This window comes from uncultured Zhongshania sp. (assembly GCF_963975605.1).
GTDB lineage: Bacteria > Pseudomonadota > Gammaproteobacteria > Pseudomonadales > Spongiibacteraceae > Spongiibacter > Spongiibacter aquimaris.
Genome location: NZ_CAXBHN010000006.1, coordinates 1 through 115,343 on the forward strand (window position 1 = coordinate 1; position 115,343 = coordinate 115,343).

Annotated in this window: 97 protein-coding genes, 2 tRNA genes and 2 pseudogenes (1 of these 101 running past the window's edge); 66 read left to right on the top strand and 35 right to left on the bottom strand. The window is 49.6% G+C overall.

The annotated features are described in order from the left end of the window. The first annotated feature begins 194 nt into the window (after positions 1–194). The gene (locus AAC007_RS07360) at positions 195–383 is read left to right on the top strand and encodes a hypothetical protein (RefSeq protein WP_219042023.1); all 189 of its coding nucleotides are present in this window, start codon (positions 195–197) and stop codon (positions 381–383) included. 60 nt (positions 384–443) lie between these two features. On the opposite strand, the gene AAC007_RS07365 is transcribed toward AAC007_RS07360, so the two are convergent. Continuing rightward, positions 444–872 (bottom strand): MAPEG family protein, encoded by a 429-nt coding sequence (locus tag AAC007_RS07365; protein ID WP_295870970.1) that lies wholly within the window; start codon positions 870–872, stop codon positions 444–446. A 112-nt stretch (positions 873–984) separates the two neighbouring features. Next, positions 985–1,269, bottom strand: a complete 285-nt coding sequence (locus tag AAC007_RS07370) for a hypothetical protein (protein WP_295870974.1) — start codon at positions 1,267–1,269, stop codon at positions 985–987. A gap of 175 nt (positions 1,270–1,444) precedes the next feature. Here AAC007_RS07370 and AAC007_RS07375 point away from each other — a divergent pair, with 175 nt between their 5' ends. Together AAC007_RS07375 and AAC007_RS07380 are read left to right on the top strand one after the other, a co-directional pair. Then, a complete protein-coding gene (locus AAC007_RS07375) occupies positions 1,445–1,744 on the top strand; it encodes a hypothetical protein (RefSeq protein WP_339675651.1) in 300 nt (99 codons plus the stop codon). Positions 1,745–1,758: 14 nt separating this feature from the next. Further along, positions 1,759–2,121 carry a VOC family protein gene (locus AAC007_RS07380; protein ID WP_295870977.1) on the top strand — a complete coding sequence of 121 codons (363 nt, stop codon included), beginning with the start codon at positions 1,759–1,761 and terminating at the stop codon, positions 2,119–2,121. On the opposite strand, the gene AAC007_RS07385 is transcribed toward AAC007_RS07380, so the two are convergent. Next, positions 2,118–3,014: a sterol desaturase family protein gene (locus tag AAC007_RS07385; protein ID WP_339675652.1), complete on the bottom strand. Its 897-nt coding sequence runs from the start codon at positions 3,012–3,014 to the stop codon at positions 2,118–2,120. The two genes, AAC007_RS07380 and AAC007_RS07385, sit on opposite strands and share 4 nt — an antisense overlap. Before the next feature lie 148 nt (positions 3,015–3,162). On the opposite strand from AAC007_RS07385, the gene AAC007_RS07390 reads away from it, so the two are divergent. Together AAC007_RS07390 and AAC007_RS07395 are read left to right on the top strand one after the other, a co-directional pair. Then, positions 3,163–4,161, top strand: a complete 999-nt coding sequence (locus AAC007_RS07390; protein ID WP_219042018.1) for an AraC family transcriptional regulator — start codon at positions 3,163–3,165, stop codon at positions 4,159–4,161. Between the two features lie 122 nt (positions 4,162–4,283). Then, positions 4,284–7,010, top strand: a complete 2,727-nt coding sequence (locus AAC007_RS07395) for a tetratricopeptide repeat protein (protein ID WP_339675653.1) — start codon at positions 4,284–4,286, stop codon at positions 7,008–7,010. Positions 7,011–7,021: 11 nt separating this feature from the next. On the opposite strand, the gene AAC007_RS07400 is transcribed toward AAC007_RS07395, so the two are convergent. From AAC007_RS07400 to AAC007_RS07445, 10 genes are all read right to left on the bottom strand, one after another. Next, the gene (locus AAC007_RS07400; protein WP_339675655.1) at positions 7,022–7,468 is read right to left on the bottom strand and encodes a DUF1499 domain-containing protein; all 447 of its coding nucleotides are present in this window, start codon (positions 7,466–7,468) and stop codon (positions 7,022–7,024) included. A 101-nt stretch (positions 7,469–7,569) separates the two neighbouring features. Further along, the gene (locus AAC007_RS07405; RefSeq protein WP_339675657.1) at positions 7,570–8,106 is read right to left on the bottom strand and encodes a YaeQ family protein; all 537 of its coding nucleotides are present in this window, start codon (positions 8,104–8,106) and stop codon (positions 7,570–7,572) included. Between the two features lie 56 nt (positions 8,107–8,162). Continuing rightward, positions 8,163–8,588, bottom strand: coding sequence for a YqaA family protein (locus AAC007_RS07410; RefSeq protein WP_219042014.1), 426 nt, complete (start codon positions 8,586–8,588; stop codon positions 8,163–8,165). Continuing rightward, a complete protein-coding gene (locus tag AAC007_RS07415; protein ID WP_296434764.1) occupies positions 8,585–9,250 on the bottom strand; it encodes a gamma-glutamyl-gamma-aminobutyrate hydrolase family protein in 666 nt (221 codons plus the stop codon). The genes AAC007_RS07410 and AAC007_RS07415 overlap by 4 nt, the downstream gene beginning before the upstream one ends. After that, complete coding sequence (locus AAC007_RS07420) at positions 9,247–10,263, bottom strand: amidoligase family protein (protein ID WP_339675660.1); 1,017 nt, start codon at positions 10,261–10,263, stop codon at positions 9,247–9,249. The genes AAC007_RS07415 and AAC007_RS07420 overlap by 4 nt, the downstream gene beginning before the upstream one ends. After that, the gene (locus AAC007_RS07425; RefSeq protein WP_339675661.1) at positions 10,256–11,329 is read right to left on the bottom strand and encodes an AI-2E family transporter; all 1,074 of its coding nucleotides are present in this window, start codon (positions 11,327–11,329) and stop codon (positions 10,256–10,258) included. The genes AAC007_RS07420 and AAC007_RS07425 overlap by 8 nt, the downstream gene beginning before the upstream one ends. A gap of 178 nt (positions 11,330–11,507) precedes the next feature. Then, a complete protein-coding gene (locus AAC007_RS07430; RefSeq protein WP_295870998.1) occupies positions 11,508–11,693 on the bottom strand; it encodes a PLDc N-terminal domain-containing protein in 186 nt (61 codons plus the stop codon). 152 nt (positions 11,694–11,845) lie between these two features. Further along, the gene (dapD, locus tag AAC007_RS07435) at positions 11,846–12,883 is read right to left on the bottom strand and encodes a 2,3,4,5-tetrahydropyridine-2,6-dicarboxylate N-succinyltransferase (protein ID WP_339675664.1); all 1,038 of its coding nucleotides are present in this window, start codon (positions 12,881–12,883) and stop codon (positions 11,846–11,848) included. Positions 12,884–12,922: 39 nt separating this feature from the next. After that, positions 12,923–13,282 carry an ArsC family reductase gene (locus tag AAC007_RS07440; protein WP_296434770.1) on the bottom strand — a complete coding sequence of 120 codons (360 nt, stop codon included), beginning with the start codon at positions 13,280–13,282 and terminating at the stop codon, positions 12,923–12,925. A 90-nt stretch (positions 13,283–13,372) separates the two neighbouring features. Then, entirely contained in the window at positions 13,373–14,245 is an 873-nt protein-coding gene (locus AAC007_RS07445; protein WP_295871002.1) for an AraC family transcriptional regulator, read from the bottom strand. Between the two features lie 206 nt (positions 14,246–14,451). Between AAC007_RS07445 and AAC007_RS07450 the strand changes: the two genes are divergently transcribed. The 11 genes from AAC007_RS07450 (at position 14,452) to AAC007_RS07500 (ending at position 27,288) form a co-directional block, all read left to right on the top strand. After that, positions 14,452–15,870: an aldehyde dehydrogenase family protein gene (locus AAC007_RS07450; protein WP_339675668.1), complete on the top strand. Its 1,419-nt coding sequence runs from the start codon at positions 14,452–14,454 to the stop codon at positions 15,868–15,870. Positions 15,871–15,940: 70 nt separating this feature from the next. Beyond that, positions 15,941–17,101, top strand: coding sequence for an acyl-CoA dehydrogenase family protein (locus AAC007_RS07455; protein WP_339675670.1), 1,161 nt, complete (start codon positions 15,941–15,943; stop codon positions 17,099–17,101). After that, positions 17,098–17,889: an enoyl-CoA hydratase gene (locus AAC007_RS07460; protein WP_219042004.1), complete on the top strand. Its 792-nt coding sequence runs from the start codon at positions 17,098–17,100 to the stop codon at positions 17,887–17,889. Before AAC007_RS07455 ends, AAC007_RS07460 begins: the two co-directional genes overlap by 4 nt. Continuing rightward, entirely contained in the window at positions 17,889–19,007 is a 1,119-nt protein-coding gene (locus AAC007_RS07465) for an enoyl-CoA hydratase/isomerase family protein (protein ID WP_296434776.1), read from the top strand. Before AAC007_RS07460 ends, AAC007_RS07465 begins: the two co-directional genes overlap by 1 nt. A 128-nt stretch (positions 19,008–19,135) precedes the next feature. Next, entirely contained in the window at positions 19,136–20,020 is an 885-nt protein-coding gene (gene mmsB, locus AAC007_RS07470) for a 3-hydroxyisobutyrate dehydrogenase (protein ID WP_219042002.1), read from the top strand. 182 nt (positions 20,021–20,202) lie between these two features. Further along, entirely contained in the window at positions 20,203–20,724 is a 522-nt protein-coding gene (locus tag AAC007_RS07475) for a shikimate kinase (protein WP_219042001.1), read from the top strand. 127 nt (positions 20,725–20,851) lie between these two features. Next, positions 20,852–21,349 (top strand): 6-carboxytetrahydropterin synthase, encoded by a 498-nt coding sequence (locus AAC007_RS07480; protein WP_219042000.1) that lies wholly within the window; start codon positions 20,852–20,854, stop codon positions 21,347–21,349. A 124-nt stretch (positions 21,350–21,473) separates the two neighbouring features. Then, positions 21,474–22,178 (top strand): SDR family oxidoreductase, encoded by a 705-nt coding sequence (locus tag AAC007_RS07485; RefSeq protein ID WP_295871020.1) that lies wholly within the window; start codon positions 21,474–21,476, stop codon positions 22,176–22,178. 416 nt (positions 22,179–22,594) lie between these two features. Further along, the gene (locus AAC007_RS07490) at positions 22,595–24,517 is read left to right on the top strand and encodes a PrkA family serine protein kinase (RefSeq protein WP_296434782.1); all 1,923 of its coding nucleotides are present in this window, start codon (positions 22,595–22,597) and stop codon (positions 24,515–24,517) included. Positions 24,518–24,547: 30 nt separating this feature from the next. Then, a complete protein-coding gene (locus tag AAC007_RS07495) occupies positions 24,548–25,774 on the top strand; it encodes a YeaH/YhbH family protein (RefSeq protein ID WP_219041997.1) in 1,227 nt (408 codons plus the stop codon). Next, a complete protein-coding gene (locus AAC007_RS07500; protein WP_296434784.1) occupies positions 25,771–27,288 on the top strand; it encodes a SpoVR family protein in 1,518 nt (505 codons plus the stop codon). Before AAC007_RS07495 ends, AAC007_RS07500 begins: the two co-directional genes overlap by 4 nt. Positions 27,289–27,355: 67 nt before the next feature. Here AAC007_RS07500 and AAC007_RS07505 read toward each other — a convergent pair whose 3' ends face one another. Continuing rightward, complete coding sequence (locus AAC007_RS07505; protein ID WP_296434786.1) at positions 27,356–28,171, bottom strand: enoyl-CoA hydratase-related protein; 816 nt, start codon at positions 28,169–28,171, stop codon at positions 27,356–27,358. Positions 28,172–28,433: 262 nt separating this feature from the next. Between AAC007_RS07505 and AAC007_RS07510 the strand changes: the two genes are divergently transcribed. The 3 genes from AAC007_RS07510 (at position 28,434) to AAC007_RS07520 (ending at position 34,375) form a co-directional block, all read left to right on the top strand. Next, positions 28,434–28,724: a DUF6482 family protein gene (locus AAC007_RS07510; protein WP_296434788.1), complete on the top strand. Its 291-nt coding sequence runs from the start codon at positions 28,434–28,436 to the stop codon at positions 28,722–28,724. A 570-nt stretch (positions 28,725–29,294) separates the two neighbouring features. Then, positions 29,295–33,365: a response regulator gene (locus AAC007_RS07515; RefSeq protein WP_296434789.1), complete on the top strand. Its 4,071-nt coding sequence runs from the start codon at positions 29,295–29,297 to the stop codon at positions 33,363–33,365. A gap of 56 nt (positions 33,366–33,421) precedes the next feature. Further along, the gene (locus AAC007_RS07520) at positions 33,422–34,375 is read left to right on the top strand and encodes a PleD family two-component system response regulator (RefSeq protein ID WP_296434791.1); all 954 of its coding nucleotides are present in this window, start codon (positions 33,422–33,424) and stop codon (positions 34,373–34,375) included. A 50-nt stretch (positions 34,376–34,425) separates the two neighbouring features. Here the strand turns inward: AAC007_RS07520 and AAC007_RS07525 are convergent, their stop codons facing one another. Together AAC007_RS07525 and AAC007_RS07530 are read right to left on the bottom strand one after the other, a co-directional pair. Beyond that, positions 34,426–35,478: an NAD(P)-dependent alcohol dehydrogenase gene (locus AAC007_RS07525; RefSeq protein ID WP_339675678.1), complete on the bottom strand. Its 1,053-nt coding sequence runs from the start codon at positions 35,476–35,478 to the stop codon at positions 34,426–34,428. 176 nt (positions 35,479–35,654) lie between these two features. Further along, on the bottom strand, positions 35,655–36,743 hold the full coding sequence (locus tag AAC007_RS07530; RefSeq protein WP_296434795.1) for an EAL domain-containing protein: 1,089 nt from the start codon (positions 36,741–36,743) through the stop codon (positions 35,655–35,657). A gap of 699 nt (positions 36,744–37,442) precedes the next feature. On the opposite strand from AAC007_RS07530, the gene AAC007_RS07535 reads away from it, so the two are divergent. From AAC007_RS07535 to AAC007_RS07570, 8 genes are all read left to right on the top strand, one after another. Next, complete coding sequence (locus AAC007_RS07535) at positions 37,443–38,006, top strand: CBS domain-containing protein (protein WP_296434796.1); 564 nt, start codon at positions 37,443–37,445, stop codon at positions 38,004–38,006. Positions 38,007–38,239: 233 nt separating this feature from the next. Next, complete coding sequence (locus tag AAC007_RS07540; RefSeq protein WP_296434797.1) at positions 38,240–38,737, top strand: MarR family transcriptional regulator; 498 nt, start codon at positions 38,240–38,242, stop codon at positions 38,735–38,737. Further along, complete coding sequence (locus tag AAC007_RS07545) at positions 38,737–39,882, top strand: HlyD family secretion protein (RefSeq protein WP_339675682.1); 1,146 nt, start codon at positions 38,737–38,739, stop codon at positions 39,880–39,882. The genes AAC007_RS07540 and AAC007_RS07545 overlap by 1 nt, the downstream gene beginning before the upstream one ends. Further along, a complete protein-coding gene (locus tag AAC007_RS07550; protein ID WP_339675684.1) occupies positions 39,883–41,433 on the top strand; it encodes a DHA2 family efflux MFS transporter permease subunit in 1,551 nt (516 codons plus the stop codon). A 212-nt stretch (positions 41,434–41,645) separates the two neighbouring features. Beyond that, positions 41,646–43,745, top strand: a complete 2,100-nt coding sequence (locus AAC007_RS07555) for a TonB-dependent receptor (RefSeq protein ID WP_339675686.1) — start codon at positions 41,646–41,648, stop codon at positions 43,743–43,745. 242 nt (positions 43,746–43,987) lie between these two features. After that, entirely contained in the window at positions 43,988–45,121 is a 1,134-nt protein-coding gene (locus AAC007_RS07560) for a CaiB/BaiF CoA-transferase family protein (RefSeq protein ID WP_339675689.1), read from the top strand. Positions 45,122–45,357: 236 nt separating this feature from the next. Continuing rightward, positions 45,358–46,380 carry a cyclopropane-fatty-acyl-phospholipid synthase family protein gene (locus AAC007_RS07565; RefSeq protein ID WP_339675691.1) on the top strand — a complete coding sequence of 341 codons (1,023 nt, stop codon included), beginning with the start codon at positions 45,358–45,360 and terminating at the stop codon, positions 46,378–46,380. Between the two features lie 148 nt (positions 46,381–46,528). Continuing rightward, positions 46,529–46,605, top strand: a tRNA-Arg gene (locus AAC007_RS07570). 133 nt (positions 46,606–46,738) lie between these two features. Here AAC007_RS07570 and AAC007_RS07575 read toward each other — a convergent pair. The 4 genes and pseudogenes from AAC007_RS07575 to AAC007_RS07590 form a co-directional block, all read right to left on the bottom strand. Continuing rightward, a pseudogene (locus AAC007_RS07575) lies at positions 46,739–46,963 on the bottom strand (transposase); the annotation flags it as partial. Between the two features lie 4 nt (positions 46,964–46,967). Continuing rightward, on the bottom strand, positions 46,968–48,488 hold the full coding sequence (locus tag AAC007_RS07580) for a mannitol dehydrogenase family protein (protein WP_339675693.1): 1,521 nt from the start codon (positions 48,486–48,488) through the stop codon (positions 46,968–46,970). Next, positions 48,478–48,753, bottom strand: a complete 276-nt coding sequence (locus tag AAC007_RS07585) for an alpha/beta hydrolase fold domain-containing protein (protein ID WP_295871047.1) — start codon at positions 48,751–48,753, stop codon at positions 48,478–48,480. Before AAC007_RS07585 ends, AAC007_RS07580 begins: the two co-directional genes overlap by 11 nt. A 78-nt stretch (positions 48,754–48,831) precedes the next feature. After that, complete coding sequence (locus AAC007_RS07590) at positions 48,832–49,449, bottom strand: TetR/AcrR family transcriptional regulator (RefSeq protein WP_295871048.1); 618 nt, start codon at positions 49,447–49,449, stop codon at positions 48,832–48,834. Between the two features lie 118 nt (positions 49,450–49,567). Between AAC007_RS07590 and AAC007_RS07595 the strand changes: the two genes are divergently transcribed. From AAC007_RS07595 to AAC007_RS07610, 4 genes are all read left to right on the top strand, one after another. After that, positions 49,568–51,898, top strand: coding sequence for a TonB-dependent receptor (locus tag AAC007_RS07595; protein ID WP_295871049.1), 2,331 nt, complete (start codon positions 49,568–49,570; stop codon positions 51,896–51,898). Between the two features lie 10 nt (positions 51,899–51,908). Next, complete coding sequence (locus tag AAC007_RS07600) at positions 51,909–53,786, top strand: alpha/beta hydrolase-fold protein (RefSeq protein WP_339675698.1); 1,878 nt, start codon at positions 51,909–51,911, stop codon at positions 53,784–53,786. Positions 53,787–53,933: 147 nt separating this feature from the next. Continuing rightward, positions 53,934–55,100 (top strand): alpha-hydroxy acid oxidase, encoded by a 1,167-nt coding sequence (locus AAC007_RS07605; RefSeq protein ID WP_339675700.1) that lies wholly within the window; start codon positions 53,934–53,936, stop codon positions 55,098–55,100. A 271-nt stretch (positions 55,101–55,371) separates the two neighbouring features. After that, positions 55,372–57,513 (top strand): TonB-dependent receptor, encoded by a 2,142-nt coding sequence (locus AAC007_RS07610; protein WP_339675702.1) that lies wholly within the window; start codon positions 55,372–55,374, stop codon positions 57,511–57,513. A gap of 400 nt (positions 57,514–57,913) precedes the next feature. Here the strand turns inward: AAC007_RS07610 and AAC007_RS07615 are convergent, their stop codons facing one another. Next, a complete protein-coding gene (locus AAC007_RS07615; protein WP_219044465.1) occupies positions 57,914–58,402 on the bottom strand; it encodes an Lrp/AsnC family transcriptional regulator in 489 nt (162 codons plus the stop codon). Positions 58,403–58,596: 194 nt separating this feature from the next. Between AAC007_RS07615 and AAC007_RS07620 the strand changes: the two genes are divergently transcribed. The 6 genes from AAC007_RS07620 to AAC007_RS07645 all read left to right on the top strand — a co-directional run bounded on the left by AAC007_RS07620 (position 58,597) and on the right by AAC007_RS07645 (position 64,830). Then, complete coding sequence (locus AAC007_RS07620; RefSeq protein WP_295871061.1) at positions 58,597–59,829, top strand: thiamine pyrophosphate-dependent enzyme; 1,233 nt, start codon at positions 58,597–58,599, stop codon at positions 59,827–59,829. 1 nt (position 59,830) lies between these two features. After that, positions 59,831–60,847 carry an alpha-ketoacid dehydrogenase subunit beta gene (locus AAC007_RS07625; protein ID WP_339675708.1) on the top strand — a complete coding sequence of 339 codons (1,017 nt, stop codon included), beginning with the start codon at positions 59,831–59,833 and terminating at the stop codon, positions 60,845–60,847. Continuing rightward, positions 60,847–62,124: a dihydrolipoamide acetyltransferase family protein gene (locus tag AAC007_RS07630; protein ID WP_295871065.1), complete on the top strand. Its 1,278-nt coding sequence runs from the start codon at positions 60,847–60,849 to the stop codon at positions 62,122–62,124. Before AAC007_RS07625 ends, AAC007_RS07630 begins: the two co-directional genes overlap by 1 nt. Beyond that, positions 62,121–63,530: a dihydrolipoyl dehydrogenase gene (gene lpdA / locus AAC007_RS07635; protein ID WP_339675712.1), complete on the top strand. Its 1,410-nt coding sequence runs from the start codon at positions 62,121–62,123 to the stop codon at positions 63,528–63,530. Before AAC007_RS07630 ends, lpdA begins: the two co-directional genes overlap by 4 nt. A gap of 70 nt (positions 63,531–63,600) precedes the next feature. Continuing rightward, a complete protein-coding gene (locus AAC007_RS07640; RefSeq protein WP_339675714.1) occupies positions 63,601–64,323 on the top strand; it encodes a hypothetical protein in 723 nt (240 codons plus the stop codon). 87 nt (positions 64,324–64,410) lie between these two features. Beyond that, positions 64,411–64,830 carry a hypothetical protein gene (locus tag AAC007_RS07645; protein WP_339675716.1) on the top strand — a complete coding sequence of 140 codons (420 nt, stop codon included), beginning with the start codon at positions 64,411–64,413 and terminating at the stop codon, positions 64,828–64,830. Between the two features lie 69 nt (positions 64,831–64,899). Here AAC007_RS07645 and AAC007_RS07650 read toward each other — a convergent pair whose 3' ends face one another. The 3 genes from AAC007_RS07650 to AAC007_RS07660 form a co-directional block, all read right to left on the bottom strand. Beyond that, positions 64,900–65,472, bottom strand: coding sequence for a hypothetical protein (locus AAC007_RS07650; RefSeq protein ID WP_339675718.1), 573 nt, complete (start codon positions 65,470–65,472; stop codon positions 64,900–64,902). Further along, the gene (locus AAC007_RS07655) at positions 65,473–65,832 is read right to left on the bottom strand and encodes an SDR family NAD(P)-dependent oxidoreductase (RefSeq protein ID WP_339675720.1); all 360 of its coding nucleotides are present in this window, start codon (positions 65,830–65,832) and stop codon (positions 65,473–65,475) included. Positions 65,833–65,954: 122 nt separating this feature from the next. Next, positions 65,955–66,656, bottom strand: a complete 702-nt coding sequence (locus AAC007_RS07660; protein ID WP_339675722.1) for a FadR/GntR family transcriptional regulator — start codon at positions 66,654–66,656, stop codon at positions 65,955–65,957. A 316-nt stretch (positions 66,657–66,972) separates the two neighbouring features. Between AAC007_RS07660 and bla the strand changes: the two genes are divergently transcribed. The 10 genes and pseudogenes from bla (at position 66,973) to AAC007_RS07710 (ending at position 81,265) form a co-directional block, all read left to right on the top strand. Beyond that, the gene (gene bla / locus AAC007_RS07665; protein WP_339675725.1) at positions 66,973–67,923 is read left to right on the top strand and encodes a subclass B3 metallo-beta-lactamase; all 951 of its coding nucleotides are present in this window, start codon (positions 66,973–66,975) and stop codon (positions 67,921–67,923) included. A gap of 10 nt (positions 67,924–67,933) precedes the next feature. Then, the gene (locus AAC007_RS07670; RefSeq protein ID WP_339675727.1) at positions 67,934–69,331 is read left to right on the top strand and encodes an FAD-binding oxidoreductase; all 1,398 of its coding nucleotides are present in this window, start codon (positions 67,934–67,936) and stop codon (positions 69,329–69,331) included. A 33-nt stretch (positions 69,332–69,364) separates the two neighbouring features. After that, a complete protein-coding gene (locus AAC007_RS07675) occupies positions 69,365–70,279 on the top strand; it encodes a bile acid:sodium symporter family protein (RefSeq protein ID WP_339675730.1) in 915 nt (304 codons plus the stop codon). Between the two features lie 12 nt (positions 70,280–70,291). Next, a pseudogene (locus AAC007_RS07680) lies at positions 70,292–70,408 on the top strand (alpha-hydroxy-acid oxidizing protein); the annotation flags it as partial. 547 nt (positions 70,409–70,955) lie between these two features. Further along, the gene (locus AAC007_RS07685) at positions 70,956–72,689 is read left to right on the top strand and encodes a VRR-NUC domain-containing protein (protein WP_339675732.1); all 1,734 of its coding nucleotides are present in this window, start codon (positions 70,956–70,958) and stop codon (positions 72,687–72,689) included. Then, positions 72,686–74,971: an ATP-dependent DNA helicase gene (locus AAC007_RS07690; RefSeq protein WP_339675733.1), complete on the top strand. Its 2,286-nt coding sequence runs from the start codon at positions 72,686–72,688 to the stop codon at positions 74,969–74,971. Before AAC007_RS07685 ends, AAC007_RS07690 begins: the two co-directional genes overlap by 4 nt. 437 nt (positions 74,972–75,408) lie before the next feature. Continuing rightward, positions 75,409–76,569 carry an efflux RND transporter periplasmic adaptor subunit gene (locus AAC007_RS07695; protein ID WP_339675735.1) on the top strand — a complete coding sequence of 387 codons (1,161 nt, stop codon included), beginning with the start codon at positions 75,409–75,411 and terminating at the stop codon, positions 76,567–76,569. Between the two features lie 79 nt (positions 76,570–76,648). Next, positions 76,649–79,756 (top strand): efflux RND transporter permease subunit, encoded by a 3,108-nt coding sequence (locus AAC007_RS07700; protein WP_339675736.1) that lies wholly within the window; start codon positions 76,649–76,651, stop codon positions 79,754–79,756. Positions 79,757–79,834: 78 nt separating this feature from the next. Next, entirely contained in the window at positions 79,835–80,116 is a 282-nt protein-coding gene (locus AAC007_RS07705) for a pyrimidine/purine nucleoside phosphorylase (protein WP_219041951.1), read from the top strand. A 303-nt stretch (positions 80,117–80,419) separates the two neighbouring features. Then, the gene (locus AAC007_RS07710; protein WP_339675739.1) at positions 80,420–81,265 is read left to right on the top strand and encodes an OmpA family protein; all 846 of its coding nucleotides are present in this window, start codon (positions 80,420–80,422) and stop codon (positions 81,263–81,265) included. Between the two features lie 127 nt (positions 81,266–81,392). Here the strand turns inward: AAC007_RS07710 and AAC007_RS07715 are convergent, their stop codons facing one another. Both AAC007_RS07715 and AAC007_RS07720 read right to left on the bottom strand, forming a co-directional pair. Further along, complete coding sequence (locus AAC007_RS07715) at positions 81,393–82,706, bottom strand: flavohemoglobin expression-modulating QEGLA motif protein (RefSeq protein ID WP_339675741.1); 1,314 nt, start codon at positions 82,704–82,706, stop codon at positions 81,393–81,395. Between the two features lie 10 nt (positions 82,707–82,716). Further along, complete coding sequence (locus tag AAC007_RS07720; protein WP_339675743.1) at positions 82,717–83,826, bottom strand: GNAT family N-acetyltransferase/peptidase C39 family protein; 1,110 nt, start codon at positions 83,824–83,826, stop codon at positions 82,717–82,719. Between the two features lie 219 nt (positions 83,827–84,045). Between AAC007_RS07720 and AAC007_RS07725 the strand changes: the two genes are divergently transcribed. Further along, complete coding sequence (locus AAC007_RS07725) at positions 84,046–85,512, top strand: RimK family protein (RefSeq protein WP_339675745.1); 1,467 nt, start codon at positions 84,046–84,048, stop codon at positions 85,510–85,512. 172 nt (positions 85,513–85,684) lie between these two features. Here the strand turns inward: AAC007_RS07725 and AAC007_RS07730 are convergent, their stop codons facing one another. Together AAC007_RS07730 and AAC007_RS07735 are read right to left on the bottom strand one after the other, a co-directional pair. Beyond that, entirely contained in the window at positions 85,685–86,773 is a 1,089-nt protein-coding gene (locus tag AAC007_RS07730; RefSeq protein ID WP_339675747.1) for a DUF3080 family protein, read from the bottom strand. Between the two features lie 12 nt (positions 86,774–86,785). Next, complete coding sequence (locus AAC007_RS07735) at positions 86,786–87,349, bottom strand: glutathione peroxidase (protein ID WP_296434822.1); 564 nt, start codon at positions 87,347–87,349, stop codon at positions 86,786–86,788. Between the two features lie 229 nt (positions 87,350–87,578). On the opposite strand from AAC007_RS07735, the gene AAC007_RS07740 reads away from it, so the two are divergent. The 3 genes from AAC007_RS07740 (at position 87,579) to AAC007_RS07750 (ending at position 91,357) form a co-directional block, all read left to right on the top strand. Then, complete coding sequence (locus AAC007_RS07740; RefSeq protein WP_339675749.1) at positions 87,579–89,072, top strand: exonuclease domain-containing protein; 1,494 nt, start codon at positions 87,579–87,581, stop codon at positions 89,070–89,072. 119 nt (positions 89,073–89,191) lie between these two features. Beyond that, positions 89,192–90,370: an alanine--glyoxylate aminotransferase family protein gene (locus tag AAC007_RS07745; RefSeq protein ID WP_339675751.1), complete on the top strand. Its 1,179-nt coding sequence runs from the start codon at positions 89,192–89,194 to the stop codon at positions 90,368–90,370. A 144-nt stretch (positions 90,371–90,514) separates the two neighbouring features. Continuing rightward, positions 90,515–91,357 carry an HDOD domain-containing protein gene (locus tag AAC007_RS07750; RefSeq protein ID WP_295871111.1) on the top strand — a complete coding sequence of 281 codons (843 nt, stop codon included), beginning with the start codon at positions 90,515–90,517 and terminating at the stop codon, positions 91,355–91,357. Between the two features lie 13 nt (positions 91,358–91,370). On the opposite strand, the gene AAC007_RS07755 is transcribed toward AAC007_RS07750, so the two are convergent. The 5 genes from AAC007_RS07755 to AAC007_RS07775 form a co-directional block, all read right to left on the bottom strand. Then, complete coding sequence (locus tag AAC007_RS07755) at positions 91,371–92,144, bottom strand: SDR family oxidoreductase (protein ID WP_339675752.1); 774 nt, start codon at positions 92,142–92,144, stop codon at positions 91,371–91,373. Between the two features lie 211 nt (positions 92,145–92,355). Beyond that, positions 92,356–93,120 carry a YciK family oxidoreductase gene (locus AAC007_RS07760; RefSeq protein WP_219041940.1) on the bottom strand — a complete coding sequence of 255 codons (765 nt, stop codon included), beginning with the start codon at positions 93,118–93,120 and terminating at the stop codon, positions 92,356–92,358. Next, a complete protein-coding gene (locus tag AAC007_RS07765; protein WP_339675754.1) occupies positions 93,111–93,800 on the bottom strand; it encodes an HAD-IA family hydrolase in 690 nt (229 codons plus the stop codon). Before AAC007_RS07765 ends, AAC007_RS07760 begins: the two co-directional genes overlap by 10 nt. Further along, positions 93,800–94,531, bottom strand: a complete 732-nt coding sequence (gene ubiG / locus AAC007_RS07770; protein ID WP_339675755.1) for a bifunctional 2-polyprenyl-6-hydroxyphenol methylase/3-demethylubiquinol 3-O-methyltransferase UbiG — start codon at positions 94,529–94,531, stop codon at positions 93,800–93,802. Before ubiG ends, AAC007_RS07765 begins: the two co-directional genes overlap by 1 nt. Before the next feature lies 1 nt (position 94,532). Then, positions 94,533–95,861 carry a TRZ/ATZ family hydrolase gene (locus AAC007_RS07775; RefSeq protein WP_339675757.1) on the bottom strand — a complete coding sequence of 443 codons (1,329 nt, stop codon included), beginning with the start codon at positions 95,859–95,861 and terminating at the stop codon, positions 94,533–94,535. A 271-nt stretch (positions 95,862–96,132) separates the two neighbouring features. Here AAC007_RS07775 and gyrA point away from each other — a divergent pair, with 271 nt between their 5' ends. The 14 genes from gyrA to AAC007_RS07845 all read left to right on the top strand — a co-directional run bounded on the left by gyrA (position 96,133) and on the right by AAC007_RS07845 (position 112,710). Continuing rightward, complete coding sequence (gene gyrA, locus AAC007_RS07780; protein ID WP_295871120.1) at positions 96,133–98,793, top strand: DNA gyrase subunit A; 2,661 nt, start codon at positions 96,133–96,135, stop codon at positions 98,791–98,793. Between the two features lie 99 nt (positions 98,794–98,892). Further along, positions 98,893–99,972, top strand: a complete 1,080-nt coding sequence (gene serC, locus AAC007_RS07785; RefSeq protein ID WP_339675759.1) for a 3-phosphoserine/phosphohydroxythreonine transaminase — start codon at positions 98,893–98,895, stop codon at positions 99,970–99,972. A 4-nt stretch (positions 99,973–99,976) separates the two neighbouring features. Continuing rightward, positions 99,977–101,122 (top strand): prephenate dehydratase, encoded by a 1,146-nt coding sequence (gene pheA, locus AAC007_RS07790; RefSeq protein ID WP_339675762.1) that lies wholly within the window; start codon positions 99,977–99,979, stop codon positions 101,120–101,122. A gap of 21 nt (positions 101,123–101,143) precedes the next feature. Beyond that, positions 101,144–102,277: a histidinol-phosphate transaminase gene (gene hisC / locus AAC007_RS07795; protein WP_339675765.1), complete on the top strand. Its 1,134-nt coding sequence runs from the start codon at positions 101,144–101,146 to the stop codon at positions 102,275–102,277. After that, on the top strand, positions 102,261–103,163 hold the full coding sequence (locus tag AAC007_RS07800) for a prephenate dehydrogenase/arogenate dehydrogenase family protein (RefSeq protein ID WP_339675768.1): 903 nt from the start codon (positions 102,261–102,263) through the stop codon (positions 103,161–103,163). Before hisC ends, AAC007_RS07800 begins: the two co-directional genes overlap by 17 nt. Before the next feature lie 39 nt (positions 103,164–103,202). Next, the gene (gene aroA / locus AAC007_RS07805) at positions 103,203–104,504 is read left to right on the top strand and encodes a 3-phosphoshikimate 1-carboxyvinyltransferase (protein WP_339675769.1); all 1,302 of its coding nucleotides are present in this window, start codon (positions 103,203–103,205) and stop codon (positions 104,502–104,504) included. Continuing rightward, positions 104,501–105,205, top strand: a complete 705-nt coding sequence (cmk, locus tag AAC007_RS07810; RefSeq protein WP_339675771.1) for a (d)CMP kinase — start codon at positions 104,501–104,503, stop codon at positions 105,203–105,205. Before aroA ends, cmk begins: the two co-directional genes overlap by 4 nt. Before the next feature lie 332 nt (positions 105,206–105,537). Then, complete coding sequence (rpsA, locus tag AAC007_RS07815; protein ID WP_219041931.1) at positions 105,538–107,217, top strand: 30S ribosomal protein S1; 1,680 nt, start codon at positions 105,538–105,540, stop codon at positions 107,215–107,217. Positions 107,218–107,338: 121 nt separating this feature from the next. Then, positions 107,339–107,635: an integration host factor subunit beta gene (ihfB, locus tag AAC007_RS07820; protein ID WP_219041930.1), complete on the top strand. Its 297-nt coding sequence runs from the start codon at positions 107,339–107,341 to the stop codon at positions 107,633–107,635. Between the two features lie 77 nt (positions 107,636–107,712). Beyond that, positions 107,713–108,006 carry a lipopolysaccharide assembly protein LapA domain-containing protein gene (locus AAC007_RS07825; RefSeq protein ID WP_219041929.1) on the top strand — a complete coding sequence of 98 codons (294 nt, stop codon included), beginning with the start codon at positions 107,713–107,715 and terminating at the stop codon, positions 108,004–108,006. Positions 108,007–108,012: 6 nt separating this feature from the next. After that, complete coding sequence (locus AAC007_RS07830; protein ID WP_339675775.1) at positions 108,013–109,212, top strand: lipopolysaccharide assembly protein LapB; 1,200 nt, start codon at positions 108,013–108,015, stop codon at positions 109,210–109,212. Between the two features lie 8 nt (positions 109,213–109,220). Then, complete coding sequence (gene pyrF / locus AAC007_RS07835; RefSeq protein WP_339675777.1) at positions 109,221–109,922, top strand: orotidine-5'-phosphate decarboxylase; 702 nt, start codon at positions 109,221–109,223, stop codon at positions 109,920–109,922. A gap of 42 nt (positions 109,923–109,964) precedes the next feature. After that, positions 109,965–110,936 carry a DHH family phosphoesterase gene (locus AAC007_RS07840; protein WP_295871148.1) on the top strand — a complete coding sequence of 324 codons (972 nt, stop codon included), beginning with the start codon at positions 109,965–109,967 and terminating at the stop codon, positions 110,934–110,936. A 1-nt stretch (position 110,937) separates the two neighbouring features. Beyond that, entirely contained in the window at positions 110,938–112,710 is a 1,773-nt protein-coding gene (locus AAC007_RS07845; RefSeq protein WP_339675778.1) for an SLC13 family permease, read from the top strand. Between the two features lies 1 nt (position 112,711). Here AAC007_RS07845 and AAC007_RS07850 read toward each other — a convergent pair whose 3' ends face one another. Further along, positions 112,712–113,056 carry a hypothetical protein gene (locus tag AAC007_RS07850; RefSeq protein ID WP_296434843.1) on the bottom strand — a complete coding sequence of 115 codons (345 nt, stop codon included), beginning with the start codon at positions 113,054–113,056 and terminating at the stop codon, positions 112,712–112,714. Between the two features lie 150 nt (positions 113,057–113,206). Then, positions 113,207–113,282, bottom strand: a tRNA-Asn gene (locus AAC007_RS07855). A gap of 191 nt (positions 113,283–113,473) precedes the next feature. Here AAC007_RS07855 and uvrB point away from each other — a divergent pair. Continuing rightward, a protein-coding gene (gene uvrB, locus AAC007_RS07860) for an excinuclease ABC subunit UvrB (protein WP_219041923.1) crosses the window boundary here: on the top strand, positions 113,474–115,343 show its 5' portion. 155 nt of this gene lie beyond the right edge of the window; only the first 1,870 of its 2,025 coding nucleotides appear in the window; its start codon is at positions 113,474–113,476; its stop codon lies beyond the right edge, outside the window.

Below are 115,343 nucleotides of genomic sequence, written 5' to 3' on the forward strand. Positions count from 1 at the left end.
GAGAAGATTTACTCGCTGCGTGAAAGGATTGCACTTATTACTTGAAACCGCGTATTTCTATGTTAGTGTTTTGTCATAAAACCATCCTAATTTTGTCATCTGCTGGGTATAGCATTCGTTTTGCTGAAGTGCGCTAGGGCTTTGGCAACCGATTATTAGTTTCCAACATGTAGATGAGCAAAAAGGGTTGTGATATGGATCGCTATATTAAGCAACACGGTACTTTCTCTAACTTACATCAACAGCATGCGAGTGCTGAAATTGCTCGGCAGATTGATGAGTTCTTGCATAATGGCGGTAAAATTGAGAAGTTGAATGGGCCTCAATTTCAGCCGCATCGTGTGGTTCGTATTGGCAATGGTATGATCACAGAAGCATTGTAGACGGGTGTATGCGCGGATATTCTCGTAACTCAGGGAGAATGTCCGCGCAGTGAAAATAGTTTAATTCAGTAAAATCATTGCAGCGTTAATAGCCATAATAAGTAAGGCAATAGACGTCAATAAAAATATTGTAAAGCGCAGCGCCACTTTGTTAATGGTTGCATGTACTAGGCTGTGTACGATGCGGCCACCGACGTAAAACCACGCTAGGCTAAGGTTTAGGCCGTCGCCGCCGCCAATGAAGGCGAGCAAAAATGCTGTGGCGTAAAATAATGTTGGTTGCTCTACTAGGTGGTTGTAGTTATCCGCCTTCCACTGTGTTTTGGGTGGCAACTGTAGCGCAAGTTCGCTAGTGCGTTCACCGGCTTCGGGTTTTAATTTTAGCTTTGCGATCATCGGTAAGCGCACCAGCGCCATCCAAAATAACATTACAAACGTCCATAGAATAAGAACAACGACTGGTGTGAATATGGGTGAGTGTTCCAACATAGCATTTCCTCATTGTTATTGAGTTTATATTATCGGTGTTATTTTCTGTTGCTGCCATGATTGATTTGCTGGTCACAGAAGCGGGCTTGGGCATTTCTAAGAGACGTCATTGCTAGTGGATATTTTCCGGCGTATAACAGATTTGCTGCTTTTGTATTTCGATACCGACACTAGCCAAGCTATTCTTGATTAAAGTGCTAAGCGGGGCCTCCTTGATGGCTGCCCCTAGCGAGTCGTCGGCGAATACACAGCGAACAAGCAGACTACTTGGGAATTTCTTGTAATCAACGGTATGCGTTAGCCACAGGAAGCCATCGGTATGATCAAGGGCATATTCACAAACCTCGGTGAGTTTTACGCGTATGGCATTGTCTAATTTTTTATCGTTTTTGCGCATAGCTTGAGTGATAGTGAATTTTTACATTGGGGTGGAATACTACGGGTGGAGTGGGTGTACGGCAATGAAATATGCCGATAATGTGTATAAATCAATATCGGTCGCACTTTCTGCCTTCCTAACGGTCATATTGACGTGGAAACCACAGATAAAAAATTTGAACTAGGAGCGAAGAATGAAAACAAGAATTGGGATGCTAGCGCTCGTATTATCGTTTGGAACTGTTGGTGTGTTAGCTAAGCCACCGGGCGGTGAGCTGCCACCAGGTTTGCAGAAAAAGGTTGCTGAGGGTCGCCAATTGCCACCCGGTTGGCAAAAGAAGTTACAGGTTGGCTATCGTTTAGAGCCGGATATCTATGCGCATGGCCGTGTTGTCGTGCCGGTGGATAACCGCGGACACGTTATTGTGACGATTGAAGATCGTCGATTACGTTTAGTTCAGGCGACGCTAGAAATACTTGAGATTTTAAATTAGATGGGAGCGGGCTTATGAATGCTCATGGCAAAATTAATTATATTGAGTTGCCCGCTGCAGATATTGACGCTGTTAAGGGTTTTTTTACGAAAGCCTTTGGCTGGTCGTTTACCGATTATGGTGCGGATTACACCGCCTTTTCCGATGGGGTGCTAGACGGCGGGTTTTATCGCGCAGAGCTGTCGTCTACTGCCGCTAATGGTAGTGCACTAGTGGTTTTTTATAGCGAAACGCTTGAGGAAACCCGCAACACGGTTGTACTTTCCGGTGGGACAATACTAAAAGAAATATATGATTTCCCCGGCGGTCGCCGCTTTCATTTTGCCGACCCTAACGGCAACGAGTATGCCGTTTGGTCTGAGCCGGCAAAAACCTAGATTTTTTCTATTAACGGTGATTTCGCAAGTGCAGCTTGCTGATCACCGTATTGCTCATCTACCCATTCCGGGTGTTTGTAAATAATTCGTAAATCTTTATGTCGCCACACATCTTGCGCCATCTCTACCCAGCCGTGAATTTGTAAGTAGAGTGGGTTATAGGGCTTTTCTGGCATGCGGGTAACGCCATATTTAATCTCGCCGGCGTCATCTTCGCTGCGAAACGTACCGAACATTTTATCCCAAAAAATAAAGATGCCGCCAAAGTTGCGATCTATCTGCGCTGCGTTGCTGCCGTGATGAACGCGATGGTGCGAGGGTGTATTCATCACCTTTTCGAGAACGCCGAGTTTGCGTATTTGCTCGGTGTGCAGAAAGAATTGATAAACCAGATTGCCCTCAATGGCCAGCAGCACCCAATTTTTGTCGAAACCGACGAGAGCGGCGGGAATCCACCACAATACCCAGCTGCCTGAAAAGGCAAAGGTGAAATTCTGTCGCAGCGCGGTAGAGAAATTCATGTGTTCAGATGAGTGGTGGGTGATATGCCCGCTCCAGAACCAGCGTACCTTGTGCATCATGTAGTGATTGATATAAAAACAAAAATCAATGAATACGATTAAGGCCAATATACTGACTGCCGAGGCCGGGGGGTTCCATTGCAGGCCGTATTGGTAAACCCACAGATAGAAGGCTTGGATGAATAGCGCGACGGCGATGCCGTCGACTATTTTGTAGGAAAAGCCAGCAGCCAAATTGGCGACGGTTTCGCGGGGGTGGTATACACCGCTTTTACCGCTGCGGCGAACATAGACAAATTCTGCCGCGATAACCGCGAGGAATAGCGCGCCGAAGGCAGTGACAAAAAATAGAGCATGAAGAACATCTTGCACGCGAAGACCTCGTCGAGTGTTCAATAAGAGTTATTATCTTAGGGCGCTAAGCTCAAGGTATATTGACTATTCAAGACACTTTTTTGACATTTAGCGCCATCATCACGATGATGTAGCAACAAAGACCAAGACACCTCAGAGAATATCGATGCTTGCACAGTTACAGCTTAGCGGTGATTTGGCCGGCCTGCTTAGAGATTTTTTAGAGCAGGAGGGCGATGTGCATTGTGAGCTATATACAAATTTGCAGAGCTACAGCCTTAGCAGTCGCATGAGTTTTGCGCAGTGGTGGGCTCTGCTGGATAAAATTCAAGCCCGTTTCCCCGATCGCAATATTGGTTTAGCTTTGGGGCAGTGCGTGCGTTCCAAGCATCTTGGCGTGCTTGGCTATTTAACTTTGGCCAGTGATACCTTGGCTGATGCGCTCGGCGCATTTCAGCGTTATCAGCGCCTACTTCACGACGGCGAGAAAGCCAAAGTCAGCATCCAAAATGACATCATGGTGATGAGCTGGACCAGCGATTACGGCCCCTCTACTCAGCTTTCTGATGAGGTGTTGCTGGCGGGCCTGCTGGCCTTTATCCGTCAAATGACAGCAAAGCCAGATTTGTCGCCACTGCAGGTCGATTTTATTTTTCCCGCTCCAGAAACGACTGAAGACTATGACAAGGTGTTCAATGTTGCAGCTGGTTTTTCCCAGCCCGCGACGGCCATTTACTTTCCGCTCGAATATTTGAATTTGCCGATTAGTAATAGCGACCCAGGCTTGCGCAGCTTATTGGAGCGACAGGCGCAGGCATCACTGGCGATTCTTCCCGATAGCGAAGGGTTTGCCGGCGCCCTGAGGAGTGTATTACTCAGGGCACTGCAAAGCGGTCGCAGTACCTCCGCCGATGTGGCGGCGATGTTGAATATGTCAGAGCGCACCTTGTTTCGGCGTTTAAATGAGCAGGGTTTGAATTTTAAGGCACTGCTCTCGCAGCTTCGTGTTCAGTTAGCGCGAGAGTATCTCGCTGATTCGAGATTGAGCTTGAGTGAAATTGCGCTGTTGCTTGGCTATTCGGAGCAGAGCGCCTTTAACCGCGCATTTAAGCGTGAAACAGGGCTTACTCCGCGTCAGTGCCAAGTGCGCAAATTACGTGAGTGAAGCAGGTAGTTATGGAGAGGTAGGGGTTATTCGTAATAGTCCTTGGCGCAGCTACACTCTATTATTCGCGATGACATAGCCGTCATTGTAGTGCGTTCTGAATTGCGAAACGGGAAAGTTGAGTGGCGAAAAACAAAAATAAAAGTAAGAGCGGCGGTGCGCAAGTTCGCTCACAGGCGTCCAAACGCCCTAGCAGTGATGTGTCGCAAGTTTTGCCCGCGACTGCTCAAACCCTATTTCAGCAGGCCTTATATCATCATAAGCAGGGGCAGCTGAATGCCGCCGCGCAGGGCTATCAAAAAGTGTTGGCTGAGTTTCCTGGCCATGCTGATTCCTTGCATTTACTCGGTCTGGTAGCACAGAGTTTACATAATTCCGCTCAAGCCAGCGCGCTTATCGAGCAGGCGATTAAATTAAGCCCTAAGATTGCTCAGTATCATTTTAACCACGGCGTGGTGTTGCAGGGACTTAGCAATGACCAGGCGGCGATTGATGCCTATCGCAATGCGATACGTCTAAAGCCTGATTATCAGCAAGCCTATGAAAACCTCGGTGTGGCCTTGCAGGACAGCGGTAGCGATGAGGCCGCACTAAAAGCGTATCAGCAAGCCCTAGAGCACAACCCGCACTCAGTACTCGCGTTAAAAAACTTAGGTACCTTGTATTTTAAATCGGGTCATACGGCGCTGTCGCTGCAGTGCTTTGAACACGCACTTCGGCTTTCGCCTGTGGACCCAGAGCTGCGCCTCAAGCGCTCCGGCAGCCTGCTGCGCTTAGGTCAATGGCAAAAAGGTTGGCGAGAGTATCGATGGCGTTTTAGTGAGCAGTCTTTTCTGGAAAGCAATCCACCGCGTTCAACGGGCTTGCCCCACGCTGAAAAATTTAATATTGCCGGGCGGCGAGTATTTGTCGGCAGTGAGCAGGGCTTGGGCGATGAAGTTATGTTCGCTTCCTGTTTTAGTGACCTGATTTCTTCCGCGGCATCCTGTGTTCTTGAATGCGATCCCCGGCTCGTTCCTCTGTGGGCGCGGTCTTTCCCCTCAGCGGAAGTGATTGCTAAGGGGGAACTCGATCCACACGGGCTTGATAGTTTTATCTCTGCCGGCGATTTGCCCATGCACTTTCGGCAAGACGACGCGGACTTTTCCGGTCGTGCTTATCTGAAACCAGATAGTGAGAAATACGCTCACTGGCAAGGTCGATTGCAGGAGCTGACGGGCAAGTTGAAGGTTGGTATTTGCTGGCGGGGTGGTGTGGAAGCCCGCGCGGTGAAAGAGCGCAGTATTGATCTAAAATATTGGCGCCCCTTGCTCAAGCACAAAGATGTCAGTGTAGTGAATTTACAATATCGCTGTGAGTCTGAAGAGCTTAAACAGCTCGGTGAACATATCCATACCTTTGCCGATCTTGACACCTATGCAGATATTGATGGTTTAGCCGCATTGATGAGTAATCTTGATTTGGTGATATCAGTCGACAACACGACCGTGCATTTAGCGGGCGCGCTGGGTGTGCCGGTATGGGTCCTGCTGCCCTGTGGGCCGGAGCGCCGCTGGACCGACGATAGTGATGACAGTGTGTGGTATCAGTCCGCACGTCTGTTTCGTAAACAAGGCGGAGCTAAAGATGGCTGGCGTGATGTCATGGCAAGGCTTGTTGCAGCGCTAGATGAATTTACGCCACCGCAGCGCGACGAGCGTGATTTGATTCGTGTTGAGCGCGAGGCTAAGGCTGATGTGCTCGTAAGCGACGGAGCGAAGACCTGCGTATTAGTTAACGACACCTCTAACTGGTATCACTGGGGCTGTAGTGGCACCAGCTTAAGTATTCATCGCGCCTTGCGACGAAATGGTTATCGGGTAGATGGCTTGCCAATTGCGATGACACAGAATCTGCCGGCCTTGCCGCAAAGCCCAGATGATTTTGATAGCGAGGAGGTTTATGCAAACTTTGTCGAGCGCAATTCGCGTTTACTTGCTCGTCTCGCCAAGGCTGACGTACTCGTGATTAATGGCGAGGGCAGTCTACACGGTGGTGGTATGGTGCCAGTCGGCTTGCTGTATATCGCCCACATAGGGAAGACCCGGTTACGTAAAACGGTGCAAATAATTAATCACTCCTGCTATCCGCAAGATGGTGACTTGGCCACAGATGGACCCTTGAATACCCTGTATCAGCGGGTATACCAACAGCTAGATTATGTTGCGGTACGTGAGCCAGTGAGCTTCCGACTTTTACAATCCTTAGCGATTCCCTGTGTGCAGAGCTTCGATTGCTTGCCGCTATTTATTGAGACATTCGCTGAACTGCGCTCCAAGACGGTGACCGATAAGCCGTATATTGTGTTGACCGGATCGGTCGCTTGGGCAGAGGCAATCGCCGAACCCTTAAGCCATTTTTTGCAACTGCAAATCGCAAACGGATACGGCATTAAAATATTAATTGGTGCCAGTGCTTTTTTGGCAGCCGATGACGTGGCTTTTGTGCAGTGGATGCAGCGCAGCGCGGCGGGGCAGTTCGAGCTGCATATTGCCGATACGGAGCGGCAGTGGCTGGAGTGTATCGCTAACGCTGAGCTACTAGTGTCTGGTCGCTTCCATCATAGTATTGCCGCTGCCTGTTTGGATACGCCGTTTATTGTCACCGAGAGCAATACCCCCAAGGTATTGGGTTTATTGGAGTTACTTGGCATGTCGAATGCCTTGCTGAAAACTGACCAGGATTTCGTCACTAATTTACACGCAATGGCGGAGCAGCGGCTGCGTGACCCCGCGAGTTATGTATTGGCTGCTGAGCGCAGGGCAATGCTGCTGAGCCTGGCAGACAATAATTTTGCAGAATTGCATTAGTGCGAAGAGGTTTATTTTGGACGTTGAAATTCGCTGCGCAGGGTTTCAATCCTCTCGCGATTGACTTCAAAGTCGTAGTATCCGATGCGGGAAGAACTGCGTACATCGACGGTGTTTTTTGACGGGGTATACAATAATTCCACGTCATCTTTATAGCGCATGATTGCTGTGCTGGTGACGGCATGAAGATAATGTGTATCTCGACTAATCAATTCAGTGCGCGGCATGGCCAGCAATAAATTTTGCAAACGCTGCCAGTCGTCTTGCGATTTAACAGAAATCGGAGCGATAAACTTCTCGCTATTATTTTCAGTGCTGGAAACGCAGTGTGGCGCGGCGGGGCATGCTTGAAACTTACCATTGTCAGCGCCAAGCCGGGGCGCACTGCAGGCGCTGAGTAGTGCGCAGATGAGTAAAGCCGCTGCTGCGTGTGCGATGTGGCGAATATTAGTAGGCATAGAAACCTCGATACGTTGACGTCAATGACAGGTCTACGTAGAAAATCAGCAATTGGAGTTTTATACCGCGTCAGACAAGAGCGGTCTATGTTGAAGGAGTACTAGCAGTGCTCTATTAAACGTATTTCAATGTTATTTGCATCATTGGAAAACCACACTGAATCTTCGTCAATGGTGCATTGCAGGCGCATGGTGCGCTGAGCTATATCTCTTAAAGCACCAGAGTCTTCGGCGCTGATCTCAATGATTTTGACATTGCCATGTTGCAGGACTTTGCTACGGTTTTCATCCCACCACATTTGCGCGGTGCGGCCGCCGTAAATAAAAATGATGACTTGCTTTGCAATAGCACGGGCTTTGCGTACGCGCTTTTCACTGGGCAGCCCCATTTCAATCCATAAGTCGATTTCGCCGGTGAGGGATTTTTGCCATAAATCGGGTTCGTCGTCGGTGCTTAAACCCTTGGTAAACTCCAGATGCTCGTCGGCGTATAACGCGAAAGCGAGGATTCTCAGCATCATCCGCTCGTCGGTTTCTGATGGATGGCGAGCAACGGTAAATTGATGGCGCTGGTAGTAATGACGACGAAGGTCACTGATGTCTAAGGTGGTTTTAAAAAGGGTCGCGTTTAATGCCATTGTCAAATTCGCATATGAGCTGGGAGCGCTATTGTACGCAGATTTGAGCAAAGAGTTTACAGGGCATTTACGCCGCCAATAACCAGCGCGTAGCGCAGTCCTTTGCCTATCCCCACCAGAATAAAAAATGGAACAGCGGATATTCGCATAATACCGCCGACCACCGTAAGGGCGTCGCCGCCAATCGGCATCCATGACATCAGCAGTGTCCACTTGCCGTAGCGAGTAAACCAATTCTGGGCGCGGATAAGATCTGATTTCCGCGCTGGAAACCATTTGCGATCCGAGTAATGGCTGAGCTTCATACCCATCCACCAATTAATACCGGCACCTAGGGTATTGCCCAAGGTGGCCGCCACCCATAGCCAAGCAGGGCTGAGTCCCGCGTTGAGCTGCGCCACCAATAGAATTTCGGAATAAAATGGCAGTAGCGTGGCCGCGCCAAAGGCGGTAATAAACATCAGTAGGTATTGGCTGATCATGTCCTTACGCTTGCTACCAGGTGTTTAAAAATATGCAGTTGTCGGGCTTGGAATGGCAGATATTCTGGGTGCCACTGCACGCCGATGTGACAGCGATGAGTCGGTGATTCTACTGCCTGAATAATATTGTCGGCGTCGCGTCCCGCGACCTGTAAGCCATCCCCGAGTTTGTGAATGGCTTGATGATGAAGGCTGTTGATGTGGCAGTGGTCACTGCCAAGTATTTTAAATAGCGAGCTGTTGGGGTCGACGTTCAAGGTTTTCCGTGGAATTAACATGCGCTTGTTCGACGTCACGCGACGGTGTTCGCGCAGGTCGGTATACAGCGTGCCACCCAGCACGATATTAAAAAGTTGCGCGCCGCGGCATATGCCCAGAATGGGGAGGTCTTGGGCCAAGCTATGTTCTAGCGCCATCATTTCAAAGCGGTCGCGCTCGCGATTGATTGGCGCAATGTCCGGTGCGTCTGGCATATACAATTGCTGGTCGATATCATCACCGCCACTTATGATGATGCCGTCAAGCGCCTTGGGAATGGCGCAGCGCTGCGGCGTTAAGCGGTAAGCCACCGCGCCGCAACGCCACAGCGCCCAGCGAATAAACCACCACGCCAGGGGCAGGTGGGTATCGTCTCCGGTTACACCAATCAGCGGTTTATTCACAGTAATTCCGGAATTAACCAGCGGCTGACGCTGCTTGCCCAATTGGTAAATAAATTCGCTGTCGGGTTGTCGAGGTATTTTCGGTAGCCTCGGCAGACCATATCTAGGCGGCGTTTATCCATCGCTAGGTTGTCTACTTGCAGCCAGTCGCGGTAGGGGTGGATCAGTCCCCACTGCGGATCGTCGATAAGACTATTGGGCAGTCGGTAATGCAGTGTTGGGCGAGCTTTTACCCGCTCATCCTTAACAGTGCGCCGCAGTCTTTCGTCGTCAATATGCGAGAACAGGGGCAGCATGTCTAAAGCCCGATTGCGCGTTGGGTTGTATTCAAGATAGTCGTCAATCAACTTATTGATATCGGGTTCGTAGTCGCTGCGCAGCAATAGTCTCACGTAGTCCTTGCCGAAGGGGTCGACGTATGAGGTCAGGCGGCGACTGAAATCGACATCGCAGCGCATTTTTAACCAGTCGTAGAGACACAAGAAGGCGCGGAGATAGTCTCTAATGGTCTCTGCGCTGCAGTCGGGCATCTCAGGGTTGAGCTGTAGGCCAAAGGCATTCTTTGCTGAGGCGTGGGTGCCCTGAGCGTCGGAGTCACGCAGTTTTTGAAACAGGGTTTCCAGCTGCCAAAGTTCATTCATCGCAATTGGAGGGGCGACTACTTCAAAGGGCACAAGCTGCTTGGCAATGGCGCCCACAATGGCCTCGGCGAGTTCTTCTAAGTCGTTATTATCTGCCGATTCGTGACGCTCGCGGCTGATGCGTTTGATGTATGAAAAGTCGAGTTCAACGCCAAACTTGCCCAGTGATGACTCCACGACGTTGATTTCGTAGTCTGATACGGCTTCCGCCTTGCCGCCATAGAGCGAAATAATAGTGTCGACAATGTCGTTTATTTCCATGCCGGTAAATTCAATTTCCACACCCAAGCGTCGCATTTTGCCGGCGGCAGTATTGCGGTGTTGCGGCAATGGCCACAGCGACTTGCGATAATCGTCCAATGAATCACTCATTTGTATCTCCAATGATATGGGCTACTGGTAGTAGGCGTTCGGTGTGCTGGCAAACCACTTGGAATAGGGTGAGTAAGGGCACGGCGAGCAACACACCGGGGGCGCCCCACAGCCAGCCCCAGAAAAATATCCACAAAAAAACGACGATCGGGTTTAGGCTGAATCGCAAGCCGTGGACAAAGGGATCAATAAATTGACCGTTTAATGCCGTGAATAAACCGTATGACAGCGGCGCGGCGAGGATGGCTGCGGGATTGCTGTAACTAACGGCGCTGACAATGGTGAATAGAATTATCGTAATGCTCACCCCCAAGTAGGGGATATAGCGCAATAGGCTGGCCACTGCGCCCCACAGCGCTGGGTCGGGGAAGCCTGCCAGCCAAAGCCCCAGTGCGGTGATGGCGCCAACGGCGATATTGACGGCGGTAATCGTCATTAAATAACGCGACATTTGGGTCTGCGCGAGCTCTGCTATCCGTGTTACCGCGGCTTTGTCTCTCTGGGTTGGCAGGCTGTGAATAAAGCGTTTCATCAGCGCTTCCCCAGATGTTAGTAAGAAGAACAGGAGAATAATACTGAGTGTGCCGTAAACCCCAAAGTTCTTTGCAATCTCCCCAAGCTCAGTGCGCCAGCCGGCGTCGGCAATCACAACTTGGGTTATTTGCGGATCGCTGGCGTTGCTACTGAATTCATTGGCGAGGGAGTCAATGCTGCGGCTAGCGGCGTCGACGCTGCCCTTGTCGGTATTCACGTCATTGAGCTGGTCGCGCAACACGTCAACGGCTTCCGGTACACGTTGCAGCCAGTCGCTGGCCGGTGAGGCTAAGGCGTAAACGCCGCCGCCAATCGCACTCAAGCCAATTGCCATGATGATAGTTGCACCGATGCTGCGCGGTACGCCAATCCTTTGTAGGCGGCTAACTGCTGGCGCGAGTAGTAAGGCAAAAATCAGCGCCAGGGTGATTGGCAACATCACATCTCTGGCTACTTGCAGGGTGTAAAGAACCGCAAGAATAGCGAGGATCTTGATTGCCCAATCAGATTTGTTATTCAGTTTTGTATCCATAGCTTTATTGTGGTCTTCGATATTCGAGTACTCGCTATTGCTTAAGGTAACGTGTGAGGGGTGTCATTGAATCCTTACGGTTTGGCGGCGGCATTGGTTTTTCCGCGACATCGCAAGCCAGCTTGTTTGGCAAACGGATTTCGGTTTAGTGACGAAGTTAGTCTATATCTTGAGTTTGTTAGCTGCGCTCTCGTGGTCCGGCAAACCACCATATGACGAGGCCTAAAAATGGCAGTAACAGAATAAGTACAATCCATAGCAACTTGCTGGAGGAGGTTTCTCGGCTTTGCACAATGTTTAAGATCGCCCATATATCGGCGATAAAAATAAGAAATCCTAAGACACCAGTAATGTGAAGCTCCATATCACTCTCCTGAACAATTGATCGCTATTCCGGCAAAAAACACGGTATAGGTATGTAAATGATTTCTGTTAGTAGAGTAGTTTAGCGGCGGAGAGTTCACCAGCGGAAAATACACGCCCCGCGAGCGCGGGGCGTAGAAGCAAGAAAATAACTTAATTGTGGGCGTGCAACATCTCGTTTAGGGCGATGGCAGATTTATTTGTTAACACCTCAATCGCGCCGTTTTTAGAGTTGCGGCGGAACAGTAAGTCAGACTGGCCGGACAAGTCGCGTGCTTTGCTCGTTCCCGCTACCGCGCCATCGGCATCGATCATAGTGAGCACTGAGCCGGCGGTGATATACAGGCCGGCTTCAATGGTGCAGCGATCGCCCAGTGGAATGCCGACACCGGCGTTGGCGCCAATCAGGCATTCTTTACCGACGGATATAATGACGTTATTCCCGCCAGACAGAGTGCCCATTGTGGAGCAGCCGCCGCCCAAGTCAGATCCTGAGCCAACCATAACCCCAGCAGAAATACGGCCTTCGATCATGCCTGGGCCTTCAGTGCCCGCGTTAAAGTTAACAAAACCCTCGTGCATGATGGTGGTGCCTTCGCCCAAGTAGGCACCCAGACGAACCCGCGCCGTATGCGCAATACGCACACCGGTAGGCACGACGTAATTGGTCATCTTGGGGAATTTGTCCACTGACATGACTTCTAGCATCTCACCTTTCAGCCGAGCTTGTAGCTGGCGCTGTTGCAGTTCGCTGATGTCGACTGCCCCTTGATTGGTCCAGGCTACATTCGGTAGAACACCGAATAAACCCGTTAGGTTAATGCTGTGAGGTTTAACTAGACGGTGAGACAACAAGTGCAGTTTCAAATAACCTTCGGGGACCGAGCTTGGCGCGTCATCACTGCTGAGTAAAGTGACTACTAAGGGTTGATTGCCAGTGGCGAGTTGCGCGGCGATCGCGGCTTGTTCTGCGTTGTCGGATGCCGCAATGACATCGGCAATCTGAGCCATTTGCGCACTGGTGACGGCAACGGCGGTATTGCCTTGCAGTGACGTAACGATCGACTGAACCGCGCTGACTAGATCAGCTTTTGGATTTAACAGTGGGCTTGGGTAAAACGTATCTAGCCAGTCGCCTTTGCTATTTTGAGTGCCGAGGCCAAGGCCAAATGCGAAAGTTGCTTGAGTCATTATTGCGTCTCTATTTGGTGATAAAAAAGGGATGATGATTTAAAGCGTGTGGTGAGTGAACAGCGATTGATAGTCCGCGGCTTTAAAACCGAGATGCAGTGCGCTACCGGTATCCAATAGGGGGCGCTTCATCAGCGTTGGATGCTCAAGAAGTAAGTCAACGGCAGTCTCTTTGCTTAGTGAATTGCGCTGTGTTTCTGACAGCTGCTTCCAGGTGGTACTGCGTTTATTGACCAAGGCATCTAGGCCGAGATTGTCCAGCCAACTCATGAGTTGTTTGCTATCGAGTGGTGCATCGCGGACATCGTGGAAGTGAAAATCAACATCATGGGATTCTAGCCAGCGTCTGGCCGCGCGCACGGTATCGCAGTTTTTGATGCCGTAGAGTGTTGTGCTCATGGGTTTTCTCTTAGTTGCTGACAACAGGCGGAAATTTTCGGCCGCCAAGGATAACAAATTCTGGCCCTGGGATCACGGCAATGTCGCCGATCACCGGCGATGGTGGCGATAGTCGTGGGGTGCTAAACCAATGGCCTTTTTAAATAGGCGAGAGAAGTAATAGGCGTCGTCGTAGCCAACCGCAGATGCAACTTGCTTTACGGATTGACCGGTGCTATCCAGCAAATAGCAGGCACGCTGAATTTTCATATTAATAAAGTACTGTATCGGCGACTGGCCGGTATGGGCTTTAAATTTCTTACTGAAGTGGTATTTCGACAGTTTTGCACTAGCTGCCAGCTCGTCGAGATTGAGCTGACCGTGAATGTGCTCTTGCATGGTGGCGCGCAGTCTTTCCCAGTTAAGCGTTTTACCACTTTGGGGTCGCTGTTGACGTACCAGCAGGGCAACGTAGCTGAGCAGTGCTTGCAATTGATGCCCGCCTTGAATGTATTCGGCTAGCTGGTAGCCACTCCGTCGCAGCTCAGACAGGCCGTCGAATATTCTCACTACACGCGGTTGAACGCCGATATTAAACGACGGTGTGCTCATCTGAATATGTTGATAGAAATGGTCGGCGAGACGGCCGTTAAAATGCAGCCAGTAGATTGTCCACGGGTCCTTGGTGTCTGCTTTATAGGCATGGGGGTGGTTGGGGGGGAGCAGAATAATATCGCCGCTATTAATACGATAGCGTTTGTCATCGCACATTAAGGTGCCTTTGCCGTCGATACAGTAGATAAGTAAATAGCTGTCCTGCTGCTGGCGCTGCATGCGGTGGCCAAATGCGGCTGGGTAATAGCCCATAGCAATGGGAAATAGCCCTTCGGTAAGCGGGTGGCCGGCGAGTTGAGTTTGCACAAATTGCGGTGTGAGAAAGCGAATTCCCAGCGGGGGGAGCGGCCAGTCAGAGGTTATTTTCATTTTAAGTTATTGATAATTAATGATTTAACGTATTTTTTTTGGTGAGAAGTACGATTGAGTGTATGCGCAATATAGTCCATCAAGTCGGCAATATAGTCAATCCTACCGTCTGTGGGGATGTGTTTATATAGATGCCCTATTTGTGCGCATGCGACGAGAGTTCGGCTGCGCTATTGTTAGTCACAAAAATAAACCGGAGAAATACCATGGCCGCCGAAACCGCCGCAGCTACTACTGAAGAAGCAAAGTTCGTCGCCTCTCTCGTCGAGCGCTCACGCAAAGCGCAGGCTCAGATTGCGAATTATACCCAAGAGCAGGTTGACGAATTAATCACGGCAATGGTGTGGTCTGTTGCTCGTCAGGACGTGGCAGAGAAAATCGCCCAGTTCACTGTGGAAGAAACCCAGCTGGGTAATTACGACGGTAAGTTTCTTAAAATCTTTAAGAAAACCCGCGCGGCATTATTCGATATTATCAACGACAAGTCGGTCGGTATTCTGGAAGAAGACAAAGAGCGCAATATCGTTAAAATCGCCAAGCCTGTGGGTGTTATCGGCGCCTTGACGCCATGCACCAATCCAGAGGCAACGCCGGTTATTAAGGCTATTTCTGCGGTTAAAGGCCGCAACTCGATTATTGTTGCGCCGCACCCACGCTCTAAGCTGACCAACAAAATGATCTGCGATTTGATGCGCGAAGCACTCAAGGCCTGTGGCGCCCCCGAGGACTTGGTTATCTCCATGGATAGCCCGTCAATGGAAGGCACCGCCGAGCTGATGAAGCAATGTGACCGTATTTTGGCTACCGGCGGCGCGCCAATGGTTAAGTCAGCCTATTCAAGCGGCACGCCAGCACTGGGTGTGGGTGCGGGCAACGCGGTTATTACCGTTGATGACACCGCTGATCTGGACGAAGCGGCTGAAAAAATTCGTATTTCCAAGACCTTGGATTTGGCGGCATCGTGCTCTTCTGATAACGCGGTTATCGCCTTTGAATCAAACGTAGAAGCCCTGCTTGAAAAGCTGCAAGCGCAGGGCGGCTATATTTGTAACGCCGAAGAAAAAGCCAAATTACAAAGTATTATCTGGGAAGACGGCCACATCGCCGCTCGTATCGTGGCTCAGCCTGCAACGGTATTGGCTGATATGTCGGGTATCGATCTGCCTGAAGGCAAAACCTTCTTTATCGTACCTGAAACAGGCACTGGCCCAGAGCACCCTTTCTCTGGCGAGAAAATGTCAGTGGTAATGGCCTTTTACACAGTGAAAGATATTGATGGCGCTATTGCCATGACCAATGCGATTCAGGCTTACCAGGGGCAGGGGCACTCCTGCGGTATTTACTCGTACAGCGATGACAACATCATGAAGTTTGCCAGCGCAACCAAAACCTCACGGGTTATGGTTAACCAGCCTCAAGCGCCGTCTAACAGCGGCAACCTTTGGAATGGTATGCGCCAAACCTTCTCCTTGGGCTGTGGTTCATGGGGTGGCAATAGCACCAACAACAATATTACTTGGCGCGACCTGATCAACGAAACGTGGGTGTCTAAACCACTGGCTGTCACCAAAGAGATCCCGTCTGACGACGTACTGTTTGGCAAAGTAATGGATAAGTTCAAGTAAGACGTCGCGTGTAAACGCCGCAGCGATTGCGGCGTTATGCATTGTTTCTGCGTAAATAAAAGAGAATAACATGGACTTTAACCTTTCCGACGACCAAAAAGCGTTCGCCGAAAGTGCGCGGTCATTTGCCGACGGCGTGTTTAAGCCAAATGCAGCCCAGTGGGATGCAGAACATATTTTTCCAAAAGACGCTTTAAAGCAGGCCGGCGAGCTGGGCTTTATGGGAATGTACACGCCAGAGGATGCAGGTGGCTTAGGTATGAGCCGCTTGGATACCAGCGTGATTGTTGAAGAATTGGCGCGGGGTTGTACCTCTACCGCTGCGTTTTTGACCATTCACAATATGGCCACCAGCATGGTGGGCACCTACGGTAAGCCGGCCTTAATAGAAGAGTGGTGTGGCGATTTGGTAGTGGGCGAAAAACTCGCTTCTTACTGCTTGACTGAACCCAGTGCCGGTTCTGACGCGGGCAATTTGCGCAGTTCGGCGCGCGCCGATGGCGACAACTATATTGTTAACGGCAGTAAAATGTTTATTTCCGGTGCCGGCTCGACCGACCTGCTGGTGGCAATGTTGCGCACCGGTGGCGATGGTCCCAAGGGTATCAGTGCTTTTGCTATTCCCGCCGACGCACCTGGTGTTAGCTACGGTAAAAAAGAAGAGAAAATGGGCTGGAATAGTCAGCCTACTCGCACCGTAAGTTTTGAAGACGTGGTGGTTCCCGCTGCCAATATGTTAGGTAGTGAAGGGGAAGGTTTTAAGATTGCCATGAAAGGCTTGGACGGCGGTCGCATCAATATCGCGACCTGCTCAATCGGTACGGCCCAAGCAGCAATTGAAGCAACCATTGCGTATGTGAAAGAGCGTAAACAATTTGGTCAGGCGATTGCCGATTTCCAAAACACCCAGTTTAAGCTCGCCGATATGACCACTGACTTAGTCGCGGCGCGGCAAATGGTGCGCTTGGCGGCGTTCAAATTGGACAGCCGCGATCCGGAGGCCAGTGTCTACTGCGCCATGGCAAAGCGCTTCGCGACCGATGTCTGTTTTACTATTTGTAACGACGCCCTGCAGCTGCACGGTGGCTATGGTTACATTAAAGAATACCCCTTGGAACGACATGTTCGCGACAGTCGCGTACATCAAATTCTGGAAGGGACGAATGAAATTATGCGGGTCATTATTGGCCGACGTTTATTGATGGATGGCGCCTTGGAGGTGATTAAGTGAGCAACTACAGCCCGACAGAAAAACTAAAAGTAGAGATCATTGACCACACAGCTTTGATTACTATCGACAACCCAGGTGCGAATACCTGGGACTCTGAGTCGTTATGTGGCATGCGCGAGTTAATCGCCAATTTAAACGCCGACAAAAATATTTACAGTTTGGTAATTACCGGCGCGGGCGAAAAGTTCTTTTCGGCTGGTGCAGATTTAAAAATGTTCGCCAGTGGCGATAAAGCAGTTGCGCAGGATATTGGCTTGAAATTTGGTCAGGCATTTGAAGCCTTGGCAGATTTCCGTGGTGTGTCGATTGCAGCGATCAATGGCTTTGCCATGGGTGGCGGTCTCGAGTGTGCACTGGCCTGTGATATTCGTATTGCGGAAACTCACGCGCAAATGGCGTTGCCTGAAGCGAAGGTGGGTTTGCTGCCCTGCGCTGGTGGCACCCAGCGCTTGACCGCGCTGGTTGGCCCTGGCTGGGCGAAGCGCATTATTTTATGTGGCGAACGCATTAAAGCCGATAAAGCATTGAGCTTAGGTCTGGTTGAAGAAGTGGTTGAATCAGGCAAGGCTAAGGAAGCTGCCTTGGCCTTGGCTGCGCAGGTTGCCCAGCAGAGCCCAGTGTCTGTGACCTTCTGTAAAGAGCTGATCCACAAACCTCGCGAAGCGGTCATGCCACAAGGTTTGCTGCTGGAGCGCGAGCGTTTCATTCAGCTATTCGACACCTTAGATCAAAAAGAAGGTGTAAACGCTTTCTTAGAAAAACGCAGCCCAGACTGGAAGAACGCGTAATGACTGGTGTAGAGGAAGTTTTATTTGCAGAGCGTCGCAGCGCGAGTGGTCCGGCGGTTGGGGTGATTACCCTGAACGTCGAGAAGACACTTAACTCGCTGACCTTGAATATGGTCGAGTTAATGCTGGTCAAACTCCGGGAATGGCGCGAGCGCAGTGATATCGCCTGCGTATTCATTCACGGTGCAGGTGAGAAGGCGCTGTGCGCCGGCGGTGATGTGCAGGCCTTATACAAGTCCTCCATCGATCAGCCGGGCGGCCCCTGTGAATACGCCGAGGCATTCTTTGAGCAAGAATACCGCGTTGACTATCTGCTGCATCAGTTTGACAAGCCGGTCATTGTTTGGGGGCACGGCATTGTGATGGGCGGTGGTATGGGCGTGTTTGCGGCGGGTAGTTATCGCGTCGTTACTGAGCGCACTCGCCTTGCCATGCCCGAAATTACCATTGGTTTATACCCCGATGTTGGCGGTAGTTATTTCCTAAATCGGATGCCGGGACACAGCGGTTTGTTCCTCGCATTAACGGGGGCGTCGTTCAACGCCGCCGATGCGCGTTACCTTGGTTTAGCGGAAGGCTTTATTGAGCATCAGTACGCAGGAGAAGTACTGAACGCGCTAACGGATACCGCGTGGTCTACCGGTGTTGCGGATAACCACGAGCGGGTATTCGATTTGATGGCAGACTTTGTAGCGCGCTCAAAAGCGGCGCTGCCGGCGGGTAACGTTGAAGCTGCGGCGACAGAAATCGAAGCGCTATGCACTGCCGATGATGACGTGACGGTAATCAATAACATTATTGCCGCGCAGTCTGAAAATCCCTGGATTCAAAAGGCTGCTGCAACCTTGGCGTCGGGTTCACCACTGAGTGCGCGCTTGATTGCCGAGCAGATACGGCGCTGTAAGGGGCTGAGCCTTAAGGCCGCCTTCCAGGCTGAGGCCCTGTTGTCGACAACGATTATTCGTCAGCCCGAGTTTGCTGAAGGCGTGAGGGCCTTGTTGATCGACAAAGATAAAAATCCAGTTTGGCAGCATGCCTCACCCGCTGACGTGCCACAGGCGCTGATTGAGCATCACTTTACGGCACCTTGGTCGCAAAACCCGCTGCACGACCTTTAAAGGCAAGCGCTTCGCGGTATCGGCAGAGGCGATGGTAAACAAGTTTTGAGGCGGTTTCGGTCGTCTTATTTTTTACATCGACCGGGCGCTCATGTGGGCATCCGCAGTCTAATAAACAGGTGAGTATTATGGCTAAGGTAGCGTTTATTGGTTTGGGTAATATGGGCGGTCCAATGGCTGCCAATTTGGTCAAAGCCGGTCACGACGTGACGGTATTTGATTTGGTGGCGGCGGCTATGGATGCTGTTGTTGCCCAGGGCGCAAGTAAAGCCGCCACTGCGCTTGAGGCTTTAGCAGGCGCCGATACCGTTATCACTATGCTGCCGGCCGGTAAGCACGTAGCGGGCTTATATCTTGGCGATGAAGGTCTTGTTGCCAAAGCCGCCGACGGCACTTTGTTTATGGATTGCAGCACCATTGATGCAGATACTGCTCGCCGCGTTGGTGAGGCCGCTGCTGCGCGTGGTTTGCAAATGATCGATGCGCCCGTGTCTGGCGGCGTAAAAGCAGCGCAAGCCGGCACTCTGGCCTTTATGTGTGGCGGCAGCGCCGAGGGTTTTGCCCGCGGTAAGCTGGTGCTAGAGGGTATGGGTAAAAATATCTTCCACGCAGGCGATCACGGTGCCGGTCAAATCGCCAAGATTTGTAACAATATGCTATTGGCAGTGCATATGGTTGGCACGGCAGAAGCCTTGCAGCTGGGTGCCAATAACGGCCTAGATCCCAAGGTGCTGTCAGAGATCATGTTGAATAGCTCTGGCAAAAACTGGTCGCTAGAGAACTACAACCCGTATCCAGATGTGATGCCAACGGCGCCCGCGTCAAACGATTATCAGCCCGGGTTTATGGTTCAGCTGATGTTAAAAGACCTTGGTTTGGCAATGGAAAACAGCTTGGTTACCCAGAGTTCAGTGCCGATGGGCGCTTTGGCGCGCAGCCTGTATGCGTCGTTTTCGTCTAAGGGCAACGCCCAGCGCGACTTCTCTTCAATATTGGAAATGTTTCAGCCTTAGAAATCGACCACTTAGGCTGGCGACTCTCTGATCGACTTATCTTTTCCCTTCAAGTAACTCCTTTGGCGGTAGCTGTTTCGATGGCTACCGTCTTTTTTTGGTATACCATTCCGTATTTTTCTTGCCGAGCTTTTGTGGCACCGTAAAATGCGGGTAGTCGATTATGAAGAATGAGTCCTTGTATGTCTGACAATGTGTCATCGAGTCTTGTACTCATCGGTATGCCCGGTGCGGGTAAATCCACTATTGGCGAGGCCTTAGCTCTGCAAAGCGGTTTGACGTTTGTCGATACTGATCGTCTCATCGAACAGCGCGAGGGCCGGAGTTTGCAGGCAATCTTGGATGAAGAGGGTTATCAGCGGCTGCGTCGTATAGAAGCTGAGGTGCTGCAGAGTAGTGATTTCTCAAACAAGGTGGTAGCTACAGGTGGCAGTGCGGTGTATAGCTCAGCTGCAATGACCCACTTGCGGCAATTTGGCCCCTGCGTTTTTATTGATATTCCCCTGCGTGAGATAGTGCGGCGAGTGCAGAACTTTGCAGAGCGCGGTATTGCCGGTCCTGTGGGTCAAGATTTGCAGGGTGTTTACGCCGAGCGTCTGCCTCTTTATCGCCGCTATGCGGATATTACCGTCGATGGCAGCGGTTTAGACGAGACGGCGCTGTTGGCGAAGGTGCTGGCGTCAATCGCGGATTCCAATAACTAAGGGGTGCAAGGCTTCGCTCGTGACGTTATGCTGAGGTCTCTAAATATCTTAGGCCGCCGCCAACGTAATTCGGCAAGTCGGTCACTTGATAGCGACAATAATGACCGTATAAGGAATAGTGAGTGTAATGCCTGTAAAAGCCTACACCAGCATTGAAATTTGCAAAGAAGATCTAAAGTTCTCCGGTGCCCATTTTACCATTTTTTCGGCGACGGACCGCGAGCGGCTGCACGGCCATAATTTTAAAGTCAGTTTGTTACTTACCGCGGATGTTGGTGACAACGGCATGTGTTTTAGCTATGTCGAAATCAAGTCACGCTTGCGAAAACTGTGCGCGAGCCTGGATGAATACACCTTGTTGCCTGCCGAATCGCCCTATATGCGAGTTGTTGAGAGTGGCGACTTTTATATTGCAGCGTTTAACGGTGAAGAAATACCCTTCTTAAAGTCAGATACCCTCCTGTTGCCAGTGCGCAATACCACGGTAGAAGAATTTGCCCGCTATATACTGGAGCTGTTACTCACTGACGCGCCCTTTATTGAAGGCAACGAGATTCGCGAATTGGTGATGAAGGTGTCATCAGGTCCGGGGCAGTGGGGATCCGCGAGCTGGAGCCGAGATTAGGCGCCGTGACGCGAGTATTTCTCTACCTGCGCTAAATTCTATAGTGCATCGATCACACACGGGGCTGGACGATCGGTATCTCGTTCGGCATCTATTGCGTAAATTTCAGTAGCGAGTTCATTTTATGACTAAGGTTTTAATTTTGAGTGGCGGCAGCCAGGGTATCGGCTTTGCTTGCGCTAAGCGATTTATGGCAGAAGGCTATCAAATTGTTAATTTATCTCGTCGGCCAATTGACTTGGATGGGGTGACGCAGCTTTGTGTCGATATGCAAAAGCGCGATTGGCTGGATAATTGCATTGACGCTATAACGGCCGTCGCGGCTGGCGCTGACCAACTTGTACTGCTGCACAATGCGGCGCGTCACGACGGTGACACGGTGAAAAATTTATCGGCGGAAAATTTTGCCGACGTGCTGCAAGTAAATTTGGTGGCGCCGCAGCAGTTGAATAATTTGTTGATTCCGTTAATGAAGCCGGGTTCGGCCATTTTGTATATGGGGTCTACACTTAGTGAAAAGGCCGTTAGCGGGTGTGCGTCTTATATTGCCAGCAAACATGGCGTTGTTGGTCTGATGCGAGCGACTACCCAAGACCTGGTGGGGCTTGGTATACACACCGCGTGTATCTGTCCCGGCTTTACCGATACCGCCATGTTGCGTGGCAATATTGGTGATGATCCGGCGGTGATGGCGGCGATAACGGGAATGGTGAGTTACGGTCGTTTGATTGATCCGAGCGAAATAGTCGAGACGCTTTATTTCTGCTCTCAAAATCCGGTGATAAATGGCAGTGTATTGCACGCCAACCTCGGGCAGATTGAGAGTTAGTCGTAGTGATTGTTAAATGAAGCTTGGGGTGTGGGCGCCTTAACTTGGCGTGGTAATTGGGAAAATAGCGCTGTGCTTTGCACGTTATCGCCCTGTATTAGGTCAAGGTATTTCTGCGTGAATGGCAGAGCTTGCTAGGTGAGTATACGCACATCGTGCGCGCGAATAGGTAGTATCCAAGATGGTTAAGTTTTCTTATCCGCAGGATTATTTTTACCATGATGCGAAGCAGTTGTTTGTTTAGATAGCGTAAATTATTTTTTAATATTTTTATCTAAATTATTGATAAACCAGCTGGATGGTAGTTACGTATCAGAGTAGAGTAAAGATGCTTGCACACTTTTAAGGCGTTCTGATTTAAGTCCCAAAACGGTATAGATCGGCGTCAAAGTACAGCACAGAAGGAGATTGCAAAGATGGGCATACTTGATAATGTTCGTGAGCAATACCTGAAGGGGCGTGACGAAGAAATGTCCCTGGAGGCTTATCTTGACCTTTGCCGTCAAGACCCCCTTGCTTACGCAACCCCCGCTGAGCGTATGCTCGCCGCCATTGGTGAGCCCGAGCTAATTGACACCCGCAAAGACTCGCGCTTATCGCGCATATTTTCTAATCGCCTCATTCCACGATACCCCGCTTTTGAAGAGTTTTATGGGCTTGAAGATGTCATCGCCCAGATCGTCGCCTTCTTCAAACACGCAGCACAGGGTTTAGAGGAGCGTAAGCAGGTTCTGTATTTACTCGGCCCAGTGGGCGGTGGTAAATCGTCTATCGCTGAGCGCTTAAAAAAGCTGATGGAAGCGGCGCCTATATACGCTATTAAGGGCTCACCCATTAATGAGTCGCCGCTGGGCTTATTTGATCCTCTTCGCGACGGTAAACAATTGGAGGAAGAATACGGTATTCCTCAGCGTTACCTCACTGGCTTATCTTCGCCTTGGGCGATTAAGCGCCTAGAAGAATACGAAGGTGATTTAACAAAATTCCGCGTAGTGAGAATTCAGCCGTCGGTGTTAAAACAAGTTGCGGTCACTAAGACTGAGCCCGGTGATGAAAATAACCAGGACATCTCTACCCTTGTCGGCAAAGTGGATATCCGTAAGCTGGAAGCCTACGCTCAAGACGACCCGGATGCCTATTCCTATTCCGGCGGTCTGTGTCTGGCAAACCAGGGTTTGCTCGAATTTGTAGAGATGTTTAAAGCACCTATTAAAATGCTCCATCCCTTGTTAACGGCAACCCAAGAAGGTAACTATAAAGGCACCGAAGGATTTTCGGCTATCCCTTTTCAAGGTATCATTTTGGCTCACTCCAACGAATCAGAGTGGCAGAGCTTCCGCAACGACAAACACAACGAAGCATTTCTCGACCGCGTTTATATCGTCAAAGTGCCATACTGTTTGCAGGTTTCTGAAGAGGTAAAAATTTATCAGAAACTACTAAGGCACAGTTCCTTGGCGAGTGCGCCGTGTGCGCCGGGTACCTTGGAAATGCTAGCGCAATTCTCAGTGTTGTCACGGCTTCGCGAGCCGGAGAATTCAAGCATTTATTCAAAGATGCGGGTCTATGATGGCGAGTCGTTAAAAGATACTGATCCCGCAGCTAAGTCCTTCCAGGAGTACCGTGATTACGCCGGTATTGATGAGGGCATGAACGGCATGTCCACACGCTTTGCCTTTAAGGTTTTGTCGGCGGTGTTCAACTACGATAACTCGGAAATTGCAGCCAACCCTGTACATCTGATGTATGTGCTGGAACAGCGCATTTTGCGAGAACAATTACCCGAGGATACTCAGCGCGTTTACCTTGAGTTTATTAAAGGTTGGCTGGCAGTGCGCTACGCCGAATACGTGGGCAAAGAAATACAAACCTCGTACCTGGAATCCTACTCAGAGTACGGTCAAAATATTTTTGACCGCTACGTCACCTTTGCAGATTACTGGATACAGGATGAGGATTATCGCGATCCTGAAACCGGTGCGATTTTTGACCGCAGTACCTTGAACGGCGAGTTGGAAAAAATTGAGAAACCAGCAGGGATTGCGAACCCCAAAGACTTCCGTAATGAAATTGTTAATTTTGTATTGCGGGCACGGGCACAGAATGAAGGTCGTAACCCAAGCTGGACCAGCTACGAAAAACTGCGCGAAGTGATAGAGAAGAAAATGTTCTCTAGCACCGAAGAGCTGTTGCCGGTCATCTCGTTTAATGCCAAAGCCTCGGCTGAAGACAAGCAAAAGCACGAAAACTTTGTTACGCGAATGGTGGAGAAAGGCTATACGCCTAAGCAAGTGCGTTTGTTGTCTGAGTGGTATCTGCGGGTTAGGAAGGCAGGTTAATTAGTCGACCGTTTGTAGAAGGGGCGTAATATGTCAATGATTATTGACCGCCGCCTGAATGATCGCAATAAAAACGCGACGAATCGCCAGCGATTCATCAAGCGGTACAAAGAGCAATTGCGACGATCGGTTGCCGATATTGTGGCTGATCGTTCGATCACTGATATGTCTCGCGGTGGCGAGGTTGGTATTCCGGTAAAGGACATTTCTGAGCCAAGGTTTCGTATTGGCCGCGGTGGTGACCGAGAAATGGTTCACCCCGGCAATAAGGAATTTAATACCGGCGACATGATTGCCAAACCCAAATCTGGCGGCGGTGGTGGCAGCGGCTCAGGCGGTGGTGAAGGCCAGGGCGAAGAAGGCCAAGATAACTTCATGTTTACTCTATCCAAAGAAGAGTTCATGAACCTGTTTTTTGACGATCTTGAGTTACCTCGTTTGGCGCGGAACGTGTTTGGCGACTCTCAGCAGTTTACCTACCGCCGTGCAGGCTATACACCAAGTGGCGTGCCGGCAAACCTGTCGGTGCCGCGTTCGGTTAAAAATGCCATGGCGCGCCGCATAGCGCTGGCAGCACCTTTAAAGCGTGAGCTTGAGGAGTTAAAACAATCTGGGGCTGCAATAGAAGATATTGAAGCGCTGGAGCAGCGCATTGCCCGCATCCCGTATTTAGATGAATACGATCTTCGATTTCGCCACCGTGTAAAAGAGCCAAAACCAATCAGCAGAGCGGTGATGTTTTGTTTGATGGACGTATCGGCGTCGATGTCGGAACAAAAAAAGGATTTGGCAAAACGCTTTTACACACTGCTATATCTCTTCCTGAGTCGCAAATACGAGAAGGTTGAGCTGGTATTTATTCGTCATACCTCAAACGCGGAAGAAGTCGACGAGCACGCGTTTTTCCACGACCCGCAAACCGGCGGCACGGTGGTGATGTCGGCCTTAAATCTGATGATCGAAATTCAGCAAGAGCGCTACCAGCCAAATCAATGGAATATCTACGGTGCGCAAGTTTCCGATGGCGATGCCTTTGGTAGCGATCCGCAGCGCAGCGCGATGCGACTTAACAAGGATATTCTGCCGTGGTGCAAATACTTTGCCTATGTTGAAGTGCCTGATAGTCCGTCTACCATCACGCCGTTGGCTGCTGCTTACAGTCAGATTCGCGATGAAACCTTTGCAATGAGTACTGTTATGGATCGGAGTGATGTTTACCCGGTGCTGCGTGAGTTGTTTCAGAAGGAGTCGGTATGACGGTAGCAAAACGAAGTGACACCATTTTATCTCACGGTGGCGATTGGGATTTTGAATTGCTACAGCGTTACGATAAAGAAATTGCAGTCATTGCCAAGGAATACGGCTTAGACACCTATCCAAACCAAATTGAAGTGATTGCCTCTGAACAAATGCTTGATGCCTATGCTTCTGTTGGTTTGCCCATCAGTTATAGCCATTGGAGTTACGGTAAAGAATTTATTCAAAACGAGGAAGCATACCGTCGGGGCATGAGGGGCTTGGCTTACGAGCTAGTGATAAATTCTGATCCCTGTATAGCCTATTTAATGGAAGATAACAGCATGCCGATGCAGGCGCTGGTTATTGCCCATGCCTGTTACGGCCACAATTCCTTCTTTAAAGGCAATTATTTATTTAAACAGTGGACTAGCGCCGACGCGATTGTCGATTACATGGTATTCGCGCGTAAATATATCTTTGACTGTGAACAGCGCTACGGTGAGCAGCGAGTAGAAGAAACGATAGATGCTTGTCATGCCTTAATGGATCACGGGGTGGATCGTTTTCATCGTCCCTCACCCTTGTCGGCGGAGGATGAATTGCATCGCCAGCACGAGCGCGAAGAGCACGCTTGGAAGCAGTACGACGATATCTGGCGCACCTTGCCGCAAAAGGCGGTGGATAAATCGGGCGCTAAAAAGAAGAAGCGCAGTTTTCCGCCGGAACCGCAGGAAAATCTTCTCTACTTCATTGAAAAATACTCACCCACTTTGGAGCCTTGGCAGCGCGAAATTGTCAGGATTGTTCGCAAACTTGCACAGTATTTTTATCCCCAAGGTTTAACCAAGGTGATGAACGAAGGGTGGGCAACCTTCTGGCACTACACCTTGCTCAATACAATGTACGATCGCGGCTTGGTTGACGACGGTTTTATGTTTGAGATTTTGCAGTCTCACACCAATGTGGTGATGCAGCCCGGCTTTGATCATCCCGGGTATTCAGGAATTAACCCCTATGCACTGGGCTTTGCGATGATGAAGGATATTCGTCGTATTTGTGAGGAGCCCGATGACGAAGATCGCGCTTGGTTCCCCGATATTGCCGGCAAGGATTGGCGAGAGGTATTGGACTTCGCCATGCGCAACTACAAAGACGAATCTTTTATCGCCCAGTATTTGTCGCCAAAATTAATTCGCGAATTCCACCTGTTTGCCATCGCAGATCAGCACAAAGAAGATCATTTGCGCGTAGAGGCAATTCATAATGAGGCAGGCTATCGCGAGGTGCGGCGCTTGCTATCTAAGCAATACAATCGCGATGTACTGATACCCGACATTCAAATTGTGCGCTATGAGCATATGGGTGACCGCTCCCTAATACTGCGCTACAACCAACTTCGCGAACGACCTCTCACCGAGGATGCAAGTGAAGTGCTTAAGCACCTCAGTCGCTTGTGGGGCTTTACGGTTACCATGGAAATATTTGAAGAGGGTCGCGGTGTGGTCGATAAAATAGAAGTTAATCCCGCCTAAGCGCTTGCCACCATTGATAAAGTAAGTTGCTGGCAAGCGACTACACGACATTTCGGTGCATTCTAAATTAATTGCCCTCAAATCGCGCATCGGTCTTCGTTAAGAAGGCATTCAGTGCGCGTTGATGGTCTTCTGTGTGGTGGCATTGGCTTTGAACATCGGCGCAAACATCGAGAAAATCGCCGAGTTCCTGACGCTGAGCTAGCTTCATTAAGCGCTTGGTGGCCCGCAGGGCTTGCGGTGGTTTGCTTGCGTATTCGCTGGCATAGCGCTCAGCAGTCGCGATGAGTGTTTCTTTTGGTACACATTCGAGTAACAGTCCTAGTGTTAGCGCTTCTTCACTGTCAATGATGCGTCCGCTGAATGTAAGCTCCGCTGCACGTTGATAGCCGACCAAGCGTTGCAGAAACCATGCGCCGCCATCGCCGGGAATGATGCCCAGGTTGACGAACGTCTCGCCGAAGCGCGTATTCTCGCAGCCAATGCGTAAGTCCGCCATGCAGCAAAGATCAAATCCGGCGCCGACAGCGGCACCATTTACCGCTGCTATGGTGACGATTTCCGCGCTGTGCATGGCTCTGGAAATGCGTTGTATCCCGTTCTTGTAGCTTTCGCTGATTTCACTTGGGCTGCCGCCAAACATGCCAACCTTGTCACGCATGTCTTTTACATTACCCCCGGAGCTGAAGGCTGAGCCTGCTCCTGTAAGTATTAAACATGATATGTCTTTATTCGCGTTCGCCCAGGCTATTGTGGCGCACAGATCGTCGATCAGTGCTGTGCCGGTTAGTGCATTGCGCACATCGTCGCGTTCGAAGCGCAGGGTGGCGTAACGATTGGTGACAGTTAATGTGGCGTCGCTTAGTGTGGGTTGCTTAGACATTGTTTCTTGTTTCCATGTTTGGAATAAATTGAAAATTATATCAAAGTTATTGAAACCTGGCCCTCATGCGTGATGTCGAAAATAAGTGTTAGACGCCGAATATAAGCTGGCCCTGTTCTTGCTATTCATAGATAACAGTATGGCGCTAGTTGCCGCGGCAGAATACAAATGGATCCGTTACTGCCGAGTTAGCGTAAAGATATTGTGTTTGTGTTCTGGAATATGTGTGGCATCCCTCACGCAAATAATAATGGGTGAAAAAATGACTAAAGTTTTTACAGATCAATTAGCCGCCTTGCCAATAAGCGAAGTGGAAGTAAGATCTATCGAAGGTGGGCTATATGCTGCCTATGTAGCATTGGAGGGAAAGCTTCTAAGGGTATACGAGGTGGATAATAGTCCGCTAAGCCGACGCAGTGTTGGCGATATCAAATCTGTACTACTCGAAAATGGCTGCGGCGTAAAAGCGTTTTTAGTTCATCATTCAGCTTACGATGAAATGATAGGCATTGAGTCAGCAGTAGAGCCAGATATGAAGATTGCCTTGGCATAATGTCACCAAGCTTATCTTATATGCCCTGCGGCAGAGATAATATATAGAGTCCAGCATCCGTAAAGGCAGTCATTAGCACCAGAATTAGGCTCTATATGGCCTAGCAGGTAAATCTGCCGATAATCCAGCGCAAGCGTCCAGCAGTTGGTGGTACCGAAGGTCATTCCTGACCCGTACTGCGCAGACAAAGTTTCTCTACAAGTATGGAAGCGGGCCGTGACCGCTGATCTCCACTACTTGTATTCACTCCCTTAGCAAGCAATCTCATTAGCCATCTCGAAATCATCCTAGTTATTCAGGAATGGATTGAACCTCCAGCAAATCGCTCCACTTCTTAATATTGTGTGAGTCGACATCCCTGATCTCCTAAGTGAGACTTTAGCCTCGGAGAGCGCTAATATACTGAGTTATATTGTCACTGGTGCGGATTTTTATGTATTTAGCTACGCTGCGCCATAAATGTAAATTTGTGCTTAATACGAGTGGGAGTGCCGGGTGTTGAAAGGCTATAAATCCAAAATAACAAGGTTTCCCTGGCGATACTTATTCATTGTTCTATTGGTTTTTGTCGTGGCTGCTACCGTGATGATTCCTATTTCCGATAGCAACGTTAGAAATAATCAAGTTCAGGCACTAGAGAATCATCTAAACGACCTAGCTGTAGCGAGGAGCAATGCGGTACAAGCCTCTCTTGAACGCTTGCGGAAAGATGTCTATTTTTTATCCGGTACACCACCGATTGCGGGGATTATTCGTGCTAGTCAAAATGCCGGGGTAGATAAACAAGAAGACAGCAGCACCGAGTTGTGGTCTAAACGCTTGCAGGAAATATTTGCTGCTTATTTAGAGACGCATCCTTCAGTCATGCAGGTGCGTTATATTGGCCTTGCAGACGGTGGCCGTGAACTTGTGCGTGTAGATCGAAATAATGGCCGTATTCAAAAAGTTAAGTCGAGCGGCTTGCAGCAAAAATCAGAGCGAGAATATTTTCAAGATGCGATAAATCGCCGACCTGGTGAAGTTTATGTTTCAGACATTAATTTAAATCGTGAGCACGGTGAGATAGAAGTTCCCCACATACCAACACTTCGATTGGCGGCTCCAATTTTCGATCAAAATTTGAGCGTTTTTGGCATTCTAGTCATTAATCTAAATATGACGGAAATATTTCGCACCCTGAGTGCCGACTTAGATGAAAATGAAAATATTTACCTTCTCAATGGCGATGGCGAGTTTCTATTACACCCAAATGAAGAGAAGACCTTTGGGTTTGAGTTAGGTAATAGTTATCGTTGGTCTGATGAATTCAGCACGGGAGATGACGATAGCGACGCTGCATTTATCCGATTAGATAATGGTCAAATTACCCACGCGATACTCAGTCAGATTGCCTATGACGGTAACCGCGCGATAGATTTGGTGGTAACCGCGCCAGATACAGTTATTGCCGCTGCAGTTGCAAAAGCCAGATTATTTAATCTTTATATTTTATTCGGGTTTATTACTTTAACCCTGATGTTTGTATACCTTGTTGCAGCGAATCTTCGCCGTCGAACACAGGCGGAACAGCAGAATGCGACGATGGCGGCTATTGTGGACGGCACAGACGATGCCGTAGTGAGTAAATCTATAGATGGTATTGTCCAAAGCTGGAATCGCGCCGCGGAGGTAATGTTTGGTTATACCGCCAAGCAAGCACTTGGCAAGAAAATGATAGATCTTATTGTTCCCGAATCGCTATTGGCTGAAGAACGCGGAATTTATAACCGCGTTGTCAGTGGTGAAACTGTTCCTAATATTGTCACTCAGCGACGTCAGCTAAACGGTGACTTAATAGATGTTGCAATTACGGCTTCGCCTTTGAAGAGAGAGGATGGAGAAGTATTTGGTATCGCCAATATCATTCGTGATATTTCTGATATGAAAGCAGCGCAAGAACAATTGCAGAATTTGAATGAGAACCTAGAGCAGCAGATTGAGTTGCGAACTAGTGAGCTTCAGGCTGCATCTGCTTTGCAAAATGGAATTTTAAGCAATGCCGGGTACGCTATTTTTACAAATCGTACAGATGGCACCATTACGCTATTCAATCCCGCGGCAGAGCGAATGCTGGGGTATAAGGCCGATGAAGTTGTTAATAAATTGCCGATGTGGGTGCTATTTGAACCCTCTGAGATACAGCCTGAGTTGGAACGCTTGAATAAAGCCGGCGGCGTAGGCAAGCAGATCTCTAGCAATGTTAACTACGAGCGCGAGTGGACTTTTGTTCGCAAGGACGGCTCTAAATTTCCGGTCATGCTAAAGAGCAATACCTTGTACGGAAATAAAGGCGAGGTAATTGGCTACCTCGGGATAGCGCGGGATTTAACCGTACATAAGCAGCAGCAGAAAGAGTTAGAAAGTGCCAAGGGCATAGCGGAAGAAGCCAGTAAAGCAAAAAGTGAATTTTTGGCGAATATGAGTCATGAAATTCGCACGCCAATGAATGCGGTACTGGGTATGCTGAATTTATTGAAATATACCGAGATGACTGATCGGCAGTCCGATTACGTTCGTAAAGCCAGCGGTGCCGCTGATGCACTGCTGGGTATTATTAATGACATACTCGATTTTTCTAAGATAGAAGCAGGTAAATTACTTCTCGATGTTCGCCCGCTTATTATCGATGATGTGCTGCGTGATATTGCTGTTATTCTCAGCATGAATCTCAACGAGAAAAATGTTGAAATTCTATTCGATATTGATCCCGCCGTTCCCAAAATGGTCTTGGGCGATGCCCTGCGTATGAAGCAGATTTTGATAAATCTTGCTGGTAATGCGGTTAAGTTTACAGAGCGGGGCGAGGTAATATTATCACTATCGGTTCAGCATGAGCGCGCGCAGAGTTTGGTGCTGGGTTTCAGTGTGCGCGACACTGGCATAGGTATGACAAATGAGCAGCAAAAACGAGTTTTTGCATCGTTCACCCAAGCCGAGGCTGGTACCAATCGACGCTTTGGCGGCACGGGTTTAGGTTTGGTAATAAGCCAGCGTCTCATTCGCTTAATGGGTGGCGAGCTTGAAGTTGAAAGTGAATTGGGCAAAGGAAGTACATTTTCCTTCTCCTTAATTGTCGACAAGGTTCAGGATCAAGAGCTGCTCGAGGCTGAGCGAAGAACACCTGCGCCCAAATATCGGAATTTGCATATTTTAATTGTTGATGATAATAGCAGCGCGCGACAAATCATTGCTGGTATTTGCGAATCTTTTGGCTGGAGCTCTCTCGAGGCTGAGTCTGGTGAAGCCGCGTTGGGGTTGATTCAGGAAAGTATCAGAAACGGAAAACATTTCGATATTGCGTTTATAGATTGGATGATGCCCGTTATGGATGGCTGGCAAACAGCACAGGCTATTCGAGCTTTACATCTGACGGTAGGTTTACCGCGCCTAGTAATGGTGACGGCGCATGCTAAGGAGGTGTTCGATCAGCGAGTCGATGCGGATCAGTCTCCGCTTGACGGATTTTTAATGAAGCCGGTCACCGCCTCTGATATTTATAATTCCGTAATCGATGCGCAGACGGATAAGCCACTTTCGGACGGCGACGGTAAGAGTGATGCGCAAACGGCAAAAAATGCGCTTGCTGGAATGAGAATATTATTGGTTGAAGATAATTTGACCAATCAGCAAGTAGCGCGAGAGCTACTCGCGATTGAGGGCGCTGAAGTAGAGGTCGCCGACAACGGTAAAATTAGTTTAGATTGCATCCGAAATGCGGTGCGGCCTTTCGATGTGGTGTTAATGGATATACAGATGCCGGTGATGGACGGCTATGAAGCGACCAAGGAAATTCGCGGGAACTTAGGTCTTAAGCACTTGCCTATCATTGCGATGACAGCTAACGCGATGCCTGCTGACAAAGAGGCATGTTTAGCGGTGGGCATGAACGATCATATCGGCAAGCCTTTTGAGCTAGCGGAATTGGTTAGTGCCCTGCTTAAAGCCTGCGGGCGTCAGGAAGATGTCTCGTCTGCCACGACGGCCAAAGTGAGCTTGGATACAAGCGAGTTGCCGTCGGCGCCAGCAGGGTTTTCGTTTAAAGAAGCTTTGCTGAGGATGGGTAATAATCGTGAGCTTTATGCAAGCCAGGCGCGCATGTTTGCAAGTCGGCACAGCGACGATATTCAAAACGTATTGAGCTTGCTACGCAAGAATAACCGACCCGCTGTCGTCCGAGAGTTGCACACCTTGCGCGGTGTGTCCGGTACATTGGGTGCGCAGGCCTTGGCGGCGTGCATATCGGAGGCAGAGTTTGCTGCCAAAAGCGTGGTTGAAGCTTCCGTTATTGAAACTATATTGATCAGGGGTGATGGTTTGTTACAGCAAGCCTGCAAGGTTTTACTGGATCTTGCAAATACACTGTACCCCATTGCTGATGCGGCTGACGCGGTTATTGAAGATGAGGTGGCGGTGGATTCTGATCAGCTACAATCACTGTTGAGTCTATTGAAGGAAAGTAATATGCGGGCAATGGAAGTGCATGTGGAATTAAAGCCAGGCTTGGCGGGTTATGGTGAACAGGCGGTGGCATTGGACGATGCGATCGCAATGTTAGACTTTGCCAAGGCGGCAGAGATTCTAACTACTATATTGGCGTCGTAGACCCTTTAATTATAGGCGCAGATTTTTATTAAATACATTTTTATTAGGCATTCATTATGAGTGATAGCAAGCCCTTTTTCCCGTCAGATGTCGTGCCGGGTATGTCATACCCTGAGCGACCGAAATTGTTGATTGTTGATGATCAGCCGGTGAATATTCAGGTTTTATATCAGGTGTTTAGTGCTAGTTGTGAAGTGTTTATGGCAACTAGTGGCAAGCAGGCACTGGAAGTGTGTCAGCAAAAAAAGCCGGATTTAATTTTACTTGATGTTGTTATGCCAGATATGGATGGTATCGAGGTCTGCCGAGCGCTAAAGGCCGAGCCGGAGAGCCAAGATATCCCTGTTATCTTCGTGACCTCACAAGATAGCCCTGAAGAGGAGACCCTGGGTTTAGAAGTTGGCGCAGTAGACTTTATTACCAAGCCAGTTAATCCCGCGGTGGTCAAAGCCCGCGTTAAGACGCATCTCATGTTAAAAGTTCAAGCGGACGCATTGCGTGAGTTAGCATCCGTTGATGGTTTGACGGGGATTGCCAATCGGCGTCGATTTGATGAAAGAATTGAAGCTGAGTGGCGGGCCTGCCGTCGTGCCGAGCAGCCGCTCTCCGTCATTATGATTGATGTCGACCACTTCAAAAAGTACAACGATCACTACGGACATTTGGAAGGCGATACTTGCTTAAAAACCGTTGCTAAAGCACTTAAAGAGAATGAGTGGCGAGGACGCGATATTGTTTCTCGCTACGGTGGTGAAGAATTCGTTTGCTTGATGCCTGAGACTAATTTAGAAGGGGCAATGCAGAAAGCTGAGGCGATCCGCGAGCGACTATTCAAGCTCGCCTTGCCCCACGCGGAATCAGATACAGCGGATCGAGTCACGATCAGTGTTGGTGTGGCGTGTACTATTCCTGATGAGCGTGATTTGAGTAGTTTGCTTTCTGCTGCTGACTCTCAACTGTATAAAGCGAAGGAAGGTGGACGGAATCGTGTTGAGGGTGCCTCAGTTTAATTTGCTGCCCCCTGCATTTTTCAAGGAAGGAGGCGAGCAAAAGCGTGCTTTTAACTGTCGGCTTTGAGAGTGGCAAGATCAATTACAAAGCGGTACTTGACGTCATTTTTTACAACTCGGTCGAAGGCTTTATTAATTTCCGCGATATCAATCAATTCAATTTCTGAAACGATATTGTGTGCTCCACAGTATTCCAGCATTTCCTGAGTTTCTTTTATACCTCCGATAAAGGATCCAGAGATCACTTTGTTGCTGAGTATCAGCCCCGGTTTAAAGGCGAGCTGCTGATCGGGCAAGCCCACTAGGCATAGCGTACCGTTGCGTTTTAATGCTGATAAATACGGATTGATGTCGTGTAGTGCGGAGACGGTGTCCAGTATAAAATCGAAGCCGCGCGCAGATTTCATCGCCTCTGCGTCAGTGGAGATGATGACATTATGTGCCCCCAATGATTTTGCGTCCGCAGCTTTGGATTCACTGGTCGTAAATAAGGTGACGTCTGCACCAAAGGCATGGGCAAATTTTAGTCCCATGTGCCCAAGTCCACCTAAACCGACTACGCCGACTTTCATGCCAGGGCCAATTTTCCAGCGCCGCAATGGCGACCAAGTTGTAATACCTGCGCAGAGCAGCGGGGCAACTGCCTTAGGATCGAGTGTACTTGGAATATGCAGGGCAAAATTGGCATCGACGACATAATTTGTTGAGTACCCGCCCTGACTGATGACGTTGCTATCCTTGCGCTCTTTGCTACCGTAGCTCATGGTGACGCCTTTTTGGCAGTAGTGTTCTTCATTATCTTCGCAGGGGGTGCATGTCCGGCAGGAGTCAATGATACAGCCTACGCCGGCAAGGTCGCCGACCTTAAAGTGACTAACCTGATCGCCAACGCGAGTTACTCTGCCGACCATTTCATGCCCTGGTACGATCGGAAAACGACTGCTCCCCCATTCGTTCCGCGCATAGTGGATATCTGAATGGCAAACACCGCAATACAGGAGTTCTAGCACAAGATCTTGACTTCCCGGTTCACGACGATCGAAGTCGACAGGTGCCAGTGGCGATGTAGCAGTACTTGCAGCATAGCCTTTAGATTGAATCATTAATTGCTCCAGTTTTAATGTTTGCACGAAATCAGTGTGCCGGTAACTACTGCGGATATAAAAAGTGGGCTTTACCATAGCGTACTTGGTGCAGCTAGCTCAATGCTTGCAATATTGCGGTGTACCTGGATGTTGCCTCCGAAAGTGTCTAAATGACATGCAGAGATTAAATCTAATTAGTCGGCGATTATTGCCGCAGGGCGGCCATAAAAATACCCTTGAAAATAATCTATGCCTATTTCTTTGCAGGCGGCTGCGTCTTCTTCTGTTTCTACGCCTTCGGCCAACGTTGCTATGCCCATTTCTTGGACGAGTCTATTTAGCGATGTGAGCAATCGATACCGTGGTGACTCGCTGTTGCCAACGCCGCGCACCAAGCTGATGTCGAATTTAATTATATCGGGTGGCGCTTCCGTCAGTTCGCGTAATCTAGCCTGCCCAGCGCCAAAATCGTCGTAGGCAAGGCCAATATTCAGCGCACTTAAACCGTTGCGAATTTCTACCATGGCGCCGATATCGGTCACTGCGGCTTCATGGACTTCGAAAAATAACGTTAGGCTGGGGTGCAGCTTGCGAAGCTCGGTTAATTCTTTGAGCAATTTGTCTGGGTTATGGCACTCTTCAGGATGGGAGTTAAAGAACAGTGGCTTGTCGATTCCTGCGAGTTCTGCCTGTATAAAACCTTGCCGGCGGAACAGCACGCTTAGCTCAATTTGTTTATTAAGCGACTCTGCGATTTTGAATAATTCATACGGGCTGGCCCCTAGGGCCGGGTGTTTGCCTCTGCCAAGCAGCTCGTAGGCGTAAACATCGCCATTTCGGGAGGTAATGATTTGCTGAAACGTTGTGACAAGTTGCTGTTCTAATAGCTCTGAAAACTCCTTACTTTTAACCGCAAAATGTTTTGGTAGGGTTTGCATGCTAATGCGGGTGTGGTCTTCATCGTCATCTGTATCTTGTTCGACCTTGGTGCAATATTCTATTCCGGCAAAATGGACGATATCGCCGACCTGGATTTGGATGTCTGTATTGCTTTCAATACGCTGATGATTCACAAAGCAGCCGTTGGTGCTTGCTAAATCCTTAAGGACCACCTTTCCGTCTTGGTAATCAATTTGGGCGTGGATACGAGATAGTGAGGCACTATTTACGACGACATCGCAGTCTGTGCTGCGGCCAATGGTCATTGGCAGCTTATCCAGCACAATTCGCTGGGGTATACCGTTACTCACAATGCAGCTTTCGAGATAGTAGATAGTATCCATAAGTCCTTTTTATTCGGATCAACGCAATGAAGATGCTGATATCGTTGTCGGTATTGCAATCAATTAAATATACCTGAGGGCGGCCATCGAGTCATCGCTTGGTATGGCTTAGCATTATGCAAGATTCTAAGCTCATGATTTTTAATGCAATTTATATTTATCACAAGTCTGCTTAGCACTTTTGCCGACAGAGTGTTAGCTAGGCAGTAAACGATAGTCTGGCGCTAGAGAGCAAGTGCTGGAGTTTAAAAGTTGTTATTTTTGCCGTTAAACGTAGGCAAGAATCCCGCATCTCGTTATGATCAAACTTGTTTGTTTGGTATCGTATCCAATCTTATCGAGCCCCTGATGCTACGAATTGTATTTTCCATGATGCTTTTTTTGCTGTGCACGTTTGCACTGGCAGATAATTCGCGTCATACAGTAAATACCATTCCGAACACTGTCGGGGATTTTGTCGACATCGATTCCGGGCTATCCGAGACCACCGACTTAGTATTTACACTGTCTGCTCAGCGTAGCCCAGTAGCTCCTTTTTATGTATTAGAGAGCCGAGCTCTCACACCGGTTGCTCGTGCGTACTCTAAACGCCTATTTGGCAATACCTCTATTCGCGCGCCCCCACTAGACCTCTGAAGTAAAACATTGTCTGCCGCTTAATTGCTGGCGTTCAGTTCTATTATTCAGAGTAAATATCTCATGAGACATTTTGATTTGTATGATGCTGATCAGGTAGATCAGTTGGTTCATCCTGAAAATTTCCAAAAAATTAGCAGCGGCTCATCCGCAAAAGTCATATTTACTGATTTTGCAGAACACGAGCCACTCGTTATTGAAGCTAGCAGCAGCGCAATAGAGGCCGAAAACATGATGCGGCGATCACATGTGCGCCTGAAGTTGGTGATCGATGAGCACGGCCTATTCCTTGGCGTAATTGCGCTTGAAGACTTAAGCGATGGCGAAATCATCAAGAAAGTCGCTAAAGGCTATAATCGTGACGAACTCCAGGTTGCGGACATGATGCGCAAGCGCCAAGACCTAAAGGTGTTTGATTATGCCGATCTCGATCTGATGACTGTCGCTGATGTGTTAACGGTACTTAAACTGTCTGGCCACCAGCATTGCCTGGTGGTTGAGAGAGAAAAACACCAGATTCGAGGCGTCATTTCAGCCAGTGATATAGCGCGTAAATTGAAAATGGATATTTCTATCCAGCAACCACCAAAGTTTGCCGAGTTATATCTGTCGTCTTTACATCGCTGAGTTTCTAACATCAATCTTCCCGCTTCGGCGGGAAATTTCACTTCCCTATGCAATGTCACTCGTTGCATGAAATTGTCAGTGTAGTCTGCGCGATAGCTATTTTCCGAGCCAGCGGCGCCGAACATGGCGATTATTTTTGCAGGCCAAAATTATAAACTAGTGGATTACTGGGTAGGCATCTATTTGATAGATGGCTATTGAATAGGTGCCTACCTATTTGTTAGTATGGCAAAATGAAAAGCACTAATCACTTACAAATTGCTGCATCGATTTTGGCGGACACCTCTCGAATTCTTAGAATGGATTTTCGACGTCGCGCCCAGCACCTAAACCTTACCCAGCCTCAATGGCAAACTTTGCTTAATTTGTCGCGCGAACCGGGCATTAATCAAGCCAATCTTGCCGAGCAACTTGATGTGAACCCGGTTACCGTCGCGCAGAGTGTTGATCGCCTTGTGAAAGCGGGCTTGGTTCTTCGTGAGCGGCGGCAACAAGATCGCCGAGCAGTTAGCTTATTTTTAACCAGCAAGGCGGAACCCTTATTAGAGGAGCTAAATGTGATTGCGGCTGAGACGCGAGCGGTCGCATTTGCGGGGTTCAGTGCTGCCGAGGCTCAACTGTTTGAAGAGCTATTACTTCGAGTAAAAATGAATTTTTGTAATACCGATAATGCTACTAAAGCTGATGTAAAAGCCTCCGCGTCAGCGCGGTCTAGCAAGGAAGATGTGTAATGGATAATCAAGATCAAACGTCACATGAGTTCATTGCGGTAGAGAAGGCAGAAAAACAGCGTCGTTTGCGCCACCGTCTTTTTCTTGTTGTTCCTGTGTTTGCCATTGTTATCGCGCTCTATGTGTTTGTTTTCGGCGGCCGCTATGTCACGACAGATAATGCTTACATAAAGGCAGATGTGGTGAATGTAGGTGCTGAAATCAGCGGCAATATATCTTCTGTGAGTGTTAAGGAAAACCAGTACGTTGAGGCCGGCGACATATTATTAAAAATTAATTCTCGTGCTTTTGAGGTGGAGCTCCATGATGCGCAAGCTGAGCTTGATCAGGCGTATATGCGCATTGAATCGTTAAAAGCAGCGTATGTTCAAAAGCAGTCTAGTTTAGCGGCGGCAAAAGACGACTTCGAGTTCGCGAATAAGCAACTGCACCGAATTAGTGATTTACACCAGCGGGGCATGGCTTCTGGTACTGCCTTAGATCAAGCGCAGCGCGATTTAAATGTGGCTCGAAATACTGTTAATAAGCTCGTAAGTGACAGTGCAGAAACCTTGGTGCAACTAGGTGGCAAATATGATTTGGACATCGAAGCGCACCCAGCGGTGATGGCGGCCCATGCAGAGCTAGAGAAAGCGGAACTTAATCTTGAGCGTTGTATATTGCGTGCGCCAATTTCAGGTATTGCGTCGAAAGTGCCGCCGCAGGGGCAGTACGCGATGCCGGGATTGCCATTAATTAGTGTTGTTGCCCACGATAATCCCTGGGTGGTTGTAAATTTTAAAGAGGATCAGTTGGCGAAGCTAACATTGGGTGCAGAGGCAGAAATTGAAATCGATGCCTACCCAGGAGAGACGTGGCGAGCGACGATAGAAAGTATTGCACAGGCCACCGGGGCGGAGTTTGCTTTACTACCCCCACAGAATGCGACAGGGAATTGGGTAAAGATTGTTCAACGCCTACCGGTTCGGCTAGCGCTTGAGCACCATCAACACGAGTCGCCGTTGAGGGCAGGCTTGAGTGTTAGTGTAAAGGTTGATACCGGCGTGCCCGAAAGAATGAAATCACTATTGGTGCTTTTGGGTCGCAAAAAGCACGGCGAAACTGGTATGTCATCCGATACGGCACTCCTTGCCGAGAAGCGGTAAGTGAGTAGCACCAATACAATACGAGCCAGTGTTCCCGCTGTTGCGGTTGGTGCAACTGGTTTAGTTACCTTTGGTACCTTGGCTGCAACTATGATGCAGGCCTTAGATACTACCATTGCCAATGTGGCACTGCCTCATATGCAGGGAAGTTTATCGGCATCGCAGGAACAGGTTGCTTGGGTGCTGACGTCGTATATTGTCGCGTCTGCTATCGCAACAACGCCTACGGGATATTTGGCTAATCGTTATGGCGTAAAACGTATATTTCTGATTGCTATCGTCGGATTTACCGTCGCCTCAATGTTGTGCGGCATAGCTAGCAGTCTTGCCGAGATCGTTTTCTTTAGATTGTTACAGGGCGTGTTTGGTGCGGCCTTAGTCCCTTTATCGCAAACGACACTGCTAGATAGCTACCCCCCAGAAAAGCAAGGGGCGGCAATGGCGGCTTGGGGTGTTGGGGTAATGATTGGCCCTATTCTTGGACCCGCGCTGGGTGGTTGGCTTACCGAATATTATAGTTGGCGCTGGGTGTTTTATATTAATTTACCTATCGGTATTGCCACGTTTTTTGCATTGAAGTCAGCCCTGCCAGATAGCGAATCGCGCCGAGCTGAGCCTATGGATTTTTCTGGGTTCTTGTTCTTGAGTGTTGCCATTGCCTCCTTACAGCTGATGCTGGATCGTGGGCAAAGCTTGGACTGGTTTCAGTCCACAGAAATTTTTATTGAATGCGGTATCGCAATTGCGGCGTTCTACTTGTTTATAACCCATACATTGACCACGGATAAGCCGTTTATACCGCCACAGTTGTTTAGGGACCGGAACTTAGTTGGAGGACTGGTGCTAATCGCCGTATTGGGTATTGTGCTATTTTCGACCTTTGCCTTATTGCCTCCCTTTCTGCAACGACTGCAAGGCTACCCAGTTGTTACCGCTGGTTTGGTAATGATGCCGCGTGGCATTGGGACCATGATTGCGATGCAAATATCCGGTCATATACTGAACCGAGTTGACGCCCGCCTCCCTATTTTTTTCGGAATGTTACTATTGGCGATTGCGCTTTATTGGATGTCGACGTTTAGTCTCGATGTTGGCGCACAAGAGATTGTTTACAGTGGGATGATTCAGGGCTTGGGTCTTGGATTTATATTTGTACCGCTTTCGGCAGTGACCTTCTCGACATTGGCCCCGAAGTACCGGGGCGAAGGGACATCCTTATTTAGCTTATTGCGTAATGTTGGCAGCAGCGTTGGGATAGCGCTTGCGTTTGCTTACCAAGATTATGGGACAAAAATGGCGCACTCGGTGTTGGCTGAAAATATCACCCCGTTCAACCCAGCTCTAATCGAATACATAAATTCTTCTGGTAGCGTGAACAGTATGAATGCCCTGCTCAGCGTTGAGGCTGAGTTGCAGCGCCAATCGGCGGTGATTGGTATGCTCGGCAATTTCCACTATATGGCGATTGGCGTTTTATGTGCCATTCCCTTAATCCTACTCTTGCGGCCGGGTAAGCTGGGCGAGAGTGGTCATGAGTCGGTGATGGATTAAACTTCTTTAAGACCCTTGCTCTTGCAGAGTATTGCCTCTACTTGTTTTCAAGCAGGGGCTTTTTTTATGGCTATTATCGTTCCATCTTAGTCAGCGTCCTGTGGCAATATCCGGGATGTATCTGCAGAGCTGCGACGATTTGCCACATTGGCACACCCAGTGTTACCCCATAAAATTCGGCTTCTTTTTTAGTGCGTGAGTCGGACCATTCTATGAAGCTGTTTCCATTGGATAAAACAGGCGCGGCGGTACTACTTTCTGCGGCGCTTCCCCTTAGTGTGTTTGCCGAACATGCACAGATGGAAGAGGTTTTAGTTCGCGATCATGAGCTGGGTACCAGCTTGCAAGTAGAGCAGTCTTTAACGCCGGGCGGCGTGTCGGTTCTAGATAGTGCGTCACTTATGGAGCGTAATACCGGAAATTTGGCGGACGCACTGCGATATATTCCCGGTGTGTGGTCCACCAGCACCAGTGGCAGCGATAGTATTTTCTTTTCTAGTCGCGGATCGAATCTTGATGCCACTAACTACGATATGAACGGTATTAAGTTATTACAAGATGGTTTGCCGGTTACCACGGCGGACGGCAATAACCACAATCGTATTATTGACCCCCTAGCTAGCCGCTACGCGAGCATTGCGCGCGGTGCAAATGCTTTAAAGTACGGCGCGAGTACTTTGGGGGGCGCCATTGATTTCGTCACACCCACGGCACGTAACTCGGACGCTAAGCAATTGTTCCTCGGCTTTGGTAGCTTTGGACAAAAGCAAGCACGACTAACCCTGGGCTCGGTGTTAAGTGAGTCCGTCGATGGGCTTGTCACCCTCGAGAAAAAGCAGCGCGATGGCTATCGAGACCACAATGAAAGTGCGCGCAAGGGTGTGTACGCCAACTTAGGCTGGCAGCTAAGCGAGAATATTGAATCACGCTTCTTTTTTACGTACATAAAAAATGATCAAGAATTAGCTGGCGCCTTAACGACGGCGGAGTTCGACGCAGATCCGAACCAAGCCGGCGCGACCGCAGAGTCGGGTAACTTTCAGGTGGACGTTCGCACGCGGCGTTTTGCGAATAAGACGACATTCACGCTCAGCGATGATAGTAAGCTCGAAGTGGGTGCGTATCGGGAAAATCAGCACCTGTTCCACCCGATTGTTGATAAGGTTTTAGTGGACTTTGATGGTCCCGGCCCTGACCAACCCGTTGAGGTTTTTAGCTTGCTGATCGACACCAAGCATCAGGATCAAGGTGTCGTGCTGCGCTACAGTCACACGCTGGGTGATCACTCGATACTGGCGGGCGTGAACTGGGGCGAAAACAAAGTTGAGGGCGGTAATTACCGCAATGACCGCGGCTTGAGAAATGGCCTTACGACGATTGTTGATAATAGCGCTGAAAGCCTGGAAGCTTTCGTGATGGATCGCTGGCAGTTTAGCGAGCGCTGGACATTGGTCTATGGTGTTCAAGCGATCTCTACAGAGCGCGACGTGCGCAATACCACGGTAAGCTCCGGTGTCTTGCGTAACCCGTCTGAGGATTACAATAGTATCAATCCTCGTGTTGGTGCCATATACCAATGGAGCGACGATATTGAGGTGTTTGGTAATCTTAGCAAGCTGTATGAAGCGCCTACTAATTTTGAGCTCGAAGACGAGATCAGTGCTTCTGGCGCGACACTAGATGCTATGCAGGGACAGGTCCTTGAGGTGGGGAGCCGAGGACGTCACGAGTTTGGTCACGATAACTTTTGGCGCTGGGATGTGTCTCTATACTATGCGTTGATTCAAGATGAAATCTTGTCGCAAGATGACCCCAGTGCACCAGGTACCAGTGTCACCAGCAATGTCGACGATACTGTTCACGCAGGTATTGAGGCGCTGATTGATGCAAGTTTTGCTATTTCCCACACCGCCAGGATCGAACCTTTAGTTAGCGTCACCGTCAATGAGTTTTCTTTTGATGGCGATGCGACCTATGGCGACAACCGCTTTCCTGCAGCACCTAAATATGTCGTTCACGGCGAGATAATGTACCGCCATGACAATGGTTTTTATGCTGGCCCGACCTTTGATGTGGTTGATGAGCGCTATGCGGATTTTTCTAACTCATTCACTATTGATAGCTATACCTTGCTGGGATTTCGTCTTGGCGTAAATCGCGAGGCATGGCAGGTTTATTTCGATATTCGCAATATCACTGATGAAGAGTACGTGTCAGTTCACAGCGTGGTTGATACCGTCGCTGCGGACTCTGCGATATTTAATGCTGGCGAGCCTCCTTCAGCCTACGCCGGATTTGTATTCCGCTTCTAAATCTTCCTGAAGCCAGCTAAGGCCGCTAGTTTGCGGCCTCTCTCTTTGGGCCCGCAATGTCGTGGCGCCTAAGCCTTTACCTATCCTTCGGCGGTTCCCTAAGCAGTGCTAAGCGTGCAGAATAGCGCGGTGCTGGGTTGGGCGGTTCGTTGTATCCCAACCGAAATGAACCGTTAGCAAAGCTAACATATAATAATCGGCCAATAGCCGAGCCTATTGATTAAGGGATGGACAGGAAAAATATGGGACCACTTGCCGGAATACGAATTATAGAAATTGAGGGGCTGGGGCCTGCCCCATTTGCGGGAATGATGTTTGCCGATATGGGCGCAGAGGTTATCTCTATTACCCGTAAATCTGCTGCGGCAGACAAGCCGGTGGCTAATACAATTAGCGAGCGCGGTAAAAAATCGATTGCCATTAATTTAAAAGACCCGCGTGGAATAGAGGCAGTACTAAAGCTGTGTGAATCTGCGGATGCCTTGATTGAAGGTTTTCGGCCAGGTGTTGCTGAGCGTTTAGGCATTGGTCCTGATGACTGCGCCGCGCGGAATCCCAAGATGGTTTACGGACGAATGACAGGCTGGGGACAAACGGGCCCGATGGCGCATGCCGCGGGTCACGATATTAACTATATCTCACTGTCCGGAGCGCTTCATGCAATGGGGCGTGATGGCGATAAGCCAGTGCCACCACTTAATTTAGTCGGTGATTTTGGCGGGGGCGGTATGTTCTTGGCCTTTGGTGTGGTCTCTGCAATATTAGAGGCCAGCCGCAGTGGTAAAGGCCAGGTGGTTGACACCTCTATGGTAGAAGGCTCTGCCGCTTTAATGCATATGATGTACAGTTTCTTTAACCAAAAAGTGTGGGCAGATAAGCGCGGTGTTAATTTGCTGGATACCGGCGCGCACTTCTATGAGACCTATGAAACTAGCGATGCTAAGCACATTTCACTTGGCCCTATCGAGCCTCAGTTCTATCAGATTTTAAAAGAGAAGCTAAACTTGGACGACAGCTTTGAGCCGCAGATGGATCCGGCTCGCTGGCCTGAATTAGAAGAAAAGCTCGCCGCTATCTTTATAACCAAAACCCGCGACCAGTGGTGTGAACTACTTGAAGGCACTGACGCCTGTTTTGCACCTATATTGTCGATGACAGAGGCGCCAAAACACCCACATAACGTCGCGAGAAAGTCCTTTATTGAGGTGAATGGCGAAATTCAGCCAGGGCCTGCCCCCAAGTTCAGTCGCACCGTGCCGACTGTGCAAGCGGGAGCACCGCGACCCGGCAGCCACACTGACGACATATTGGCATCGCTTGCTGGCTACGACAGCGATACGCTTGCGGCGCTGCGGGCAGATGGGGTTTTAACCTAGTGCTACTTCAAGGTAATAAGTTGGGATTCAAAGATCCAGTGCGGCTTGCTGCGAAAGCAGACCGGCAAGCTGAACTCTAACTGATTACCTTGAAGGAGCACTGCTTCAGGACAATGTTTAGCAAGGGCCAATTGTCGGCCCTTTTTTTTGTCAAAAATGTTGTCTGCCAAGATCCGTATTTGGTATCGAATCGTAAAAACCCTAATAAAGCGAATCGCTCAGTGACGGAGTTAACCATGATAGACCCAATCATTCTTGCCGAACGCGGCTTGGTACCTGATGTGCTGCTCCGGCGGGGGATTCGCAGAGAGCTTGCGGATCGTCTGGTGCAGGAAGCCAGCGATGATTTAAATAGCAACGAAGCCCGCCGCAGACAATTTCGCGATGAACTGCGCCATTCGGAAATTGCCATCAATACCACGGATGCAAACGCCCAGCATTACGAAGTGCCCGCGGCCTTGTTTGAGCTTATGCTTGGACCCTGCCTTAAATACAGTAGCTGCTGGTGGGATGAGCATTGCGACAGCCTCGCCGATGCAGAGCAGGCGATGTTAGAGATGTATGCGGAGCGAGCACAGTTGGCTGATGGTCAGAAAATTCTCGATCTTGGCTGTGGCTGGGGCAGCTTTACTCTTTGGGCTGCTGCGCGCTATCCCAATGCGCATATCACCGCGGTGTCGAACTCCTCGGGTCAGCGTCTATTTATAGAAGATCAGGCGCAAAAGCGCGGTTTGAACAATATAAAGGTCATTACCTGCAATGTTGGGGATCTCAGCCTTGATACGCGTTTTGATCGAGTTGTTACTGTTGAGATGTTGGAGCACGTTCGCAATTACCGCGATCTGCTTGCCAACGTCTCGCAGTGGCTAGAGCCAAATGGCCTCATGTTCGTTCACATATTTTGTCACGCCTACCTGCATTACCCCTTTGATGGAGGTTGGATGACCGACAACTTCTTTAGCGGCGGTCAAATGCCGGCCTTCGATACGCTAATGCATTTCTCTGAACATATGCGCATGGTCGATAGCTGGCGAGTCAACGGCGAGCACTATTCCAAAACACTGGAAGCATGGTTAGAAAAGCTGGATGACAACAAAGCTCAGGCGCTCGAAATATTAAAAGACGCACCCAACCCAAAAGTGCAATACCAGCGCTGGCGCATGTTTATGCTTGCCTGTTCGGAGTTGTTTGCTTATCGCGGTGGGCAGGAGTGGTTTGTAGGTCACTACCTGCTAACACCTGGGCAGTTAGCTGACTAAATACTGTTATTGGAAGAGCGGGCTTATTACGTAATCGGCTTATATATCAATATGTTGGTGAATTTTTGAACAACCCTAGGAAATTCACAATATATTGATAGAAGTCGTTGACAGGGCAAGCCCGCTTCCATATAGTACGCAGCCTGAAGCGCCCGTAGCTCAGCTGGATAGAGTACCTGGCTACGAACCAGGCGGTCGCACGTTCGAATCGTGCCGGGCGCACCAAACATAAGTCTTTGACTTATATAAAAAAACCTAGATCTTTGATCTGGGTTTTTTTATGCCTGAAATTTGGCTGTGACGCCTCAGTGACAAATCTGTGACAAAACGGCTCTACAACATAATCGGGGGATGGCACTCATCTCACCCTGTTAATCACACTGTCCCATCCGCAATGGGCCAGCACTCTCATCCTGTAATTTTCAAAGTTTCTAAAACCATACGCTCGTCGCGTCATCATTTCCATTTTGTTGTGGAAGCCCTCCGTTATTCCGTTACTTTTACTAAAGCGCCACATGGCCACAATGGGCTTTAACCAAGAGCGCAATGTGTTTGCTAGCGCCCGCAGTGGACTCTCAGCTAGCTCATCAAGGCGCATTTTTGATCGGTGAGCTGGTCTTGGCTAAATTGAATTCTCGAATCCAGGAGCGAAGCGAGCAAATGTCGTTGTTAATCCCAGTCAGCACTGCGTTCACCTGCGCGGCAAAATAGTCAAGACATTCGCCCTCTAGATTTAAAATGTCCACTAGAAAGATAGTTGGGTCATTTGAGGCTTTTGTTTCACTGGCAAGTTTTAATAATCGAGTCGTATTTGAGTCTTTGTATTCGCATAATAATTCATCTTGATCAGAAATCGAGTCGAGAAAAATAATCCAGATTGTAATGGCGGCTGCGATGTAGGGGCATGGTTCTTTTTTATGGAATCGTTTTCTTAAAGGTTCCAGGAGACACTGTTGAAACTTTGAGGAGCTGTCTTCTGCGAGACGAAATAGGGAGTCTTCTATCGCCGAGTTGGCAAATCGGCTGATAAGCGACTGGCGATATTCGGCGAAGTTTATACCAGGCAACGATATCAGCGTTTCTTCAACTTCTTGCATGTATCCATTAAGCCACTGCTGAAGATCTGGGTCTGATGCGGCTTCATCGACTCGCTGATACGAAAGTAAAATACCAATGTGAGACAATGCCGAATGGCCGCCATTCAACATGCTAACTTTCATAGCTTCGTATAAATGGACTGAGTCTGTAATTGTCACACCGGCTCGCTCAAATGCAGGTCTACCATTACAAAAATTATCTTCAAGAATCCACTGTTTCCAGCTTTCACAGACCAATAGACATTGGTCTTCTATACCTACGCTGTTAGCAAGTTGAGTACATGTTGATGATTTTGGTCGCGGTGTAATCCGGTCGACCATAGACAGAGGGAAGCTCACGTGGGCTTGAATCCAAGCAGCTAGATCCGTGTCAATTGCTCTAGCTAATCCTATTATTGCTTTGCGTGCCTGCTCGCCGTTTGCGATTAAATTATCGCACGACATGACTGTGACAGGCGGTAAATCTTGATCACGTCGTCGCATGAGCGCACGAACAATCAAGCCAATTGCTGATGTGGGTTTTTCGGGTAAAGCTATATCTTGAGTGATGTCGGGGTGCGTTAGATCTAATTCCCCACTTGCGTCCAGACAATATCCTTTTTCCGTGATTGTGAGTGACACTATCCTAGTATCTGGATGGGAAATTGCGGATATAGCAGGCTCGCGGTCATTGATGGCATTGACGAATTCAATAATCGAACCGATGATTCGTACCTCGCGCTCTTCTCCCTCAAGTTCCCAGAGTGAATATAGCTTGTCTTGCGTCTGCATAGCGGAATATAGCGATAGGTCATTTGGCATTAATGCTATACCGTAAATGCCCCAGCCTTGGCCGCCGCCTTGCTGCAGAAGTTGGTGTAGGTAATTCGCCTGATGCGCGCGATGAAATCCACCAACGCCAATATGGCAGATTCTCATATTGCAGCTATCAGGGGCGCGGGAATAACGCGGGTAATCTGAAATTTGGACGTGCTTGGCGAGTGCGCCGAGGTTTCGCTGATTAAGTTGCATTATGCGTCCAATTGTCGGTAAGCCACTGGGATATATCATTCACTGCCTGCGGGTGAGCATCACTTGGTTGTGTGGCAACAAAACCATGTATCTGGTCAGGATGCAGCTTTGTACATACCGTAACGCCAGCTGAAGTTATTCGCTCGGTGTAGGCTTGGCCTTCATCGTGCAACAGATCGTTTAACACCATCGCAGGAGGTAGCTTGCTTAAGTCGTCAACTCTCAATGCCGAAGCGGCTGCGCCCCGAGGAAGTCTTGTTAGCATATAACTGTGCTGAGTAAAGTTCCGAAAATGATGTTGACCAGGTAACTTTATGCGAGCGGCCCTAAAATTTGCGCTGAGTTAATTAAGCGCCATCGCCTTATAAAGGGTGTGGAGGTAGTCCGCGTCCTGAAAGTGCCGTCGAGTCTGGAATTCAACCGTCGAAGAACCATTAATCATCGCAATCAGGTTTAGCGCGATAATCTCGGGGTCGGAGCGCAGGGTTTGGCCGGGCTCGAGAACCGAATAAGAAATCATTGCCTTTATGCCCTGCAGGTGAATCTCTGCCAAGTCTCGCAGTTTTTCCTGAATATCGGGGCGCGAAATACCTATCGACTGGACGACATAGAAAATCGACGCACCGTGAGAGTCCTTATTTGCCTGGTCTTGCAATAGGTTCTCTGCGAGCTGGCGCAGGTTTTCGTTTAGTGTCGCTCCTTCTTTACAGCCCTTCAGCAGGATGTCCATTAGTTCAAGAGAGATCTTTTTCCATACATGGAAAAACAGGTTCTGCTTGTCTCCAAACAGCGAATAAATGGGCATTCGGGAATAGCCGGCGTATTCCGCGACTTCGTCGATGGTCAGTGATTCATAGCCCTTCTCGCAAAAAAGTGTCCACGCAGCATTGGTAAGCTCTTCAAATCTTAAGGCTTTTTGCTGTTCTCGGGATATTCGCGGGCGGCGTTCCGGCTTGTTCATTGATCTGCTATCCAAAATAGGCTTGACCACCATGGTAATACGAGATATATAATAATACAAAATGTATTTCTAAACAAAAATAATAGTATTGCCGAAGTATCCCAAAGAAGGTGAATTCATGAGTAATTTTTCTAGGCTGGCGGCCTGCTTTACCCCCCGTAGTCGGTCCCTGGTGTTGCTTGCCCTAGTGGCATTGACCGCATCGATGGCGGAAGCTGACAAAAAGAAGTCTGGCAGTAAGATGGAGGAGATTCTCGTTACGGCTTCCTTTCGAGAGCAAGATGTTCAGGATGTGGTGGGCGGTATTCAGGTGTTCGGCGGCGAACAGCTTGATAAGAATGGCGTGTCCAGCATGGAAGATTATCTTCGCGATGTACCGAGTGTGTCGCTGCAAAAGTCAGGGGTTGGCAAGGCCAATATCGCCATTCGTGGAATATCGAACATGAACACCCTGGATATTGGCTATGCCGATGGTTCTCCTATTGCCGGCGTGTATTTCAATGATGTCGCGATTCAAGGTTCTGGCGTGTTTCCCGATCTGAATATTTTTGATCTGCAGCGCGTAGAAGTTTTAAAAGGCCCGCAGGGTACGCTGTATGGCGAGGGTTCGATGGGGGGCGCGATCAAGATGATCATGATGCCGCCCAATATGCAGGAGCTGGAGTTTAAGGTGGCGACGACGGTGTCAGAAACTGCCGAAGCTAGCGACCTGAACTGGGATGTGCGTGGTGCGATTAATATTCCAATTATCCAGGATAAGCTCGCCGCAAGAATTGTCGCCAGTAGCGGTTTCGATTCGGGTTTTGTGACCTACAGCGAGTTAGGTCTGGAAGATCCTGACGACGAAAATCGGCACTCCTTGCGGGCTATTGTTTTGTTCAAGCCACTGGATTGGCTGGAATTGGAATACATGTATTTGCTCGATTACAGCAATCGTGACCAGCTTCCAGTTGTCGATGAAGGTCGTGAAGATGACCTGGTTAATTCCCGCATTGAGAATCAGTTTGCCGAGACCGAGTTCGATGTGCACTCATTGACGGCGCGAATGGATCTGGGCTTCGCGGGTCTTACTTCGGTGAGTTCCTGGTTTAATACAAATCGGGATTCACAGCGTCGCATTCCCATTTTGCAGGGTATCGTGGATGTCACGGTGTCCGATAATAGTGGCGGTGCGGTTGCGACCGGCCCAAGTGTATTTCCAAATGGTTACACTCACGTATTAACTGAGCTTGAGTCATTCTCACAAGAGTTCCGTTTAGTGTCGAAAGGCGATGAGCGTATTGATTGGGTGGTGGGCGCGTTTTATCGCGATCGCGTTCAAAAATTTGATCAAGAGAAGTATGAAGAATTTGCGCCTGATGACCCACTGGGACTTCTCGAATTACTTTTGGGCCCTGATTTCCTCGCACTGTCAGGTTTGCAGGAAGACGGTTACGGTGAGGAGCCCTTCAAACAAACCGCGGTATATGGTGAGGTTTCCTGGGAGATCATTGAGGCGAAATTGGAACTGACGGCGGGCTTGCGGTGGTTTGAAGACAGCGTCGCGTTTTTTCAGGACACCTATGTCTATGGTGTAGAGGCGATACTCTTTGCTACCGATCCAGAGAATGTTGATCCTGAAACCGGTGAAGTAAATATCTTTTTCGCTGGCGAGTTAACAACCCGAGACTGGCTGCCAAAACTTTCTCTGGCGTGGTACGTCAATGATGATGCCATGGTGTACGCGACCGTCAGCAAAGGCTTCCGCTCTGGAACCCCAAACTTGTTCGCGGTTTTAGATGCGGGTCCACCGAATGTTCGCCCTGACTTCGTACTTAATCAGGAGATTGGTGCAAAAACGGCTTGGCTTGATAATCGCTTGATTGCAAACTTCGGGATTTATCAAATCGACTGGGATGATTTCCAAGGCTTGGTCATTGGCGAAGCTCGTTTGGGTGCGGTAGGCGGTGTGCCTTTTGGCTACCTTGGTACCGGCGGCGATGCAGTGGTTAGAGGGGCTGAGTTATCAGTGATGTACAAGCCCGTTGATAGCCTCACGCTGACCTTAGGGGTGGGATACAACTCCGGTGAGGTGGTAAAACCTGAGCCGGCAAACAACGCCAAGAAGGGGTCTGAGCTGCCTAATAAGCCAGAGCTTACTTGGAACCTTGGTGTTAACTACACCCGCCCATTGTGGAGCGACCTATTGGCTGAAGTCAGTCTCGGCTATACCTTCGTAGATTCGCAGCTCACGGTGTTTCAGACCGAGGACGTGCCGACAGGCATTCCCCTTGATAGCTATGAAATCACCAAGGCAGCTATTGGTATCGAAGGCATGAACTGGCGCGCGCAATTATTTGCTCAGAATCTCTTCGATGACAGAATCGTCGTTGCACGTTCACTACCCTTTCCTCAATCCGCGATGATGCGTCCCCGCACTCTGGGAATGCGCTTTAGCTACGACTATTGAGGTTTATGTGATGCGGCAGTTTGAAAATACTTACCAGATTGCAAAGTCATTACCGGGAGTCGTCAGTCGGGATTTGCGGTGCAAGGACACGGGCCGTGACTACACAATCAGTGTAGCTGTGCCGTCCTGTTACGGAAAAAAGAAACGCAAAAAATACCCGGTGTTATTGGTGTTGGACGCCAGTGCCATTCTCGGAACCGCAATTGAAAGTACCCGCTGCATGGCGGGGACCGGCGAGATAGCGCCGTGCATTGTGGTTGGCTTGGGTATGCCTGATGGTGTTGACGAGTTGGCACTTGGCTGGCGTCGACTGTGGGAGTTTTCGCCGCCGGTTACAGACTGGGAACGCGATGATCCCTTCGGTGAGATATTTACTAACATTGCCGACCGCGCCGGAGTGGCTTTGCCAGATGTGCCGGGAAAAATGGGTATGGCAGACAGCCTGCTTCGCTTTGTCAGTGCACAGCTCCTGCCGCTGATTCACGAGGACTATCGGACAAACGAGAATGACGTCGCATTATTTGGCCACTCGGCGGGCGGAACATTCGCCTTGTACGCGCTTTTGAATAATCTGCCGGGCATACAGCATTTTATCTGCGGTAGTCCGGGGCTGGCGCTTTCGGGTGGCGCTTTAAGTAAGCAACTCGCGGGCATGAGTCGAAGCGATCTAATGCTGCTGACCGGGAAATCCCTATTCCTTTCCCTTGGTGAAGATGAGTACGACAATGCATTTAATCGTCTTTGCGGAATTACCGATACCGAGCAATTTTATTTGGGGCTTCGTGCCGTCGCGCCGGAAGAGTTCGACATCCAGTATCGTCGAATAAGCGGTGCAGGTCATGCAACGGCAATGTCTGTGGCGTTGATGAATGGCGTACGTGCAGTTTGGGATACTGGAAAAGCCTATGGCGATGAAATGCCGACCTTTGCGAGGCCGGTGGTTTCCAATTGCATATCGATGCTGCGGCCATTCTTTCAACTATTTCATCTGCGTCGCAGCGATGAACCCGACAGCTCCATCTTGGCGTCGACGATTATGGGGCGCGATTTTTCAGTTCAGGTTTCGCTACCGGCGTCATATCAACACGAACCTAGTAAAGCATATCCGGTGCTAATAGCGCTTGATGCTAGCTTGAGTTTTGCGACGGTTGCGGAAGCCGTGTCCATCTTGACGACTACCGGAGAGTTGGAGGAGGCAATTGTTGTCGGCCTGGGTGTGCCGCGGCGCGAGGGTGACTTTGCCTTCGGCCTGCGCCGACTTGAAGAGTTTTCACCACCGAATGAGGTGCTCGCAGGTGACGACGATTTGGGCAGAATATTTAAATCGCTATTCGCCCTCGGTGGGAAATCGGCACACCGTTCCCTGGGGAAAGCAGGTCAGTTTCATCGCATGATTTGTGACGAATTGCTGCCCTCATTGAAAGCAGAATTTCGTGTCGACGAGGGGCGTCTCGCGATTCATGGACATTCTGCCGGGGGTACCTATGTCGCCTATGAAGCGGGCACCGAAGACTCACCATTTCAGTCGTATATTTGTAGTAGCCCCGGCTTGGCAATCAGTGATTCCTGTTTGTTGAGTGATAAGAATATCGAGGCGGTTCGCCGGAAAAAAGGGGTGAAAATGCAGCTTGTTACTGGCGAATTTGAGCACGATAACTATTTTAATTGTGTTGCCGGCATTCAGCACACGCCGGACTACGCAAAGTCTTTACAGCGCAATGGTGAAATAGAAATCAGGTATATCGATTTTGAAAACGAGACGCATACCAGTGTGTTACCGCGAATGACTGGGAATACTGTCGCCCAGCTATGGCCAACCGGCAGGCCCTATGGCGTTGAGTATGGCTACACTGAAGGTGCGCGTGAGCTTGAGCGAACTGACGTTTGAGGTTATGTCTGCGTCTAATGGCGAATATAGGTGTAAGCGACAATATTGAGGGTGGAAAGCAATATTATTGCGCTGCTGGGATATCGTCCCACTTTCGCTAATGCGATTACTGTAAAGGAAGGCGAAATTATGAGGAAACATTTGTAAATGCTCCCTTTGAAGAATTGCAATAATATTGGCGATCTTCGCCTTCGTGCCCGCAGTAAACTGCCGTCCCCAATGTTCCATTACATAGATGGTGGTGCTGATGACGAGTGGACGCTGCGTCGCAATACTGAGGCTTTTGACGACTACCAGTTGATGCCTAACTATCTCAACGATATTAGTCATGTTGATCTGACGACGAATATTCTGGGTTGTGGGCTGACGCTTCCATTTCTGCTGTCGCCGACCGGCATGTCTCGGCTGTTTCACCATCACAAGGAGCTAGGGGTTTCAAAAGCGGCGGCGGAGGCGGGTACACTCTATGCCTTGTCAACGATGGCGACGACCAGTCTTGAGGACGTCGCTGCGGCGTCCGACGGTCCAAAAATGTTTCAGATATACATTTTGAAAGATCGTGAACTCACAAAAGAATTTGTGCAGCGTTGCAAGGCATCTGGCTACAAGGCCTTGTGTTTAACGGTTGATACTGCGCTGGCAGGGAATCGCGAAAGAGATGCCGTTTACGGCATGACCATGCCGCCTAAAATTAATCGAAATAATTTTTTCAGCTACGCCAAAAGTTGGGAGTGGCTGCTTAATATGGCGCTTAGCCCGGATTTTAAACTGGCCAACGTGTTTCATCGTGTTGATGCACTCGGTCAGGGGGCTATGGGCCTGATTGAGTATGTGAACAGTCAGTTTGATCGGAGTGTGACCTGGGATGATGTCGCGTGGCTAGCTGAACAGTGGGATGGTCCGTTTGTTATCAAGGGCATGACTACCGTGTCTGATGCAAGGCGAGCGGTGGAGGTCGGCGCTACAGCGGCGATGTTGTCTAATCATGGTGGGCGGCAGCTGGACGGTGTGCCGGCACCTATCGATACCCTGATGCCAATTCGGGACGCGGTCGGTGACAGGCTGGAGCTGATTCTGGACGGTGGCATTCGTCGAGGGACTCATATTGTTAAAGCGCTGGCGATGGGAGCGAATGCATGCTCAATAGGGCGCCCCTATCTCTACGGTCTTGCGGCCGGTGGTCAAGCCGGTGTGGCACGCGCGATTGAGATACTCAAATCAGAAGTCGAGCGGGACCTCGCATTACTGGGTTGTTCCTCGATTGCAGAGTTACGCTCTGACCATATAAGCCAATTAAATATGAAAATGCGTTGATTTCAGAGCGAGTCATCACGTTTGGGGCTATAAAGGTATTGCCGAATTTAGCTCCCCACATTCGCATTATTGACCTAAGTGCGGGCGAAAGCCGCATCCGTCAACTTCATACTTCGTAGTCCCGTGCGCCATTGCTGTATTACAGGTGCCTCTGTAATTGTACCTATTATGTTGACTTGCCGTTACTTTAGGCATAACCTATTTTACAGGTTTTAATGGGTTGATCTTAAAATTTACGCTATCAAAAAATGATAAGTAAGGAGCTAAATAAATGAATTACTACCCTTCGAACAAATTATTTCGGGCTGGAGTCGCGGCCGGATGCCTTTGCGCGAGCTTTGTTGCACCCGTCAGTCATGCGCAGAACACGACTCAAGTTGTGCTCGAAGAAGTAATTGTGACGGCTCGAAAAACTGAAGAATCACTTAAAGACGTTCCTTCCGCTGTAAGTGCGATCAATGCCGATTCGATGAAAGGAATGGGGCTGAATACGGTAGCTGACATTGGCAATGTTGTTCCCGGTCTTAGGATTAACTCAGATGGCGATAGTCGTGCGTTTGTGCAAATTCGCGGCATTGGTATTACCTTGCAGACCCCAATTCAGCCCGGCGTTGGCTTCTTTATGGATGGTATTTACGTGCCATACACCTCAGCCGTGAATAACAATTTATTAGACACGGCCCAGGTAGAAGTTATTCGTGGCCCGCAGGGCACGCTATTTGGTAAGAACACATTAGGCGGTGCGATTAACGTTATTAGCAAAGAACCCACCGAGGAACTGAGTGGGGAAGTAAGCACTCGATGGGCAGAGGCAGATGACTCTGTTGGTCTAAGCGCTCGGGTATCTGGCACCATTATTGATGACAAGTTGCTTGGTTCTGTTGCGGTGGCTCGTGATGAATCTGATGGTTTTTTCAAGCATCTAACCGTTGGTGGTGGCTGGGATGCCCGCGAATCCAGCGCGATAAAAAGCGCCTTTAAATGGTTTGTTGGTGACGACGGCGTACTCCGCTTTAATGCGAGCTATGGTGAATATGAAGGCCCGGGTGTGGCATATACCCCAGTACCCAATAACGACACCGACGCCTCTAACTTTGATGGGGATTCCAGAAACTCGTTTCAAACTGAATCCCTTGCAAAAATTACACGGATCAACGGCACATACAATGCGCCAATGACAGAGCGTACCGACTTAGCTTTAACGCTTGGCTACGACAAGCGCGATCTGACTGAATCACAAGATAGAGACTTTGTGAACCCGGATATTCTCCGCGGTAACGGTAATATCGATGAGGATTTCCTGCAAAGTGAAATTCGCTTTGAAACTCAGTTTACTGACGATTTCCGCCTTATGTATGCGGCTTTCTATAGTGAGCAGAGCAATGCTGACACTGCCAGAACTGATGTGATACCTGCAGCTATGAGCACTTTCGCAACCCGTGATGTTGACGATAAGACCTACTCTGTCTATGCAAATGCTTTCTGGAGTTTTGCTGAATCCTGGGAGCTATCGGGTGGCTTGCGCTATGACAAAATTGAGCAAGAAGGCACTCTGAGTAGCTCGGCAGGCACACTGGATCGCAGCAATGCAATCACTTACAAGCTGGATGAGAGCCCTGTGTCGCCAATGGTGTCGCTGAAAAAATATTGGTCTGACGATCTAATGACCTACGCTACTGCGGCCAAAGGGGTTCGCGCGGGCGGCTTTAATGGTGGCGCGGTGCCGTCAGGATTCGAAACCTTTGATGGCGACGAAGTGAAGAGTTTTGAATTGGGTTTCAAATCTACTCTTGCGGAAGGCCGCGCTACTCTGAATATGGCGGTCTTTTTTGTAGAGCATGAAGATATTATTCTCAACGACTTGGTCCCAGATGAAAATAACCAGCTGGTCGTAGTAAACCGTAACCAGGGCTCTTTGGAAAACTGGGGTGTCGAAGGTGAGTTCAATATCTTGCTAAGTTCATCCTGGCAGCTGGGCGCGGGCCTGAGTTATATCAGCACCGATATTACCGATGATCCTACGGGGACTTTCGCAGCGTTTAACAATGAAGCGCTTCTCTTCCAACCAGAGTGGACGGCAAATTTAACCGCAGCATATAGCAAGGATATTGGGGTTGGACGTTTGGAATCTATGCTAGGTGTATTTTACACCGGCAAACAATACGCTTCTGGAACCGAAGCGCCAAGCTTCACTCGCGCACCTGAACTCGACGCTTCGGTGGTGGGTAATTTGTCGGCGGATTATATAATCGGCAATGTAAGTGTGGGTATTTTTGCCAACAATATTACCGACGAAGATTATTGGAGTTCTTATATAGGTGAGAGCGTGCTTTCAGCAATAGGCTTTGAGCAAGCGATTGGTGTTAAGGCTGCACCGAGAAATATTGGTTTGAGAGCTAGCTACTCGTTCTAATTATATTACTAGTAGTTAATTACTAAGTGACGGCCCTGTTGTTAACAGAAAACTGATTAGTGGCAGTGGTCGTTACATTTAAATTAGAAGAAAGTAGGTTACGTTTAAGTTCGCTTATGAATTTCTATGTTCAAAACTCAAGCTGCAGTTTTGAATCATTTTTAGCAGATTTAAAAATTAAACCCCATCAATATTTATCTTCCCCATTTCCTTACTTCTGAAAAATTAATTATCACCTTGCTGGTAAAGCAGCGCTTGCTCACAATGAAGCGGGTGCCTGGCAATAGATTGTATATTTTCGGCCTTTTGGATATGCGTTTGAAGCTTGCTCTAAAGACTAATAAATTGCTGATGAACTACAGTTAAGACTGACTCAAAATTTAACTTCAGTTTTAAAAAATCATGACTCACTCTTCAAGTGGTCTAAAGGAAGTGCGGTACGGTACTGGACTGCCTTTAAGGAAAAGCTACTTTTAATATTGTCGATCCCTTTCACTCTGGTGAGCTTATCTTCAAGAAATCGCTGGTAACTGTTTAGGTCGGAAACAACCACTCTGAGTAGGTAATCAAAATCACCTGTGATGAGGTAGCACTCCATCACTTCGGGCCATTCCGAAATTTGGCCTTCAAACCCCTCTAACTCATTTTTCACCTGGTGGCTTAAGTTAACTTGGATAAACACGCTCACCGGCAAATTAATTTTCTCCGGATTTAAGAGGCTGACCCGTCCACGGAAGTAGCCGCCTTCTTCCAATATTCGTACTCGGCGTGCACAGGGTGTCGGCGAAAGGCAGACGCGCTCGGCGAGTTCAATATTGGATAGGGTGGCGTCTTCTTGGAGCGCCTCTAGGATTCTGAGATCGATGTTGTCCAGGTTCTGGCTGTTCATTGGCGGAAATTACCTCTTGGCTCCAAAAACTACAATTTATATTTGTTCTGGTTATTTGTTTGATTTTATTACGTTTATTGTAGTGAATAAAACTAAATATGGGGCTTTTTGGAGATTTATTTGGTGAGACTCGCTAGCGGGGGTGGTGCTAGATTATGTGTCTAATTCTAGTGGTCTAAATGTAAGGAATGAATGTGGAAATCAATTATAAAAACGGTTTTCAGGTACCCGAGCCGAGCAGTCGCCCGGGTGATACGCCCAACTTCAGTTACCTCAGTCTTCCGTCACCATTAGACAGTGTTCGGCCGGACACTTCGTGTAATGCATCCGAAATGCGTGACTTGGCTTACGGACTGGTTCGTGTGCTTGATGACAGCGGAATGGCGGTCGGCCCATGGAATCCAAATGTCGATGCAGATTTTCTGGTGCGCGGTCTTCGTGCGATGGAGAAAACGCGATTATTTGATGAGCGCATGATGAGGGCGCAGCGCCAGGGTAAAACCTCGATCTATGTTCAGTGCCGCGGCGAAGAGGCGGTATCTTGTGCGCATCAGATGGCCTTGGAAAAAGGGGATATGTGTTTTCCGACTTATCGTCAGCAGGGCTTGTTGATTGCTCAAGATTTTCCCATTGTCGACATGATGTGCCAAATATTCAGTAACGCCAAAGACAAGCTGGGCGGTCGGTCTTTGCCGTTTTTCTACTCGGAGCGAGACTACGGATTTTTCTCTATCTCGGGGAATTTAGGTACTCAGTTCATTCAGTCCGTGGGTTGGGCGATGGCATCCGCTATCAAGGGTGACGATCGAATTGCGTCGGGATGGATTGGCGATGGCGCATCGGCAGAAAGTGACTTTCATGCGGCGATGGTATTCGCGTCGGTCTATCAGCCGCCCGCTGTACTCAACGTGGTTAATAATCAATGGGCTATATCTTCTTTCCACGGCATATCCGGCGGCGCTGAGGCTAACTTCGCCTGCCGAGGTCACGGTTTTAATATCGCTTCGCTGCGAGTTGACGGCAATGATTTTCTTGCGGTTTACGCCGCGTCTAGTTGGGCGATCGAACGCGCCAGAAAAAATTTGGGGCCGACACTTATTGAATGGGTTACTTATCGTGCGGCTGCTCATTCTTCGTCTGACGATCCATCGAAATACAGACCCGATAACTCCTTTGATTTATGGCCGTTGGGGGATCCGATCCTGCGTCTGAAAAATCACATGATTCAGATTGGTATCTGGAGCGAAGAAAAACATCAGGCGTTAATTGACGAGTTAACGCTGGAAATAAAAGAGGCTGGAAAGCAAGCGGAATCGTTTGGGACGTTAGGCAAAGGAAGCAAGCCAAGCGTTTCTGAAATGTTTAATCATGTTTACAAAGATATGCCGGCGCATCTTAGACGCCAGCGTCAGAAACTGGGAGTTTAAGATGGCCACGATGAATATGTTGCAGGCGATTCGTGACGCCTTAGATCTGAAAATGGCCGACGACGACAACGTGGTTGTCTTCGGCGAAGACGTGGGTTATTTCGGTGGCGTATTTCGCGCAACCGATGGGCTCCAGAAAAAGTACGGTAAAAACCGTGTGTTCGATGCGCCAATCAGTGAGCTGGGGATTATCGGTGCTGCAGTGGGAATGGGAGCCTATGGTCTTAGGCCGGTTCCTGAAATTCAGTTTGCCGACTATATTCTTCCGGCGTACGACCAAATTGCCTCTGAGGCCGCTCGGCTTAGGTATCGGTCTTCAGGTGAATTTTTTGCCCCGATTACTATTCGCACGCCATGCGGCGGCGGTATCTACGGCGGGCAAACCCACAGCCAAAGTCCGGAAGCCTTGTTTACCCATGTGGCGGGCTTGAAGGTCGTAATGCCGTCAAACCCGTATGACGCAAAAGGGTTGTTAGTTTCATCAATTGAGGATGACGACCCTGTAATTTTCTTTGAGCCTAAGCGGATCTACAACGGGCCCTTTGACGGGCATCACGATAGACCTGTTGTGCCGTGGTCGAAGCATCCGGCGAGCGAGGTGCCAGAGGGCTTGTATCGCGTACCTATTGGTAAAGCTGCGGTCGCTTTAGAAGGTAGCGAGCTCACTATTTTAGCCTACGGAACAATGGTGCACGTGGCTATTGCTGCGGCGCAAGAGAGTGGGATCAATGCCGAGGTGATCGACCTTCGAACACTGTTGCCGCTAGATGAAGAGACCATTGTGGCGTCGGTGAAGAAGACTGGGCGATGCATTGTGCTACACGAGGCCACGCAAACCAGCGGCTTTGGTGCTGAGCTTGCGACAATTGTTCAAGAGCATTGTTTTTATCATCTTGAGGCGCCAATTCTGCGCGTGGCAGGTTACGACACGCCGTACCCTCACGCTCAAGAGTGGGATTATTTTCCTGGGCCAGCCAGGGTTATCGATGCCATGCGCGAAATTTTGGAGACCGCATAGTGACTACAATCAAGTTTAATTTACCCGATGTGGGCGAAGGTATTGCCGAGGTCGAGATTTCTGAGTGGATGGTTTCGCCCGGCGATACGGTTAGTGAAGATGACATTATATGCTCCGTTTTGACGGACAAGGCGGCGGTCGAAATTCCCTCGCCGTTTGATGGCACGATTGTCGCGATCGGCCCCGAAGCTGGCAGTATCATGGCAGTTGGCTCACTTCTGGTTACCTTCGATGTCGAGGGTGCTGAGGAGGAGAGCGACGCCAGTACAGCCTCTGGTGAGCAGACACCATTAGAAACGACACCCTCTCAGCCGATAGCGGACTCCCAGCCTATAGAAGAGGCCGAAGCTCTTTTCGCGCGTGTTGATGTGGTGGAATCTAGCGGCGTACAACGACGCATATTAGCTGCGCCCTCGGTTCGGCAGCGCGCCCGAGATATGAATATCGATATTCAGCTGGTGCGTGGAACTGGGCCTGAGGGAAGAGTTATTCACGCCGACTTAGACAACTTTGGTAGCTCAGGAGCGGTGCATTCACGGGGGCAAGTTAAGCAGCCTGATACAACGGTAACGACGCAAAAAATAACTGGAATACGCCGTAAAATTGGCTCAATTCTGCAGGATACGATGCAGCGTATTCCACACTACAGTTACGTTGAAGAAATTGATGTGACCGAGCTAGAGAAGCTTCGGGCAAAACTAAACCAAAGTCGTAAGGCGGATCAGCCCAAGTTAACTATGCTGCCATTCATTATGAAGGGGCTTGTCCAGGCGCTTAAGGAATTTCCACAGATGGCATCGCGTTACAACGATGTCGATCAAGTGCTGGAGCAGCATGCGGGTGCACATATAGGCATGGCTGCGCAAACTGATGCCGGCTTGCTGGTACCGGTTATCCGTCATGCGGAGATGCTCGATCTGTGGGGTTTGGCGGCGCAGATCTTAAGTATCTCGGAAAAGGCGAGGAGCGGAAAGGCAACCAGGGATGAGCTAAGTGGCTCGACCATTACGATCTCAAGCCTCGGTCCCTTGGGCGGTATTGTCACCACGCCGGTTATTAATTCTCCGGAAGTCGCGATTATTGGCGTTAATAAAATGGCTACCCGCCCAGTATGGGAAAACGGTGCATTTGTTCCGCGGCAGATAATGAATTTGTCGTCTTCCTTTGATCATCGAATTATTGACGGCTGGGAAGCGACTCAATTTATTCAGTGCATAAAAAATAAACTTGAGTGTCCTGCGATGTTATTTATCGATGGATTGGGAGAAGGCCAGTGAAAACCCAGGTGTGTGATGTTCTTGTTGTCGGTGGTGGCCCGGGTGGATATGTTGCGGCAATTCGCGCCGGTCAGCTTGGCCTTAAAACGATTTTGGTTGAAGGTCAGGATCTCGGTGGTACGTGCCTTAACCGCGGCTGCATTCCGTCAAAAGCCCTGATCTATGCGGCGTCCCAGTATGCATCAATGATGCCGAGCAGTGACTTGGATGCCATGGGTATAAAGGTCGACACTGCGCCGACCTTGGATTTTCCACAGATGGTAGAGTGGAAAAATGGCGTGGTCAGTCAGCTTAATAGTGGTGTGAAAGGGCTGCTAAAGCGCGCAAAGGTGAATGTGATTACCGGCTGGGCATCATTTAATGACGCGAAAAATTGCGTCGTAAAGACGGCGGATGAGTCGATAGCGATATCTTCTGAGCACGTCATTCTAGCGACTGGTAGTGTTGCCACAGAATTAGCGGCGCTACCATTTAGTGATAGCATTATTTCGTCCGCCGAAGCGCTTAACATGGATGCGGTTCCCGACAGTATCGCCATTGTCGGTGGTGGTTATATCGGACTTGAAATGGGTACCGCCTTAACTAAGCTTGGCTGCAAAGTGACCATCGTCGAGGGCCAGGAAAAGTTGTTGGCGCTTTATGATGAGGAGCTTACCAAGCCAGTGCATAACTGGTTGGTCGGTCACGGTGTTGCGATAAAGTTAAACTCAAGCGTGGTCGGAGCGGAAACGACTGACGCTGGCACTGAGTTGCGTTATGTTAACGACGCGGGAAAAGAGGACAGTTTGCTCGTTGATAAAGTACTGGTGACAGTGGGGCGGAGGCCAAATACCCGTGGCTGGGGTATCGAAAACATGTGTTTGGACATGAACGGTCCCTATGTCAACGTGGATAAAATGTGCCGAACTGCCGTTAAGAATGTATGGGCAATTGGCGATCTTATCGGTGAGCCGATGTTGGCTCACAAAGCGTCGGCGCAGGGTGAAATGGTCGCTGAAATTATTGCGGGAAAGCGGCGCAGTTTTGATCCGGTGGCAATTCCTGCGGTGTGTTTCACGGAGCCGGAAATTGTTGCCTGCGGCTTAAGTCCGAGTGAGGCGGAGACGTTGGGTTATGACGTCATTGTCAGTCGGTGTTCGATGCAGTCCATTGGTAAGGCCCATGCTATGGGGGCGGCGAAGACCGGTGGCTTTGTGAGGATTACAGCGCGAAAAGATACTCACGAAATTCTCGGTATCCACGCGGTTGGCAAGTATATTTCGGAATTGAGTGGCGAGTTTGTCCTGGCGCTGGAAATGGGTGCTCGCTTGGAAGATCTGGCGCACACAATCCACATGCATCCGACACTTGGCGAGGCCACTTTTGAGGCGGCGATCGCGGCGCTTGGGGCCGGTATTCACTGCTAAATGGCAGGCGGTATTTTTCAAGGTAAGCGCGCTTAAATCGGGCAAATAGTGACGGTGGGGTATTGGCGGTATGAACGACTTAAGTTGGGATGTCGATTACGCGATATTGCCGGTGCCGGCAGAGCTCGGCTTAGCTCGTGATGAAGAATATTTTGCGGCCTGCGCGAAAAACGCCACAGCCGTAATGCGGGTGTGGCGTTGTGAGCAAGCGCTCATTGCCACCCCCAAAGAGCAGCGTGGTGCTAACTTTAGCGCGGCCTGCGCTCAGTTGGCGGCGAGAGCTTGGCCAGTGCATGTTCGTAGAACGGGTGGCAGTTGCGTGCCACAAGGGCCTGGTGTCCTCAACTTTTCGATGATCTACCCCGCACCTGTCACTGAGGGTATAGAGGAAAGTTACGATCTGCTTTGTAAATTTTTAATCGGGCTTTTTAGCCAGCTGGGTATTAACGCCGAAGTGGGTGATGTCCCGGGGTCATTTTGTGATGGTCGATTTAATTTACAAGTAGACGGCCAGAAGATTGTTGGAACCGCGCAGCGGCGTAAACCTATTAAGCAGACGGAAAATGTAGCGGTACTAGCACACGCCTGCATACTCCTTGATCTTGATTTGGATACGGCCACTGGTGGCATTAATCAACTTTATGAGCTGATTGGTGATCAAGGTCGATTTGAGGTTGGTGCTTGTACGACAGTTAAACAGTTGATGGGCGAGCGCTATCAGGGTGTTGAGGAAATAGGTGATCTACTGCGGAGTTATTTTCTCAAGAGTTTCAACACGTCATTAGGAGAATAGCCATAGTTTAATTAGCGACGAAGGTGAGAAGAATAGGTTTAGAAAGTGACTTGCTAAAAATTACGTTTACGAATGAGCATTAATAATATGAATAACTCGGTTTATAAGAAACATGTATTACCTACCGCAATACTATTTTTGATTTTGGGCCTGGCGGCGTTGTTTACCACGCCGATACCGGACCCTGGTTTTTTTAACTATTTTCCACTGCCAGTGGAAACCTCAATTATGAACAAGAAAATAGTGATCATTCTTGTGGCGTTAATGATGATTGGCATTTCTGTGGGCTTAATTAATAGGAAGTTCTGGTCGTGGATAGCACTTTTCTTTTTTGTGGGTGCATTCCATTTGTACACCGCTTTCTGCGTTTTTTATGGCTTTATGGCGATCGAGTATATCCCTCTTGGTCTCTCGCCAAATAATTTTGCATCAATCCAGGTTGCCGGAGGCGTTATCGCCTGTCTGTCATTTTATTTCCTTCAAAAACCGGTTTTTGTGAAGGTCTAAAATTTAGAGAGATATTTTAAGAACGTGGCCGCAGGCATGAATCATGCCTGCGCACCGATCGGTTACAAATTAGGACTGCTCGGCGCCAATATACGGTGCGAGATAGTCGACGGAGTAGCTCCACAGTTGCTCAGCCAGCATTTCATCACGACCAAGTTTGCTTGGCTTGGCCTCGGCGTTATCGGAAAAGTAGCGGCCGCCAATACCCTCAAGTGACGGATGAGTGGCAACAAAGCAACTGGTCGAGGCGCCTTGTGGTATGGACTTGCCTATGGAGATATCGAGCAGTTTCTTAACCGGCGCAGTTTTCATTGCCATGCCGATGAAGCCGCCAACGTCGCGGGCGAGATTGGTGTTAATCACTCCAGGGTGAACCGCGTTGGCGGTGACACCGGCGTCCACAAGGTGTCTATTAAAGGCAATCGCGGTGAGTAAATTGGCGAGCTTTGCCTGCCCATAAAATTGCCATGCATTATAGCGCTTGCTACCGTCGAGATTGCCGAAATTAATGCCGCGCTTACTCGCTGCCATATGCCCGGCGCTGGATAGCATCACGATTCGAGCTTTGTTGGCTGCTTTTAGCTGTTCTTGCAGTAAATACACAAGCAGGAAGTGGCCCATATGATTGGTTAAAAACTGCAATTACAGGCCATCTTTTACCTGCAGTGTGGGTAGCGCCATAATGCCTGCATTGCAGATAATGACATCGATCGGCGTGTTTAGCGCTTGTATAGTCTCTGCGCAATGTTTCACCGATGCCATGTCACTCAGCTCACACACCGCCGGCGTAGTCTTGCCCGCGATGCTCTCGCAGGCTTGTTGGGCTTTCTCAATACTGCGAGCACAGGCAATGATATGGGCGCCACGCAGCGCCAGCACCCGCATTGTTTCATAGCCAATCCCTGAGTTAACACCGGTAATGACAATAGTCTTTCCGCTGAGATCCATGCCGTCGGTGACGGCTTCGGCGGTCGCTTTTTTTGAAAACGTCATTGCGGTCATAATGGTGCTCTTTATTATTACTGAGGGTTGGGCGCTAAGCGGGAGTGTCAGGATTTCCAGGTCCAGCTAAACGAATAATTGGTCTGGGAGCTTAGGGAGCGCGACTTTAAATCACTCGTCGATTATGTCGGCGAACCGATACTGGCCGATAATTCGAAATGACTATACATAGCATTGCCCGCTGCAACTGCATCGCCATCACAAATGCGATTCACAATATTTTCATGGGCATCAATGATGCGGGAAATATCGTTTAGGGTGCGCTGGCTGCCAAGGTCTACTAGTAAGGATTCCATCAAGGGGTTTTGCAGCGCGTCTAACAATAGTCGATTTACGGGGTTGTGGGACGCTTCGGCCAGCTCCTGGTGCAAGGCAAGATCTGCTGAGACCCGGCGCTGATGATCGTCCATCGCGTCGCGCATTGCCGCTATGTGTGACTTTAGTGATAGCTTTTGTTCGTCGGTAGCCCGGATTGCCGCTAGTTGTGCGGTTTGAACTTCAATGCTGCGCCGAGTCTCCATTACCTGACGGTAGCTAATTTGCGTAGTTTGCAAGGCATAGCCGAATACTTGCGCCAGCACGTTTGAGTTCATCGACATCAATCTTGGTCGCCGACCATTCCCTATCTCAAGTATGCCTACCGCCGCTAGTGAGCGATAAGCCTCACGTACCGTGGTTCGGCTAATGCCTAAATCCCGACCGATTTGCATTTCGCTGAGTACGTCATCGCCTGGGCGCAGTTTTTCTCGTGAAATGTACTCCCAGAGATATTGGCTTACTTGTGAGGATAGCGATGTGGCTTGGTTTAAATCTGAGTCTGGCATTTGCGGGTCATCATAATTTTTTGTTTTAAGAAGATAGCATCTTAGGCTGCCAAGCGCTAGGTAGCCTCGTGTGTCAGGATGCCAACCTGTATACAGGTAATGCTTTAAAATGGTGATTTAATTTGACTATTCTCTATATAGCTGCAATCCTGTATTACAGCTATGCGGTTTATGTCATTGCCAATGTTTCGAGATGCTAAATAATAAATGCTGTGAAGCTGGATGTAAGCCATGAATTTATCTTTAGTTTAGTTAGATCCGTTTTCGGGTGGTTTTAAGGCCATTGCCGCTGGGATATAAAAAGGAGCAGTTGCTAGTGAAAACAGTCAAACAAATATTCGTTGCAGCGATAGTGTTCGCTTTCGCAATAGCGTGTTTTGCTGAATTGCCTTCGGATGTGTTGCTCGCTAAGTATAAAGAAAAGATTAAGCACACACCTAAGGAGCGATTCGAACACGCATTGAGTGAGCCAATGGATCCAGTGCATATTATCGGTGGTATTTATTATATAGGTTCTACCACTGTTTCTTCTTTCGTTATTAATACTGGAGAAGGACTGGTGCTGGTGGATGCCGGCACGCCGATGATGTTTGACGCCATCAAGCATAATATCGAATCGCTGGGTTTTCAGCTCAGCGATATTAAATACATTATTTCTAGTCATGCCCATTGGGACCACGTCGGCGGCTTGGCTAATATGCAAAAGCAAACTGCTGCCAAAGTAGTTGCCCTCGGACTTGATGCTGAATCTATTGCCAGCGGCAAAGATACGTCGGCGGTGTCTTTTTTGGGCTTGAATTGGGATCCAGTGCCAATTGACCGGGTGATTAAAGATCGTGACAGTTTTACCCTGGGTGACGTGACTATTCATGCCTACGATACGCCAGGGCACACCAAAGGCTGTACGACTTGGACGACCACAATTCGAGAGGGAGAAAAAGACTATAAGGTGGCCTTTCTCGGCGGTACATCAGTGAATGCCGGTGTTAAGTTGCTTAATAACCCGCTTTACCCAAATATTGCAGAAGACTATAAAAAGACCTTTGCTGTATTGGCCTCCTTGTCTCCGGACGTCTATCTTGCGCAACACCCATTCTTCTTTAATTTGTCTGGCAAGCTGGAGCAGCGTAAGGCTAACCCTGCGGTAAACCCCTTTGTCGATCCTGACGAATGGACAATGTTTATTCAGAACGATGAGCTTAAATTTCTTCGACAATTAGATGATGAATGGCGAGCCCTGTCAGCGTCTAAAGCAGTATCAAAATAAGGTGAGTACGATGACTGATATAAAGCAGCCAGAAAATTTATTGAGCCAGTTAGAGCTCTTGCTAGGTAAGGAGTGTGTTTTGACCGGTGACGCCCTGCGGGAGAGGGCGAGTAGTTACTGGGACAGCTCGCCAATGCAGGGCATAGCCCTATTAAAACCACATACTACTGAACAGCTCAGCGCGGCGATGAAATTATGTCATCAGTTTGGTCAAACTGTTGTCACCCATGGTGGGCTCACCGGCTGTGTAGAAGGAGCTACGGTAAATAATCAAGATGTCATTATCTCGCTGGAAAAGATGAACTCAATTGAAGAGATTGATGCGGTTGGTTCTACAGTAATAGTTGAGGCGGGCGTGACTTTGCAGTATCTGCAAGAGGCTGTGAGTGAGCAGGGTCTGTATTTTCCATTAGATTTGGGTGCAAGGGGTAGTTGCACGATCGGTGGAAATGTTGCTACCAATGCGGGCGGCATCAATGTTATTAGATACGGCATGATGCGTGATCAAGTGCTTGGCTTGGAAGTAGTGCTTGCCGACGGGACAATCATGTCATCGATGAACCGCATGCTAAAAAACAATGCGGGATATGACTTAAAACAATTATTTATCGGCACTGAAGGTACGCTTGGTATTGTTACTCGCGTGTCGTTGAAGCTGCAGCAGCAGACGCGCAGTCGCAATACGTGCTTGGTGGCAGTTGATGATTTCGCCTCAGTGACTAAATTGCTGAGCCGCTTGCAGGGTGATCTGGGTGCGGCGCTGAACGCATACGAAGTGATGTGGGGAGATTACTTTCACGCAGTGACTGAGCCAGGTTGGCATCGGGCTCCAATGGGGCGAGATTACGCCTTCTACGTGTTGTTAGAAGCTGCTGGTGCAGACGCTGAAGGTGACGGCCCACGCTTTATTGCGGCGATGGAGTCTGCCATGGAAGATGGCCTGGTTGTTGATGCCATTATTCCTAAATCCGAGTCAGAGCGCCGAGCGTTGTGGGATATTCGCGAAGATTTCGACGCGATCGTTAAACCGCAGCCGACCTTTCTTTACGATGTAAGTTTACCGATTAAGTATATGGAGAACTATGTGGCGGCGGTTAAACAGGGCCTGGATAAGCTGTGGCCGCAGAGTAAGTGTTACATCATGGGGCACATGGGCGACGGGAATCTCCATTTATTTATAACACCCAATTCGGTAGGCGAAGATTTACATGGGCAGTCTGACGAGCAAGTTTACAAACCGCTGGAGAAATATGCGGGTTCTATTTCTGCAGAGCATGGCATCGGGACGGAGAAAAAAAGTTGGTTGCTTAAGAATCGCAGTATCGAAGAGCTGGATTTGATGAAAGTGATTAAGCGTGCGCTTGATCCTCTGAACATCCTCAATAGAGGAAAAATATTTGATGTATAGAATGCTATTTGCTGGCGCGGTTTGGGGATATTTATGCTGTTAATATTGTTCCCGATTCTCGCGCCAATAGCTGCGCTTATAGGTTATTTAAACCCCGAATTAATTGCTCCTTTAAAAGGCGCAATTGTGCCGCTGTTAGTTGTGGTTATGAGTTGCATGGGGATTACGTTAAAACCAGAGGATTTCATTAAAATTCGGGCTTATCGAGGCGCGATGGTTTTAGGCATTGTTTTGCAGTTTACGGTCATGCCCATCGTGGCGCTATTTGTAGCTGCACTACTGAAGTTAGACCAGGAATATACTACTGGCCTGGTGCTAGTGGGGTCTGTTGCTGGAGGAACCTCTTCCAATGTAATGGCGTATCTGGCGAAGGGCAATGTGGCATTATCAGTATCAATGACGGCAATTTCGACCGTAATGAGCGTGCTGATGACGCCGTTTATCATGTCTGTTGCTTTAGGTGAAACCGTGCCTGTTCCCGCCAAAGATATGATTATGAGTTTGGTTCAGATCATATTGCTCCCCGTAAGCTTTGGCGTTTTATTAAATCATTATGCTGGTCATTATTTGCGTCCGCTTCAAGCTTACCTGGCACCAATAGCGACAGCTATTATTCTTGTGATTATCGCTATTGTCGTGTCTTTAAATGCTGACAGTCTTGGTATTGCTATTTTGACGGTGGGCGCGGCGACCTTGTTACATAATGTTAGCGGCCTGTTGTTAGGTTATTTGGGGCCAAGATTACTTGGTTTCGATCGCGTAGTTAGTCGCACCATCGCAATCGAAGTCGGGATGCAAAATTCCGGTTTGGCGACGGCCTTGGCATTAAAATTATTCACCCCTGCGGTGGCTTTGCCTGGGGCAATATTCAGTGTGTGGTTGAACATAACCGGGTCATTGTTTGCTTCTTTTTCTATTTGGTTGGAGTCTAGAAAAGAACCTTATTGATATTGTGATGGTGCTATACGAAGAGGCTTGTATATCGTTAAGGTATTGGCATTAGGCGCGAGTACTTACGCGACAGGACGCCCGTACCTCTTCGGTTTAGTAGCTGAGGGGGAGCAAGGCTTTCAGTGAACTCTTGTTTTGTCTTTCTTCAGCATCCTCCAGAGATCGGCTTCTGCCAAAGTAGCTCTTGTAGAACTTGAATGATTTAAAACCGAGCGCGGGGCGAACTACCTGTAATATAAAATTGTGATCATGCTCAACAATGAGGTTTTTACTTTCTCTTTAAATCTTTATATAAGTCTCGTCTAGCCGTCATCTATTGCCAGCTCGCTTTTTGATTTTATGAAAGACCTTTTTTTTCGATGCGTGGTGAATAACGGACTACCCAACCTAGGCCGCGCTGTGGTTTACGTCGTAACCGCGCTCCTGCATGAGTTCCTCCAGATCGCGATAGCTGAGCTTATAAGCGACCTACTACTGGAAGCATTGTAAGATCATATCTTGCTGATGGTGACGGCCTTTTGAATAGCCCCAAAATTTTAGACCACTCCGTTACACAATTTGAAACGGTCTTCATATTGCCTTGGGGAGCTTGTGTATGTTTCGATAGGAGAACAAAAAGGCAGCAGCCAGCTTTTCTATTAATGTGGACGATAATCCAAGAGGAGCTAAACGTTTGGCTAGCCAATTAATGTGTGCACCCGATAGTGATAAGGAAAATAGCATAGCCATTATTTCGACAGCGGTGCCCGCCTTGCAAAGCGCATCACTTAGCAATCCGCTCTATTATTTAGAAAACTTTCAAACGGTGATTCGCTGGGTTTTAGCTCATCACGCGGATTTGCTGTTGCAGGATGAGCAGGCGCTACTGGTGCAGTTGTTGAATCAATCGGAAGCAGGGCAGGCAATAGTTGCCCGTCTAGTTATGCGCAAGGGCGAGCTGTTCCGCCGTGATACCTTGGCTTACGATGAAATCCCCTCGATCGACGACGCATTGCACGAGCTTGCGCAATCTGACTGGGTGGATCTAGAGCCTAACCTTGATGCCCATGATTTGTATAGATTGTGTCGTCGCGCGGAGTTGCACACTTTGCTGTCCGATGCTGGGTATGGTTTTGCAAAAAATATTCGAAAGTCCGAATTATTTGATCCGCTTCTGGAGTTAGGCGAGGAGCAAGGATCTCGTATTCTTCGTGACTGGTGGCCAGATAATTCAATACACATTGTCGGCTTGAGAAACGGCGCACTCTTAGAGCGGGTGCGGCTGATGTTCTTTGGAAATCTGTATCAAGACTGGTCGGAGTTTGTTCTTGCTGAGCTCGGACATCAGCGCTATGAGTCTGTCGAGTTTAGTCTGCAGTCCCGCGCTTTTAAATCACGGCGGGAGTTGGATGACTATATTGCGATTCACCAATGTCAGGTGCGGCTTTTTGAAGAGGAACCGGTCGCCGATATTTTGCGCGACTGTCCCAGTCAGTTAGGTAACCCGTGGCTAGAGCACCGGCGCCAACGCATGATGTTTCAGCTCGCTCAGCAGGCCGAGCGAATGGCCGATGTTGATTTGGCTATACACATTTATTCGAACAATCCCTTGGATGAAGCTCAAGTGCGTTTATATCGCTTGCAGGAAAAGAACCGCAGCGATATCGAGCTGATGCTCGTACAGCTAGAAAACACCCTATTAAACATTCGTCGCCCTGAACCACGGCTACACCTTTCTCGCATTGCCCACCGGCTGCGACGTAAGGCCAAGTTGGCAACTACCGCTCCAGTTAAATCAATAATTCCCACTCATCATTTTCAATTGGTGAAAGGCGAAGACCGTGTGGAGCTGGCGGCGTTAAATGAGCTTGCAAAAGAGGAGGGTGTTGTTGGCGCGTATTGTGAAAACACCTTGTTTACGGGTCTCTTTGCTTTGTTGATGTGGCCCGTGCTTTATGCGCCACTTCCTGGTGCGTTCTTTCATCCCTTTCAGGCGGGGCCTGCGGATCTGTTTCGGCCTGATTTTGCAGTGCTACGACAACGGGAAATTGATGCGAGATTAGGCCTCCTTAAGACCGGTGAGTATCGCTCCGCGATGCTGGCGTGCTGGGATGCGAAACAGGGCATTGCCTGCACACTGATACATTGGCCGTCATTGCCGAAATCTTTGTTGGAGCACGCGCTGGCGTATATTCCCGCTGAACACCTTGAGCTTGTGTTTCGCCATTTGCTAAGTGATTTGCGTAACCACCGCCGCGGTATGCCTGATTTAATCGTGTTTAATCTAAATCAACATACGTATCGACTGGTAGAGGTCAAAGGCCCAGGGGATCGTTTACAAGATCATCAGCGGCTTTGGATAGAGACTATGCTTGCAGCGGGTTTGCCAGTTTCCGTGGCAGAAATACGTTGGGAAGACGCGCCATGATGCGAGTGTCAGTTAGGTCGCTGTGCGAGTTCGCTGCTCGCACCGGAAGTTTAGAATTTCGTTATACCCCCGCGCCGACGTCTGAAGAGGGCATGATGGGGCATATTGTGGTGCAGCAGCGCCGCCCCGATCCCTACGTCGCCGAATATGCGCTTAAGGGGCAATGTGCTGGCTTGGAAGTGAGCGGTCGCGTAGATGGCTATTATGCCAATCAACAAGAATGCTTTTTAGAGGAAATCAAAACCCATCGCGGTAATGTAAACCGTATTGGCCCAGGTCGTCGCGATTTGCATTGGGCGCAGCTCAAAGTCTATGGTGCGCTGCTTTGTCAACGTGATAAGCGAGACAGTATCGCCTTGCGACTGACCTATTTCGAAGTGCGTGATGAGCTGGAAACCACCGAAGATATTACGTTTGAAGCGACTGAATTAGAGGATTATTTAGAAGAGCTTTGTCAGTGCTATATAAGTTGGGCGAAGCAGGAGACTGCGCATCGTGAAGGTCGAGACAATGCCCTACTTGCGCTGAGCTTTCCTCATCCAGAATTTAGAACGGGCCAACATTCACTGGCGAAAGTGGTATACCTCTCTGCCAAGAACGCAGTGCCGCTATTACTGCAAGCGCCAACGGGCATTGGCAAAACCGTGGGGGTATTGTTTCCCGCCTTACGGGCGATGCCTGAGGTGGAGCTGGATCGCGTATTCTTCCTGACCAATCGCAATACGGGGCGTAAATTAGGGCTGGATGGCTTGCGCATAATTCTAGAATCGCAATCTTTGAGTTTGCCGCTGCGAGTGCTTGAGCTGTCATCGAGAGAGGCGGCATGCGACAACCCGGATAAGGCATGTCATGGCGATTCCTGCCCATTAGCGAAGGGCTTTTTTGACCGTTTACCCGCTGCCCGACAGCAGGCAGTCGAGGAGGGTTTTTTAACTCAAAGCGCACTTCGCCGCATCGCCGGCGAACACAATTTGTGTCGCTATTTTCTAGCGCAGGAAATGGCGCGCTGGTGCGATGTGGTCGTGGCTGACGTCAATCATTACTACGACCAGTTTGCACTGCTGTACAGCCTAACCATCGCCAATGAGTGGCGGGTAATGCCACTAGTCGACGAAGCGCATAATTTAATTGATCGCGCACGAGGGATGTATAGCATTGCCTTGGGTGAAGCGGAAATGCTCTATGGCATACGCAAAGTGCCGGCCCCGCTACTCAAACCCATGTCCGAACTTGAAAGCGCGTGGGCGTCAATGATTCGCCCCTTCCTGGATAGCGATGAAGACATTGAGCAGCGCCGCTACTACTTAAAGTCAGTGCCTGAGGATTTAAATACGGCGCTTTACGGCCTAATTTCAGCGATTACAGATTACCTAACCGATAACCCTGCTGCCGCAGAGGTGCAGAATGTGCTGTTTACGGCGCTTGGATTCTTGCGACTTGCAGATAAATTTGATGAGCATTCCCTGTGTACCTTGGAGTTTGAAACCTTTGCAGGCAGCGCGCGAGCAAAGCCGGGCAGCGCAAAGCTACTCATCGACAACCTGATTCCCGCCGATCATCTCGCGCAGCGATTTACTGATGCCGTAAGTACGATTCTGTTTTCTGCGACCCTGTCACCTGCGGACTACCACCGAGATCTTTTGGGATTGCCGCAGACAACTCACTTTATTGACATTGAAAGCCCATTTGCCAAAGACCAAATCGACTTACGGCTGGTAACAAACATTAGTACTAGGCACCACGATCGCGAAGACTCATTGGAGCCAATTTGCGAGCGTATTATTGCGCAATATAAGGCAAAGCCCGGTAATTACTTGGTGTATTTAAGCAGTTTTGATTACCTCAATACTGTCTATAAACGTTTGGGGGCGTTGGCGCCGGCGCTGCGACTGCTGCGCCAGACACCCGGCATGCCGCCATTTGAGCGTGAACAATTTATAACTGATATTAGTGATACCACGCCAAGTGTTGCTTTTGCGGTACTGGGCGGTGTGTTCGGTGAAGGTATCGACTTACCTGGCGATAAACTGATTGGGGTATTTGTCGCGACTCTCGGATTAGCGCCACACGATGAATTTCATGAGGTGCTAAGGGAGCGCTTGGAAGCCCGCTACGGTAGGGGTTATGACTACACTTATATATACCCAGGTTTGCAAAAGGTAATACAAGCGGCGGGGCGCTTGATTCGGACGCCTGAGGATCGCGGCGTTATCGAGCTTATTGACGCCCGCTATGGTTGGAAAAAGGTGCGATCACTTCTACCTAAGTGGTGGGGTATTTAAGTCGCTTCAATCTGCCCGCAAAATTCAAATCAAGCATCACTGGCGATGCAGGTAAATAGTGACTGAAGAAACTGCCCGAACGCCAGAAAAGATGAAGTGCAACAACCTTGAACTAATGTGTATCCCCCTAGCTGATACCCTTGACGATTTGGGTTGAATGCGCCCCGTGCAGCTCGGTGACCAAAGTGCGCTTTAGCTTGCTGTTTTACTGATCACACACATTTAAGTTACTGTGTATTAACGATTACGCTGTGGTAATAAAAGTCAGCAGTGCTCGACCTTTCTGCAAGACAGTGCTACTTTTTGAGCCAATTTTAAAAGCGTCTAACTCAGCGTTTTAATTAATTAATTTTTTGATGAAAAGTGCTGACAGATGGTGTTTTTTGTGTGCAACATTTTTCGAAAATTCCAAACTTTAGATTGCATAGGGAAAGTTTATGAGCAGGCGGATGGTTATTATGCTGCTGCTGAGTGCAGTATTATTTGGCGGCGTATTTGGCATGCAGTGGTTCGGCTCGAAGCAGATGAACGAATTTCTAAATGCTATGCCGCCCGCCGCGGTGACGGTATCTAGTGCGAAAGCCGAGGCGATGACCTGGGAGAGTCGCCTGCAATCTGTCGGCAGTTTAGTGGCGGTCAATGGCGCTGATCTCACCGCGGAAGTGGATGGTGTTGTCACCAATATTTATTTCGATTCTGGAGAGTCCGTCAAACAGGGTGATCTTCTGCTGAGTATGGCGTCGGCCAGTGAGCAGGGCGACTTAAAGCGCTTGCAGGCGCAGGCCGAGTTAACGGAGTTGAATCGTAAGCGCAGCGAGCAGTTATATAAGAGTAAATCGATCTCGAAATCTGAGTTCGATACGGCGGTTGCGGAAACCAATGTTGCGCTGGCAGCCGTACAGGCGCAAAAAGGTCGCTTGGAACAAAAGTCGGTTAAAGCGCCATTTGACGGCCAATTGGGTATACGTCGTGTCAATGTGGGTCAGTATTTAGGCATGGGTGTCGCTATAGCCACTTTGCAGAAATTGGATCCCATTGATGTTGATTTCTCCATTCCCGAGCGCTACCTGTCTATCTTGGAGCCCGGCCTAACAGTTGCCGTAACGGTAGATGCTTACGGCGATGAAACATATGAAGGCCAAGTGCTAGCAATCGAGCCAAAAGTGAATCCACAGACACGCAATGTGGACGTTCGTGCGCGTTTATCGAACGTTGAGGGAAAGCTTAAGCCTGGCTTGTTTGCCACAGTGGTGGTGAATTTGCCTAACAGCAATGAGGTGACAGTGATCCCCCGTTCTGCGGTGAATTACACTTCCTATGGTGACTCTGTTTTTGTGGTGCAAAAAAATCCCGAAGCGCCACCGCCGCCTGATGAGCCCAATCCCATGATGGGGCCTTATACAGATCTTGAAGTCATTCAACGCTTTGTCACTTTGGGCGATGCCCGAGGCGACTATATAGCGGTTAGTAAGGGACTTGAGGTGGGTGACGAAGTAGCTAGCAGTGGTTTGCTTAAATTGCGAAATAAACAACCGGTTATTATTGATAATAGTAATGCACTAGCCCCCAAGTTAAATCCGAGTCCACCTCAGGGCTGAGGTGAGTCGTTGATACGGTGCGTGGTAAGCACACCATAAAACCCCGAGCATTGCGTGCGCTAGTAAGCTGAGAGAATAGATGAATTTCACAGATATTTTTGTAAAACGTCCAGTGCTCGCTGTGGTGGTGAGCCTGGTTATATTGTTCCTCGGTCTGCGTGCGGGATTGGATTTAACGGTGCGCGAATATCCAGAGTTACAGAACGCCCAGCTTACCGTAACGGTTGCCTATCCCGGCGCTGATCCAGAGCTAGTTGAGGGGTTTGTGACCACGCCGCTAGAGAGAGAAATAGCGTCTGCGGATGGCATTGATTTCTTAACCTCACAGTCTGGGCAAGGTATTTCAACTATCACCGCAAATTTGCGCTTGGATAAAGATGCCAATGAAGCCTTAACTGAAATATCTGCAAAAGTAGGCAAGCTTCGCAACCAGTTGCCGGAAGGCTCTGAAGATCCAATTATTCAATTGGCGGACGGCAGCGCCACCGCCGCTATGTATATCTCGTTTTTCTCAGACATTTTAAGTGAGAGCCAGATTACCGATTATCTGGTTCGAGTCGTTGAGCCCGAAATTGCCGCTATTGCGGGTATCGAAAAGGCCCAGATTCTGGGTGCACAAAACTACGCAATGCGCGTGTGGCTGAAGCCGGAAAAATTAGTGGCCTACAATTTAACTGCCAGCGAGGTTTTTGCCGAGATCCGTAAACAAAACGTGTTGTCGGCGGTTGGTACAACCAATGGTAATTACGTGAAGGTGGGTTTGTCGGCGGCAACGGATCTGCGCAATGTCGATGAGTTTCGGCAAATGGTAGTCAGCTCAAGCGACGATGCCTTGGTCCGTCTTCAGGATGTGGCCGATGTGAAATTAGGTTCGGAAACCTACGATAGCAGTGCTAGATGGGATGGTCGCCCCAGCTTGTTTGTCGCGTTAACGGTCCGCCCCAACGCCAATTTGCTCGATGTGATGGCAGAGGTGCGAGAAGTACTTCCGGCCATATTTAGAGCGCTTCCAGAGGGGCTTGAGGGGGAGGTTGGCTTTGACAGTACAGTCTATGTCAGCAACGCCATCAGTGACGTTAGGGCCACGTTGATTGAAGCGGTCTTGATCGTAATTGTGGTGATATTCCTATTCCTCGGCTCAATTCGAAGCTCCTTAATTCCCGCCGTCACGGTTCCCTTATCTTTGGTTGGCGCCCTGTTTTTGATGTTCAGCATGGGTTTTTCGATAAACCTGCTTACGCTATTGGCGATGGTCTTAGCCATTGGCATGGTCGTGGATGACGCCATCATAGTATTAGAAAACATTCACCGACATATTGAAGAGGGCTTGGAGCCGGAAAAGGCAGCCTTGATAGGTGCGAGAGAACTGGTTGGGCCAGTTATTTCAATGACCATTACTCTGGTTGCGGTGTATGCCCCGATTGGTTTTTTAACGGGTATCACGGGCACCTTGTTTACTGAGTTCGCCTTTACCTTGGCGGGCGCTGTTTTAATTTCGGGCGTTATCGCGCTTACACTAACCCCGATGATGTGCGCAAAGATTTTACAGCCGTCCATAGAAGACACTTCTGGTAGTCGCCTAGCGCATTTTCTCGATGAAAAATTTGAAAATTGGCGGCAAGCCTATCGTCGAAATTTGCACGGCGCCTTAGATCAGCGGCATGTTATCGGGGTTTTTGGCTTAATTGTGTTGATCTCGTGCTATTTCCTTTTCACGTCAAGCCAGTCCGAATTAGCTCCCGCGGAGGATTTTGGCTTTGCAGGGTCTTTGCATGAAACAGACGGATATTCATCGCAGCAGTACCTGGAACACTACTTTAAGCAGAGCCAGGATATTGCGCTTGGCAATGATTATGTAGAACATATTTTTGCCTTTACTATGAACACCGGTGGTGGCACGAATACCGCGTTTATGGGAATGATCGCTGACGAGTGGGATAATCGCGATAAAACCATGGCTCAGATTACCGATCAGGTAAACGCGGAATTTCAAAAAATCCCCGGCGTTCGAGCGGCAATATTTCAGCCGCCGCCGCTGCCAACGCCTGGTCAGGGCTACCCTGTTGAGTTTGTACTCAAGTCAACTGCCGACGCGCAAACCATGGCGGATGTCGGCAATAAAGTTGTTGAAAGGGCTTTGGCGAGTAATCGATTTTTCTTCGCCGCGCCGGGTTTGAATATTGATCGCCCTGAGGCCGCCATTGATATTAATCGCGATAAAGCAGCGCTGCTAGGTGTCGATATGGATGCCTTGAGCGCAGACTTGGCCGCCATGATGGCGGGTGCTGAAGCGAATCGCTTTGCATTTCAAGGACGGTCTTACAAGGTGATTACTCAGGTCACCCGAGATGCCAGATTAAACCCTAAGCAGTTGGGTGAATTTTATGTGCGCACCGGCAGCGGGGATCTAGTGCCGCTATCAACCATCGCCACGTTTAGTGATAAGGTCAAACCGCGATTCTTATCTCATGCACAGCAGCTGCGCTCGAATACCATCGTTGCGGTACCGCGCCCTGATGTTTCGCAGGGCCAAGCCTTAGCGCTGCTGGAAGAAATTGCCCGCGATGAAATGCCCGCCGGATTTAAAATCGATTACGCGGGGAGTTCACGTCAGTTTAAGCAGGAGGGCTCGGCGCTACTGGCGACCTTCGGTTTTGCCTTAATCATTATCTATTTAGTATTGGCGGCGCAGTTTGAGTCTTATCGTGACCCCTTGATCATCTTGGTTACCGTGCCAATGTCGATTTGTGGGGCCCTGCTTACGCTGAATATTTTTGCGATGACCAACGGTATGCAGCTAACCAATTTTTCCGGTATGACCTTGAATATTTACACCCAGGTTGGCTTGGTAACCCTCATCGGTGTTATTTCAAAGCACGGGATATTGATTGTCGACTTTGCCAACCGTTTGCAGGAGCAGGGTTTGTCTAAGCGTGACGCGATTGAGGACGCGGCGTCTATCCGCTTGCGTCCGATATTGATGACCACTGCGGCATTAGTTGTGGCAATGATTCCGCTGTTACTGGCGACGGGACCAGGTGCGGCATCGCGGTTCTCACTCGGCATGGTTATCGCATCTGGTATGAGTATTGGTACTTTGTTTACTTTGTTTGTGGTGCCGGCGATGTATATGTATCTCGGGCGTGATCATGGCGCTGCGCCAGCGCCGGCCTTGACCGCCGAATAGTTGCGTTGCCGCGCACTGGTGCGTGAGGAGAAGGCCGCGTATGATGACGCGGTTTTTTTGCCCCTTTAGGATACGAATATGATTAAGCACAATAGCTATTTTGATGAAAAAGTTCAGTCCCTGGGTTTTGCGACAGAAACCAAACCTGCGTCGGTTGGTGTGATGGCGGCGGGCGAGTATCGTTTTGGTACCGAGGCGGCGGAGCGTATGGAAGTGATTAGCGGCGCTTTAACCGTGTTACTGCCGGGTCAAAGTGATTGGCAGACTTTTGGTGCAGGTCAGGGCTTTGATGTTCCGGCTAATAGTCATTTTGATCTGCAGGTGGGTGTTAACACCGCTTACCTTTGCATATACGGTTAAGTATTCTGAATCAAAGAGCGCCTTGATCAGGCGCTTTTTCGCTCGTCGACTCGTGGCTTTTGATTCCCTCCAGAGCTACTCGTGCTATTCCTGTCTTGTTAAGTTCTTCCGGCTTTCTGACCTCGCTTAAGGCACGAAGTGTCAATTTTGTGAAATCGGCTCGTATTTTGCTATTCCCCGTTGTGATCTGCATTGGGTCACACATGTATTCACAATTTATTTGAAGCTTTTTAGTGCGTTAAGTCTTTCAGATTATCGTTTGGTTATAGGTAATCTGCGACAGCGCTTCATGACGGGGGTCATATGAAGAAAATGAAATTTGGGTTATTGCTAGTCGTAGGGGTGTTCGCGTGGGCGCCGTTTAGTTTTGCCGCTGGCAGTTTGTGCAAGGCGCCAACGGCGAATTCGGCGCTGGAACTCGACGGTTGCAAACAGGGTGACACCTTAATTTTACGTGAAATACATTTCGATACGGATTCTGCACGTATCAAAGAAATGTCCTTTGCGTTTCTTGATAAGGTCGCAAGTGAGCTAAAAGAAAACCCAACGATTAAGGTCGCCGTGCAGGGCCATACCGATTCAATTGGTGCCGCCGATTACAATATGGATCTGTCGCAAAATCGGGCGCAATCTGTGCGATATTATCTTGTTTCTGCGGGGGTTAATCCCAATCAGTTAGTCGCGCAAGGCTTTGGTTTAACTGAACCTTTGGCTGATAACGCGACGTCGCAGGGCCGAGCCAGCAACCGTCGTGTTGAGTTGAAACTGGTCGGCACCTTGGTACTTTCTGAGCCCAAACCAACGAATGTGTATATCTCTACCTTCCACGCCAAGCCAATGGAATTGGTGGTGCCCGTTGGTACCCAGGTAACGTGGACGAACTACGACGAGATATCCCACGACATTACCTTTGACGGCGTACCGGGCACTCGTATTTGGACTAAAGGCTGGAAGGGCGACACCTACAGTTTGCAGTTTGATAATCCGGGTACCTATAGCTACCACTGCGATGTTCATAAAGATGTAAATGGACGGATTGTGGTCAAGTCAGCGGTTGATGAATACGTGACTACTGAGTCGCCAATCTACCCGGGTCAAACTACGAGTTCCTATGAGGCAAAGCAAACTGTCCAGCGAGTAGGTGGCTAATGACGGTTTATATGCAGCAAATTGGTGCGTATAAGCTGAATGCGATTTTATGAATTTGCACTAAAATGTAGATTAATGCCCCACATTGGGGGCAATAGAAGGCGGCTTAGTCCGCCTTTTTTGTTGGCTATTGCGGTACGAAATTAGTTTGCTCAAATAAATTTTTGAAATGTATCTGCACGCGCTCCAAGTCCAATAGCGACATTCCACTCGAAAATCCAAACCACACGTATAGACCGTTAATATCTCGAAACATGGGGGGTAGGTAGCGGGGCGCTTTGATTAAGCCAGCCTGCTGGTATTGGTGGAGTACGGGTATATCGTCCAGTGCAACTTTGCCGACAAAGAGCATGGGGAGTAACTCTGGTTTGTCGGCCAGAATGGCGCTGCGAATAAAATTCACAGTTTCCACAAAGCCCTTTACGTAAGAGAGATCTTTTGTGAAGCAACTGCCGCCTTCGACCATACCGCCGCGGAAAACTCGCTGCGCTATTTTATAACTGTCGTGATTACTTAAGCCCTGTGCAACAAAGTGGCGGTAAACCTCTAAAAAATCTGCGCCGTTCTCCGCCATATCAATGGCGACGACACGGTCGCTAATCCGCCGCGCGCGATCAGGGAAGGAGCTAAAGGTCAGGGTTTCAATTAATACCGCCAAGCCTTCTTGAAGGGCTGTAATCCGCGGTGACCCAACACTTAGCCACGTTGCCCAGGGCTGATTGCGACCATTTAAAGTGGTGCCGACGTGAACCCAGCCTTCGTGTACTTCAAGTACCTGCAAATCCAGGGTGGAGAAGGATGAGTGGGTATTGACCTTGATGCAGTCGCCACCCGCCGATGCGTCGGAGACGATGCCATCGGTTTCCCTAACGGTAAATGCACTCTCGGCAAAGTAAGGTTGCAAGCGCTGTTGCAGGGCGGTCACGGCCGCCTCGGCGTTGATATTTTTAGGGTAGGCGGCCGCGAGGTGTTTGGCGGCGGGCAGTGAGAAAATATGGCAGAGGCGCTGCCCCATTTCGATGAGGGTCAATTTATCGCCGCGCAAGTGGTCGCGTGCCGAGCCGTACAGCTCGCGACTGGCCTGCAAAAATTCTGGCTTGCCGCGATTTTCAACCAGCTTGATTACCGTCAGGTACTGTTCGATGGTTTCCGCCAGTATATTGCCCAGCGGATCATTCTTGCCAAGGCGCAGTTCAACTTGCTTATGCAAATGGCTGAGCTCGGCACTTTTACTCGCAGGGTCAAAATTTAGCGGGTTGCGTAGATAGTAGTCTCTGTCCACGGCGGGTAATTTTTCCGCCTTGTCGTGAAAAAACTGCTTTTCAATAGTTTGCGGCCATTTAATTGAATCGAGAATGAGGATGGGCTTTTGAATAGCAATGAGCGATTCAGAAAGCTCCTTGAGCGACTCTTGATACTGTCGATCTAATTGATTACTCATGCGCTATGGGTCACTCCGAATCTGGGGTTTGAATGGCGAGCAGGCAGCGCAGCCGGTTGCGTCCAAAGCTGGCCATATTGATGAAGGCATTTATGCTGATGGGCACATGCATAAAGTCAGTCTCGCTTTGCCAGCGGCTATCATTGGTATCTGGGTCACTGATATACACAAAGTGTTGGTCTGACTTGCTGACATAGACCCAGTGGGGAGCCCGATTGCGGTTTAAGGACCAGGTGCTGATAAGTGCAATGACGTGATCGTGACGTTCGAGAATCTCGCGAAACTGTGCTGGCCCCAAAGGATTAATTTCGAGGCTGGCGGGGTAGTGCTGCAGCTGTTCGCTAAAGTCTTGGTGTACTAGCTCGATGACCTGACGTTTCTCTTCGCTGCGCACGCTGTCGATAAACGGCGTGCCGCTGCGGTTGATATATAAGCGCGCATTAAAACCGCGCTTTAGGGCCGATAGGGCTAAGCCGTGTGGAGAGCTGCCGCCGTGTCCGGTTGTCATGAAGATGGTGGTCGCCTCGCGCCATATTTGTAATTCTTCACGACGACTGATGGGGTATGTTGTGTCGATATTGCGCATTGCCATCATCAGCGCGGCCGGCCCACAGCTGAATTCGGTGGTTTGCCGGTAGTAGACCGGCGGCTCGGTAATAAGCGAGCCGGTTTCTGCCTGTAGGCGTTTTTCAAAGCGCAACGCTGTGCAGCCATCTTCGTAATAGTCCTCAATCCGGTCGAATGCTAAATAGCCCAGCTTTTCATACAGCGCAATGGCAGCGGGGTTGTCGACGCGGACTTCTAAGCGCATAAAAAGACAGTCGCGTTCGCGGGCCTGAGTTTCGGCGTGGGCTAATAATTGTTGGGCAAGCCCTTGGCCGCGAAAGTCGGGATCCAAGGCAACGGAGTAAAGTCTCGCCAGGCTGGTACCGGTGCGGAATAAGACGATGCTGTAACCGCTTGGCACACCATTGCTTAAGATGACGGAACTGGAATGAGCACCAGGTTTAATGAGGCTTTTAAAACTGCGGCGCGAGAGTTTGTCACCACTAAAACAGCGCTGCTCTATGGCTTCGAGGGCATCGAGATCATCTTTGGTGGCGGCGCGAATAATATTCATTGGGCAGTGGTACATGAGCGCATAATTAGTTCGCCGCTATTAGGAAGAGTGTTCGCAGGAGGACGTGAATACAACTAAATACATGGTACGCATAAGCCCCGCTAAAGAGTGGATCATACTGCGCAATATTTACTGGTTACAATCATCATCGGCATATTGTTAATGGTATAAATTGGTCGCAGAATGCCGGTCATTGTTTATTCCATTAGGATTTGCCGGATGTCGCGTTTTTTTGTTGTAGTTGATGACCTAAAAGATTGGTCTCCCTACTATCCCAGTCAGGATGTTATCACCTTTGATGACTATCTAGAGCGCGTGACGCAGAGTAGCGGTGAGCGCGTGCGGGTCATTAATCTTTGCAAAAGTTATCGCTATTTAGGCACCGGTTACTATTGTTCGCTATTGGCGGAAGCTCGCAGCCACAATGTGCTGCCATCGGTGAATACCCTGAGTGAGCTGGCGCGAAAATCGCTGTCGGATATCTTGTTGGAGGGCGTGGAACCCTTGCTCGCCAAATTGCCTGCGGCCAAGAGCGGTGACACCTTGAGTGTCAGAAGTTGGTTCGGCGAGTGTTTGGCTCCAGAGTATGCCTCGATTACCAAAGCGGTATTTGAGCGTTTCCCGTCGCCCTTAATTGAAATTTCCTTAGAATATAAACACCGCTGGCAGATTAAAAAACTGCAAATGATTGGACTCAAATCACTTAAGCCCGGCGGTGAGCAGGAAGCCTTCGCGTCGACCTTTGAGCGTTTCAGCAGCAAGATGTGGCGCAAGCCCAAAGCCAGAAAAACCTTTCGCTACGATTTGGCGATACTGGTTGATCCTGAAGAAAAACTGCCCCCCAGCGATAAAGGCGCACTGCGCAAATTCACCAAGGCGGCGGCGCAGCTGGGCATATCGGCGGAGCTGATTACCAAAAAGGACTATTTGCGTGTGCCGGAGTACGACGGTCTCTTTATTCGCGAGACCACATCCGTAGACCATCACACCTACCGTTTTGCTAAAAAGGCGGCGGCAGAGGGGTTGGTGGTGATGGATGATCCCACCTCTATATTACGCTGCACCAATAAAATCTACTTGGCTGACTTGCTTAGCAGTCACAAAGTACCGACGCCACGCACCGAGTTTTTGCGTCGCAATAATCCTGAGGAGCTGCAGCGCATCGCCGAGACCTTGGGCTATCCCATTGTATTGAAGGTGCCAGACGGCGCGTTTTCTCGCGGGGTGGTAAAGGTGGAAGATTGGGCCAGTCTCGTCAGTGAAAGCCAGCGCTTACTTGATAAATCGGCCCTGCTGCTCGCTCAGGAATTTATGTACACCGACTACGATTGGCGTATTGGCGTGTTAGACGGCAAGCCCTTGTTCGCCTGTCGCTATTATATGGTCCGCAATCACTGGCAAATTTATAAGCACAGCAGCAGCAAAAGTCAGTCTGGTGGCTTTGACACGATGCCAACCTACGAGGCGCCAAAGAAGGTTATTGATGTAGCTGTAAAGGCGTGCAAATTAATTGGCGATGGTTTCTACGGTGTCGATGTAAAGCAGTCTGACAACCGCGTTGTGGTGATTGAAGTGAATGACAATCCCAGTATTGATTCAGGGGTCGAAGATCTGTTTCTGGGCGACGGCCTTTACGACTCGGTGATGGAGGTTTTTCTGCGCCGGATGGAACAACGCCGACGGTAGTATTTATAGCCCGAGGTTTTACAAATAATCAAAGCACCTTTGCGCCACACCCGCACTTGCGCGAATATCGTAGGTTGGCGTTGAGCAAAGCGAAACCCAACACAGGGGTGGCACGCAGCAAGGACATGGCACTAAACCCAATACTGGCCCTGTCATCGACCTACGCACGGCCTCAATTTTCATTATTTCCGCCCGGTGACAAACCACATTGCGCCAATAGCGCGCCAGCAAGTTTAACGTGTTGGCGTTGCGCCTGAGTTGACTCTATTAGTAAATCGTCGCGCTGCTTTTTCCAATCCAAATACGCTATCGGAATCGTTAGCCCATTGGCCGCCATCGCCGCAAATAATTCGTTTTCGATAGCTGTGATTTCACTCTGGACGCCAAACTGATGATTGTTTATTAGGCTGGCCTGTCGTTGAACCTGACTAATAAAGTAGGTGCTTAGTACATTGCGAAATTGCTGGGCGGCCGGTGTGGGTGAGGCTTGCAGGCACAAAGGCCGCCCGGATACACGCTGATCAATAATATCCGCAGCGGCGTTCAGCTCACGAATATTCAGTATTTGCGTTTTTAGCAGCGCGCCGCCATCTCCCAGTCTTATTTTACCCAAGGTGCTGAGCATCTCGTCCTTATCGTGCTGCCAATTGCCAGCTAACCATTGGTGTTGCCAGCGATTCCAGCGCGCCAGCGCCGCTGCGCTGGGATCGTCTCCACGATCGGGGTGGTAGCTGCGCAAATCTGGCGGTGCCTGCCAGAATTCGCGAAATTCAGCGCCGGCAATGCCAGCCGCAAACAGCCGGTTTGGAAGCTCACGCTGTTTTAGGTTTACGGCTTCGCGCAGCGTTGCGGCAAGGGATGCCTTGCCTTCTCTGTGTAAAATGTCAATACACGTTTCCGCCTCACTGAGAAAGCGCAAATCAAATATCAGTTTCGCACTCGCGTCACCGTGTCGGCCAAGGATACTGTTGCGTTCCGCAATAGTTTCCCTCAGCGCACACTGCCGCATGCGAAGGAAATCCAAGAGATCGATATTGCTATCGGCAAAGGTGATTGCCATGTCCCGCGGCCGAGGGAAGTGCAAAAAAGCGTCTTGCGGCGACGTGCTCGCCTCTCTGTCGAGAACGCGAGCAAGCCTTGTAAGATAGTCGCGCCAATGATTTTCTAATTCACTGCTATCTGAACAGCCAGCGAGGATAAGGGGCAAACAAAAAGCAACGGCGGCAATATACTTCCAGAACGGTTGGCGGTAGCTGGTCATGCGAGCTTCGCTTTACTCGCTCGGCAGTAACTTGCTGACGGCGGCGCGCAGTGATTTTGAATCCGGGGTTGTTATTGAATTGAAGCTTTCTGTCTCCCCTGTCGCAGGATCAAACACGTATTTATAAAAATTCCATTTGGGCGGGGTGCCGCTGGCATCGGCTACCAATTTTAGCAGTGGGTCTGGCTTGTCACAGCGAATACAGGATTTATGAAAAACAGGAAAACTAACCCCGTAATTCGCATGGCAAACTTTGGCAGTTTTCTCGGCACTTTCATACTCTTGGCCACCAAAATCGGCGGTGGGTACACCTAATACCAGTAAACCCTGTTCTTTAAATTCCTGGTATAGCGCCTCAAGTCCCTCAAACTGAGGAGTAAAGCCACACATGCTTGCGGTGTTGACTACCAATACTGCTTTCGCACTTTTTACCGTGTCGCATAAATTGAGATCGCCAGCTTCAAGAGTGGCCCGTGATTGCTTGAGATAGTCGGGGCATTGCCAGCTTTTCTCTGCGGCTTGGGAGCGTGAAGAGATGGCGATCAAAATGAATAGCAGCACTGATAGTTGGCGCATGGTGTTAATCCCGTGTTGGTTTGATAATTTCGGTAGCCATGTCTTAATCTACCGAAAGGTGCATCTTCATGGCATTTTCTTTAATTCGCAACTCAACACATCGATATGCCAAGGCTGGTGAGTTAGATACCGATTACTCATAATAGCGTTTTAATACGTGAATGACTGGAAAATAGATGCTTAGTTTGCTGCTAGATGAACATGCGTGTCACTGTCGACGAGGTTTCGCGTGCTAGATGATGTGCGTTTTGCGCTGGTCGATTTAGAAACCACTGGGGGCCAAGCTGCCAATGATCAAATCATGGAAGTGGCGGTTCGCCAAATCGATTTTAGTGGCGGCGAAGAGTGGGCGTGGCAGTCACTTATTGATCCGCAGTGTAGTATTCCGTCTTTTATTCAGGGGCTAACTGGCATTTCTCCCTCGATGGTTAGGGGTAAACCGGTATTTAGTGATGTGCAGGATGAGCTGTGGTCTCACTTAGAGAATGCAATATTGGTTGCTCACAATGCGCGGTTTGATGCGGGGTTTTTGCGCGCTAATTTTGCCCGTTTTGGTCGCCAATATAATCCGCCGGTGCTGTGTACGCTAAAGCTTGCGCGCACCCTTTATCCCGAGTGGCCGAAGCATGGCTTAGAAGCCATTTGTCACCGGATTGGTTTTCATTCCGAAGGTCATCACCGCGCCATGGCCGATGTCGATGCGATGAAGGCGTTTTTGGATTTTGCGCGACGAGATGTTGGCGAGGCGGTGTTTAATTTTGAGGTCGGTTTATTGTTAGGCTTGCCGGTATTACCGCCGTCTATTAGCCAAACGGAATTTGATGCAATTCCCGGCCGGGCAGGTGTGTATCGATTGCTGGGAGAGGCGGGGGAGCTGCTGTATTTGGGCGCTGCCAGCTCTCTGCAAGAGCAGATACTTAGCCATTTCTCTAATAGTGCCGGCGATAGCAAGGCGACAAAGTTAGCGCGCAAGGTGGCCGGACTGCAGTGGCAGGCGCACGCCGGTGAGCTGTCGGCAGGACTCTACTTAAGCGCTGCCTTGCGGCATGAAAAGCCGCAAATGCAACGCAGTGCCAAGGCGGTAGGCAAGCCCTGCTGTGTTCGTTTTGTGAGCATTGATAGCGGCGGCCATAGCCTGCGTTTGCGCTCGGGACTGCCAAACGATATTGGTCAGAGTGGTGAATCGGTGGTGTTGTTTCGCGATCGAAAACAGGCCAAAGCCCGTCTTGTGGTCTTAGCAAAAGACAATGATTTATGCCTTTCGCAATTGGCGCTACTAAGCGAGGGGCAGCGCTGTGACTGCTCTGTTTGTGATGACATTGATTGTCGTGATAGTGATGGCACAGAGAATGTTGAGAATAGTGCTCCCGCTGATTTAGCTGGATCGATTTCTCGGTTAAAGTCTGCGTTCGCCGACTATCTATATACGCCCTGGCCTTTTGCGGAAGCCGTGTTAATTTACGAGTGTAATGACGCGGGCCTTGCTGAGTGGCATTTGGTGAATGACTGGCGGTATTACGGCTCGTTTATTTGGGATGCGAATCGTCAAACACTTTCGCCGTGTCCGCGCGCGGAAGTAGATGGATCGGCGGCGCTGAGTCTTGCTGAGGCGGCCGCGAGATGCGAGCAACAACTGGGCTTTCACTACGACCATTACCGATTGTTACGGGCCTTTTTGAATGAGCTGGAATGGCGGCCGCTATCTGCGTTTGCAAAAATATAAGAACAGGAGGTGCGGTTTCTAAAACGGCCCCGTCTTCAGGTATAATCACCGTCAACTTTCTTGGCCCAGTTTATTCTGCATCGATGTGATTGGGCGTGGCAGATCAGTGAGATTTTAATATGGCAATTTCCTCTTTCCATCCTCCGCGTCGTACTCTGATGGGACCGGGTCCGTCCGATGTTCATCCACGTATTCTTGAGGCGCTCGGGCGGCCAACACTGGGGCACTTAGACCCCTTGTTTATTGGCATGATGGATGAAACCAAAACCCTGCTTAAGTATGCGTTTCAGACCAGCAATGAATTGACCCTGCCGATATCCGCCCCTGGCTCCGCTGGTATGGAGGCCTGCTTTGTAAACCTGGTCGAGCCGGGGGACAAAGTATTGGTGTGTGTAAACGGGGTGTTTGGCAATCGCATGATTGAAAACGTGACCCGCTGTGGCGCCACCGCCGTGCGTGTTGATTTTCCATGGGGTGCGGCGGTTGAGCCAGCTGCAGTGGAAGAGGCGCTTAAAGCGAATAGCGACGTTAAAATTCTCGCTTTTGTGCACGCCGAGACGTCAACGGGTGCCCTGAGCGATGCGCAAGCGCTCTGCGCTTTAGCTAAGAAATATAATGCCTTGAGCATTGTCGACGCGGTGACATCAATGGGTGGTGTGCCCTTGCTGGTGGATAAGTGGCAAGCGGATGCTGTGTATTCAGGTAGCCAAAAATGTCTGTCGTGCACGCCGGGTTTGTCGCCGGTGACCTTTAGTGATGCCGCCGTTGCCGTTATAAAAGCGCGCAAGCATCCCGTGCAAAGTTGGTTCTTGGATATGAACCTGATACTGGGTTACTGGGGCGAGGGTGGCAAGCGTGCCTATCATCACACCGCGCCGGTGAACGCACTTTATGGGCTGCACGAGTCTTTGGTCATGTTGCAAGACGAAGGCTTGGAAAATGCCTGGCAGCGTCACGCGGCGATGCACGGCGCCTTAGCTGCCGGTTTAGAAGCGCTGGGTATTAGTTTTGTCGTTAAGGCTGAGCAGCGTCTACCTCAGTTGAATAGCGTCTATATTCCAGAGGGTGTGGATGACGCCACCACTCGCCAATATCTCCTAGCGAATTATGATTTGGAGATTGGCGCTGGCCTAGGCGACCTCGCGGGTAAAGTGTGGCGTATCGGTTTGATGGGTTACAGTGCCAGAATGGAGAACATCAGCTTATTGCTTAAGGCTTTGGCTGAGGCGATGAACGCACAAGGCTATACATGCGATGCCGCAAGTGCGCTTGCCGCTGCTGAGGCCACGCTAGCTTAAATGCAATAAGGGTGTGTTTACCTGAAATGCCGAGGCCTGTTAGTAGGTCTCGGCATTTTGTTTTGAACATAAGTATTTTTAACACTGATGGTCCTGTTAGGCATCTGCTAGTCTTCGTCTATATCCACTTGCGAGCGTGTCAATGTGTCTTTAAGTAACCCCTTGATCGAACAGGTTCGGCTTGATTTGCTGGACGCGATTGAAAATGACTCCATCGTCTTGCCGACATTGCCAGAGATCGCCCTAGAAATTCGTGAGGCGGCCAGTGACCCAGATGTCAGCGTGGGGATGTTGGCGACGATTATCGAAAATGACAGCTCAATCGCAACGCGTATTCTGCGCATTGCCAATAGCTCCTTATTGCGAGGTTTTCAGCCTATTCACGATGTTAAGTCGGCGATTGGGCGCATAGGTCTTGGCTATACCAGCACGCTGGTAACGACCTTAGCGATGCAGCAGATATTTTTGTCGACTAAAGAAGCGCTCAATCAGCGAATGCGTGCCATCTGGATGCACAGCACAGATGTTGCCGCTATTTGCCACACTCTTGCTAAATCCCAAACTAAATTAAAACCTGAGATGGCGACCCTTGCCGGTATTGTTCACCAAGTCGGCACCTTGCCGGTATTGAATTATGCAGTAGGTCGAGGCTTTTTACGTGATCATCCGGAATTGCTTGATCAAATATTAATCAGTTTGAGCCCGGAGGTGGGTAGTCGCATTCTTGAGGCTTGGGGTTTTGCCGATGAGTTGGTTATCGTGCCGACTCAGCATATGGATTTTAACCGTCAAGCGAAGGAAGGCGACTATGTGGATTTAGTCACTGTCGCCAATTTGCACAGTTATTTTGGCACCCAGCATCCTTTAGCGAGCGTGGACTGGTCAACCGTAACGGCTTTCGAAAGGCTGGGATTGCCGGTCACCCTCGATGCGACCGACGATTATCATCAGCAAATTGAAGCGATGCAGGGCGCCTTGCGCGGCTAGTGGATTTTGCCGTTTAGGATAAGTAGCCGCCATCTACGGTAATACAACTTCCCGTGGTGTAGCTCGATGCAGCGGATGCTAAATACAGCACTGCGCCGGCCATTTCGTCTGGCTGTGCGACGCGGTTAAGTGGTACATCCTTCAGAACAGTTTCCCGAATTTCGTCGTTTTTAACTAAAGCCGACGCGAACTTGGTATCCGTTAAGCCAGGTAAAAGGGCGTTTACTCTTACGCCCATCGACGCGCATTCTTTTGCAAACGCTTGGGTCATTGAAATAACGGCGGCTTTGCTGATCGAGTAGATTCCCTGCAGGGCGCCGGGTTTGACGCCGTTGATCGACGCGACATTTATAACGCTACCGCCGCCATTTTTGGCCATCAGTTTGATCCCGATGGACGACATAAAGAAGTAGCCGCGAATATTGACGTCTATGGTCTTGTTGAAGGCCGCTAAATCTGTGTCGGTGATATGGCCGAAATAGGGGTTGGTGGCGGCGTTGTTGACTAATATATCTAAACGGCCGTGTTTGCGTTCAATCGCTTCAAATACTGACTCAATATTTTCCATATCGCCGATGTGGCAGGCCATGGCTTCGGCGCTGCCCTGTTCCTGACGTATTTCCTCTGCAACCTGTTCGCAGTCGGCTGCTTTGCGGCTCGCCACAATCACGTGTGCACCGTGGGCTGCCAACGCTTTGCAGATGCTTTTACCAATACCGCGGCTACCACCACTGACCAAGGCGATTTTGTTGCTAAGATCAAAAGAGACATTCGTCGTTGCGTTCATTTTATTACCCTTGTTGCTTAGGATGCTTTTGGTTTGTCGTGCCGGCTCAAGTCTATAAGCAGGTGCTATATGCTTTGTTGCTTCGATGACCGTAATTAAAAAGAGCCTGAGATTTAGTAAATTATTATTGTCTTTTGCTGCAAGGATTCAGACACGATGTACAGCAGTTCAGTCGTAATAATGCAGTAAACCATGTCGTGTCTTTATACCATTACGCCTTTGGCTGGGCATCAAATTGTTGGCCATTCACAGCTTTGCTGTCGTCGCTCATTAAGTAGAGGTAGAGCGGCATAATCACTTCTGGTAGCGGATTGTCCTGCGGGTTTTCGCCTGGATAGGCGGTGCGGCGCATGACTGTTTGGGTGGCGCCCGGGTTGATGCTGTTCACGCGCGTATTGTTAAGGTCAAATTCTTCGTCAGCCAAGATCTGCATCATGCCTTCAGTGCCAAATTTCGATATGGCATAGGCTCCCCAAAAGGCGCGCCCTTTGCGGCCAACGCTGGAGGAGGTGAGAATGATGGAGGCGTTCTCAGCGGCGGCTAGCATTGGTAAGAGCGCTTGGGTCATCATAAATGGCGCACTTAAATTGACGTGTAAAACCTCGTCCCAGCTGTCGACGGTGGTTTGGGCCAAAGTTCGACGTTGGCCAAGTACACCTGCGTTGTGCAGCAAACCATCTAGGCGTCCAAATTCCCGTTCTATGGTGTTTGCCAATTCTTCATAATCTTTCATCACTGCGCCGCGTAAGTGCAGGGGGTAGATGGCCGCCTGCGGATAAGCCGCGGCTTCGATTTCATCGTAAACCGCTTCCAGTTTTTCGACTGTACGTCCCAGCAATATCACGGTGGCGCCGTGTTGGGCGTAGCTTAGTGCGGCGGCGCGACCAATACCGTCACCGGCACCGGTCACGAGAATGATTTTGTTCTGAAGACATTGCGGTGCGGCGATATATTCTGGGGGAAGGCTTAAAGGCACGTAGAATCCTCGGATTTATGAAGCTGTAATTTACTGATCAGTGGAATAAGGTCGCTCGCTGTGTCGACAACATAATTGGCGCCCCAGCTATCTGCACTGTCATTTTCAGAGATATAGCCATACCGGCAGGCGACCGTGCGCATGCTGGCATTGCGACCGGCGTCGATGTCGCGTTTGTGGTCGCCCACGTAGATGGTGTTTGCTGGCAGGCAGTCAATTTCTTTGCAGGCTAAATAGATCGGTTCTGGGTGAGGTTTGCGATGCCTTACGTGGTCGGGGCAAATAGCGGTGCCGCAGCGCGTTGATAATTGCATTGCTGAGAGCAAGGGCTCGGTAAAGCGCGATGGCTTATTGGTGACAATGCCCCACTTTAAACCCAGTGACTCAATGTGCGTTAACACCTCTGCCATGCCGGGAAAGAGGGTTGTGCTTACTGAAAGTTGTGCAAGATAGCGGTCGAGGAAGTCGTTCAGTAAATCGGCAAAGCCATCACTGTCTTCGGTTTGCTCAAATCCTAAGCTAACGACGGCGCGAGCGCCGTCGGATACTTTGCGGCGCACCGCGTCATAGCTTTGCGGCGCGCGGCCATGCTCGTCGAGCATGCTGTTTAACACCGCTGTGAAGTCAGCGGCGGTGTCGAGTAGCGTGCCATCTAGATCAAACAATACACCGTGCAGCATTAGGCGGGCTTCTTTACGTGGATCATATAGTTTACATCGACGTCTTTGTCGTTAAGTCGATAAGTGCGCAGCAGCGGGTTATAGGTGAGACCGGTCATATGTTGCATTTGCAAGCCGGCATCACGAACCCAGTTCCCCAGTTCGGCAGGGCGAATGAAGCGGCTGAAGTCGTGGGTGCCCTTGGGCAGCATTTTCAGTAAATACTCGGCGCCGACAATCGCAAACATAAACGCTTTAGGGTTGCGGTTGATGGTAGAAAAGTAAATGTCGCCACCCGGTTTGCACAGCGTTGCGCAGGCGCGAATAACAGAAGACGGATCGGGAACGTGTTCCAGCATTTCCAGGCAGGTCACTATGTCGTAGCTGCCAGGTTCGTCGGCGGCGAGCTCTTCGGCGGTGGTTTGAAAGTATTCAACCTTGGCGCCGGACTCCAGCTGGTGCAGGCGGGCAACGCTCAAGGGCGTTTCGCCCATGTCGATGCCTTTAACGCGGGCGCCACGTTGAAACATGGCTTCCGATAAAATACCGCCACCGCAGCCAACATCAACGACCCGGCGTTCGGCGAGTGGTGAGCGCTCATCGATATAATTGACGCGCAGCGGATTGATGTCGTGCAGGGGTTTGAACTCGCTGTTGCGATCCCACCAGCGGTGAGCCAGCTCTTCAAACTTGGCAATTTCTGCTGGGTCGACGTTGTTTCTATGCTGTTTCTGCGATTCCGCGTGCTGCATTTTATTCTCCGCTAATTCTTGTGCGCCAGAGTTCGGCGCGAGTAACGATGTCGCGGCGGTCTAGCGTGGTCAGTTCGCCATTATCCAGTACCTTGCGGCCCATGATCCAGCTATAGCGAACCTGATGACTGATATTGGTGTAAACCAGTTGTGAAACAGGGCTGTAAATAGGTTGCTGTTCCAGCGCTGATAGATCGATGGCGATCACGTCGGCCTGTTTGCCCACTTCCAGGCTGCCGACCAGGTGATCTATGCCTAGCGCTTTGGCGCCGTTTAGCGTGGCCATGGTCAGTGCGTAGTGGTCGGGTAGGGCGCAGGCGTCACCGGCCACGACTTTGCCGAGCAGCGCTGCACTGCGCATTTCGCTGAATAGGTCGAGGTCGTTATTGCTGGCGGCGCCATCGGTGCCTAGCGCGACATTAATGCCGGCTGCGCGCATTTTTTCTACGGGAGAAAAGCCGCTGGCTAATTTCATATTTGATTCTGGGCAATGTACCGCGTGGCAACCAAAATTAGCCAGAGTGGTGATGTCGTCATCATTCAGGGCCGCGAGGTGCACGCACTGGGTTTTTGGTCCCAGTAATCCTAGTTCTGCCAGGCGTTGAATTGGTCGCTTGCCGGTTTGGGCGACGGCGTCGTCGATTTCCTGCTGGGTTTCGTGCAGGTGAATTTGAATGGCGGCGTCAGCCTCGGCGGCGAGGGTGGCCACCCGCAGCATGGCGTCGTCACCCACTGTGTAAGGCGCGTGGGGGCCGAAGGCTACCGTAATCAGTTTGCTGTGTTTTAGCTCGTCTCGCAGGGCGAGACCCTTGCGCAAATAGTCGTCGGGGCCGCTACCCCAGGCGCAGGGGAAGTCAAATATAGGAAAGCTGAGCTGGGCGCGAATACCTGCCTTGCGAATGACGGTAGCGGCGGCCTCGGGGAAAAAGTACATATCGCTAAATGTGGTGGTGCCACTGCGCAGCATTTCAGCAATGGCGAGCTCGCAGCCGTCGCGAACAAAGGCCTCGTCGACCCAGCGACCTTCGGCGGGCCAAATATGGTCATTGAGCCAGGTGTGCAGCGGTTTGTCGTCGGCCATACCGCGAAATAAACTCATGGCCGCGTGCCCGTGGGCGTTTATAAGACCGGGCATGAGCACGTGATTGCTGAGTCGCAGCACTTCGCCGGCTTCAATACTCTCCGCGTCTTGAGCGGGCAGTAGGGCGCATATCTCACCATTGCGAATAGCTATCGCATGGTTAATTAGCGGTGTGCAATTGGGTGCGACGGGAATAATCCAGCGTGCAAATATAAGGGTGTCGACGACTTGTGGGCTTTGGGCAGGCATGAGGCTGTCCGTATCTGTTTATGCAAAGGCGCAAGTATACCTGTTAACGCGGCGACTGTGGTCGCCTTTGTTGCGGTAGCACATTGATTTACGGCGATTTTGAACTGTCTACGGGCTTGAGATTTATGCTATCATTGCCGCTTTATTTTCCGCTTAGACCAGCTGCGCCGTCGGCGGAGACGGTGGCAGTGGTGAGTTAATACCGGATAAGGCCGATTTCGAGGCGACACTGCCGCGTGACGACTATCCATAATAAGGAACTACCCCGTTCATGGCTGATATAGCTAAAGAGATTCTGCCGGTAAATATCGAGGACGAGCTAAAGCAGTCCTACCTTGATTATGCAATGAGCGTTATCGTCGGCCGGGCACTGCCCGATGTGCGAGACGGTCTAAAACCAGTTCACCGCCGTGTGCTGTTCGCCATGAGCGAACTCGGCAATGACTGGAATAAAGGCTATAAGAAGTCCGCCCGTGTGGTGGGTGACGTCATTGGTAAATACCACCCGCATGGCGATTCTGCGGTATACGACACCATCGTTCGGATGGCGCAGCCGTTTTCGCTGCGCTATATGCTGGTCGATGGGCAGGGTAACTTCGGTTCTATCGACGGTGATAATGCGGCGGCCATGCGTTATACCGAAATCCGTATGCGTAAAATCGCCCACGAAATTCTCGCCGATCTAGACAAAGAAACCGTGGATTGGGTGCCTAACTACGATGGCACCGAGCAAATTCCGGCGGTGATGCCCACTAAAATTCCCGCGCTATTGATCAATGGTTCCTCGGGTATTGCGGTTGGTATGGCGACCAATATTCCGCCACACAATTTAACCGAAGTCATTAACGGCTGTTTGGCCTTGCTGGACGACCCAGATATTACCGTTGACCAGTTGATGGAGCACATTCCTGGTCCAGACTTCCCAACGGCGGCCATCATCAATGGCCGCGCTGGTATCGTAGAAGCCTATAGAACGGGCCGTGGTCGTATCTATGTTCGCGCCCGCGCTGAAGTCATCGTCGATGAAAAAACCCATCGCGAGACCATTCTTATTCATGAACTGCCTTACCAAGTAAACAAGGCGCGCTTGATTGAGAAGATCGCCGAGCTGGTTAAAGAGAAGAAGATTGAAGGCATTTCTGAACTGCGCGACGAGTCTGATAAAGACGGTATGCGCGTGGTAATAGAAATGAAGCGCGGCGAAAGCGGCGAAGTCATCTTGAATAACCTTTACGCCCAGACCCAATTGCAGAATGTGTTTGGTATTAATATCGTGGCGCTGGTCGATAATCAGCCACGTATTTTAAACCTGAAGCAGCTGCTTGAGTATTTCATTCGCCATCGTCGCGAAGTGGTTACTCGCCGTACCGTGTTCCTATTGCGCAAGGCGCGTGAACGCGGTCATGTGCTGGAAGGTTTGGCGGTTGCGATTTCAAATATTGATGAAATTATTGCCACTATTAAAGCGTCTGCAACCACGCAAGAAGCCAAAGACAGTTTGATCTCGCGCCCTTGGAAATTGGGCGATGTAGCTGGCATGTTAGAGCGCGCTGGCGAAAACGCCTGCCGCCCTGACGATCTTGAAGATCAGTATGGCATGCGCGACGGCCAGTATTATTTGTCGCCTGTGCAAGTTCAGGCGATTCTTGATTTACGTTTGCAAAAACTGACTGGCCTTGAGCACGAAAAGCTATTGGGCGAGTACCAAGAGCGTCTGCTGGAAATAGCAGAATACTTAAATATTCTGGCGAATCCCGATGTGCTTATTGCGGTTATTCGCGGTGAATTAGAGCAAGTGGTTGCCGATTACGGCGATGAGCGTCGCAGTGAAATCGTTGCGTCACAGCTTGACCTTAACCACGAAGATTTAATTCCAGAAGAAGACCGCGTTGTCACTATTTCTAATGGCGGTTATGCCAAGTCGCAGCCCTTAGATACCTACCAAGCCCAGCGCCGTGGCGGTATGGGTAAGTCGGCAACCTCGGTTAAAGATGAAGATTTTGTCGAACATTTATTGGTGGTGAATACCCATACCACGATTTTGTGTTTCTCTAATATCGGTAAAGTATATTGGTTGCGTGCCTACCAAATTCCAGTAGCGGGTCGTAACTCTCGCGGTCGTCCGATGGTGAATTTATTGCCGTTAGACGCAAACGAACGCATCACATCAATTTTGCCGGTTAATGAATACACCGAAGGCTATTTCATCTTTATGGCCACCGGTTTCGGTACCGTGAAAAAGACGCCATTGGAAGCCTTCTCTCGTCAGCGCAGCGTCGGTTTGCGCGCGATTGAACTGGACGAAGGTGATGTGCTGATTGGCACTGCAATCACCAACGGCGAAAATGATATTTTGTTATTAACCAGCGCAGGCAAAGCGGCTAGATTCCCCGAAACGGCTGTTCGCGCGATGGGTCGTACAGCGCGCGGTGTGCGCGGTATTCGTATGGACGAAGATCAGCGCGCTATTGCGATGATTATTCCGCAAGAAGGCGGTCGGGTGCTGACCGTCTCTGAGAACGGTTACGGTAAGCGCACATTAGTAGAAGACTTCCCAGCAAAAGGCCGCGGTAATCGCGGTGTTATCGCCATGGCGATGAGCGAGCGCAACGGGCCGTTGGTCGGTGCGGTTCAGGTCTTCGAGGGCGACGACTTGATGCTGATCAGTGATCAAGGCACTTTGGTGCGTACCCGCACTGACGAAGTCTCGATTCTCAGTCGTAACACCCAGGGTGTTCGGGTTATTCGTTTGAAAGAAGACGAACATCTGGTGGGTGTGCAGCGCGTTGAGGAAGAAGACGAGAAATTGCTGCAGGTCGATGAAGATGCTGACACTGACACTGCGACCACAGACGATGTGATTGCCGGCGAAGCCGCCAGCACTGACGGTGACGATGCAGCGGCGCCTGCGGATGATAGCGGCGAGGAGTAATCCTTGGCACTATCCCCTGTTCTAGCTAAGTAATGAGTAGCGGCGCCGCTGGCGCCGTTTGTTTTTTTGTTTTTTAATCTTTCGGAGTGGCGATTCAAGATGGCGCGTCGTTTTAATTTTTGTGCAGGTCCGGCTTCAATTCCAGAGTCAGTGTTGAAAGAAGCTAGCGAGCAGCTAATGGATTGGCAGGGCCGAGGTTTATCGGTCATGGAAATGAGCCATCGCTCCGATGAAATGGTCGGTATCGCCAACGAGGCGGAAGCCGATTTGCGCGAGCTGATGGGGATTTCTGACGACTACGCGGTGTTGTTCTTGCAGGGCGGCGCCAGCAGTCAGTTCTCTGCTGTGCCGTTAAACCTGATGGGTGAAGGCAAGGTCGTTGATTATGTTAACACCGGCGAATGGTCTAAAAAGGCCATAAAAGAAGCCAAGCGCTACGCCAATGTGAATGTGGTTGCCAGCTCCGAAGACACTAACTTCACAACTATTCCGGCCTTTGACACGTGGAAGCTAAGTGAAGATGCGGCGTATTTGCACTACACGCCAAACGAAACTATTGGCGGTCTGGAGTTTTTCTGGACGCCAGAGAGCAAGGTGCCACTGGTTGCCGATATGTCGTCTACCATTTTGTCGCGTCCAATTGATGTAAATAAATTTGGCTTAATTTACGCTGGCGCACAAAAGAATATTGGGCCTGCGGGTTTGACGATCGTCATTGTTCGCAAAGATTTGCTGGGCAAAGCCAGCTCGATTACGCCGACCATGATGGATTATAAAACCGCCGCCGATAACGATTCTATGTACAACACTCCGCCGACATTGGCGTGGTATTTGGCTGGTTTAGTCTTCAAGTGGCTGAAAGCGCAAGGCGGCTTAGAGGCGATGGAAGTGATTAACCGCCGCAAGGCCGATAAGTTGTATAGCTATATCGACGCCAGTGGTTTTTACAGCAACCCTGTTGAAGTGGCCAGCCGCTCTTTAATGAATATTCCCTTTGTATTGGCTGACGCAAGTTTGGATAAAGCCTTTTTAGCGGGCGCGGAAGAAGCCGGTTTGCTGAATTTGAAAGGTCATCGCTCGGTGGGTGGTATGCGCGCCAGCGTATATAACGCGGTACCAGAAGAAGCGGTAGACGCGCTGATTGCTTACATGAAAGATTTTGCACAACAAAACGGCTGAGATTATGAGCGAATCCAAAACGCCGCCAGTGAGTCTTGATGATTTACGTCAAAGCATCGATAGCATCGATACCCAGATTCATGATCTGCTAAATCGGCGCGCAAGCTGTGCCCAGCAAGTTGCCGAAGTTAAGCTGCGGGAGTTTGCCGCGGCACAGCAATTTGAATCCAATGCCGACAGCAGCAGTTCGCAGCAGCTGTTGTTTTACCGGCCAGAGCGCGAAGCGCAAGTATTGGCGCGGGTAAAGGCGGCGAATAAGGGGCCGCTGGCAGATGACACGGTGGCGTTTATTTTTCGCGAAATTATGTCGGCCTGTTTGGCTCTAGAGAAGCCCATGGAAGTGGCGTATCTGGGGCCGCTGGGTACCTTTAGTCAGGCGGCGGCGCTCAAGCATTTTGGCCATGCTGTTGTCAGCGTGCCACAAGCATCTATTGATGATGTGTTTGCAAAGGTCGCCAATGGCCAGTGTCATTACGGCGTGGTGCCGGTAGAAAATTCTACCGAGGGCATGGTTTCTCACACACTTGACGCGTTTATCAACTCCCCATTAAAAATATGTGGTGAGCTAGAACTGCGTATTCGCTTGCATTTGCTGGTGAGTAAAGACGGCAAAGATAAGCCAATAACGCGGATTTGTGCGCATCAACAGGCTTTGGCACAAAGTCGTCGCTGGTTAGATGCACACTATCCAGGTATTGAACGTTCGGCGGTGAGCAGTAACGGTGAAGCTGCCAGAATGGCGGCGGAAGAAGAGGGCGTTGCCGCTGTTGCCGGTGAGTTGGCTGAGCAGCAGTATGGCTTGACGCAATTGGCGGCAAATATTGAAGACCAGCCTGATAACACAACGCGCTTTTTAATCATTGGTCGTGAAGATGTGGCCGCCAGCGGACGTGATAAAACATCCTTGGTGGTGTCGGCGCGCAACCGTCCCGGCGCATTGTTTAAATTGTTAGAGCCTTTCCAAAAAGCAGACGTGATGCTCACACGCATCGACACGCGACCATCGCGAACTGAGCCGTGGACTTACGTTTTCTTTATTGAGTTTGAAGGCCATCGCGACGATGCCATCATTGTCGATATTCTTAACGATATTGAGCAGCATTCCATTATGTTTAAAGTTTTGGGGTCTTATCCCAAGGCCGCAATTTAATGATGCTGTTTGGCTTAATTTGTGAGGGTAATTCGAGTGGCCTGTGATGTGTTTGCGCTAGCAAATGTCGGTGTTCAGGGTTTGCATCCCTATCAGCCAGGCAAGCCGATAGAAGAGCTCCAGCGTGAGCTGGGCTTGGATAGCGTTGTTAAGCTGGCGAGTAATGAAAATCCTTTGGGACCGTCGCCGTTGGCAATCGCCGCCGCGCAAACAGCGTTAAAGCAGTCACATTTATATCCCGATGCCAGCGGTTTTGAGTTAAAGAAAAAGCTCGCCGCTAAATTGGCTGTGCATGAAAACCAATTTACCCTCGGCAATGGTTCGAACGATGTTTTAGATTTGATTGCCCGCACCTTTCTGAGTGCAGGTAGTTCAGCAGTATTTTCGCAGTACGCTTTTATTGTTTACCCTATTGCGGTTCAGGCCGTCGGCGCACGTGCGATTGTCACGCCAGCCAAGAATTGGGGGCATGACCTTGATGCGATGGCGGCGGCGATTGAGGCAGATACCAAAGTTGTTTTTATCGCCAACCCCAACAACCCGACGGGTAATTATCTTGGTCGCGAGGCCCTGAGTGTGTTTTTGGCCAAAGTGCCTGAACACGTCATTGTCGTTCTCGATGAAGCGTATGTGGAGTTTGCCGGTGTCGACGATTTCCCCGATGGGCTGACGTTTCTTGGCGATTATCCCAATATTATTGTCACACGTACCTTTTCCAAAGCCTATGGCTTGGCTGGACTGAGAATTGGCTACGGCGTGAGCAGTCCGCAAATTGCTGATTTATTAAACCGTGTGCGCGCGCCCTTCAATGTCAGTATTCCGGCGATGTCGGCGGCGGTGGCGGTGTTGGATGATCAGGACTATTTAACTCGCAGTCAGCAGGTCAACAGCGCGGGAATGCTGCAGCTGTGTTCGGGCTTCGATGCGCTGGAATTGGCTTACATTCCCTCGGTAGGAAATTTTGTTGCTCTTGAGTTGCCTTGTGACGCCTTGCCGGTTTATCAAGCCTTATTAAAAGAAGGTGTGATCGTGCGGCCGGTGGGGGTATATCAAATGCCTAAGCATTTAAGAGTTTCAATTGGCTTAGAGCATGAAAATGCGCGTTTTTTAAGCGCACTGCAAAAATTAAAAAGTGAGGGTGTTCTTGATCAATAAGCTCACCATTATTGGCTTGGGGCTGATGGGCGGCTCCCTGGCCAAGGCCTTAAAAGCGCAGGGTGCGGTTGGCGAAGTGGTCGCTACCGGGCGGCGTGCTGAGTCACTCGAGCGCGGATTGCAGCTTGGAGTGATTGATTCCTATACCTTGGATATGGCCGAGGCCGTTGCAGGTGCCGACGTGGTAGTGATTGCCACGCCTACGCTAGTGGCCGAAAAAGTTATGGCCGAATTAGCGCCCTTGATGACGGCTAATATGGTCGTAACTGATGTAGCCAGTGTGAAGGGCAATATTCAGAAAGCGGCGGAGCGAATTTTTGGTGATGTGCCGTCGAATTTTGTGCTCGGTCATCCCATTGCAGGGTCGGAGCAAAGTGGTGTTGAAGCGTCGGCAGTAGACTTGTTTCTTGACCATAGGGTGATCTTGACACCACTCGCAAATACGTCTGACGCTGCGCTATCGCTAATTCGGTCGATGTGGGAAACCTGCGGCGCAGAAGTTGTTTGTATGGATGTTGCCGAGCACGATGCGGTGCTTGCAGCAACCAGTCATCTTCCCCATGTTTTGGCCTATACCCTTGTTGATGCGCTTGCTCAAAACGGCGCTGCGGCGGATATATTTCGTTTTGCGGCCGGTGGTTTTCGGGATTTCACCCGCATCGCATCTAGCGATCCGACCATGTGGCACGATATTGCGCTGGCAAATCGCGACGCCATTTTGCAGGGTATCGATACCTTTGCAGCCCATTTAAATACGGTTCGAGGGGCGATTGCCGACGGCGACGGTGATGTGATTTTAGAAACCTTTGAGCGCGCCAAGCACGCCCGCGATGAACATTTTTTGGGCCAGTATCTCGCTCGGCAAAAAAAGTCCCCTTCATCGTAACTTCATATTTTTCTGATTACCTATAAAGAGAATTTTATCGTGGATTTCTTGTTACAGCCCGGTGGTCAAATGCGCGGCACGGCCCGAGTTCCGGGAGATAAGTCAATCTCGCACCGCTCGATTATGTTAGGGGCGATTGCCGATGGTGTGACCACCGTGGATGGTTTTTTAGAAGGTGAAGATGCGCTGTCGACGTTGAATGCATTCCGGTCAATGGGTGTCGAAATTGAAGGTCCAGAAAATGGCCGAGTGGTCATTCATGGTGTTGGTCGCGACGGCCTAAAGGCGCCGAGCGGCGATGTTTACGTGGGCAATTCCGGTACCTCAATGCGCTTGCTGGCTGGCTTGCTGGCCGGACAGAAGTTCGACGTCACCATGACCGGCGATGTGTCATTAAGTAAGCGTCCAATGGAACGTGTTGCCAAGCCGCTGCGCGATATGGGTGCCGTGGTAGAAACCGCCGAAGGTGGACGTCCGCCATTAACGTTGCGCGGCGGTCAATCTTTGAAAGGTATTGATTATGTGCTGCCGATGGCGAGTGCGCAGGTGAAGTCCTGTGTGCTGTTGGCCGGATTGTATGCCGAGGGCGAAACGCGTACCACGGAACCGGCGCCAACCCGCGACCACAGTGAGCGCATGTTACGCGGCTTTGGCTACGATGTTGAGGTTGATGGGCCGGTTGCCAAGCTGCAGGGCGGCGGACGATTAACAGCGGTACATATAGATGTGCCTGCGGATATCTCCTCGGCTGCCTTCTTTATGGTGGCTGCGAGCATTACACCGAATGCAGATTTAACGCTGGAGCACGTCGGTATTAACCCGACCCGCATTGGCGTGATAAACATTCTGCGCGCGATGGGTGGTGATATTACGGTATTTAATGAGCGCGAAATTGGTGGCGAACCGGTGGCGGATATTCGCATTCGTCACGCGATGCTTAAAGGTATCAATATTCCAGAGGATCAGGTGCCCTTGGCGATCGATGAGTTTCCTGTATTGTTTGTGGCCGCTGCTTGCGCTGAAGGGCAGACGGTATTAACCGGCGCGGAGGAATTGCGGGTGAAGGAAAGCGATCGTATTCAGGTCATGGCTGATGGCTTGCAAGCCATGGGGATCAGCGCCGTGCCGACCGAAGATGGTATCGTTATTCAAGGTGGGCAGATCACCGGTGCAACGGTTGAGAGTCATCACGATCACCGTATCGCCATGTCATTTGCCGTTGCCTCTTTGCGGGCAAGCGAGCTTATTCGAGTGACAGGCTGCGATAATGTGGCGACGTCTTTTCCCAATTTTGTGTCACTGGCCGCAGGGCTGGGTATGAATATAGAAGTGCAGGCATGAGTGATTCAATAGCAGTGCTAGCTGCACCGGTAATTGCCATCGACGGTCCCAGCGGGTCTGGCAAAGGTACCTTGTGTCAAAAATTAGCACGTCACCTCGGCTGGCATTTATTAGATAGCGGCGCCTTGTACCGTTTGGTTGGTATGGCGGCAGATAAACACGGCTGCGCCTTTGATGACGAAGCAGCCATCGCCATATTGGCGGCAAATTTAGACGTTGAATTTGTTGCCGGTGAACCCGGCGAACCGACTCGTGTGCTATTGGAAGGCGCGGACGTTAGTGGCGATTTGCGTACGGAAGTCACCGGCATGCTGGCCTCGAAAGTAGCGGTATTACCTGCTGTGCGCAGTGCCTTGTTGGGTCGTCAGCGCAATTTTGCCAAGGCGCCAGGTTTGGTTGCTGACGGTCGAGACATGGGTACGGTGGTATTCACCACCGCGCCGGTCAAGATATTCTTAACCGCAAGCGCCGAGGAGCGTGCCGAGCGCCGCTACAATCAGTTGAAATCAAGTGGCGATGATGTTAACCTCGCGACCCTTTTAGGGGAGATACGCGCTCGCGATAAGCGTGATTCTGAGCGTGAATTGGCTCCTTTAAAGCCCGCAGACGATGCTGTGCATATTGATAGCAGCGGCTTGGGCATAGATGAAGTGTTTAACCGAGTGTTGACGGAAGTTAACGCTCGTCTTGTTAGTTTGTAAATTGAGACCTTTGCCACGAGCCGAGGTTTTGTTTTCTGGCAAGGCGAAAGCGCACGAACCGTAGCGCAGCGGAGATCACGCACTTGTGCGAGTGACCAGCGGGAACGGTAAATGAGGGAATTTATACTTATAAATGACCGATTGAGTACGTTTTCAACGCCGCCAGAGAATAAAGCAGCAATCGTGCAATGTCTCAAAGACTAACTAAAAACCGTCGCATGCAGCGCAAACACCAGCTGGCGTTGTATTGAGGCAATATGAATTGACCCGTGTAAGCTGGATACACGGCGATACGGTGGCGTTGCCACTATTAAATACTCAGGTAATGACTAATGAGCGAGAGCTTTGCTGATCTATTTGAAGAAAGTTTAAAAACCATTGATATGAAACCCGGTTCAATCGTAACCGGCGTTGTTATTGATTTTGATAGCGATTGGGTAACTGTTCACGCAGGCCTTAAATCTGAAGGTGTTATTCCCCGCGAGCAGTTCTTAAGCGATAGCGGCGAATTTACATTGTCTATCGGTGACGAAGTTCAGGTTGCTCTGGAGTCGGTAGAAGACGGCTTCGGCGAGACCAAACTGTCACGTGAAAAAGCCAAGCGCGCTGAGGCGTGGACTACCCTTGAAGCAGCTTTTGAAGCTGAAGAATCGGTTATTGGTATTATCAATGGCAAGGTTAAAGGTGGTTTTACTGTCGATATCAACAGCATCCGTGCGTTCCTGCCCGGTTCTTTGGTTGATGTTCGTCCGGTTCGCGACACTGCGCACCTAGAAGGCAAAGAGCTTGAATTCAAGGTCATTAAACTGGACCAGAAACGCAATAACGTTGTTGTTTCTCGTCGCGCCGTTCTTGAGAGCGTAAACAGCGAAGAGCGCGAAGCGCTGCTGGAATCTCTGCAAGAAGGTATGGTTGTTAAAGGTATCGTTAAAAACTTGACCGACTACGGTGCATTCGTAGATTTGGGCGGTATTGACGGCCTGTTGCACATCACCGATATGGCTTGGAAGCGTATTAAGCACCCAAGTGAAATCGTTGAAGTGGGTCAAGAAATTGACGTGCGTATCCTTAAGTTCGACCGCGAGCGCAATCGCGTGTCTTTGGGTCTGAAGCAACTTGGCGAAGATCCATGGGTTGCTATCAAAGCGCGCTACCCAGAGAACTCACGCGTTAAAGCTAAGGTCACTAATCTGACTGATTACGGCTGTTTCGCTGAGATCGAAGAAGGCGTTGAAGGTCTGGTTCACGTTTCTGAAATGGATTGGACTAACAAAAACATTCACCCATCTAAAGTGGTTAATGTTGGCGACGAAGTAGAAGTGATGATCCTGGATATCGACGAAGAGCGTCGTCGTATTTCTCTAGGCATCAAACAGTGCCAGCAGAACCCATGGGATGCTTTCGGTGGTCAATTCACCAAAGGCGACAAGATCAAGGGCGCTATCAAGTCTATTACTGACTTCGGTATCTTCATTGGTCTAGATGGCAACATCGACGGTCTGGTTCATTTGTCAGACATTTCTTGGAACGAAACTGGCGAAGAAGCCGTGCGTAAGTTCAAGAAAGGCGACGAGATCGAGACTGTCATTCTGTCTATCGACCCAGAGCGTGAGCGTATTTCTTTAGGTATTAAGCAGCTTGAAGACGACCCGTTCTCTAACTACGTTGCTGAAAACGATAAAGGCGCCATTGTTAATGGTGTAGTTAAAGAAGTCGATGCGAAAGCCGCTATCGTTGTACTGAGCGAAGAAGTGGAAGGCGTATTGAAAGCGTCTGAAATTAGCCGCGATAAAGTAGAAGATGCGCGTAATGTCTTAAAAGTGGGCGATGCTGTTGAAGTTAAAATCATCAGTGTAGATCGCAAAAACCGCGCAATGACCTTGTCTATTAAAGCCAAGGACGTTGATGACGAGAAAGAAGCTGTTAAGTCACTGCGTGAAAAAGAAGTCGAAACTGCTGCTCCTGCAACAATCGGCGACTTGATCAAAGCTCAGATGGAAAATAAAGACTAAGGTCTTTTGACTGAGTCTTAGGTTACGGGCACTTACTTTGAGTAATTGCTCGTAACTATCTGGCTTATATGCAAAAAAATGCTAAGCTAGGCTTGATTGTTGGAAACAACGGGAACAAGCAATGACCAAATCTGAATTAATTGAGTTGATTACCGAGCGTCAGCCGCAGCTGTCTCATAAAGACGTTGAGTTGGCGGTTAAAACCATGATTGAACATATGTCGACGGTTTTAGCGACGGGTGATCGAATAGAGATTCGGGGTTTTGGTAGCTTCTCCCTGCATTATCGGGAGCCTCGCATGGGGCGCAACCCTAAAACCGGTGATACGGTTGAGTTGCCCGGTAAATATGTACCGCATTTTAAGCCGGGTAAAGAATTGCGTGAACGCGTAAATTTGAGCCTAGAGTCAGGCACTTAGTGCTGGTTCGGCTAGCGTTATGATTAAAGAAACGGTATGGTCATTGACCATACCGTTTTTTTTTGGAAAAAGGTTAGATGCGTCTGATCCGTTCAATTTTAGTATTTCTATTACTGCTGCTAGTTTTGGCTTTCGGTCTTTTGTTTACCATCCAAAATGATGTGCTGGTGCCTTTAAATGTCCTTGTTGCTGAGCTTCCTGCGCAGCGCTTGTCTACTTGGGTGATACTGGCATTCTTTGTTGGTGGCTTAGCAGGAGTGGCAGCTAGCTCAATCGTTATTTTGCGTTTACAGGCTTCGCGCCTCCGTTTGCGCCGTCTTTTAAATTCTGAAAAAACTAAACTTGCCCGAAACCAAGTTATAAGTAGTTAATTTGGAATGAGTGCAGAGCTGCTTCAATTTCTATTTATTCTCATCGCGGTTGCCTGCGGCTGGTTACTTGGCTATTGGTATCGTCCAAAGCAAAAATCCAGCAGTATTGATGACAATGCGAGTTCCTATTACAAGGGCTTAAATTATCTGCTCAGCGAGCAGGCTGGCGCAGCGGTAATGACCGTCATCAATGAGTTGCCTGTGAATATCGAAACGCTGCCGACCCACTTGGCACTGGGCAATTTAATGCGCAGTAAAGGTGAGGTCGATGGAGCGATTCGTATCCATCAAAATTTATTGTCGAGACCTAGCTTACCGAAAGATAAGTTGTACCAGGTGCATCTGGAGCTGGCGAGAGACTATATATCTGCAGGCTTGCTAGACCGTGCCGAGCGGTTACTGAGAGATGTTGTTGATGAGTCAACGATATATCGTATGGACGCCCTTGCGCACCTGCAAAACATTTACCAAAGTGAAAAGGAATGGGATCAAGCTATTGCTATTGCGCGCTTGCGTTTACCGCAGCGCCATTGGTTAAAAAAACAAGCCACGCCGACAGCTGACGAAAGGGCGGTCGAGTGCGCCCTGAGCCACTATTATTGCGAAAAAGCTCAGCCCTTGCTCGCTGCTCACAATATTAAATCGGCTTCAAAAGAGCTCGAGATGGCGCGTCGGTATGACAGTAGCAATGTAAGGGCGTATTTGCTGTCAGCTGATGTTGCGATTAGCCAAAAAAAGCCACAGCAAGCATTGGATCTTTTGCATACTGTCATCGAGCGTCAACCCGCGTATGCGAGTGAAGTGTTGCCAATTTTTAGGAAAGCGTTTTCAGGTTTTGGGGATCGTAGCGCTTATCTCGATGCACTCCAGCGTATTGCCGTACAGGTAAATAGTGCCGCCTTTATTATTGAGGCTACTGTCATCATGGCCGAGCGCGATGGCTACGACAAAGCACTCAGTTACCTGTGTGACGCGGCAATGCATCGCCCGACCTTGGCACTGTTGTCGGCTGTGATCGATAGGTCTGAGGAAGACCGCGGGCCGAGCGTGGTATTAGTGCGCCAGCTATTAGATCAGCTTAAGTTTGAGCGTCCCACATACCGGTGTCGACATTGCGGATTTTCGGGTCAAAAACTGCACTGGCTGTGTCCCAGCTGTGAGCAGTGGGGTACCATTGCGCCCATTCGTGGAATACAAGGTGATTAAATTACATTATGGCTGAAAAATCCCCGCTGATTGTTGCGCTGGACTTTGCGGTGCGCTCTGAACTTGATTCTCTGGTTGCCAAACTTGACCCTTCGCTGTGTCGCCTAAAAGTAGGAAAAGAGCTTTTTACTTTATTCGGCCCTGACGTGGTACGAGATCTTCAGCGACGCGGATTTGAGGTTTTTCTGGATTTAAAGTTTCATGATATTCCCAACACCACAGCTGCAGCGGTTGCCGCTGCCGCAGATTTGGGTGTATGGATGGTCAATGTGCACGCCTCGGGTGGCGGAAAAATGATGTCAGCTGCGAAAGCCGCGCTAGCACCTTTTGGTAAGGATGCTCCCTTATTAATTGCAGTAACCGTTTTAACGTCTATGCAAAGTAATGAACTTGGCAGTATTGGGGTTAATGATGACGCGGTCTCGCAGGTGGGGCGCCTTGCTAAATTGACGGCGGATAGTGGTCTAGATGGGGTAGTGTGCTCGGCGCAAGAAGTGTCTATATTGCGCGGCCAAATTCCAGATGATTTTTTACTCGTTACGCCGGGTATTCGACCAGAAGGCAGTGCCCTAGGTGATCAGCAGCGTGTTGCTACACCAAGTGAGGCGATTTCGATGGGTAGCGACTATTTAGTCATTGGTCGTCCCATTACTCGCAGTGCAGATCCTTTGGCGATGTTAAAGCAGATTAATGCTTCGCTCGGCTATTGATATTTAAGCGACCACATTTTTAAAAATAGGGAAATAAATCAAATGGCAGTAATTGATGTTTTTAACGGTGATGCAGACGGTTTGTGCGCCTTGGTTCAGTTGCGCAGCGCAAACCCACAGGACAGTGTGTTGGTTACCGGTGTCAAGCGAGATATAAATTTACTCGACAAAGTGACCGCGCAAGCAGGTGACATTGTGACGGTGTTAGATGTCTCGCTCGATAAAAATCGCGATGGCCTAAATGCCGCCTTGCAGGCTGGAGCAGAGGTGACTTACGTAGATCACCATTTTGCCGGCGACATTCCTGAGCACGCTAATTTAACGGTAAATATTAATCCCGCTTCAGATGTGTGTACCAGTTTATTGGTTAACGGTATGTTAAAAGGGCAGTTCGCCGAGTGGGCAATAGTTGGTGCCTTTGGTGACAACCTTCGTAATAGCGCAATGGCGGTTGCAAAAACCTTAGAGCTAAGTGATGAGGAGTTGCAGCAGTTAGAAAACCTCGGCATCTACCTTAACTACAATGGTTACGGCGCCAGTATCGAAGATTTGCATTTTCCGCCGGCTGAGCTCTATCGTCGTATTGCGCCATTTGCCAGCCCGCGACAGTTTATGAAAGAGGCGGCAGAGACCTTTTCTCAGTTAGAAGAAGGCTATAACAATGATATGCGTGCGGCGGCGCAATTACCTGCTGTTCATGCAGATGAAGTAAGTGCAGTATTTATTCTTCCGGATGAGCGCTGGGCGCGACGGGTCAGTGGAGTTTACAGTAATGATTTGGCCAATGATTTTCCGGATCGTGCGCACGCTGTATTAACTGAAAAAAATAATGGTAACTATCTAGTAAGTATTCGCGCGCCGCTTAATAATAAGCGTGGCGCAGACGAATTTTGCCGGCAATTTCCAACAGGTGGTGGTCGAGCCGCCGCTGCTGGCATAAATGATTTACCGGTAACAAGTCTTAATACGTTTGTTGAGAAATTCCAAGAGTTCTATCGGAGCTTATCGAACTAATATGTTCACCCTTGATGCATGGATTGCCCTGAGTGTTATTGCAGGTTGTTTACTGGCGTTGATTTTTACCCGGCGGCCACCCGATATTATTTTGTGCGGTGGTGTTGTGATTTTACTCTTGCTTGGTGTTCTCACGCCCAAAGAAGCGTTGGCGGGTATGGCTAATGAGGGTATGGTCACTGTCGGTATATTATTTATTGTAGCGCAGGCGCTGTCTGAAACCGGTGCAGTGAGTTGGATTTCCCTGAATGTATTGGGCCGTCCAAAGTCCGTGCGCATGGCTCAGTTTCGGCTAATGGCGCCGGTCGCAGCATTTAGCTCGATATTAAATAATACGCCCGTGGTGGCGATGATGATTCCCGCAGTGCGAGATTGGGCCAAGCGCAATAATTTGCCGGTATCGCAGTTGATGATTCCCCTGAGCTATGCGGCCATTGTCGGCGGTACATGCACCTTGGTGGGAACCAGTACCAACCTGGTTGTTAACGGCATGATGTTGGATAGCTTGCCCGAGCAAACGTTGGGCATGTTTGATTTAGCGTGGGTTGGTTTACCCTGTGCGATTTTGGTTGTCGCGTTTACCATCGTAACCAGCCGCTATTTGTTGCCGACGAGCAACGGTAAGGCAGAACGGTTTGGTGACACCCGTCAGTATATTATCGAAATGTTAGTTGAGCCCGGCAGTCCAATGATTGGGCAATCTATTGAGCAGGCTGGCTTGCGGCAGTTACCGGCGATGTTCTTAATTGAGATTGTCCGCGACGAACGATTGATGACGGTAGTCTCGCCCAAAGAAATTCTTATGGGTGGCGATCGGTTGATCTTTGCTGGAGATGTGCGCTCGGTTGTCGACTTGAAAAACTTTCATGGTCTAAGGTTGGCTGAGGACCAGGCCTTCAAACTTGGCGATAATAATTTATCTCGCTGCTTAGTCGAAGTCGTGATATCACCCAACTTCCCCCATTTAAGTCGACCGGTGCGCGAAATGCGTTTTCGCAATAATTACGGTGCGGCGATTATCGCTATCTCTCGTAATGGCGAGCACCTCAAGGGACGAATTGGTGATCTTGAGTTAGAGCCAGGTGATACCTTGTTGCTTGAGGCCTATGAGGACTTTGTTCCCAATCAGCGTTACTCGCGTGATTTCTTGCTGGTCAGTGCTATCGAGAATTCACGCCCTGTGCGTCACGAGCATCGTGGCCGTGCTGGCATCATCATGGTCGCAATGGTGTTGGTGGTGGCAGTAGGTTGGCTATCAATGTTAAAGGCGGCTTTCTTAGCTGCGGGTTTAATGGTCGCGACCAGATGTATTCGTGCTGCTGATGCAAGGCGTAGCGTTGATTGGCAGATCTTGTTGGTTATTGCCGCGTCTATCGCCCTGGGTGGATCATTGGAGTCCACGGGGGCGGCTTCGGTCATTGCTGGTAGTATCGTCGGCGCGGCTGCCGGGTCCCCTATGGCGACATTGGCGGCTATTTTTATTGTAACAACGCTATTTTCTGCGGTCATTTCTAATTTGGCCGCTGCGGTGATTGTCTTCCCTATTGCCTTGGCCGCGAGTCAGCAGCTCGAGGTAAGTATGCTGCCGTTCGCTGTGACTTTGATGATGGCGGCGTCGGCCAGTTTTGCGACGCCTATCGGATACCAAACCAACCTAATGGTCTATGGTCCTGGGGATTATCGATTTAGTGACTTCTTTAAGATGGGAATACCGCTCACCTTTATAGTCGGATTGGGAACGGTACTTATCGCTCCTTTAGTGTGGCCGTTCTGATTTACTCACATTGAGCTTCGGCGAGCTGCGACCATTGGTTGTGGCTTCGAAGCTCTGCTTGATCGACAATAATTACCGACACTTTTTGGCTAGAGAAACCATTCGCTCCGAGAAACCTGCACACCTGTTTGGCATATTTTTTTTCATTGACGGCGCCTTTGGCGACAGCAATTAAGAGTGCGTTGTGTTTTACCCAAATAGCATCGCTACCCGGGAAGCCGACGGCGCCTTCAAGTGCGCGCTCGATTTTTTTGTGCGCTGAACTGAAATCACGGGTCTGCGCGTATAAATGGTTGCTAAGAAGCAGTGTAAGAATCGTTGCACTGAAGGTAAATCGCGCTTTCATATGGTTTGTCCGTTGTTAGCTAGATCCATTTCGCATCTCATCTATTTAATCATGACATGGGTGCAGTATAGCCTGTCTCGTCTTTGTTTAATTTGGAGTTTGTTCAGACGAAAAAAAGGGCCTATGTTTGCACATAAGCCCTTTTAGATTTGGCTCCGCCTGCTGGGCTCGAACCAGCGACCCAATGATTAACAGTCATTTGCTCTACCAACTGAGCTAAGGCGGAACAGCTTTAACAGCTGAGGCCGCGCATATTAAGGATGTTTCTTGGGGTCGTCAACCCCTGAGGTGAGAATTTCTTGTTTTGGTGATTTTGTGAGCAATTTCCGCTGTTTAGCACGTTTATTATGAGTGGTGAGCTGCTTTGCAGCAGGGGGCGCTGCACGTTAAGATGGGGGTTTTGCTGCGGTCAAGTTTATGAGTAAGCCATTTCAGGTTGTGTCGAAATTTGCTCCTGCAGGGGACCAGCCAGCGGCGATTGCCGGTTTAGTCGAGGGCATCAATGCGGGTTTGCACGCACAGACTTTACTAGGTGTGACCGGGTCAGGTAAAACCTTTACGATTGCAAACGTTATCCAATCAGTCCAGCGCCCAACCATTGTAATGGCGCCCAATAAAACCTTAGCTGCACAGCTGTATGGCGAGTTTAAAGAGTTCTTCCCCAATAATTCGGTTGAGTATTTTGTGTCGTACTACGACTACTATCAACCCGAGGCCTATGTTCCCGCTTCAGACACGTTTATTGAGAAAGATGCGTCGATTAATGACCACATTGAGCAAATGCGATTGTCGGCAACTAAGGCGTTAATGGAGCGCTCCGACGCGATTATTGTGGCGTCGGTATCCGCAATTTACGGTTTAGGTGATCCAGAGCAGTATTTCAAAATGATCTTGCACTTAGTGCGTGGCGAGCGCATTGATCAGCGCAAGCTTCTTCGCCGTTTAGCAGAGCTGCAATACACTCGCAATGACATTGCCTTTCAGCGTGGCACTTATCGTGTCCGTGGCGATGTGATTGATATTTTCCCTGCCGAGAGTGATAAGAATGCAGTTCGGGTAGAGCTGTTTGATGACGAAATAGAGTCAATTACAGGATTTGACCCCCTCACCGGAGAATCCTACGGCAAATATCCACGCATCACCATTTATCCCAAGAGCCATTACGTAACACCGCGCGAAACTTTGTTAAAAGCGGTCGACTTCATTGAAGAGGAGCTCGTCGAGCGCTTGGAGCACCTGCGCAGCAATGAGTTGCTAGTTGAAGCCCAGCGTCTTGAGCAGCGCACCCGCTACGATATTGAGATGATTCGCGAGTTAGGCTATTGCAACGGAATCGAAAACTACTCGCGCTATTTATCTGGTCGAGATCCTGGCGAGGCACCGCCGACTCTCTTTGATTATTTGCCCGAAAATGCCTTAGTCGTGATTGACGAATCCCACGTGACTATTCCGCAGATAGGCGCGATGTATAAGGGCGATAGATCTCGCAAAGAAACCTTAGTCCAATATGGCTTTCGTTTGCCGTCGGCGCTCGATAATCGGCCGATGAAATTTGATGAGTGGGAGCGCTTGGTACCACAAATTATTTTAGTCTCTGCCACGCCCGGGAATTACGAGGCAGAGAATTCCGCCCGCGTTGTTGAGCAGGTGGTAAGGCCGACGGGCTTGATTGACCCAGAGATAGAAGTGCGGCCGGCGAGTACTCAGGTAGATGATTTACTGTCAGAGATTGTATTGCGCACGGCGGTCGGCGATCGCGTGCTGGTGACGACGTTAACGAAACGCATGGCGGAAGACCTGTCTGAGTATTTGGATGAGCACGGCGTAAAGGTCCGCTATTTGCACTCGGATATAGATACCGTCGAGCGGGTTGAGATAATTCGTGATCTGCGCCTGGGTAAGTTTGATGTCTTGGTGGGAATAAACCTGCTGCGCGAAGGTTTGGATATGCCAGAGGTCTCGCTAGTTGCCATTTTAGACGCGGACAAAGAGGGCTTTTTGCGATCCGAGCGCTCACTGATTCAAACCATTGGCCGTGCTGCGCGAAACTTGAATGGCAAGGCGATTCTATATGGCGACCGAATTACTGGGTCTATGCAGCGAGCCATAGACGAGACCACTCGACGTCGTGAAAAGCAGATAGCGCATAACCTCAAAAATAATATCATTCCCATTGGCGTTATAAAGTCAGTGGAAGATATTCTCGACGCCGGCGCGATACCGGGCTCCAAGAAAAAGCAGCGTGGCAATGTTCAGAAGGTTGCTGAGCCTTCAGGTGACTATTTGT

Coding starts and splice junctions, on each gene's coding strand:
- AAC007_RS07360 (WP_219042023.1), top strand. CDS start 195: ATGGATCGCTATATTAAGCAACACGGTACTTTCTCTAACTTACATCAA.
- AAC007_RS07365 (WP_295870970.1), bottom strand. CDS start 872: ATGTTGGAACACTCACCCATATTCACACCAGTCGTTGTTCTTATTCTA.
- AAC007_RS07370 (WP_295870974.1), bottom strand. CDS start 1,269: ATGCGCAAAAACGATAAAAAATTAGACAATGCCATACGCGTAAAACTC.
- AAC007_RS07375 (WP_339675651.1), top strand. CDS start 1,445: ATGAAAACAAGAATTGGGATGCTAGCGCTCGTATTATCGTTTGGAACT.
- AAC007_RS07380 (WP_295870977.1), top strand. CDS start 1,759: ATGAATGCTCATGGCAAAATTAATTATATTGAGTTGCCCGCTGCAGAT.
- AAC007_RS07390 (WP_219042018.1), top strand. CDS start 3,163: ATGCTTGCACAGTTACAGCTTAGCGGTGATTTGGCCGGCCTGCTTAGA.
- AAC007_RS07400 (WP_339675655.1), bottom strand. CDS start 7,468: ATGCCTACTAATATTCGCCACATCGCACACGCAGCAGCGGCTTTACTC.
- AAC007_RS07405 (WP_339675657.1), bottom strand. CDS start 8,106: ATGGCATTAAACGCGACCCTTTTTAAAACCACCTTAGACATCAGTGAC.
- AAC007_RS07410 (WP_219042014.1), bottom strand. CDS start 8,588: ATGATCAGCCAATACCTACTGATGTTTATTACCGCCTTTGGCGCGGCC.
- AAC007_RS07420 (WP_339675660.1), bottom strand. CDS start 10,263: ATGAGTGATTCATTGGACGATTATCGCAAGTCGCTGTGGCCATTGCCG.
- AAC007_RS07425 (WP_339675661.1), bottom strand. CDS start 11,329: ATGGATACAAAACTGAATAACAAATCTGATTGGGCAATCAAGATCCTC.
- AAC007_RS07430 (WP_295870998.1), bottom strand. CDS start 11,693: ATGGAGCTTCACATTACTGGTGTCTTAGGATTTCTTATTTTTATCGCC.
- dapD (WP_339675664.1), bottom strand. CDS start 12,883: ATGACTCAAGCAACTTTCGCATTTGGCCTTGGCCTCGGCACTCAAAAT.
- AAC007_RS07440 (WP_296434770.1), bottom strand. CDS start 13,282: ATGAGCACAACACTCTACGGCATCAAAAACTGCGATACCGTGCGCGCG.
- AAC007_RS07445 (WP_295871002.1), bottom strand. CDS start 14,245: ATGAAAATAACCTCTGACTGGCCGCTCCCCCCGCTGGGAATTCGCTTT.
- AAC007_RS07450 (WP_339675668.1), top strand. CDS start 14,452: ATGGCCGCCGAAACCGCCGCAGCTACTACTGAAGAAGCAAAGTTCGTC.
- AAC007_RS07455 (WP_339675670.1), top strand. CDS start 15,941: ATGGACTTTAACCTTTCCGACGACCAAAAAGCGTTCGCCGAAAGTGCG.
- AAC007_RS07465 (WP_296434776.1), top strand. CDS start 17,889: ATGACTGGTGTAGAGGAAGTTTTATTTGCAGAGCGTCGCAGCGCGAGT.
- mmsB (WP_219042002.1), top strand. CDS start 19,136: ATGGCTAAGGTAGCGTTTATTGGTTTGGGTAATATGGGCGGTCCAATG.
- AAC007_RS07475 (WP_219042001.1), top strand. CDS start 20,203: ATGTCTGACAATGTGTCATCGAGTCTTGTACTCATCGGTATGCCCGGT.
- AAC007_RS07480 (WP_219042000.1), top strand. CDS start 20,852: ATGCCTGTAAAAGCCTACACCAGCATTGAAATTTGCAAAGAAGATCTA.
- AAC007_RS07485 (WP_295871020.1), top strand. CDS start 21,474: ATGACTAAGGTTTTAATTTTGAGTGGCGGCAGCCAGGGTATCGGCTTT.
- AAC007_RS07490 (WP_296434782.1), top strand. CDS start 22,595: ATGGGCATACTTGATAATGTTCGTGAGCAATACCTGAAGGGGCGTGAC.
- AAC007_RS07495 (WP_219041997.1), top strand. CDS start 24,548: ATGTCAATGATTATTGACCGCCGCCTGAATGATCGCAATAAAAACGCG.
- AAC007_RS07500 (WP_296434784.1), top strand. CDS start 25,771: ATGACGGTAGCAAAACGAAGTGACACCATTTTATCTCACGGTGGCGAT.
- AAC007_RS07505 (WP_296434786.1), bottom strand. CDS start 28,171: ATGTCTAAGCAACCCACACTAAGCGACGCCACATTAACTGTCACCAAT.
- AAC007_RS07510 (WP_296434788.1), top strand. CDS start 28,434: ATGACTAAAGTTTTTACAGATCAATTAGCCGCCTTGCCAATAAGCGAA.
- AAC007_RS07520 (WP_296434791.1), top strand. CDS start 33,422: ATGAGTGATAGCAAGCCCTTTTTCCCGTCAGATGTCGTGCCGGGTATG.
- AAC007_RS07525 (WP_339675678.1), bottom strand. CDS start 35,478: ATGATTCAATCTAAAGGCTATGCTGCAAGTACTGCTACATCGCCACTG.
- AAC007_RS07530 (WP_296434795.1), bottom strand. CDS start 36,743: ATGGATACTATCTACTATCTCGAAAGCTGCATTGTGAGTAACGGTATA.
- AAC007_RS07535 (WP_296434796.1), top strand. CDS start 37,443: ATGAGACATTTTGATTTGTATGATGCTGATCAGGTAGATCAGTTGGTT.
- AAC007_RS07540 (WP_296434797.1), top strand. CDS start 38,240: ATGAAAAGCACTAATCACTTACAAATTGCTGCATCGATTTTGGCGGAC.
- AAC007_RS07545 (WP_339675682.1), top strand. CDS start 38,737: ATGGATAATCAAGATCAAACGTCACATGAGTTCATTGCGGTAGAGAAG.
- AAC007_RS07555 (WP_339675686.1), top strand. CDS start 41,646: ATGAAGCTGTTTCCATTGGATAAAACAGGCGCGGCGGTACTACTTTCT.
- AAC007_RS07560 (WP_339675689.1), top strand. CDS start 43,988: ATGGGACCACTTGCCGGAATACGAATTATAGAAATTGAGGGGCTGGGG.
- AAC007_RS07565 (WP_339675691.1), top strand. CDS start 45,358: ATGATAGACCCAATCATTCTTGCCGAACGCGGCTTGGTACCTGATGTG.
- AAC007_RS07580 (WP_339675693.1), bottom strand. CDS start 48,488: ATGCAACTTAATCAGCGAAACCTCGGCGCACTCGCCAAGCACGTCCAA.
- AAC007_RS07585 (WP_295871047.1), bottom strand. CDS start 48,753: ATGCTAACAAGACTTCCTCGGGGCGCAGCCGCTTCGGCATTGAGAGTT.
- AAC007_RS07590 (WP_295871048.1), bottom strand. CDS start 49,449: ATGAACAAGCCGGAACGCCGCCCGCGAATATCCCGAGAACAGCAAAAA.
- AAC007_RS07595 (WP_295871049.1), top strand. CDS start 49,568: ATGAGTAATTTTTCTAGGCTGGCGGCCTGCTTTACCCCCCGTAGTCGG.
- AAC007_RS07600 (WP_339675698.1), top strand. CDS start 51,909: ATGCGGCAGTTTGAAAATACTTACCAGATTGCAAAGTCATTACCGGGA.
- AAC007_RS07605 (WP_339675700.1), top strand. CDS start 53,934: ATGCTCCCTTTGAAGAATTGCAATAATATTGGCGATCTTCGCCTTCGT.
- AAC007_RS07610 (WP_339675702.1), top strand. CDS start 55,372: ATGAATTACTACCCTTCGAACAAATTATTTCGGGCTGGAGTCGCGGCC.
- AAC007_RS07615 (WP_219044465.1), bottom strand. CDS start 58,402: ATGAACAGCCAGAACCTGGACAACATCGATCTCAGAATCCTAGAGGCG.
- AAC007_RS07625 (WP_339675708.1), top strand. CDS start 59,831: ATGGCCACGATGAATATGTTGCAGGCGATTCGTGACGCCTTAGATCTG.
- AAC007_RS07640 (WP_339675714.1), top strand. CDS start 63,601: ATGAACGACTTAAGTTGGGATGTCGATTACGCGATATTGCCGGTGCCG.
- AAC007_RS07645 (WP_339675716.1), top strand. CDS start 64,411: ATGAATAACTCGGTTTATAAGAAACATGTATTACCTACCGCAATACTA.
- AAC007_RS07655 (WP_339675720.1), bottom strand. CDS start 65,832: ATGACCGCAATGACGTTTTCAAAAAAAGCGACCGCCGAAGCCGTCACC.
- AAC007_RS07660 (WP_339675722.1), bottom strand. CDS start 66,656: ATGCCAGACTCAGATTTAAACCAAGCCACATCGCTATCCTCACAAGTA.
- AAC007_RS07670 (WP_339675727.1), top strand. CDS start 67,934: ATGACTGATATAAAGCAGCCAGAAAATTTATTGAGCCAGTTAGAGCTC.
- AAC007_RS07675 (WP_339675730.1), top strand. CDS start 69,365: ATGCTGTTAATATTGTTCCCGATTCTCGCGCCAATAGCTGCGCTTATA.
- AAC007_RS07690 (WP_339675733.1), top strand. CDS start 72,686: ATGATGCGAGTGTCAGTTAGGTCGCTGTGCGAGTTCGCTGCTCGCACC.
- AAC007_RS07695 (WP_339675735.1), top strand. CDS start 75,409: ATGAGCAGGCGGATGGTTATTATGCTGCTGCTGAGTGCAGTATTATTT.
- AAC007_RS07700 (WP_339675736.1), top strand. CDS start 76,649: ATGAATTTCACAGATATTTTTGTAAAACGTCCAGTGCTCGCTGTGGTG.
- AAC007_RS07705 (WP_219041951.1), top strand. CDS start 79,835: ATGATTAAGCACAATAGCTATTTTGATGAAAAAGTTCAGTCCCTGGGT.
- AAC007_RS07710 (WP_339675739.1), top strand. CDS start 80,420: ATGAAGAAAATGAAATTTGGGTTATTGCTAGTCGTAGGGGTGTTCGCG.
- AAC007_RS07715 (WP_339675741.1), bottom strand. CDS start 82,706: ATGAGTAATCAATTAGATCGACAGTATCAAGAGTCGCTCAAGGAGCTT.
- AAC007_RS07720 (WP_339675743.1), bottom strand. CDS start 83,826: ATGAATATTATTCGCGCCGCCACCAAAGATGATCTCGATGCCCTCGAA.
- AAC007_RS07725 (WP_339675745.1), top strand. CDS start 84,046: ATGTCGCGTTTTTTTGTTGTAGTTGATGACCTAAAAGATTGGTCTCCC.
- AAC007_RS07730 (WP_339675747.1), bottom strand. CDS start 86,773: ATGACCAGCTACCGCCAACCGTTCTGGAAGTATATTGCCGCCGTTGCT.
- AAC007_RS07735 (WP_296434822.1), bottom strand. CDS start 87,349: ATGCGCCAACTATCAGTGCTGCTATTCATTTTGATCGCCATCTCTTCA.
- AAC007_RS07745 (WP_339675751.1), top strand. CDS start 89,192: ATGGCAATTTCCTCTTTCCATCCTCCGCGTCGTACTCTGATGGGACCG.
- AAC007_RS07755 (WP_339675752.1), bottom strand. CDS start 92,144: ATGAACGCAACGACGAATGTCTCTTTTGATCTTAGCAACAAAATCGCC.
- AAC007_RS07765 (WP_339675754.1), bottom strand. CDS start 93,800: ATGCTGCACGGTGTATTGTTTGATCTAGATGGCACGCTACTCGACACC.
- ubiG (WP_339675755.1), bottom strand. CDS start 94,531: ATGCAGCACGCGGAATCGCAGAAACAGCATAGAAACAACGTCGACCCA.
- AAC007_RS07775 (WP_339675757.1), bottom strand. CDS start 95,861: ATGCCTGCCCAAAGCCCACAAGTCGTCGACACCCTTATATTTGCACGC.
- gyrA (WP_295871120.1), top strand. CDS start 96,133: ATGGCTGATATAGCTAAAGAGATTCTGCCGGTAAATATCGAGGACGAG.
- serC (WP_339675759.1), top strand. CDS start 98,893: ATGGCGCGTCGTTTTAATTTTTGTGCAGGTCCGGCTTCAATTCCAGAG.
- pheA (WP_339675762.1), top strand. CDS start 99,977: ATGAGCGAATCCAAAACGCCGCCAGTGAGTCTTGATGATTTACGTCAA.
- cmk (WP_339675771.1), top strand. CDS start 104,501: ATGAGTGATTCAATAGCAGTGCTAGCTGCACCGGTAATTGCCATCGAC.
- rpsA (WP_219041931.1), top strand. CDS start 105,538: ATGAGCGAGAGCTTTGCTGATCTATTTGAAGAAAGTTTAAAAACCATT.
- ihfB (WP_219041930.1), top strand. CDS start 107,339: ATGACCAAATCTGAATTAATTGAGTTGATTACCGAGCGTCAGCCGCAG.
- AAC007_RS07825 (WP_219041929.1), top strand. CDS start 107,713: ATGCGTCTGATCCGTTCAATTTTAGTATTTCTATTACTGCTGCTAGTT.
- AAC007_RS07830 (WP_339675775.1), top strand. CDS start 108,013: ATGAGTGCAGAGCTGCTTCAATTTCTATTTATTCTCATCGCGGTTGCC.
- pyrF (WP_339675777.1), top strand. CDS start 109,221: ATGGCTGAAAAATCCCCGCTGATTGTTGCGCTGGACTTTGCGGTGCGC.
- AAC007_RS07840 (WP_295871148.1), top strand. CDS start 109,965: ATGGCAGTAATTGATGTTTTTAACGGTGATGCAGACGGTTTGTGCGCC.
- AAC007_RS07845 (WP_339675778.1), top strand. CDS start 110,938: ATGTTCACCCTTGATGCATGGATTGCCCTGAGTGTTATTGCAGGTTGT.
- AAC007_RS07850 (WP_296434843.1), bottom strand. CDS start 113,056: ATGAAAGCGCGATTTACCTTCAGTGCAACGATTCTTACACTGCTTCTT.